The 115,343-nt window shown below is 43.3% G+C and carries 119 protein-coding genes, 7 tRNA genes, 3 rRNA genes, 1 pseudogene and 1 riboswitch (1 of these 131 running past the window's edge); of the genes and pseudogenes, 15 read left to right on the top strand and 115 right to left on the bottom strand.

Annotated elements, in window-relative coordinates:
- A protein-coding gene (locus tag ICV01_RS00645) for a porin (protein ID WP_215287759.1) crosses the window boundary here: on the bottom strand, positions 1–179 show its start. Its footprint begins 1,066 nt before the window's first position; the window shows 179 of its 1,245 coding nt (coding positions 1–179); the start codon lies at positions 177–179; the stop codon falls past the left edge of the window.
- A 269-nt stretch (positions 180–448) separates the two neighbouring features.
- Here ICV01_RS00645 and ICV01_RS00640 point away from each other — a divergent pair, with 269 nt between their 5' ends.
- A complete protein-coding gene (locus ICV01_RS00640) occupies positions 449–2,032 on the top strand; it encodes a tetratricopeptide repeat protein (RefSeq protein WP_215287758.1) in 1,584 nt (527 codons plus the stop codon).
- Positions 2,033–2,077: 45 nt separating this feature from the next.
- Here the strand turns inward: ICV01_RS00640 and tatC are convergent, their stop codons facing one another.
- From tatC to hisB, 10 genes and pseudogenes are all read right to left on the bottom strand, one after another.
- Positions 2,078–2,863 carry a twin-arginine translocase subunit TatC gene (gene tatC / locus ICV01_RS00635; protein WP_215287757.1) on the bottom strand — a complete coding sequence of 262 codons (786 nt, stop codon included), beginning with the start codon at positions 2,861–2,863 and terminating at the stop codon, positions 2,078–2,080.
- Positions 2,864–2,909: 46 nt separating this feature from the next.
- Positions 2,910–3,419 (bottom strand): Sec-independent protein translocase protein TatB, encoded by a 510-nt coding sequence (gene tatB, locus ICV01_RS00630; RefSeq protein WP_215287756.1) that lies wholly within the window; start codon positions 3,417–3,419, stop codon positions 2,910–2,912.
- A 71-nt stretch (positions 3,420–3,490) separates the two neighbouring features.
- On the bottom strand, positions 3,491–3,718 hold the full coding sequence (gene tatA / locus ICV01_RS00625; protein ID WP_215287755.1) for a Sec-independent protein translocase subunit TatA: 228 nt from the start codon (positions 3,716–3,718) through the stop codon (positions 3,491–3,493).
- 45 nt (positions 3,719–3,763) lie between these two features.
- Positions 3,764–4,165: a histidine triad nucleotide-binding protein gene (locus ICV01_RS00620; protein WP_215287754.1), complete on the bottom strand. Its 402-nt coding sequence runs from the start codon at positions 4,163–4,165 to the stop codon at positions 3,764–3,766.
- Positions 4,162–4,551, bottom strand: a complete 390-nt coding sequence (locus ICV01_RS00615; RefSeq protein WP_215287753.1) for a phosphoribosyl-ATP diphosphatase — start codon at positions 4,549–4,551, stop codon at positions 4,162–4,164. Before ICV01_RS00615 ends, ICV01_RS00620 begins: the two co-directional genes overlap by 4 nt.
- Positions 4,552–4,650: 99 nt before the next feature.
- A pseudogene (gene hisI, locus ICV01_RS00610) lies at positions 4,651–5,039 on the bottom strand (phosphoribosyl-AMP cyclohydrolase).
- A 47-nt stretch (positions 5,040–5,086) separates the two neighbouring features.
- Positions 5,087–5,845 (bottom strand): imidazole glycerol phosphate synthase subunit HisF, encoded by a 759-nt coding sequence (hisF, locus tag ICV01_RS00605; RefSeq protein WP_215287751.1) that lies wholly within the window; start codon positions 5,843–5,845, stop codon positions 5,087–5,089.
- A 37-nt stretch (positions 5,846–5,882) separates the two neighbouring features.
- Positions 5,883–6,626 (bottom strand): 1-(5-phosphoribosyl)-5-[(5-phosphoribosylamino)methylideneamino]imidazole-4-carboxamide isomerase, encoded by a 744-nt coding sequence (gene hisA / locus ICV01_RS00600; protein ID WP_215287750.1) that lies wholly within the window; start codon positions 6,624–6,626, stop codon positions 5,883–5,885.
- Between the two features lie 17 nt (positions 6,627–6,643).
- Complete coding sequence (gene hisH, locus ICV01_RS00595) at positions 6,644–7,321, bottom strand: imidazole glycerol phosphate synthase subunit HisH (RefSeq protein ID WP_256440710.1); 678 nt, start codon at positions 7,319–7,321, stop codon at positions 6,644–6,646.
- Positions 7,322–7,362: 41 nt separating this feature from the next.
- Positions 7,363–7,950 carry an imidazoleglycerol-phosphate dehydratase HisB gene (gene hisB / locus ICV01_RS00590; protein ID WP_215287749.1) on the bottom strand — a complete coding sequence of 196 codons (588 nt, stop codon included), beginning with the start codon at positions 7,948–7,950 and terminating at the stop codon, positions 7,363–7,365.
- A 114-nt stretch (positions 7,951–8,064) separates the two neighbouring features.
- Between hisB and hisC the strand changes: the two genes are divergently transcribed.
- Positions 8,065–9,135, top strand: coding sequence for a histidinol-phosphate transaminase (gene hisC / locus ICV01_RS00585; RefSeq protein WP_215287748.1), 1,071 nt, complete (start codon positions 8,065–8,067; stop codon positions 9,133–9,135).
- A gap of 67 nt (positions 9,136–9,202) precedes the next feature.
- Here hisC and hisD read toward each other — a convergent pair whose 3' ends face one another.
- The 20 genes from hisD to ICV01_RS00485 all read right to left on the bottom strand — a co-directional run bounded on the left by hisD (position 9,203) and on the right by ICV01_RS00485 (position 29,777).
- Positions 9,203–10,531 (bottom strand): histidinol dehydrogenase, encoded by a 1,329-nt coding sequence (hisD, locus tag ICV01_RS00580; protein ID WP_215287747.1) that lies wholly within the window; start codon positions 10,529–10,531, stop codon positions 9,203–9,205.
- A 3-nt stretch (positions 10,532–10,534) separates the two neighbouring features.
- Positions 10,535–11,173 carry an ATP phosphoribosyltransferase gene (hisG, locus tag ICV01_RS00575; protein WP_215287746.1) on the bottom strand — a complete coding sequence of 213 codons (639 nt, stop codon included), beginning with the start codon at positions 11,171–11,173 and terminating at the stop codon, positions 10,535–10,537.
- Between the two features lie 7 nt (positions 11,174–11,180).
- Complete coding sequence (gene murA, locus ICV01_RS00570) at positions 11,181–12,464, bottom strand: UDP-N-acetylglucosamine 1-carboxyvinyltransferase (protein WP_215287745.1); 1,284 nt, start codon at positions 12,462–12,464, stop codon at positions 11,181–11,183.
- 27 nt (positions 12,465–12,491) lie between these two features.
- Positions 12,492–12,734, bottom strand: a complete 243-nt coding sequence (locus ICV01_RS00565) for a BolA family protein (RefSeq protein ID WP_215287744.1) — start codon at positions 12,732–12,734, stop codon at positions 12,492–12,494.
- A gap of 67 nt (positions 12,735–12,801) precedes the next feature.
- Positions 12,802–13,584, bottom strand: coding sequence for an ABC transporter permease (locus ICV01_RS00560; RefSeq protein ID WP_215287743.1), 783 nt, complete (start codon positions 13,582–13,584; stop codon positions 12,802–12,804).
- Positions 13,581–14,324: an ABC transporter ATP-binding protein gene (locus tag ICV01_RS00555; RefSeq protein ID WP_215287742.1), complete on the bottom strand. Its 744-nt coding sequence runs from the start codon at positions 14,322–14,324 to the stop codon at positions 13,581–13,583. Before ICV01_RS00555 ends, ICV01_RS00560 begins: the two co-directional genes overlap by 4 nt.
- Positions 14,321–14,599: a lipid asymmetry maintenance protein MlaB gene (locus ICV01_RS00550; RefSeq protein ID WP_215287741.1), complete on the bottom strand. Its 279-nt coding sequence runs from the start codon at positions 14,597–14,599 to the stop codon at positions 14,321–14,323. Before ICV01_RS00550 ends, ICV01_RS00555 begins: the two co-directional genes overlap by 4 nt.
- A gap of 3 nt (positions 14,600–14,602) precedes the next feature.
- A complete protein-coding gene (locus tag ICV01_RS00545) occupies positions 14,603–15,172 on the bottom strand; it encodes a phospholipid-binding protein MlaC (RefSeq protein ID WP_251369358.1) in 570 nt (189 codons plus the stop codon).
- Between the two features lie 125 nt (positions 15,173–15,297).
- Complete coding sequence (locus ICV01_RS00540; protein WP_215287739.1) at positions 15,298–16,023, bottom strand: VacJ family lipoprotein; 726 nt, start codon at positions 16,021–16,023, stop codon at positions 15,298–15,300.
- A 32-nt stretch (positions 16,024–16,055) separates the two neighbouring features.
- Positions 16,056–16,535 (bottom strand): outer membrane lipid asymmetry maintenance protein MlaD, encoded by a 480-nt coding sequence (mlaD, locus tag ICV01_RS00535; RefSeq protein WP_215287738.1) that lies wholly within the window; start codon positions 16,533–16,535, stop codon positions 16,056–16,058.
- 27 nt (positions 16,536–16,562) lie between these two features.
- Entirely contained in the window at positions 16,563–17,351 is a 789-nt protein-coding gene (gene mlaE, locus ICV01_RS00530; RefSeq protein ID WP_215287737.1) for a lipid asymmetry maintenance ABC transporter permease subunit MlaE, read from the bottom strand.
- Positions 17,348–18,202 carry an ABC transporter ATP-binding protein gene (locus ICV01_RS00525; protein WP_215287736.1) on the bottom strand — a complete coding sequence of 285 codons (855 nt, stop codon included), beginning with the start codon at positions 18,200–18,202 and terminating at the stop codon, positions 17,348–17,350. Before ICV01_RS00525 ends, mlaE begins: the two co-directional genes overlap by 4 nt.
- Positions 18,203–18,239: 37 nt before the next feature.
- Entirely contained in the window at positions 18,240–19,703 is a 1,464-nt protein-coding gene (locus ICV01_RS00520) for a glutamate synthase subunit beta (RefSeq protein WP_215287735.1), read from the bottom strand.
- A gap of 32 nt (positions 19,704–19,735) precedes the next feature.
- On the bottom strand, positions 19,736–24,484 hold the full coding sequence (locus tag ICV01_RS00515) for a glutamate synthase-related protein (RefSeq protein ID WP_251369357.1): 4,749 nt from the start codon (positions 24,482–24,484) through the stop codon (positions 19,736–19,738).
- Positions 24,485–24,705: 221 nt separating this feature from the next.
- On the bottom strand, positions 24,706–25,404 hold the full coding sequence (locus tag ICV01_RS00510; RefSeq protein WP_215287734.1) for a transposase: 699 nt from the start codon (positions 25,402–25,404) through the stop codon (positions 24,706–24,708).
- A 16-nt stretch (positions 25,405–25,420) separates the two neighbouring features.
- The gene (locus ICV01_RS00505) at positions 25,421–26,536 is read right to left on the bottom strand and encodes a deoxyguanosinetriphosphate triphosphohydrolase (RefSeq protein WP_215287733.1); all 1,116 of its coding nucleotides are present in this window, start codon (positions 26,534–26,536) and stop codon (positions 25,421–25,423) included.
- 9 nt (positions 26,537–26,545) lie between these two features.
- Positions 26,546–27,628, bottom strand: coding sequence for a 3-dehydroquinate synthase (gene aroB, locus ICV01_RS00500; RefSeq protein WP_215287732.1), 1,083 nt, complete (start codon positions 27,626–27,628; stop codon positions 26,546–26,548).
- Complete coding sequence (locus ICV01_RS00495; RefSeq protein WP_305848911.1) at positions 27,625–28,149, bottom strand: shikimate kinase; 525 nt, start codon at positions 28,147–28,149, stop codon at positions 27,625–27,627. The genes aroB and ICV01_RS00495 overlap by 4 nt, the downstream gene beginning before the upstream one ends.
- Positions 28,150–28,159: 10 nt before the next feature.
- Positions 28,160–29,230, bottom strand: a complete 1,071-nt coding sequence (locus ICV01_RS00490) for a type II and III secretion system protein (protein ID WP_215287731.1) — start codon at positions 29,228–29,230, stop codon at positions 28,160–28,162.
- A complete protein-coding gene (locus ICV01_RS00485; protein WP_215287730.1) occupies positions 29,223–29,777 on the bottom strand; it encodes a hypothetical protein in 555 nt (184 codons plus the stop codon). The genes ICV01_RS00490 and ICV01_RS00485 overlap by 8 nt, the downstream gene beginning before the upstream one ends.
- 140 nt (positions 29,778–29,917) lie before the next feature.
- Here ICV01_RS00485 and ICV01_RS00480 point away from each other — a divergent pair, with 140 nt between their 5' ends.
- Positions 29,918–32,227 carry a penicillin-binding protein 1A gene (locus tag ICV01_RS00480; protein ID WP_215287729.1) on the top strand — a complete coding sequence of 770 codons (2,310 nt, stop codon included), beginning with the start codon at positions 29,918–29,920 and terminating at the stop codon, positions 32,225–32,227.
- A gap of 20 nt (positions 32,228–32,247) precedes the next feature.
- On the opposite strand, the gene cyaY is transcribed toward ICV01_RS00480, so the two are convergent.
- Positions 32,248–32,646, bottom strand: coding sequence for an iron donor protein CyaY (cyaY, locus tag ICV01_RS00475; protein ID WP_251369356.1), 399 nt, complete (start codon positions 32,644–32,646; stop codon positions 32,248–32,250).
- 35 nt (positions 32,647–32,681) lie between these two features.
- Between cyaY and ICV01_RS09140 the strand changes: the two genes are divergently transcribed.
- Positions 32,682–32,849 carry a lipoprotein gene (locus ICV01_RS09140; RefSeq protein ID WP_371817464.1) on the top strand — a complete coding sequence of 56 codons (168 nt, stop codon included), beginning with the start codon at positions 32,682–32,684 and terminating at the stop codon, positions 32,847–32,849.
- Positions 32,846–34,132, top strand: coding sequence for a diaminopimelate decarboxylase (gene lysA / locus ICV01_RS00470; protein WP_215287728.1), 1,287 nt, complete (start codon positions 32,846–32,848; stop codon positions 34,130–34,132). Before ICV01_RS09140 ends, lysA begins: the two co-directional genes overlap by 4 nt.
- Positions 34,133–34,185: 53 nt before the next feature.
- Here lysA and ccsB read toward each other — a convergent pair whose 3' ends face one another.
- The 3 genes from ccsB to ICV01_RS00455 form a co-directional block, all read right to left on the bottom strand.
- A complete protein-coding gene (gene ccsB, locus ICV01_RS00465; RefSeq protein WP_215287727.1) occupies positions 34,186–35,376 on the bottom strand; it encodes a c-type cytochrome biogenesis protein CcsB in 1,191 nt (396 codons plus the stop codon).
- Positions 35,366–37,522 carry a cytochrome c biogenesis protein ResB gene (locus ICV01_RS00460; RefSeq protein ID WP_215287726.1) on the bottom strand — a complete coding sequence of 719 codons (2,157 nt, stop codon included), beginning with the start codon at positions 37,520–37,522 and terminating at the stop codon, positions 35,366–35,368. The genes ccsB and ICV01_RS00460 overlap by 11 nt, the downstream gene beginning before the upstream one ends.
- A gap of 71 nt (positions 37,523–37,593) precedes the next feature.
- Entirely contained in the window at positions 37,594–38,259 is a 666-nt protein-coding gene (locus tag ICV01_RS00455) for a cytochrome c (RefSeq protein WP_215287725.1), read from the bottom strand.
- A 117-nt stretch (positions 38,260–38,376) separates the two neighbouring features.
- On the opposite strand from ICV01_RS00455, the gene yihA reads away from it, so the two are divergent.
- Both yihA and hemB read left to right on the top strand, forming a co-directional pair.
- On the top strand, positions 38,377–39,057 hold the full coding sequence (gene yihA / locus ICV01_RS00450; protein WP_215287724.1) for a ribosome biogenesis GTP-binding protein YihA/YsxC: 681 nt from the start codon (positions 38,377–38,379) through the stop codon (positions 39,055–39,057).
- Between the two features lie 11 nt (positions 39,058–39,068).
- A complete protein-coding gene (gene hemB, locus ICV01_RS00445; protein ID WP_215287723.1) occupies positions 39,069–40,064 on the top strand; it encodes a porphobilinogen synthase in 996 nt (331 codons plus the stop codon).
- On the opposite strand, the gene dsbD is transcribed toward hemB, so the two are convergent.
- From dsbD to ICV01_RS00180, 53 genes are all read right to left on the bottom strand, one after another.
- Positions 40,061–41,701, bottom strand: a complete 1,641-nt coding sequence (dsbD, locus tag ICV01_RS00440; RefSeq protein ID WP_215287722.1) for a protein-disulfide reductase DsbD — start codon at positions 41,699–41,701, stop codon at positions 40,061–40,063. The two genes, hemB and dsbD, sit on opposite strands and share 4 nt — an antisense overlap.
- A 4-nt stretch (positions 41,702–41,705) precedes the next feature.
- A complete protein-coding gene (gene cutA / locus ICV01_RS00435; RefSeq protein WP_215287721.1) occupies positions 41,706–42,035 on the bottom strand; it encodes a divalent-cation tolerance protein CutA in 330 nt (109 codons plus the stop codon).
- Between the two features lie 70 nt (positions 42,036–42,105).
- On the bottom strand, positions 42,106–42,492 hold the full coding sequence (gene rplQ, locus ICV01_RS00430) for a 50S ribosomal protein L17 (RefSeq protein WP_215287720.1): 387 nt from the start codon (positions 42,490–42,492) through the stop codon (positions 42,106–42,108).
- Between the two features lie 18 nt (positions 42,493–42,510).
- Positions 42,511–43,491 (bottom strand): DNA-directed RNA polymerase subunit alpha, encoded by a 981-nt coding sequence (gene rpoA, locus ICV01_RS00425; protein WP_215287719.1) that lies wholly within the window; start codon positions 43,489–43,491, stop codon positions 42,511–42,513.
- A gap of 25 nt (positions 43,492–43,516) precedes the next feature.
- A complete protein-coding gene (gene rpsD / locus ICV01_RS00420) occupies positions 43,517–44,140 on the bottom strand; it encodes a 30S ribosomal protein S4 (protein ID WP_215287718.1) in 624 nt (207 codons plus the stop codon).
- A gap of 86 nt (positions 44,141–44,226) precedes the next feature.
- Complete coding sequence (gene rpsK, locus ICV01_RS00415) at positions 44,227–44,628, bottom strand: 30S ribosomal protein S11 (protein ID WP_088812711.1); 402 nt, start codon at positions 44,626–44,628, stop codon at positions 44,227–44,229.
- A gap of 16 nt (positions 44,629–44,644) precedes the next feature.
- Positions 44,645–45,010 (bottom strand): 30S ribosomal protein S13, encoded by a 366-nt coding sequence (gene rpsM, locus ICV01_RS00410; RefSeq protein WP_215287717.1) that lies wholly within the window; start codon positions 45,008–45,010, stop codon positions 44,645–44,647.
- Between the two features lie 18 nt (positions 45,011–45,028).
- Positions 45,029–45,145, bottom strand: a complete 117-nt coding sequence (gene rpmJ / locus ICV01_RS00405; protein WP_012357167.1) for a 50S ribosomal protein L36 — start codon at positions 45,143–45,145, stop codon at positions 45,029–45,031.
- Positions 45,146–45,172: 27 nt separating this feature from the next.
- Entirely contained in the window at positions 45,173–45,391 is a 219-nt protein-coding gene (infA, locus tag ICV01_RS00400) for a translation initiation factor IF-1 (RefSeq protein WP_215287713.1), read from the bottom strand.
- Between the two features lie 5 nt (positions 45,392–45,396).
- The gene (gene secY / locus ICV01_RS00395) at positions 45,397–46,734 is read right to left on the bottom strand and encodes a preprotein translocase subunit SecY (protein ID WP_215287712.1); all 1,338 of its coding nucleotides are present in this window, start codon (positions 46,732–46,734) and stop codon (positions 45,397–45,399) included.
- Between the two features lie 18 nt (positions 46,735–46,752).
- Complete coding sequence (gene rplO, locus ICV01_RS00390; protein WP_215287710.1) at positions 46,753–47,193, bottom strand: 50S ribosomal protein L15; 441 nt, start codon at positions 47,191–47,193, stop codon at positions 46,753–46,755.
- A gap of 15 nt (positions 47,194–47,208) precedes the next feature.
- On the bottom strand, positions 47,209–47,391 hold the full coding sequence (gene rpmD / locus ICV01_RS00385) for a 50S ribosomal protein L30 (protein WP_215287708.1): 183 nt from the start codon (positions 47,389–47,391) through the stop codon (positions 47,209–47,211).
- Positions 47,392–47,402: 11 nt separating this feature from the next.
- Positions 47,403–47,921, bottom strand: a complete 519-nt coding sequence (gene rpsE, locus ICV01_RS00380) for a 30S ribosomal protein S5 (protein WP_215287707.1) — start codon at positions 47,919–47,921, stop codon at positions 47,403–47,405.
- A gap of 23 nt (positions 47,922–47,944) precedes the next feature.
- Positions 47,945–48,301: a 50S ribosomal protein L18 gene (gene rplR, locus ICV01_RS00375; protein WP_215287705.1), complete on the bottom strand. Its 357-nt coding sequence runs from the start codon at positions 48,299–48,301 to the stop codon at positions 47,945–47,947.
- A 12-nt stretch (positions 48,302–48,313) separates the two neighbouring features.
- A complete protein-coding gene (rplF, locus tag ICV01_RS00370) occupies positions 48,314–48,847 on the bottom strand; it encodes a 50S ribosomal protein L6 (protein ID WP_215287703.1) in 534 nt (177 codons plus the stop codon).
- A 15-nt stretch (positions 48,848–48,862) separates the two neighbouring features.
- On the bottom strand, positions 48,863–49,258 hold the full coding sequence (gene rpsH / locus ICV01_RS00365) for a 30S ribosomal protein S8 (protein ID WP_089515002.1): 396 nt from the start codon (positions 49,256–49,258) through the stop codon (positions 48,863–48,865).
- A gap of 23 nt (positions 49,259–49,281) precedes the next feature.
- Entirely contained in the window at positions 49,282–49,587 is a 306-nt protein-coding gene (gene rpsN / locus ICV01_RS00360; RefSeq protein ID WP_089515001.1) for a 30S ribosomal protein S14, read from the bottom strand.
- 9 nt (positions 49,588–49,596) lie between these two features.
- Positions 49,597–50,139 carry a 50S ribosomal protein L5 gene (rplE, locus tag ICV01_RS00355; RefSeq protein ID WP_215287702.1) on the bottom strand — a complete coding sequence of 181 codons (543 nt, stop codon included), beginning with the start codon at positions 50,137–50,139 and terminating at the stop codon, positions 49,597–49,599.
- A 17-nt stretch (positions 50,140–50,156) separates the two neighbouring features.
- Positions 50,157–50,465 carry a 50S ribosomal protein L24 gene (rplX, locus tag ICV01_RS00350; RefSeq protein ID WP_215287700.1) on the bottom strand — a complete coding sequence of 103 codons (309 nt, stop codon included), beginning with the start codon at positions 50,463–50,465 and terminating at the stop codon, positions 50,157–50,159.
- Between the two features lie 9 nt (positions 50,466–50,474).
- Entirely contained in the window at positions 50,475–50,843 is a 369-nt protein-coding gene (rplN, locus tag ICV01_RS00345; RefSeq protein ID WP_088812724.1) for a 50S ribosomal protein L14, read from the bottom strand.
- A gap of 180 nt (positions 50,844–51,023) precedes the next feature.
- A complete protein-coding gene (rpsQ, locus tag ICV01_RS00340) occupies positions 51,024–51,293 on the bottom strand; it encodes a 30S ribosomal protein S17 (protein ID WP_215287698.1) in 270 nt (89 codons plus the stop codon).
- Positions 51,290–51,484, bottom strand: coding sequence for a 50S ribosomal protein L29 (gene rpmC, locus ICV01_RS00335; protein WP_215287697.1), 195 nt, complete (start codon positions 51,482–51,484; stop codon positions 51,290–51,292). Before rpmC ends, rpsQ begins: the two co-directional genes overlap by 4 nt.
- 15 nt (positions 51,485–51,499) lie before the next feature.
- A complete protein-coding gene (gene rplP / locus ICV01_RS00330) occupies positions 51,500–51,916 on the bottom strand; it encodes a 50S ribosomal protein L16 (RefSeq protein WP_215287696.1) in 417 nt (138 codons plus the stop codon).
- 2 nt (positions 51,917–51,918) lie between these two features.
- Complete coding sequence (rpsC, locus tag ICV01_RS00325; protein WP_215287695.1) at positions 51,919–52,731, bottom strand: 30S ribosomal protein S3; 813 nt, start codon at positions 52,729–52,731, stop codon at positions 51,919–51,921.
- Positions 52,732–52,740: 9 nt separating this feature from the next.
- Positions 52,741–53,070 carry a 50S ribosomal protein L22 gene (rplV, locus tag ICV01_RS00320; protein ID WP_215287694.1) on the bottom strand — a complete coding sequence of 110 codons (330 nt, stop codon included), beginning with the start codon at positions 53,068–53,070 and terminating at the stop codon, positions 52,741–52,743.
- A 9-nt stretch (positions 53,071–53,079) separates the two neighbouring features.
- Positions 53,080–53,355, bottom strand: a complete 276-nt coding sequence (rpsS, locus tag ICV01_RS00315; RefSeq protein ID WP_215287693.1) for a 30S ribosomal protein S19 — start codon at positions 53,353–53,355, stop codon at positions 53,080–53,082.
- 18 nt (positions 53,356–53,373) lie between these two features.
- Complete coding sequence (gene rplB, locus ICV01_RS00310; protein ID WP_215287692.1) at positions 53,374–54,204, bottom strand: 50S ribosomal protein L2; 831 nt, start codon at positions 54,202–54,204, stop codon at positions 53,374–53,376.
- A 2-nt stretch (positions 54,205–54,206) separates the two neighbouring features.
- The gene (rplW, locus tag ICV01_RS00305; RefSeq protein ID WP_215287691.1) at positions 54,207–54,521 is read right to left on the bottom strand and encodes a 50S ribosomal protein L23; all 315 of its coding nucleotides are present in this window, start codon (positions 54,519–54,521) and stop codon (positions 54,207–54,209) included.
- Positions 54,518–55,138: a 50S ribosomal protein L4 gene (rplD, locus tag ICV01_RS00300; protein ID WP_215287690.1), complete on the bottom strand. Its 621-nt coding sequence runs from the start codon at positions 55,136–55,138 to the stop codon at positions 54,518–54,520. The genes rplW and rplD overlap by 4 nt, the downstream gene beginning before the upstream one ends.
- A gap of 11 nt (positions 55,139–55,149) precedes the next feature.
- Positions 55,150–55,800 (bottom strand): 50S ribosomal protein L3, encoded by a 651-nt coding sequence (gene rplC, locus ICV01_RS00295; RefSeq protein ID WP_215287689.1) that lies wholly within the window; start codon positions 55,798–55,800, stop codon positions 55,150–55,152.
- Positions 55,801–55,936: 136 nt separating this feature from the next.
- Positions 55,937–56,248 carry a 30S ribosomal protein S10 gene (rpsJ, locus tag ICV01_RS00290; RefSeq protein WP_011901899.1) on the bottom strand — a complete coding sequence of 104 codons (312 nt, stop codon included), beginning with the start codon at positions 56,246–56,248 and terminating at the stop codon, positions 55,937–55,939.
- A 90-nt stretch (positions 56,249–56,338) separates the two neighbouring features.
- Positions 56,339–57,529 carry an elongation factor Tu gene (tuf, locus tag ICV01_RS00285; protein ID WP_215287678.1) on the bottom strand — a complete coding sequence of 397 codons (1,191 nt, stop codon included), beginning with the start codon at positions 57,527–57,529 and terminating at the stop codon, positions 56,339–56,341.
- A 38-nt stretch (positions 57,530–57,567) separates the two neighbouring features.
- Positions 57,568–59,670, bottom strand: a complete 2,103-nt coding sequence (fusA, locus tag ICV01_RS00280) for an elongation factor G (protein ID WP_215287688.1) — start codon at positions 59,668–59,670, stop codon at positions 57,568–57,570.
- A 24-nt stretch (positions 59,671–59,694) separates the two neighbouring features.
- The gene (rpsG, locus tag ICV01_RS00275) at positions 59,695–60,165 is read right to left on the bottom strand and encodes a 30S ribosomal protein S7 (RefSeq protein WP_088812737.1); all 471 of its coding nucleotides are present in this window, start codon (positions 60,163–60,165) and stop codon (positions 59,695–59,697) included.
- Positions 60,166–60,293: 128 nt separating this feature from the next.
- Positions 60,294–60,671 (bottom strand): 30S ribosomal protein S12, encoded by a 378-nt coding sequence (gene rpsL / locus ICV01_RS00270; protein WP_215287687.1) that lies wholly within the window; start codon positions 60,669–60,671, stop codon positions 60,294–60,296.
- A 121-nt stretch (positions 60,672–60,792) separates the two neighbouring features.
- The gene (gene rpoC, locus ICV01_RS00265) at positions 60,793–65,031 is read right to left on the bottom strand and encodes a DNA-directed RNA polymerase subunit beta' (RefSeq protein WP_215287686.1); all 4,239 of its coding nucleotides are present in this window, start codon (positions 65,029–65,031) and stop codon (positions 60,793–60,795) included.
- Position 65,032: 1 nt separating this feature from the next.
- Positions 65,033–69,133 carry a DNA-directed RNA polymerase subunit beta gene (gene rpoB, locus ICV01_RS00260; protein WP_215287684.1) on the bottom strand — a complete coding sequence of 1,367 codons (4,101 nt, stop codon included), beginning with the start codon at positions 69,131–69,133 and terminating at the stop codon, positions 65,033–65,035.
- A 198-nt stretch (positions 69,134–69,331) separates the two neighbouring features.
- Complete coding sequence (gene rplL, locus ICV01_RS00255; protein ID WP_215287683.1) at positions 69,332–69,709, bottom strand: 50S ribosomal protein L7/L12; 378 nt, start codon at positions 69,707–69,709, stop codon at positions 69,332–69,334.
- A gap of 51 nt (positions 69,710–69,760) precedes the next feature.
- Complete coding sequence (gene rplJ / locus ICV01_RS00250; RefSeq protein WP_215287681.1) at positions 69,761–70,258, bottom strand: 50S ribosomal protein L10; 498 nt, start codon at positions 70,256–70,258, stop codon at positions 69,761–69,763.
- A 185-nt stretch (positions 70,259–70,443) separates the two neighbouring features.
- The gene (gene rplA / locus ICV01_RS00245) at positions 70,444–71,139 is read right to left on the bottom strand and encodes a 50S ribosomal protein L1 (protein ID WP_215287680.1); all 696 of its coding nucleotides are present in this window, start codon (positions 71,137–71,139) and stop codon (positions 70,444–70,446) included.
- Between the two features lie 2 nt (positions 71,140–71,141).
- Entirely contained in the window at positions 71,142–71,573 is a 432-nt protein-coding gene (rplK, locus tag ICV01_RS00240) for a 50S ribosomal protein L11 (RefSeq protein ID WP_088812744.1), read from the bottom strand.
- Between the two features lie 123 nt (positions 71,574–71,696).
- Positions 71,697–72,266 carry a transcription termination/antitermination protein NusG gene (nusG, locus tag ICV01_RS00235; RefSeq protein WP_215289049.1) on the bottom strand — a complete coding sequence of 190 codons (570 nt, stop codon included), beginning with the start codon at positions 72,264–72,266 and terminating at the stop codon, positions 71,697–71,699.
- A 7-nt stretch (positions 72,267–72,273) separates the two neighbouring features.
- Positions 72,274–72,648 carry a preprotein translocase subunit SecE gene (secE, locus tag ICV01_RS00230; RefSeq protein ID WP_215287679.1) on the bottom strand — a complete coding sequence of 125 codons (375 nt, stop codon included), beginning with the start codon at positions 72,646–72,648 and terminating at the stop codon, positions 72,274–72,276.
- 15 nt (positions 72,649–72,663) lie between these two features.
- Positions 72,664–72,739: transfer RNA gene (locus tag ICV01_RS00225), tRNA-Trp, on the bottom strand.
- An 8-nt stretch (positions 72,740–72,747) separates the two neighbouring features.
- Entirely contained in the window at positions 72,748–73,938 is a 1,191-nt protein-coding gene (tuf, locus tag ICV01_RS00220) for an elongation factor Tu (RefSeq protein WP_215287678.1), read from the bottom strand.
- Between the two features lie 33 nt (positions 73,939–73,971).
- Positions 73,972–74,046 (bottom strand) — tRNA-Thr (locus tag ICV01_RS00215).
- A 19-nt stretch (positions 74,047–74,065) separates the two neighbouring features.
- Positions 74,066–74,140 (bottom strand) — tRNA-Gly (locus ICV01_RS00210).
- A gap of 51 nt (positions 74,141–74,191) precedes the next feature.
- Positions 74,192–74,277 (bottom strand) — tRNA-Tyr (locus ICV01_RS00205).
- Between the two features lie 129 nt (positions 74,278–74,406).
- A 5S ribosomal RNA gene (gene rrf / locus ICV01_RS00200) occupies positions 74,407–74,520 on the bottom strand.
- Between the two features lie 108 nt (positions 74,521–74,628).
- Positions 74,629–77,500 (bottom strand): 23S ribosomal RNA (locus ICV01_RS00195).
- A gap of 261 nt (positions 77,501–77,761) precedes the next feature.
- A tRNA-Ala gene (locus ICV01_RS00190) sits at positions 77,762–77,837 on the bottom strand.
- A gap of 36 nt (positions 77,838–77,873) precedes the next feature.
- Positions 77,874–77,950: transfer RNA gene (locus tag ICV01_RS00185), tRNA-Ile, on the bottom strand.
- A 62-nt stretch (positions 77,951–78,012) separates the two neighbouring features.
- Positions 78,013–79,545: ribosomal RNA gene (locus tag ICV01_RS00180) — 16S ribosomal RNA — on the bottom strand.
- Together the 16S, 23S and 5S rRNA genes with 5 tRNA genes alongside form the textbook arrangement of a ribosomal RNA operon.
- Before the next feature lie 423 nt (positions 79,546–79,968).
- Between ICV01_RS00180 and ICV01_RS00175 the strand changes: the two genes are divergently transcribed.
- Positions 79,969–80,601, top strand: coding sequence for a GNAT family N-acetyltransferase (locus ICV01_RS00175; RefSeq protein WP_215287677.1), 633 nt, complete (start codon positions 79,969–79,971; stop codon positions 80,599–80,601).
- 60 nt (positions 80,602–80,661) lie between these two features.
- Here the strand turns inward: ICV01_RS00175 and ICV01_RS00170 are convergent, their stop codons facing one another.
- Together ICV01_RS00170 and ICV01_RS00165 are read right to left on the bottom strand one after the other, a co-directional pair.
- Positions 80,662–81,282 (bottom strand): BON domain-containing protein, encoded by a 621-nt coding sequence (locus ICV01_RS00170; RefSeq protein ID WP_215287676.1) that lies wholly within the window; start codon positions 81,280–81,282, stop codon positions 80,662–80,664.
- 12 nt (positions 81,283–81,294) lie between these two features.
- The gene (locus tag ICV01_RS00165) at positions 81,295–81,897 is read right to left on the bottom strand and encodes a phosphoheptose isomerase (protein WP_215287674.1); all 603 of its coding nucleotides are present in this window, start codon (positions 81,895–81,897) and stop codon (positions 81,295–81,297) included.
- A 124-nt stretch (positions 81,898–82,021) separates the two neighbouring features.
- Between ICV01_RS00165 and rsmI the strand changes: the two genes are divergently transcribed.
- A complete protein-coding gene (gene rsmI / locus ICV01_RS00160; protein WP_215287673.1) occupies positions 82,022–82,909 on the top strand; it encodes a 16S rRNA (cytidine(1402)-2'-O)-methyltransferase in 888 nt (295 codons plus the stop codon).
- Positions 82,910–82,950: 41 nt separating this feature from the next.
- On the opposite strand, the gene ICV01_RS00155 is transcribed toward rsmI, so the two are convergent.
- The gene (locus ICV01_RS00155; RefSeq protein WP_215287672.1) at positions 82,951–83,478 is read right to left on the bottom strand and encodes a cytochrome c5 family protein; all 528 of its coding nucleotides are present in this window, start codon (positions 83,476–83,478) and stop codon (positions 82,951–82,953) included.
- Between the two features lie 76 nt (positions 83,479–83,554).
- Between ICV01_RS00155 and ICV01_RS00150 the strand changes: the two genes are divergently transcribed.
- The 3 genes from ICV01_RS00150 (at position 83,555) to ICV01_RS00140 (ending at position 85,092) form a co-directional block, all read left to right on the top strand.
- Positions 83,555–83,629, top strand: a tRNA-Arg gene (locus tag ICV01_RS00150).
- Positions 83,630–83,722: 93 nt separating this feature from the next.
- Positions 83,723–84,829, top strand: coding sequence for a fatty acid desaturase (locus ICV01_RS00145; RefSeq protein ID WP_215287671.1), 1,107 nt, complete (start codon positions 83,723–83,725; stop codon positions 84,827–84,829).
- A gap of 80 nt (positions 84,830–84,909) precedes the next feature.
- Entirely contained in the window at positions 84,910–85,092 is a 183-nt protein-coding gene (locus tag ICV01_RS00140; protein ID WP_215287670.1) for a hypothetical protein, read from the top strand.
- Here ICV01_RS00140 and ICV01_RS00135 read toward each other — a convergent pair.
- Together ICV01_RS00135 and ICV01_RS00130 are read right to left on the bottom strand one after the other, a co-directional pair.
- Positions 85,089–85,733 carry an MBL fold metallo-hydrolase gene (locus ICV01_RS00135; protein WP_215287669.1) on the bottom strand — a complete coding sequence of 215 codons (645 nt, stop codon included), beginning with the start codon at positions 85,731–85,733 and terminating at the stop codon, positions 85,089–85,091. The genes ICV01_RS00140 and ICV01_RS00135 overlap by 4 nt on opposite strands.
- Positions 85,734–85,762: 29 nt before the next feature.
- The gene (locus ICV01_RS00130; RefSeq protein WP_215287668.1) at positions 85,763–86,965 is read right to left on the bottom strand and encodes an ammonium transporter; all 1,203 of its coding nucleotides are present in this window, start codon (positions 86,963–86,965) and stop codon (positions 85,763–85,765) included.
- 132 nt (positions 86,966–87,097) lie between these two features.
- Positions 87,098–87,182, top strand: a riboswitch (glycine riboswitch).
- A gap of 118 nt (positions 87,183–87,300) precedes the next feature.
- Between ICV01_RS00130 and gcvT the strand changes: the two genes are divergently transcribed.
- Genes gcvT through gcvP form a run of 3 tightly spaced genes read left to right on the top strand, consistent with a single transcriptional unit; the run spans position 87,301 to position 91,719 of the window.
- Positions 87,301–88,428: a glycine cleavage system aminomethyltransferase GcvT gene (gene gcvT / locus ICV01_RS00125; RefSeq protein WP_215287667.1), complete on the top strand. Its 1,128-nt coding sequence runs from the start codon at positions 87,301–87,303 to the stop codon at positions 88,426–88,428.
- Between the two features lie 18 nt (positions 88,429–88,446).
- The gene (gcvH, locus tag ICV01_RS00120; RefSeq protein WP_215287666.1) at positions 88,447–88,827 is read left to right on the top strand and encodes a glycine cleavage system protein GcvH; all 381 of its coding nucleotides are present in this window, start codon (positions 88,447–88,449) and stop codon (positions 88,825–88,827) included.
- A gap of 3 nt (positions 88,828–88,830) precedes the next feature.
- The gene (gcvP, locus tag ICV01_RS00115; protein ID WP_215287665.1) at positions 88,831–91,719 is read left to right on the top strand and encodes an aminomethyl-transferring glycine dehydrogenase; all 2,889 of its coding nucleotides are present in this window, start codon (positions 88,831–88,833) and stop codon (positions 91,717–91,719) included.
- 8 nt (positions 91,720–91,727) lie between these two features.
- On the opposite strand, the gene priA is transcribed toward gcvP, so the two are convergent.
- From priA to dnaA, 22 genes are all read right to left on the bottom strand, one after another.
- Positions 91,728–93,827: a primosomal protein N' gene (gene priA, locus ICV01_RS00110; RefSeq protein ID WP_215287664.1), complete on the bottom strand. Its 2,100-nt coding sequence runs from the start codon at positions 93,825–93,827 to the stop codon at positions 91,728–91,730.
- Between the two features lie 286 nt (positions 93,828–94,113).
- The gene (gene hemE, locus ICV01_RS00105) at positions 94,114–95,226 is read right to left on the bottom strand and encodes a uroporphyrinogen decarboxylase (protein WP_215287663.1); all 1,113 of its coding nucleotides are present in this window, start codon (positions 95,224–95,226) and stop codon (positions 94,114–94,116) included.
- On the bottom strand, positions 95,227–95,643 hold the full coding sequence (locus tag ICV01_RS00100) for a F0F1 ATP synthase subunit epsilon (protein ID WP_215287662.1): 417 nt from the start codon (positions 95,641–95,643) through the stop codon (positions 95,227–95,229).
- 14 nt (positions 95,644–95,657) lie between these two features.
- The gene (gene atpD, locus ICV01_RS00095) at positions 95,658–97,061 is read right to left on the bottom strand and encodes a F0F1 ATP synthase subunit beta (RefSeq protein WP_215287661.1); all 1,404 of its coding nucleotides are present in this window, start codon (positions 97,059–97,061) and stop codon (positions 95,658–95,660) included.
- Between the two features lie 41 nt (positions 97,062–97,102).
- Positions 97,103–97,978: a F0F1 ATP synthase subunit gamma gene (atpG, locus tag ICV01_RS00090; RefSeq protein WP_215287660.1), complete on the bottom strand. Its 876-nt coding sequence runs from the start codon at positions 97,976–97,978 to the stop codon at positions 97,103–97,105.
- 23 nt (positions 97,979–98,001) lie between these two features.
- A complete protein-coding gene (gene atpA / locus ICV01_RS00085; protein WP_215287659.1) occupies positions 98,002–99,543 on the bottom strand; it encodes a F0F1 ATP synthase subunit alpha in 1,542 nt (513 codons plus the stop codon).
- A 26-nt stretch (positions 99,544–99,569) separates the two neighbouring features.
- On the bottom strand, positions 99,570–100,106 hold the full coding sequence (locus tag ICV01_RS00080; RefSeq protein ID WP_215287658.1) for a F0F1 ATP synthase subunit delta: 537 nt from the start codon (positions 100,104–100,106) through the stop codon (positions 99,570–99,572).
- Position 100,107: 1 nt separating this feature from the next.
- Complete coding sequence (locus ICV01_RS00075; protein WP_215287657.1) at positions 100,108–100,578, bottom strand: F0F1 ATP synthase subunit B; 471 nt, start codon at positions 100,576–100,578, stop codon at positions 100,108–100,110.
- Between the two features lie 72 nt (positions 100,579–100,650).
- Positions 100,651–100,917 carry a F0F1 ATP synthase subunit C gene (atpE, locus tag ICV01_RS00070; RefSeq protein ID WP_215287656.1) on the bottom strand — a complete coding sequence of 89 codons (267 nt, stop codon included), beginning with the start codon at positions 100,915–100,917 and terminating at the stop codon, positions 100,651–100,653.
- Between the two features lie 36 nt (positions 100,918–100,953).
- Positions 100,954–101,823 carry a F0F1 ATP synthase subunit A gene (gene atpB, locus ICV01_RS00065; RefSeq protein ID WP_215287655.1) on the bottom strand — a complete coding sequence of 290 codons (870 nt, stop codon included), beginning with the start codon at positions 101,821–101,823 and terminating at the stop codon, positions 100,954–100,956.
- 33 nt (positions 101,824–101,856) lie between these two features.
- A complete protein-coding gene (locus tag ICV01_RS00060; protein WP_215287654.1) occupies positions 101,857–102,393 on the bottom strand; it encodes an ATP synthase subunit I in 537 nt (178 codons plus the stop codon).
- Positions 102,394–102,426: 33 nt separating this feature from the next.
- A complete protein-coding gene (locus ICV01_RS00055; protein ID WP_215287653.1) occupies positions 102,427–103,293 on the bottom strand; it encodes a ParB/RepB/Spo0J family partition protein in 867 nt (288 codons plus the stop codon).
- Positions 103,294–103,305: 12 nt separating this feature from the next.
- Positions 103,306–104,076, bottom strand: coding sequence for a ParA family protein (locus ICV01_RS00050; protein WP_215287652.1), 771 nt, complete (start codon positions 104,074–104,076; stop codon positions 103,306–103,308).
- Positions 104,077–104,097: 21 nt separating this feature from the next.
- Entirely contained in the window at positions 104,098–104,793 is a 696-nt protein-coding gene (gene rsmG, locus ICV01_RS00045) for a 16S rRNA (guanine(527)-N(7))-methyltransferase RsmG (protein WP_215287651.1), read from the bottom strand.
- Complete coding sequence (gene mnmG / locus ICV01_RS00040) at positions 104,793–106,715, bottom strand: tRNA uridine-5-carboxymethylaminomethyl(34) synthesis enzyme MnmG (protein WP_215287650.1); 1,923 nt, start codon at positions 106,713–106,715, stop codon at positions 104,793–104,795. Before mnmG ends, rsmG begins: the two co-directional genes overlap by 1 nt.
- Before the next feature lie 97 nt (positions 106,716–106,812).
- On the bottom strand, positions 106,813–107,607 hold the full coding sequence (locus ICV01_RS00035) for a TSUP family transporter (protein ID WP_251369354.1): 795 nt from the start codon (positions 107,605–107,607) through the stop codon (positions 106,813–106,815).
- Positions 107,604–109,238: a GMC family oxidoreductase gene (locus tag ICV01_RS00030; RefSeq protein WP_215287649.1), complete on the bottom strand. Its 1,635-nt coding sequence runs from the start codon at positions 109,236–109,238 to the stop codon at positions 107,604–107,606. Before ICV01_RS00030 ends, ICV01_RS00035 begins: the two co-directional genes overlap by 4 nt.
- Positions 109,222–109,458 carry a DUF3717 domain-containing protein gene (locus ICV01_RS00025; protein ID WP_215287648.1) on the bottom strand — a complete coding sequence of 79 codons (237 nt, stop codon included), beginning with the start codon at positions 109,456–109,458 and terminating at the stop codon, positions 109,222–109,224. Before ICV01_RS00025 ends, ICV01_RS00030 begins: the two co-directional genes overlap by 17 nt.
- A gap of 8 nt (positions 109,459–109,466) precedes the next feature.
- Positions 109,467–109,937 (bottom strand): SET domain-containing protein, encoded by a 471-nt coding sequence (locus ICV01_RS00020; protein WP_215287647.1) that lies wholly within the window; start codon positions 109,935–109,937, stop codon positions 109,467–109,469.
- Complete coding sequence (gene gyrB, locus ICV01_RS00015; RefSeq protein WP_215287645.1) at positions 109,930–112,428, bottom strand: DNA topoisomerase (ATP-hydrolyzing) subunit B; 2,499 nt, start codon at positions 112,426–112,428, stop codon at positions 109,930–109,932. The genes ICV01_RS00020 and gyrB overlap by 8 nt, the downstream gene beginning before the upstream one ends.
- Positions 112,429–112,458: 30 nt before the next feature.
- On the bottom strand, positions 112,459–113,574 hold the full coding sequence (gene dnaN, locus ICV01_RS00010) for a DNA polymerase III subunit beta (RefSeq protein ID WP_215287643.1): 1,116 nt from the start codon (positions 113,572–113,574) through the stop codon (positions 112,459–112,461).
- Between the two features lie 279 nt (positions 113,575–113,853).
- Entirely contained in the window at positions 113,854–115,245 is a 1,392-nt protein-coding gene (gene dnaA, locus ICV01_RS00005; RefSeq protein WP_371817481.1) for a chromosomal replication initiator protein DnaA, read from the bottom strand.
- Between the last annotated feature and the right edge of the window lie 98 nt (positions 115,246–115,343).

The raw sequence follows: 115,343 nt of genomic DNA, 5'->3' as shown, positions 1-115,343 counted from the left end.
CCAGTACCGTTAGCTGAGTTAGTACCGCCTGTGCTTGTCAATTTGTCTTCTTTTACACCAGTTGATTTAACTGTACCGTAAGACATATCGATCAAACCATAAACTTCAACGCTTGATTGAGCTTGAGCTGCACCAGCGATTGCTGAAAGAGCTGCTAAAGCGATAAGTGATTTTTTCATTCGTAAATCTCCATAAATGTGAAATAAACGTACCTAGTTCTCTAGGGACTTGGTCATACTGCATGAGGCTTATGGCGGTTCTTATATGGTTGCGGGTCTTGGGGTGGTTCTTTCTGTCGATTCTTGCTTGTTTTTATAGGAGTGTTGCATCTACGCAACAAAATGATTTTATAGTTATACTTTTCAAAGGAAAATTAGGTTCAAATACATATTAACCCTTATAAATATAGTGAATTTGTCTAGTGGCGAGTAGAGAATTTCTGAAAATTATGAAAAATGCCAGATCTGGTGATGCTTTTGCGCAACAGAAAATTGGTGAAATCTACCTATTTGGAGAGCCTGGTACACCTAAAAACATCTCCAATGCTCTACTTTGGCTTGAGAAATATTCAATAACCACAGGATTTATAAGGGATATTTCAAATTTAATCGTTTCTAATTTGGCTTTAGATGATGTTTTATCCAAAGAACAAGCTAAATTTGCATGGAAGTGCATTGTTCACTCAGCAAGCGCAGGCCAAACCTTAGCCAGGTGGCTGTTTACCCAAGTAATCTTCCATCTAAATACTAGTGGGCAATCTTCTTATGCTGCCTTTAACTCTTTAATAACAACTGATTGGAGTGAAGTAGGCTCTCTAGATGATATGTTTGGATTGGCGCTGCGTTACTTAGAGGAACTAGCAGACCTTGATTCATTTGAAGATCAGATTAAGGCACAAAAACTTTTAGCTCAATGCTTAGACGATGGTCGACTTGGCAAAAAAGATCCTGAACGATCTAAAAAAATCATGCTTCATCTCGCGAAGCAAAATAATGAAGTGGGTTTAGCCAGCTTGCTTTCGCTAGCAAGTAGCTCAGTAGGTAAAGAATTATTACCAGCACTAGAAATACATTTACCTACATTACTAGGCTCCAAAAAACATTTAGCTGAACATACGCTTATCTATTGGGCAGCTTGGCAACATTTACAAAACATTGAAGCGCTAGAGATAGCTGCAGAACTAGGTTTTAGTCCTGCACAATTAACACTAGGTCTTCGCTTAGCCAAACTAGAGGAAAAAAATTCTTCTTTAGAAAATACTTCGGAAGTATCTGAGACTGGTGGTAACGCTCGCTTAAAGCAGGCTGTGTATTGGTTAAAGCTAGCAGCCAAAAAAGGTGATCGTGATGCTTGGTTCGCGCTAGGCCTTATTAACCGTATGCCTCAATACTCTGGCTATAGCGCTGAAGATAGTGATGCCTGCTTTGATAAAGCAGCAGATCTAGGGCACCCACAGGCACAGTATCGTAAAGGTTCATCACTATGGCGTAAGCGTGCTCAAATTGATGAAGCTATTGAAGGGTTGCAAGCCTCTTATTGGGTTTGGCAAGCTAGTCAACAAGGCATTACGGAAGCACAAGAGTTGTTGTCAAAAATAATGTTGAGTTGCCCCAATGCTTCACTCAATAGATGGAATCTCCTAGCTAACGCTGTCATTAAAACTTTAGGAGAGAGTAGTCACCGCTTTACTGGTGACATGCTATTAACTTGCCATCGAGTGATTGTGGCTAATCAACTTAATTTATCTAAAGCTGAATTATTACTAGCAGATATTCCGAGCATCCAGCATGAACATGGTGCAGTGATTGACATACGAGAACACTCACCAAGATCAACCCCAAAACTCATACAAATTGAAACGCTTGAACAACGTAAAGCACTCATGATGGCAAGTAAATCTTTTGCAAATGCTTTTAGCAATAGCGTTGTTGATGAAGGTAATTTAAGGCAACGACGCTATCGTTTAGAAAAACTCATGCAGAGCCTAGATATTGCCGAGGATGGTGGATCCGAAGACGATACAGATGAATAAGTAATATTTTTTTACTTATTCTTTTTTATTTGTTATTGATTCTTTTTATTTATCATCAGTTGTTTCATCAGCAGGGTCTAATGGCGCCTCATAAAATCTAGCCACAAAAACACCTAACTCATAAAGTACACAAAGTGGTACTGCCAACAAAAGCTGTGAAAGAACATCTGGCGGCGTTACAACCGCAGCAATAATAAAAGCCCCAACAATGACATAAGGACGTATCTCTTTGAGCTTTTTGGTTCTAATCATGCCAAGCTTAACAAGCACCACCACAACTACAGGCACTTCAAAAGTTAAACCAAAAGCCAAGAATGTCGTCATGGCAAAACTCAGATATTTATCAATATCTGTTGCCATATCCGCACCCAACGGTGCGTTGTAATGTGCCATAAAACTAAATACCGTTGGAAATACCAAGAAGTAGGCGAAAGCCATCCCTGAAATAAACAAGATATAGCTACTCGTCACAATAGGAATTACCAACTTACGCTCATGACTGTACAAGCCTGGGGCAATAAACGACCACAACTGATACATGATATAGGGCAACGCACCCAAGAAAGCTACAAGGAGGGTTACTTTCATGGGCACAAAGAATGAACCCGTTACATCCGTAACAATCATGCGCCCACCATTAGGCAATGCATCTAAAAGCGGTTTTGCAAATAAGTGAAAAATATCCGGCGCCCAATAGACCAAGCCAATGAACACGATTAATAAAGCAACAAAAGATTTAATTAATCGGTCACGCAACTCAAACAAATGAGACAAGAAGGTTTCTTGAATACCGTCTTCTGTATTTGTCTCTGGCGTTTGATTTTGTGACATGTTGATTTGTGCTCTTTTTTTATTCTTTTAATTTAATTCTTTAGTCTCAGAAAAAAGACTTAGGTGCTTTTTGTTGGGTTGCTGCACGACGGAAACGTTTCACTCTTGCCGCACCAGACTGAATACGTGTTTTAACACCCGCCGTTTTTTTATACCACTGAGGCATAGCAGCTCGTTTAACACCCCAGCTATCTTTACCCTGACGTAAGTTGCTTTTAAAACTAGTTGGAACATATCCACCATCGTCAGCAAAGTCATCGTAGTTCTCAGTTAAATTAGAACTAACTTCTTGAGTTGTTTGCGCAAAACTAGATTCAACATCCTTCATACTCGATTGCACATCTTTCATGGCACTCGTAGCAGCTTCCTGCATTTTTTTAAGCTCGTCTAACTCTACCTGGCGATTAACTTCACTTTTTACCTCAGCCATATAACGCTGAGCTCGCCCCATGAGAGTGCCCGCCATGCGCGCCACTTTGGGCAAACGCTCAGGTCCGACCACTACTAAAGCGACCACGCCAATGAGTGCTAACTTGGAGAGTCCAAGATCAATCATATAAAAAGGAAATTAGAGGAAAGTTAGAGTGCAATTGGGCCACTGTTTCTTTTGTCAGCAGCCCTTTGTTGTTAGTTTTTGCTCACGTCTTTGGCATGCACATCAACTGTTTTGCCATCAGATGTAGATTGACCCTGAATTTGATCAGCTGGTTTATCAGCCTCACCCTTCATGCCATCTTTGAAACCTTTAACGGCACCACCTAAATCTGCACCAATATTGCGTAGTTTTTTGGTACCAAATACCAAAAGAACGATTAATAGAACAATAATCCAGTGCCAAACGCTAAATGAACCCATTTTTTACTCCTAATTAATCTGCTTAAATATCGCTTTAATTTTGTTTTAATCTTTTTTCCATGGGCGGGGACCGCCCATGACATGCATGTGTATATGGTAAACCTCTTGCCCACCATCAGCACCATTATTAATAACCACTCTAAAGCCTCCGGTATCGCCAGGTCGGCAACCCTGCTCTAGAGCTAAGCGCGGCGCGAGCGTCATCATTCTACCTAGTAATGCCTCATCTTTGCTATCAGCCACCATTAAATTGGCGAAATGACGCTTAGGTACTATTAGAAAGTGTATGGGTGCTGCTGGACGAATGTCATGAAAAGCAAATAGCTCCTCATCCTCATAAATCTTTTTACTTGGAATCTGCCCGGCAATAATTTTGCAAAAAATGCAGTTTTCAGAGTGCGTATGTTGCGCCTGCTGCACTTGGTGCTCCTGATTCGTTTGGGTCATGATTTTCTAGCGGCTTTTTCCGCAATTCCAGACACGCCCTCGCGACGCTCTAGTTCAGCAATCACATCTTCCGGTCTTAAATTGAATTGCGATAAAGCAACAAAGCAGTGGAACCAAAGATCGGCAATCTCACCCACAAATTTAGTTTGCATATCCGGAGCCAAGTTAGAAAACCGGCTGTCTTTTGCAGCCATGACTGTTTCAGCAGCTTCCTCGCCTATTTTTTTCAAAATAGCATCATCACCTTTGCTAAATAACTTAGCAATATAAGAAATATCAGGATCTGACTTGCCCGCAAGAAAATCAGCCCTACGAGCATCCACCACATCAGCCAAACGCTTAATGGCATCCATACTGCTAGATTGATCTTTCGTTTGTGTTGTCATGATTTAATTTCTATGAATATTGCTACGCTGATATTGTTTTGGTTGTTTTACTTGGGTTCTTTTAGTTAAGTTGTTTGACTATGTTACTTATCTAAAACTCTAAACTATTTCTTCCAAACTGGTCCATTGGCTGTTTTTTCTAAATCTAAGAAAAAACAACTATGTGCGCCTGTATGGCAAGCGATACCGTCTTTTTGATCTACTTTAATCAAGATCGTATCGCCATCACAATCCAAATGAATACTCTTGACTGTTTGCACGTGACCAGACTCTTCACCTTTGTGCCAAATCTTATTGCGTGAACGTGACCAATAAACAGCCTCACCTTTTTCCAAAGTTAATTGGAGCGACTCTCGGTTCATCCAGGCCATCATCAATACATCACCACTAGATGCTTCTTGCGCAACAACAGCAACTAAACCTTTGTCATTCCAGGTTACTTGGTCTAACCAATTTTGAGATGATTTTTGTAAGTTGTTATCAGTCACTATGTTTTCCGTTCTTACAAATTTGATATGCGTCTAGTTCGAATTACTTAAAGTCTAACCGGTATTCCTTGGGAGGCCATCAAACGCTTTGCCTCACCCACCGTATGCTCGCCAAAGTGGAAAATACTTGCGGCTAATACGGCATCGGCATGACCTTTAGTAATACCGTCCGCCAAATGCTGCAAATTACCCACACCACCAGAAGCAATCACTGGACAAGTCACTGCATCGCTCACCGCACGAGTTAAATCTAAATCAAAACCATTCTTAGTACCATCACGATCCATACTGGTCAGAAGAATCTCACCAGCACCTCGCTTGGCCACTTCTTGCGCCCAACTGATAGCGTTAATCCCTGTATTTTTACGGCCACCATGCGTAAACACTTCCCATAAGCCAGGTTGTGTTTGTTTTGCATCAATGGCCACCACAATACATTGCGAACCATATTTAGCAGCTGAATCAGAAACCAAATCAGGATTAGCTACAGCAGCAGAGTTCATACCGACTTTATCTGCACCCGCATTTAATAAACGACGCACATCGGCAACAGCTCTAACACCACCACCCACAGTTAATGGAATAAATACCTGAGATGCCACATCTTCAATAATGTGCAAAATTAAATCGCGCTCATCTGAAGTGGCAGTAATGTCTAAGAAAGTGATTTCATCAGCGCCTTGGTCATCATAACGACGAGCAATTTCAACAGGGTCCCCAGCATCACGAAGTTCAACAAAGTTCACCCCCTTCACAACTCGACCCGCTGTGACATCTAAACAAGGAATGATTCTTTTTGAAAGCATGTGTTTGGTTTATTTCTTATTAGTGTTTTACTTTTTGTTATTTCGCCACATATTCATCAGCGTGCTTTTGGGCTTTTGCTAAATCTAAATCACCAGTGTAAATAGCTCTACCTGCAATCACACCAACAACACCTTCTGATTCAGCGGCGCATAGAGCATCCACATCTTTCATGTTGGTCAAGCCACCACTAGCAATAATTGGAATGTTCACTGATTGCGCCAACTTGATGGTTGCTTCCATGTTGATACCTTTCAGCATGCCATCACGACCAATATCCGTATAAATAATGGACTCAACACCATAGTCTTCATACTTCTTAGCTAAGTCAGCCACCTCATGGCCAGTCAACTTACTCCAACCATCGGTGGCAACCTTACCCTCTTTAGCATCCAATCCAACAATGATGTGTCCAGGGAACGCTGCGCAGGCTTCTTGTAAAAAGCCAGGGTTTTTAACAGCGGCTGTACCGATAATTACATACGTCAAACCATCGTCTAAAAGACGCTCAATGGTTTCTAAATCACGAATACCACCACCTAATTGCACAGGGATATCATCACCCACCGCTTTTAGGATGGATTTAATTGCGACTTCATTTTTAGGCTTACCCGCAAAGGCACCATCAAGGTCTACTAGATGCAAACGACGCGCACCTGAATCAACCCAGTGTTTCGCCATAGCGCCAGGGTCTTCTGAAAAAGTCGTTGCTTTGTTCATATCACCCTGTTCTAAACGAACACAGTGACCTTGTTTTAAATCGATAGCTGGAATTAACAACATGATGAATATTTAATTAGTTAAGGTTGCCAACGTGTGAAATTTTGGTACAAACGCAAACCTAAGTGTGCGCTTTTTTCCGGATGAAACTGTGTTGCAAAAATATTATCTTTAGCGACGGCACAAGTAAATAAGTTACCGTAATCTGTAACACCTACTGTATCTTCTTGATTAGCCGGGACAGCGTAATAACTATGCACAAAATAAAAGCTGCTGTTATCAGGAATGCCTTCCCACAAAGCATGTGATCTTGTCTGTTGAACCTGATTCCATCCCATGTGAGGCACCTTAAAGTGTGATCCATCCGCCTGACTCTTACCTGCCAAATCAAAGCGCACAACCTTACCAGGCAATAGACCCAAACCTTTGGTTAAGTCAGTACCGGCAGGAGCATCAAATCTAATTTCAGCGCTCGTATCAAATAGCATTTGCTCACCGACACAAACACCTAGCATAGGCTTATTTTTAGTAGCCTCTAAAACAGCCTCCAATAAACCAGAGTCTTGTAAATGAGACATGCAATCAGGCATGGCCCCTTGCCCAGGCAAAACAACTTTATCGGCTGCTTTAATCTCTTCCGGCTTAGAAGCAATCATTACCTTAGCCTCTGGCGCAGCATGCATCAAAGCCTGCGCAACGGAACGCAAATTACCCATGCCGTAATCGACAATAGCAATGCTGGGTGAATTTTTTGACAAGGTACGAACCTAAATACTTAAAGTTAGCGAGGCAGGGTTGCTTACAAACTACCTTTTGTAGAAGGGATCACACCACTAGCGCGCGGATCAAGTTCTAAAGCCATGCGCAAAGCACGGCCAAAGGCCTTAAATACCGTCTCAATTTGGTGGTGAGCATTAATACCGCGCAAGTTATCAATATGCAACGTAACGCCTGCATGATTAACAAAACCGCGGAAGAATTCAATAGCGAGGTCCACGTCAAAGTCACCTACGCGTGCACGCGTAAACGGCACGTGGAACTCTAAACCTGGGCGACCAGAAAAATCGATCACAACTCTCGATAAAGTCTCATCTAATGGCACATAAGAATGTCCATAACGAGTAATACCTTTTTTATCGCCAACAGCCTTCGCAATCGCTTGACCTAACGTGATACCCACATCTTCAACGGTATGGTGGTCATCAATGTGCGTATCGCCTTTTGCGGTCACAGTTAAATCAATCATGCCGTGACGGGCAATTTGATCGAGCATGTGATCCAAGAAAGGAACGCCTGAATTAAGTTGAGCTTTACCCGTGCCATCTAAATTAATGGCAATCTGAATTTGGGTTTCCGAGGTGTTTCGTGTGACATCTACTTGACGCATACCGTCATAATATCACCCTCTTTGTGAAATTCCACCCGTGGTACTCTGTCAAAGAGCCTGATTTATAAAGAATTTGTCCTAAAATTTATGTTTTGAGGAAAGTAAGCGTAAAAGATGAGTCGTTTTTGGAGTGAAACTGTAAAAAACTTAACCCCCTATGTACCAGGGGAGCAGCCTAAATTAAGCCAACTCATCAAACTCAATACCAATGAGAGCCCTTATGGGCCATCGCCTAAAGCAATTGCCGCAATTGCTGGCGCCAATAATGACTCTTTACGCCTATACCCAGACCCTAACTCCGATAGTCTCAAACAAGCTATTGCTAGCAACTATCAAGTAAAAGCCAATCAAGTTTTTGTTGGTAATGGCTCAGACGAAGTACTTGCTCATGCATTTTTAGCCTTACTTAAGCACGAAGCTCCCATTTTGTTCCCGGATATTACTTATAGCTTCTATCCTGTTTACTGCAATCTATATCAAGTTTCTTTTCAGAACATTCCTCTAACGGAAGATTTCTCCATTGAGATTGATGATTACCTCTCATTTAACCAGGGTAAAAATGGGGGCATCATTTTCCCCAACCCCAATGCTCCCACAGGAAAAGCACTCACTAAAGCTCAAATAGAAAAATTGCTTCAAGGCAACAAAGATAGCGTTGTTGTTATTGATGAAGCTTATGTTGATTTTGGAACCGACTCGGCTGTTTCTTTAGTCGATCAATACGCCAATTTACTTGTGGTGCACACACTTTCAAAGTCACGCGCGCTAGCTGGCCTCAGAGTGGGCTATGCAATTGGCCACCCTGATTTAATTGAAGCACTTGAACGAGTAAAGAATAGCTTTAACTCATACCCCATCGATAAACTTGCTATGGCAGGTGCAGTAGCTTCTATTGAAGATAAAGCCTACTTACAAAAAATAAGCGCTGCTGTTATCGACACCAGAAAAAATCTAGTGGCAGATCTAGATAAACTGGGATTTGTAACAGTGCCATCAGCAGCCAATTTTGTATTTACAAAACACCCTCAGAAAGATGCTGCAGAAATAGCGGCACGTTTACGTGAAAAACATATTATTGTTCGTCACTTCAAACTACCTCGTATTGATCAACACTTAAGAATTACCATCGGTACCAATCAAGAATGCAAAGCATTGGTGCAAGCACTCAAAGAGATTATTGTTTAAATAATCTGCTTGATTGCTTTCGAATTAGTTTCTGGCTTTTTTGATTATTTTTATTACTTAGACTTAATTACTTCTTAAGTCTAAGTTCTGCAGCACGCGCATGCGCTTGCAGACCTTCGCCATGGGCCAAGGTGCTCGCAATCTTTCCAAGATTTTGCGCACCCGCATCACTCACTTCAATCATGCTAGAACGCTTGATGAAGTCATAAACACCCAAAGGTGATGAGAAACGAGCTGTTCTCATGGTTGGCAATACGTGGTTAGGGCCAGCACAATAATCCCCCAAGGACTCACTCGTGTAAGGACCCATAAAAATAGCGCCTGCATGACGAATCAACTCAGCCCACTGACGAGGGTTTTCTGCAGAAATTTCCAAATGCTCTGCGGCAATTGAATTAGCAATCTCGCAAGCTTCTTGCATGTCCTTCACCAGAATCATCGCACCACGATCTTGCAAGGACTTTTTAATAACCGCCTGCCTTGGCATTTCTGGCAAAAATTTATCAATACTTGCCTGAACTTGATTCATGAAAGATTCATCAGGGCACAACAGAATCGATTGAGCTAATTCATCATGCTCTGCCTGAGAGAACAAATCCATCGCCACCCAATCAGGATTTGTTTTTCCATCACATAAAACCAAAATTTCAGATGGGCCAGCAATCATATCGATGCCCGCCGTGCCAAATACACGACGTTTGGCAGCCGCCACATAAGCATTACCCGGACCAACAATTTTATCTACAGCAGGAATGGTTTCTGTGCCATAGGCCAAAGCAGCTACCGCTTGCGCACCACCAATCGTAAAAGCACGATCAACACCCGCAACGGCAGCCGCAGCTAAAACCAACGGGTTACGCACGCCGTCAGGCGTTGGCACCACCATGATGATTTCACCAACACCCGCCACTTTGGCAGGCATAGCATTCATCAATACAGAAGATGGATAAGCAGCTTTACCACCAGGCACATAAATGCCCACACGATCAAGTGGCGTTACTTTTTGGCCCAAACGCGTACCATCAGCATCCGCATAATCCCAACTATGACAACCTGATTCTTGTTTCTGACGCTCGTGGTAACTCTTAACTCTCTCAGCAGCAGCTTCTAATGCAGCACGTTGGTCTTTAGGCAAACTATTTAGAGCTGACAATAATTCATTTTTTGATAACTCTAAAGCTTTAATAGATTTCGCTTGGTCTGACGATAAACGATCAAATTTTTGGGTGTACTCTAAAACAGCAGCATCGCCACGTCTTTGCACATCCACCAAAATTTTTGCCGTAGCAGCTTCAATAGCAGCATCATCTTCCGCAGAAAATGCCAATAGCTTTTTAAGTGCTTGCTGAAAATCAGCACTTTGACTATTTAATCTACGGACTGGGCAAGCGCTCATGATTTAGATTTTTGAGAAAGCATCCAAGATGGGCGCTAATTCTTCACGACGGCGCTTATATGCCGCCTGATTAACGACCAAGCGTGAACTAATCTGGCTAATCACTTCAACTTCTTTTAACTGATTCGCTTTTAAAGTATTGCCTGTTGAAACTAAGTCAACGATGGCATCAGCAAGACCTACTAATGGGCCTAATTCCATTGAACCGTAAAGCTTGATTAAATCAACATGCACACCTTTGTTAGCAAAGTGCTCACGCGCTTGCTCAACATATTTAGTCACCACGCGCAATCTCGCACCCTGTCTTACAGCGCTGGCGTAATCAAAACCTTCTCGCACAGCAACTGATAAACGGCACTTAGCAATGCCTAAATCGATTGGCGCATATAAACCATCCATGCCGTGCTCAGCCAACACATCGTAACCAGCGACGCCAAAATCAGCAGCGCCATACTGAACATAAGTTGGCACATCAGAAGCGCGCACAATAATTACGCGTAAATTTGGGCTAGATGTAGGAAGAATAAGTTTTCTAGAACTTTCAGGATCTTCAGATACAGTAATCCCCGCCTTAGCCAACATAGGTAAGGTTTCATCAAAGATGCGCCCTTTTGAAAGGGCCAAGGTCAACATATTAGACATAGCTCTATTATTTCACGCGAGTGATGTTAGCGCCTACTGCCGCTAATTTTTTTTCCATTTGGTCGTAACCCCGGTCTAGGTGATAAATGCGATCGACCAAGGTCTCACCTTCAGCCGCTAAGCCTGCAATCACCAAACTAGCCGAAGCTCTTAAATCCGTAGCCATCACTGTAGCACCTGACAAATTAGGAACACCCTCTGTCATGGCCGTATTACCTTCAATCACAATTTCTGCGCCCAAGCGATTTAATTCTTGAACATGCATAAAGCGATTTTCAAAAATGGTTTCAGTCACGCGAGATGTTCCGGTAGCCACAGCATTCATCGCCATAAACTGAGCCTGCATATCTGTTGGGAACGCTGGATATTCTGAAGTTTTAAAGCTGACCGCTTTAGGTCGTTGATTCATCTGCACATGAATCCAATCAGGACCTGTTTCAATACGAAGGCCTGCTTCTTTTAACTTATCAATCACGATATCTAAGGTATCAGGACGAGCATTCTTAATCATCAAGTCCGCACCAATCTCACCCATGGCACCGGCAGCACACAAGAAAGTACCAGTTTCAATACGATCGGGAATAATGCTGTGCTCAGCACCATGTAAGCGCTTCACACCCTTGATCACTAAACGATCCGTACCAACACCTTTGATATCTGCACCCATCTTAACTAACAACTCTGCCAAGTCCGTTACTTCTGGTTCTTTTGCTGCATTTTCTAAAATAGTTTCGCCTTCAGCTAATACAGCCGCCATCAAAAGGTTTTCTGTACCCGTGACAGTAATCATGTCTGTCAAAATGCGAGCGCCCACAAGCGCGTTTGGATTTTTGCCAAACTTCGCCTCAATGTAACCATGCTGAATATGGATATCAGCACCCATCGCCTTAAGACCCTTAATGTGTTGATCTACTGGGCGCGCACCAATAGCGCAACCACCCGGCAAAGAAACTTTAGCTGTACCAAAACGCGCCAGCAACGGTCCTAAAACCAAGATGGAAGCACGCATGGTTTTAACTAAATCATAAGAGGCTTCCGGCGTATGAATATCCGAACCATCCAAAATAACTACTGAACGATCTTGCGGGTTAGGGAAAGTTACTTTCAATCCCATCTGGGCCAAGATTTTGATAATCGTACGCACATCCTGTAAATCAGGAAGGTTATGTAAGGTAATAGGCTCGGCACTCAACAAGCCAGCGCAAAGAATCGGCAAAGCTGCATTCTTTGCGCCCGTAATGGCAATCTCACCTTTCAGTGGTTTACCGCCTTGTATGAGTAACTTATCCAATCAACGCTCCAAACTATCTGTTTGTTGTTATTTACCTGCTTCAAATTCCGCTGGCGTTAGTGCCTTAAATGACAAAGCATGTATTTCTGATTTCATGCGGTCGCCTAAAGCAGCGTAAACCTTCTGATGCCTTTGCACGAGTCTCAAGCCTTCAAACTGATCACTCACAATCGTGGCAAAAAAGTGTTGTCCATCACCCTCAACTTCCACATGAGAACAAGCAATCCCATTGGCGATATATTCTTTTATTTGCTCTGGTGTTGGCAACATAGTCAGTATTGTGTGTATTTAGTTTGCTTGTTTAGTTTTTTGATTTTTTGTTTTGATTGTCTTCAGTTTAGTAACGCAACTTATATCCTGTTGAAAGCATACGCATAGCAATGCCGGCAACAACTATAAAGAACGCAGCAATAACAGCTAGACTCCACCAAGGTGAAACATCTGAAGCACCAAAGAATCCATATCTAAATCCATCAATCATGTAAAAGAATGGATTGAAATGCGACACCTTTAACCAAATATCTGGCAACGAGTGTATTGAATAGAAAACACCAGATAACATCGTTGCAGGCATGATGAAGAAATTTTGGAATGCGGCTAACTGATCATATTTTTCAGAAATAATGCCGGCAATCAAACCCAATGCGCTCAGCACTGCTGCGCTCATTAAGCCAAAAACAATAATCCACAAAGGAAAAGCGAAACTCATATTGGTAAACCAGCAGGTTGCCAAGAACACGCCCGAACCTACGACAACACCCCTCACAATAGCCGCCAAAACATATGCGGAGAAAAATTCAAAATGAGAAAGTGGCGCCAATAAAACAAAAATAAGATTACCCGTCACCTTTGACTGAATCAAAGAAGAAGAAGTATTAGCAAAAGAGTTCTGCAAAATACTCATCATCACCAAACCAGGTATCAAGAAAGCGGTATAGCTGATGGTGTTGTAAACCTTCACATGATCTTCCAGCACATGTCCAAAGATCATGAGATATAAAAGCGCTGTTAATACTGGTGCTGCTACCGTTTGAAAACTAACGCGCCAAAAACGTTTAACCTCTTTGTAAAAAAGCGCGTAAAAACTGCTCATCGTGCTAAATGATTCTTGGCGCATCATGAAGTTTTCTCCTCATTCATGATTTGCATGAATACATCTTCCAAATCACCATCTGCCGCATGCGGATTTTTAACTCGTGCTAATAAATTAGCTGTGGTATCTAAAGCGACCACACGTCCTTTTTTCAGAATCGCAATGCGATTACACAAAGCCTGCGCTTCCTCAAGATAATGAGTGGTCAAAACAATCGTGTGTCCCTCTTGATTGAGGCGCCCAATGAATTTCCACAAGGACTGACGCAATTCCACATCCACACCAGCAGTTGGCTCATCTAAAACAATTACCGGCGGACGATGAACTAAAGCTTGCGCCACCAAAACACGACGCTTCATACCACCTGATAAGGCACGCATATTTTCATTGGCTTTATCAGAAAGGCCTAAATTAAAAAGCACTTCATCAATCCAATCGCCGTTATTTTTAACGCCGAAATATCCAGACTGAAATGTTAAAGTTTCTCTAACGGTAAAAAATGGATCAAAAACCAACTCTTGCGGAACAATACCTAATAAACGTCTAGCAATGCGAAATTCTTTTTGAACATCGTGCCCCATCACTTCGGCACTACCGCTAGTTGGTCGACACAATCCCGCCAAAATAGAAATCAGTGTAGTTTTTCCAGCACCATTGGGGCCCAATAAACCAAAAAACTCACCCTCTTCTATTTGAAGGTTAACGCCATCTAAAGCCGTTAATGTGCCGTATTCTTTTCGTAGGTTTTTAAATTCTATGGCACTCATGCAAGCACTATCTCTGCTAAGCCATATACCTTGGCCAAACTAGCTAATTTCTCAGGCACAGCCTGTATCTGAATTTGAATAGTCTTCTCAGACGCGCGTCGCTTGATTGCCAATAATGCACTTAAGGCGCTTGAATCAAAGACCGTTAAAGCTTGGCAATCAATAACTAAAGTTTCCTGCGCTGCCAAGGGTGAAAGCGCTTTAACAACTTGAGTTAATACTTCCTCAACATTGTTGTGCTCAATGGATCGTGGAAGTTGATAAATAGCCGTCATAAATTATTTTGCGGCTGCCAAAGCACTATTACGTTGTTGCAAAAACTGGATCAGACCCTCAACCCCGCCTTTGCTGATCTGGTCATTAAATTGGTTGCGATATGACTCGACTAGCCAAGCACCCAACACATTGATGTCATAAACCTTCCAACCATTAGCGGTTTTTTCAACACGATAGTCCAACTGAATAGGGTCCCCTCGACCAATCACAACTGTTCTAACAATGACATCCGTATCATCGGCAGCAGCACGAGAAGGTTTGTATTGAATTTTCTGATCTTTAACTTGAGCTAAAGCGCCACCGTAAATACGGATTAAAAGACTTTTAAATTCTTGGGTAATTAATGCTTGCTGAGCAGGCGTCGCTTTCGACCAATTGCGACCCATTGCTAATTGAGTCGTTTTTTGAAAGTTACTGTGCGGCAAAATTTTTTGATCTACTAGAGCATTAATTTTTCTCAAATCACCCGATTGAATAGCCTTGTCGTTCTTGATGGTCGTCATCACATCTTCCACAACAAATTTCACCAAACCATCTGCTGTATCGGGTGTTTGTGCAAACGCAGAACTCATGCTTAAAAAAACGCATGAAGAAAACAAAATAGTCTTTAAAAGCTGCCTACGCATATATTATTTCTACTAATTAATGTAATACCCAAATTGTAAGGTATTAAGCCCTGAAGTCGAAGCTGGAGCGATTAATCGCCTAAAGGTGGCGGATCACCGTCATAAATCTGGTTGCGACGACGTTGTAAATAAGAATCTCGCAAGAAGCTATATTTATCAAAAGCCGCATCTTCAAGTAGCTGGCCAGCATCCAATAAGTTGGCGCGGCGATCTAAAACCCTTAAAGCCGTCACACCAAGCTTCTCGTCTGAATTTAACTGATTGGTATTAAGAACAAAGTCTGTCTTCAAATCAACCGCTAAACCAACTGTATCTCTCGCCGTGCTCGGGCCAAAAAATGGCAAAACCACATAAGGACCATCCGACACACCCCAAACACCCATGGTTTGACCGAAATCTTCGGCATGCTTATCTAGACCTATATCAGTAGCAACATCAAAAAGACCCAAAATACCGATAGTAGAGTTCACTAAGAAGCGACCAATATCACTGGTTGCTTCCTTTGGCTTTCCTTGCAACAAGTTATTAGCTGCAACAAAAATATCGCCAATATTGCTAAAGAAATTAGTGACGCCCCTACGAACAGCATCTGGCATAACAAATTTATAAGCCTCAGCAGCAGGCTTAACAAGGTATTGGTCTAAATTTTCATTAAAGGTGAATACGGCCCGATTCATTGGTTCCAAAGGGTCAATACGCGCCACGCGCTCATTCTGCTGCGTCGTAGCACATGCCCCAAGCATCACCACCATCACAAGGATGATTGCCTTATATAAGTGATGTATCAATGATTTCATATTTTGTGATGTTATTTATTTGATCTTTATTTTTACTTACTCTTGTCTGATGGTGCGCCATCAGATGCCTTGTTATATAAAAATTGGCCAATCAAATTTTCTAAAACAATAGCTGACTGCGTTTGAGTTAACTTGCTGCCTTGAGCAATCATATCCATATCACCGCCAGCTTCCAAACCGATATATTGTTCACCCAATAAACCTGAGGTCAAAATTTTTGCTGAACTGTCTTTAGGAAACTTATAACGGTCTTCCAAATTCATAATCACAGTTGCTTGATATGTCTGATCATCAAAACGAATTTCCGCTACACGCCCAACTACCACCCCAGCACTCTTAACTGGCGCTCTTGGTTTCAAACCACCTATATTGTCAAAGCGTGCGCTAACCTGATAGGTTGGCTGGAAAGTAAAAGCACTCATATTTCCAGCTTTTAGCGCAAGAAACAATAAGGCTAAAAGCCCCAAGGCCACCAATAGTCCTACCCAAATATCTAGTGATTGTTTTTTCATTTTATTTATGAATTCTATAAGACTTTATCAGTTTGAGAACATCACTGCAGTTAAAAGGAAATCTAATGCTAAAACTGCTAATGAAGCAATAACAACAGTTCTGGTAGTTGCTCTAGCAACCCCCTCTGGAGTTGGCTTCGCCTCATACCCTTGATACAAGGCTATGAATGTCACCGCCACCCCAAACACCATACTCTTTACAACACCGTTACCGATATCTTTCATGACATCAACACCAGCCTGCATTTGTGACCAAAACGCCCCATCATCAACACCAATCAAGGGAACGCCCACCAAATAACCACCCATGATGCCTACCGCGCTAAAGATTGCAGCCAATACTGGCATAGCGATAATGCCTGCCCAAAGCCTTGGAGCAATAACACGCGTTAATGGGTCGACTGCCATCATTTCCATAGCGCTTAACTGCTCACCAGCTTTCATCAAGCCAATTTCTGCTGTTAATGATGTGCCTGCACGTCCGGCAAATAAAAGTGCCGTTACAACAGGACCTAATTCTCTTGTGAGAGAAAGTGCCACCAATAAACCTAATGCTTGCTCCGAGCCATAACGATTCAAGGTGTAATAACCTTGCAAGCCCAAAACAAAACCTACGAATAAACCTGACACGGCAATAATCACAAAAGAGTAATTGCCAACAAAATGAACTTGATCTGTTACTAAGCGTATGCGCTTTAATAAAAATACCGAGCGGCGCATAATCGTCAAGAACATGCGTGTGGCATAACCTAAACCAGTAAGATTTCCTCGGACAAAAGCGCCTAAGCCCGCTAACGTATTGATCACTAGATTCATACGCGACCCCCGAAATCTTCTGACAAAGAAGCCCCTGGGTAATGGAATGGCACTGGCCCATCAGGGTTTGCTGAAACAAACTGTTTTACGAATGGATCAGAGGAAGCTTCTAAATCAGCAGGCGTTCCCTCTGCAGCAATTTTTCCATTAGCAATGAAATAAACATAATCAGCAATTTCAAATGTTTCTGGAATGTCATGGGTCACCAAAATACTAGTGGCGCCCAAAGCCTGATTCATATCTTTGATAAGTCTAGCTGTAATACCCAATGAGATAGGGTCTAAACCGGCAAATGGCTCATCGTACATAATTAACGGTGGATCTAAAGCAATCGCTCTAGCTAGAGCCACGCGTCTTGCCATACCTCCTGATATTTGAGAAGGCATCAAATCTCTTGCACCACGCAAACCGACCGCGTTAAGTTTCATTAAAACTAAATCACGTAAAACTTCTTCAGAAAGATGGGTGTGTTCTCTTAATGGAAACGCCACATTTTCAAAAACACTCATATCTGTGAAAAGTGCGCCGAACTGAAACAACATCCCCATGCGTCTACGAATTGCCATCAATTCTTGATTGGCCATTGCGCCCACATCTTGACCCTCAAAAAGAACTTGTCCTTTTTGAGCATTCACCTGACCGCCAATTAAGCGCAAGATAGTGGTCTTGCCACAGCCGGAGCCTCCCATAACAGCAACAACCTTGCCTCGCGGAAACTCCATATTTAAGCCGGACAAAATCGTACGCTCTCCAGGAGCATAGGAGAAGTCAACATCTTTTAGAGATACGATGGAAGCTGTTTGATTCACGTCTTTAAATGAACCTGCCACTATGTTTTCTATTGAACTCATAGTGGCAGTGTATCAATGTCTTAGAAATATGGGGGTATTAACGAGGCAATACGCTGCTACCCATTAAGAACTCGTCAACGGAACGCGCGCATTGACGACCCTCACGAATAGCCCAAACAACCAAAGACTGGCCACGACGCATATCGCCAGCGGCAAATACTTTAGGCACATTGGTGTAATAAGCTTTATTACCTTCCGTGCCAGCTTTAGCATTGCCACGGTTATCTTTTTCCACACCGAAAGCGTCTAGAACTTGTTGCGCTGGAGAAACGAAGCCCATCGCTAAAAGCACAAGGTCCGCCTTCATTTCAAACTCACTGCCAGCAATCTCTTGCATTTTGCCGTCTTTCCATTCAAGACGAACAGCAATCAATTTCTCAACCTTGCCGTTTTTACCTTCAAAACGCTTTGTGGCAACTGACCAGTCACGCTCACAACCTTCATCATGTGAAGTAGATGTACGCAACTTAGTTGGCCAATATGGCCAAACCAATGGTTTGTTCTCTTGCTCAGGCGGCTGAGGCATTAATTCAAACTGCGCAACAGATGCGGCACCATGACGATTTGATGTACCAACACAGTCTGAACCTGTATCGCCACCACCAATTACCACGACATGTTTACCATCTGCGCGAATTTCATTCTTATTGTCACCAGCAACTTCTTTATTCTGAGGAATCAAGAACTCTAATGCATAATGAACACCACTTAATTCACGTCCAGGCACTGGTAAGTCACGTGGTTGCTCTGCACCACCCGTAATAACAACCGCATCAAAATCTTTTTGAAGTTGCTCAGGGCTTACTGTCTTTTTAGAGTAATTCTTAATGTAAGAATCCAAGGCATCTTTACCAACAAATACACCTGTTTCAAATTTGACGCCTTCAGCCTTCATTTGCTCAACGCGACGATCAATTAAACCCTTCTCCATTTTGAAGTCAGGAATACCGTAACGTAATAAACCACCAACACGATCATTTTTCTCAAATAGAGTGACATCGTGACCAGCACGTGCCAATTGTTGCGCAGCTGCCATACCAGCAGGACCCGCACCTACAATCGCCACTTTCTTGCCAGTCTTTTTACTTGGCACTTGTGGTTTTACCCAACCATTTGTCCATGCCTTATCAATAATTGCATGTTCAATTGATTTGATACCCACAGGTAGTTCATGAATACCTAATGTACAAGCAGCTTCACATGGCGCTGGACAAATGCGCCCTGTAAATTCAGGGAAGTTATTAGTTGAATGCAATACTTCCATCGCCTGCTGCCAGTCTTGGTTGTAAACCAAGTCATTGAAGTCAGGAATGATGTTGTTAACCGGACAACCGTTATTACAAAATGGAATGCCGCAGTCCATACAACGCGCGCCCTGAATCTTGGCTTCATCATCCGTTAAAGCCATCACAAATTCTTTGTAGTGCTTAACGCGTTTCTTAGGCTCCTCGTAATGCTCGCTGAGGCGCTCAAATTCCATGAATCCAGTAACCTTACCCATAGCTAATCCTTTATTCTTTTTACCTATATGTTTTAAACAGAAGCGGCTTGTTTGTTACCTTGAGATTTCTCCCAAAGCTCACCCAAAGCTCGTCTGTATTCAGTAGGGAATACTTTGACAAAACGTGCGCGCGATTGATCCCAATTCGCCAAAATTGCTTTTGCACGCTCTGAACCAGTGTGTTTGAAATGACGCTCAACCAAGTTTTTCAAAATAACTTCGTCTGCCAAGCGCTCACCACCTTCTTTAACATTCACCGGTGCATGCCATTCAGACTTGGGTAACTTAGCTTGCTGTTCTGCTTGAGTCAAAACTGGCTCTAAAGTTGCCATAGATGTATTGCAACGTTTAGCAAATAAACCATCTTCGTCATAAACATATGCAACACCACCACTCATACCAGCAGCGAAGTTACGACCTGTCAAACCAAGCGCAACTACTGTGCCACCAGTCATGTATTCACAACCATGGTCGCCGGTGCCTTCAACAACAGCAATCGCACCAGAGTTACGCACAGCAAAACGCTCACCAGCCACACCGTTAAAGAATGCTTCACCACCGATAGCACCATAAAGAACTGTGTTGCCCACAATGATGTTTTGCGCAGTATCGCCACGGAATTCATGCGGAGCGCGAACAATCACGCGACCACCAGAAAGGCCTTTACCAACATAGTCGTTACCGTCACCAACCAAGTCCATTGTTACGCCATGCGCTAAGAAAGCGGCAAAACTTTGACCTGCTGTACCGTTTAACTGAATATGAATGGTGTCTTCAGGCAAACCTTCATGACCATAACGCTTAGCCACTTCACCAGACAACATCGCACCAGCCGTACGGTTCACGTTCTTAATTGGTTGAATAAACGATACGCGCTCGCCTTTTTCAAGGGCCACTTTAGATTTTTCAATCAATGTATGGTCAAGCGCTGTTGCCAAACCGTGATCTTGAGTTTCTACTTGGAAACGAGGTACATTCGCTTCAACATTCGGAGATTGGAAAATCTTCGTGAAATCTAAACCACGAGCCTTCCAATGCTCAATGCTCTTCTTCGTATCCAAGAACTCTGTTCTACCAATTAGCTCATCAAACGTTCTGATACCTAATTGAGCCATGATCTCGCGAGCCTCTTCAGCGATAAAGAAGAAGAAATTCACAACATGTTCAGGTTTACCAGAGAATTTTTTACGTAATTCTGGGTCTTGTGTCGCAACACCTACAGGACATGTATTGAGGTGACACTTACGCATCATGATGCAACCCTCAACAACCAATGGTGCTGTCGCAAAACCAAATTCATCGGCGCCCAATAACGCGCCAATGACCACGTCACGACCAGTCTTCATTTGACCGTCTGCTTGAACACGAATACGGCTACGTAAACCATTCAGAACCAATGTTTGCTGAGTTTCAGCAAGACCTAATTCCCATGGGCTACCAGCATGTTTAATAGATGATAATGGTGATGCACCTGTACCACCGTCATGACCAGCGATCACCACATGATCAGCCTTGGCTTTAGCAACACCAGCAGCAACTGTACCCACACCCACTTCAGACACGAGCTTCACTGAAATATCAGCTTGGCTATTAACGTTCTTCAAGTCATGAATCAACTGCGCCAAATCTTCAATAGAGTAAATGTCGTGGTGTGGCGGAGGAGAAATCAAACCAACACCAGGTACTGAATAACGCAACTTACCGATGTAATCAGACACCTTAGAGCCCGGCAACTGACCACCTTCACCTGGCTTAGCGCCCTGAGCCATCTTGATCTGAATTTGATCAGCAGATGTTAAGTACTCAGCAGTTACACCAAAACGACCAGAGGCCACTTGTTTAATCTTAGAACGTAATGAATCGCCTTCATTCAAAGGAATATTGGCTTGAATAATATCTTCACCAATAATGCTAGAAAGTGTTTCACCTTTCTTAATAGCAATACCTTTTAGTTCATTACGGTAACGCTTGTTATCTTCACCACCTTCACCTGTATTTGATTTACCACCAATACGGTTCATGGCAATCGCCAAAGTTGCATGCGCTTCAGTTGAAATAGAACCCAAAGACATCGCGCCTGTAGCAAAACGTTTAACGATTTCTTTTGCAGATTCAACTTCATCCAACGGAATTGCTTTACTTGGGTCAATCTTGAACTCAAACAAGCCACGCAATGTCATATGACGCTTACTTTGGTCATTAATGATATTGGCGTACTCTTTATATGTTTGGTAACCACCCTTTTCTGGGCCTTGACGTGTTGAATGCTGTAACTTGGCAATTGAATCTGGTGTCCACATGTGGTCTTCACCACGAATACGGAAAGCGTACTCACCACCAGCATCTAACATATTAGTTAATGTTGGATCAGCACTAAATGCCAAGCTATGAATCTTCAAAGCTTCTTCAGCCACCTCAAACACACCAATACCGCCCACGTTTGAAGCTGTACCTTTAAAGTATTTGTCGATTAAATCTTTTGATAAACCGATTGCTTCAAAAATCTGCGCGCCTGTATAAGACATGTATGTAGAAATACCCATCTTAGACATCACTTTTTGTAAACCCTTACCCACTGCTTTAGTAAAGTTTTTAACAACTTTTTCTGCAGACAAATCACCACTTAAACCTTTGGCCATATCCACCAAAGTTTCCATAGCCAAGTACGGGTGAACTGCTTCCGCACCATAACCTGCTAACAATGCGAAGTGATGTGTCTCACGTGCGCTACCGGTTTCAACAACTAAACCAGTGCTTGTACGCAAACCTTTTTCAACTAAATGTTGATGAATTGCTGAAGTTGCTAATAATGCTGGAATTGCCACATGATCAGCAGCCACCTGACGGTCGCTCACGATCAAAATGTTGTAGCCAGATTTCACGGCATCAACAGCCTCGGCACACAATGAAGCCAAACGCGCCTCAACACCTTCTTTACCCCAAGCAGCTGGATAGCAAATATCTAATTCGTATGAACGGAACTTACCACCTGTGTAATGCTCAATATGACGAATCTTAGCGATATCATCAAAATCCAAGACTGGTTGAGCCACTTCCAAACGCATTGGTGGGTTGATGTTATTTGTATCCAACAAGTTAGGCTTTGGACCAATAAATGACACCAAAGACATCACCATGTTTTCACGAATCGGATCGATTGGTGGATTGGTTACTTGAGCAAATAATTGTTTGAAGTAGTTATAAAGCGTTTTGTTCTTATTAGATAAAACAGCCAATGGGCTATCGTTACCCATAGAACCAATCGCCTCTTCACCTGACTGAGCCATCGGCGCCATCAAGAACTTCAAATCTTCTTGTGTGTAGCCAAAAGCTTGCTGACGATCTAAAAGACTCACCGCTGGACGTGCCTTTTCCGCTTCAGCTTTAACATCGGCAGAAGTAACATCAATCTCATCTAGCTTGATGCGTACCGCATCAATCCAACTCTTATATGGTTTAGCTTTAGCAAGAGAATCTTTTAGTTCAATGTCATCAATGATGCGACCTTGTTCCATATCGATCAAGAACATCTTGCCTGGCTGTAAGCGCCATTTTTTAACAATCTTATTTTCTGGGAAAGTTAAAACGCCGGCTTCAGAAGCCATGATGACCAAATCATCGTCCGTTACATAGTAACGAGCTGGACGCAAACCATTGCGGTCCAATGTTGCGCCAATTTGACGTCCGTCTGTAAATGCAATTGCGGCAGGACCATCCCATGGCTCCATCATCGCAGCGTGGTATTCATAGAAAGCACGACGATTGTCATCCATTAATGTATGTTGTTCCCACGCCTCTGGAATCATCATCATCATGGCGTGAGCCATTGGGTAACCAGCCATCACCAACAACTCTAAACAGTTATCGAAACTCGCTGTATCTGATTGACCAGGGTAAATCAATGGCCATAATTTTTGTAAGTCATCGCCCAATACTGGTGAGCTAATCGCACCTGTACGCGCATTAATCCAGTTAACATTTCCTTTAACGGTATTGATCTCACCGTTATGAGCAATCATGCGGTATGGGTGAGCCAATTCCCATGCTGGGAATGTATTTGTTGAGAAACGTTGGTGAACCAATGCCAATGCAGAAACAACGCGCGGGTCTTTTAGATCTTCGTAATAAGCACCCACTTGGTTTGCTAATAACAGACCTTTATAAACTACGGTTCTGGCTGACATCGATGTCACGAAATACTCTTTACCATGTTGCAATTGCAACGCTTGAATCGCGTGACTACCTGTTTTACGAATCACATACAACTTACGCTCTAGCGCATCCGTTGTCATGATGTCGCGGCCACGACCAATGAAAATCTGACGAATTACTGGTTCTGTTTTACGTACTGTTGGCGACATAGGCATATTGATATCAACCGGCACATCTCTCCAGCCCAATACAACTTGCCCTTCAATACGAACCGTTCTCTCTAATTCTTGTTCACATGCCAAACGCGATGCGCTTTCTTTTGGCATAAACACCATACCAACGCCGTACTCACCGGCTGGTGGCAAAGTCACACCTTGTTTAGCCATTTCTTCACGGTAGAACTGGTCAGGTATCTGAATCAAAATACCCGCGCCGTCACCCATTAGAGGATCGGCACCAACCGCGCCACGGTGATCGATGTTCTCAAGAATCTTTAAACCTTGAGTAACGATGTCATGGCTCTTTTTGCCTTTGATGTGTGCAACAAAGCCCACACCACAGGCATCATGTTCGTTAATTGGGTCATATAGACCTTGCGCAGCTGGGCGCAATGAAGGCGAAGTAGTCACGGAAAATTCCCTAGGTAAGTAATCGCTAACCTCTGCAAGCAGAGACTTGTTTCCCCTAAATGTTTTGGGGTTTTTGAGCACTATAGGGGATTACCCGTGTGGATGCAATATAAAATAATAGGTGTCTGTCCCTAATTTAATAGACGTAAGATTATTTAATTAATAAATTAGGGACAGAGTAGATAAAAATGGGGGCAATCATGCACCAATATGTTGCAAAATTAAATGGCTACCGTTTCCTTTATAGGTCTTCCAGGTCTTCTTTTTGCTACTGGACGAGCCACTTTTCCAGCTATTTGTTTTAAAAAGGAAGGGTTACCAAGAGGCCATCCTTTTAGTAAGTGGCTACTTACTGTCTCTATTTGCTCTTTATTGAATGAGTCAATAACAAATCGTTGCCAAGCAGACTGCCTCTCAAAAGGCGTATTACCCAAAGCCCAATATAAAGAGTGATCAGATACCCAAGAAATAGTTTCAGAACCAATATGATGTCGATAACTAGACCAAGGCCAATCTTCCGATTTTTGAACCAAGCCTGATCGAACAGGATTTGATTCAATAAATTTTTGGGTTAACAAGAAAAAAGATTCTGGCTCTAAGAGGCAAGATTTAAATCTACCCTCCCAAATAGTCCCAGTTCTTTGGTGGTTTTGGTTAAAAAGTTGGGCATATCTTCTACCTACTGATTGCATCGTCCTAGACACACTTAAGTCATTTTTAGGGGTAACCAAGATATGAACATGGTTAGGCATCAACACATAAGCATGTATCAATAATTCATTTTCACGAGCAGCGTCTCTTAACCATTCAAGATAAGAACGCTTTTCGGCATCATCAAAGAAAATTTGCTGACGATTATTGCCGCACACCATGATGTGCATCGGATGTCCAGCTAGAACTAAGCGCGGTAGGCGAGCCATGTGTGAATTCTATAGATTAATTAGTTTGGCTAATTTTCTTAAACTCTTTTGCCGCATAACGATCGGTCATACCAGCAATGTAATGGGCAATTCGTCGCTCCAGAGAATCTTCCGTCCGAAATCCTTCCGGTAAAGCATTGGGCGTTACATGGTAATGATTAAACAAAGCTCTCACCATATCTGCTGCATCCTGCGTTACCTGCGTCACTTGAGGATGACGATATAAGTTTTTAAATAAGAAACGCTTCATCTCCGTCGCTTGAGCACGAATCTCTTCCGAGAAACCTACTAAAGCTGGCATATTTCTCACATCATCCATGCTCTTGGGTTGATATTGATGAAGCCTCTTCTGAGTTTCCCTCACAAGATCATCAACCAACACATGAATAATCCTTCTAACCACTTCATAAACCAAGCGGCGCCCATTCAATTGAGGATATAGCTGGCTAACTTGATTTTTTTGAGTACGCCAAAGAGCAACCTCTTCCATTTGTTCAATGGTTAACAACCCCGAACGAATACCATCATCAATATCATGATTGTTATAAGCAATCTCATCGGCAAAATTAGCTAACTGCGCCTCCATACTTGGTTGCTTACCCAATAGAAATCTTTCTCCCAACGCACCCAATTGTTCAGCATTCTTTTTAGAACAGTGCTTTAAGATGCCTTCCCGAGTTTCAAAAGAAAGATTAAGACCATTCCACTGCGCATAGCGCTCTTCTAAGAAATCAACTACCCAAAGACTTTGTAGATTGTGCTCAAAACCACCGTAAGGTTTCATACACTCATTTAATGCATCTTGGCCCGCATGCCCAAAAGGCGTATGCCCCAAATCATGGGCTAAAGAAATCGCCTCGACTAAATCTTCATTTAAAGCGAGCCTTCTAGCAACCGCTCTAGCTATTTGAGCCACTTCAAGACTATGCGTTAAGCGGGTTCGAAAATGATCCCCTTCGTGATTGAGGAAAACCTGAGTTTTATATTCCAAACGACGAAACGCCGTCGAATGAATGATGCGATCTCTATCGCGCTGAAATGGACTACGTCCTGATTGAGTTGGCTCTACTGGCTCCGCATGGAGGCGTCCTAATGATGCTTCAAGTTTCGCTGCGTAGCTGGCTAGATTCATTACTTCTCTTTAAGCGGCACCAGTTGCTATTAATGTTTGGGCAACCAACTCATCATCTACCGCTTGAATTTTAGATTTTCCAATACCATCTAAAAGAATGTATCTGATTTCACCACCCTCGGCTTTTTTGTCGATGGCCATTAATTCCATATACCTAGCGACGCCAAATTTAGGGGGTTGTGTTGGCAAGTTGAGCTGCGCGATGATGTCCTTAAGCTTTTTAGCATCCTCTGCTTTTAATAAACCTAAACGAACCGAAAGATCTGCTGCTAAAACCATGCCGCATCCAACAGCCTCACCATGCAACCATTCGCCATAACCCATACCAGACTCAATAGCGTGACCAAAAGTGTGGCCAAAATTAAGGATGGCGCGCAAACCACCTTCACGCTCATCTTGTGCCACAACACTTGATTTAATTTCACAAGATCTTTGTACAGCATGCTCCATCGCCGCAAGATCGCATGCATTTAAAGCTTGGATGTTATTTTCAATCCAAGATAAGAATGTCGCATCAAAAATAGCGCCATGTTTAATTACTTCGGCTAAACCGGCCGCCAATTCTTTAGGAGGCAAAGTCTTTAAGGTGGCTAGGTCAGCAATCACTGCAACAGGCTGATAAAAAGCACCCACCATATTTTTTCCTAACGGATGGTTGATACCTGTCTTACCACCTACTGATGAATCTACTTGAGACAACAAAGTTGTTGGTACTTGAATAAACCGGATGCCACGCATATAACAAGCGGCCGCAAAACCAGTCATATCACCAATCACACCACCACCTAAAGCAATCAACGTGGCTTTTCGGTCAGCGCCACTTTCTAGCAGGCCATCGAAAATCTTTTGTAGAGTTTCCCAAGTTTTATACGCTTCACCATCAGGCAAAACAATCAAACGAACTTTTTGCCCAAGGCCTTCAAGTGTTTTCACAACCGTGTCAGCATATAACTTCGCGACTGTCTCATTGGTCACAACAGCAGAAAAATTACCTTTCAGGTGTTTCTTATATAAATCAGCCTGACCAATTAAATTAGATCCAATATGGATGGGGTAACTGCGCTCGCCTAAATCTAATTGAAGTGTATTCATGTGGATAGTTCAAATTGCATCATCAATGTATTTACCAACTGAGCCACACTTGGCTTGCCAGTATCAATCACATGATGTGCAGCCTCTCTATATAAAGGATCTCTAACAGCGTAAAGCTTCTCCAATGTCCCCTTAGGATCATTGTTATTTAACAGTGGACGACCTTTGTCATTGCGAGTTCTAAGCCATAGCTCATGAGGATTCGCACGAAGGTAGAAAACGGTTCCCCGCTCCCTTAAATTTTTTCTATTTTCGGGCAAGATGACAGCACCGCCACCCGTGGCTAAAACCAAATTCTTCTCTTTGGTTAGCTCATCAATCACTTGCGCTTCGCGTTTACGGAAACCAGCCTCGCCTTCCATTTCAAAAATGACTGGAATAGGTACGCCACAACGTTTTTCAATTTCAACATCCGTATCAATAAATTTTCGGTTGAGTCTTTTGGCAAGCAAACGCCCTACGGTCGTTTTACCCGCACCCATAACTCCAACTAAAAAGATATTTTCTGGAATTCCGTTCACAAACAAGATTTTACTGAGGCTTTTGGCTAGAAACCAAAGTTGGCGTTAAAAAAATTAATAATTCTGTCTTATCCCTGAATTTTGCCTCTTGTTTAAAAAGTGCTCCCAAAATTGGGATTTCCCCTAAAAATGGCACTTGGGTACTATCTTTTCTATCAGCTTCCTGAAAAATACCCCCTAAAACCACAGTACCACCACTCTCCACAAGCACTTGCGTCTTCACATGCTTAGTATCAATCGCAAACCCCTGCTCCGTCTTTAAACCCACGCTGTCTTTATTAATATCGACGTCTAAAACAATCATGTCGCCTTTCTGAATCCTTGGCTTTACTTCCAACCTCAAATTGGCTTTTCTAAATTGAACCTTGGTAGCGCCACTATTACCTGCTGAAGACTGATAAGGCAGCTCTGTTCCTTGCTCAATCAACGCTTGGCTGTTTTCAGCAGCCAACACCCGCGGATTAGAAACAATATTGCCTAAACCATTCGACTCTAGCGCCGATAGCTCTATATTCAAAGCCTCGGTCGCTTGCTTACCTAGCAAACCAATAGCACCTGTTGACGCTTCAAATCCGTGTAAGCCCCCTGCGGATAAATTCGACTTTACTTGGGTACCTTTTGCTTGATAGCCCAACTTTGCTCCCAAATTCTGAGCAAATCGCCTTTCCGCTTCCACAATTTTGGCCTCAATCATGATTTGCCTGAGCGCCAAATGACTTTGTTCTACTTTTTCAGCTTGCTGCCCTCGCTCCAATAGTCGTTTCTCATGAGCCATTAATTCATCATAAGGGCCTACCCACAAAACAGAGCCCTTCCGCTGGGCTAGCAAAGATCTACTAGCTAAAATCGTATCCAACACTTCCTGCCAAGGCGCCTGCTTAATATGAATGGTCATCTTTCCTGTGACCTTCTCACTCATGACCAGATTCAGACCTTTCATATCAGCCAATATTTGCAATAGTTGCCGTAGTGGAATGGCAACAAAATTTAAAGAAACCTTGTCATCATTCTGTTTGGCATGAATAGTTAGAGGCAGTACCAAAGTCAAGAAGGCTCCTGTCATCACTTGTCGTCTATTCATCTGCTGGCTCTTTATAGATAGTTACTTGTTGACCTGTTATTGACTCCAAAAGCAAACGGTCCTCGTGAATCTTTTTTAACTTCCACTCCTGATCAATCATTTGGTTTTGCGCAAACAAAACACCGCCCTGCTCCATTTCAATCAAGACTTTTTGTGTAGCCCCCGACTTAAATAAACCCATATATTTCAAATGCGTGGGGGGCTCAATTTCTTTGGCTACTTTTTGCTCATCATTAGATGATTTATTTAATGGCTGCATTAAGGTTTTTTGCTGGGCCAACTCATGCATCTGCACACGAAATTTTTTTATTTGCCCATTTATCACCAATAACTCTTGTTGGAGTGTTTGAAGCTGTGCAGTTACTTCAATAGTTGCATAAGCTAATACTGCAAAAATCAAAAGACTCATCAAAATACTAATGAGATGCACATTTCCTAAAGAACCGCTTAAAAATGTGTTCTTAAACGGTGATTTGATGTCATTATTAGGCTCAACTGGCACAACCCCTGCATCATAGGATTGCTCATGGATTAATCTTTTAAACATGCCTCCATTGTGCTTAGAAGGCATTTTTAAAAAAATCAGCCAAATAAGATTCTTTTGTAGGGTTTTTCTGATTCTTTAGTGGGTTATTTCTCGGATAAATTTGAGCGCACTTTATATAAAGCTATATCTATAATTGGCACATGAATCAACCTAGACAACCCGTTCGCCCACCTTCTCGTTTAGGTGGAAATAACCAACCTCGCAGACAAACAAAAGATTGGCGTGAGCACTTTGTACGCTGGGGTATTTTTTTAGGTAGCGCAGGATTAATTCTTATTGGCTTAGTCATTGCCTACGCGTTGATCGTTGCCAGACCGAATCTTCCCGACTTAGAAACAATCACTGACTACAAACCCAAAGTACCTCTAAGAATTTATACCGCTGATAACGCGTTAATCGGAGAATTTGGTGAGGAGCGTCGCAATCTAGTCGCCATTAAAGATATGCCTGAATATCTAAAGAACGCTGTGGTCGCGATTGAGGACGAGCGTTTTTATGAACACGGGGGCGTTGATTACTGGGGTGTATTAAGAGCAACACTGGCCAACTTACGCGGCCACCTATCTCAAGGCGCCTCAACTATCACAATGCAAGTTGCAAGAAACTTTTTCTTAAGCAACGAAAAGTCATTTAGCCGAAAAATTTATGAAGTGCTTTTAGCTTGGAAGATTGAAGCCAATCTTTCCAAAGATAAAATTCTTGAGCTTTATATGAACCAAATTTATTTGGGGCAACGCTCTTACGGTTTCGCAAGCGCAGCGCAAATTTATTTTGGTAAAGATGTCAGAGAAATCTCCATCGCAGAAGCAGCCATGTTGGCAGGCCTTCCAAAAGCACCCTCTGCATATAACCCTGTTGTTAATTACCGTCGAGCAAAAATTCGTCAAGAATATATTTTGCAAAGAATGCGTGATTTACGCATGATCTCACCTGCGCAATATGAAGCAGCTCTAGCAGAAACTTTGCATGTAAGAGGCGTGGGCAAAGAGTTTGCAACCAAAGCTGATTACGCCTCTGAAATGGTGCGCCAACTTTTAATTAGTGAATATGGCGATAGCATTTATACCCAAGGTATGACAGTTATTACGACTATTCGCAAAGCTGAGCAAGAAGCCGCCTATGCCGCCGTTAGAAAAGGCATCATGGATTATGAGATACGTCATAAATATCGTGGTCCTGAAGGCTATATCAAATTACCCGAAGGTAACGTTGAAAGACAGCGAGCTATTGACGATGCTTTAAGTGATCACTCAAGTAGCGATGACTTGCTAGCTGGCGTTGTGATTGATGCTGACCCCAAACAAATTCGCGCTGTGATTGCTACAGGTGATTTGGTGACGATTCGAGGTGAAGACTTAAAACTAGGTGCGGTAGCTCTTTCAGATAAAGCCCAACCTAAACAACAAATCAGACCAGGCGCCATCATTCGTGTTATTCCAGTTGAAGGAAGATGGGCCTTAGCTCAAATGCCTCAAGTGGAAGCTGCGTTTGTCGCTTTAGATACACACGATGGTGGTATCAGAGCTTTAGTTGGCGGATTTGACCAAGCCAGGAATCAGTTCAACCATGTTTCTCAAGCACAACGCCAACCAGGCTCATCATTTAAACCATTCATTTATGCAGCTGCTCTTGAAAAGGGCATCATGCCCAATACACTCATTAATGACGCCCCCCTATCTATTAGCGGACTAGAAACAGGCGGACAGATGTGGGAACCGAAAAACTACGATGGTAAGTTTGAAGGTTATATGAGAATGCGTACCGCATTAGCCAAATCAAAGAACTTAGTTTCTGTAAGAGTCATTAGAAAAATTGGCGCGCGCTATGCACAGGATTACATTCAACGTTTTGGTTTTGAAGCGGAAAAACATCCTCCTTACCTAACCATGGCGTTGGGCGCGGGCTCTGTTACACCACTCCAATTGGCCACAGGCTATGGTGTCTTTGCAAATGGTGGTTACAGAGTCGATCCTTATTTAATTAGCAAAGTGATTGACGCCAAAGGCAATGTGTTATTTGAAGCCACTCCAACAGTGGCGGGTGATAGCAACTTAAAAGTTTTAGATTCAAGAACAGCTTTTGTAATGGATAGCCTTCTTCAAGAAGTTACTAAAACTGGTACTGCAGCATCGGCTAGGGTAACGCTTGCTAGAAATGACATTGCTGGCAAAACAGGTACTACCAACGAATCTATGGACGCATGGTTTGCTGGATACCATCCAAACATTGTTGCTGTCGCGTGGATTGGGTTTGATAAACCTAAGAGCTTAGGCGATCGAGAGACTGGTGGTGGCCTAGCACTACCTATGTGGATTCGTTATATGAAAACCGCATTAAACGGTATGCCTGAAGTTGACCGTAGGCCTCCTCCAGGAGTATCGCAACAAGATGGCGATTGGGTAATCCCTGAATTTATGCCCACCTTTGGGCGCACCCAAACACTAGATTAAAGTACATAAAGTATCAGTATTTAGCGAGCAAAGACCACTTTCAATGGCGTCTTTGCTTGCTGACTAGATAAACGGCTGATCTCACTAAATAGTTCAGCTCCTGTTTTAGTGTCTAGCCATAAAGGGTTTGCTAAAGTGCCGGCCCAACGATAATGAAAACCACCCTCTTTAGCTGCTACCCAAATCTCCTGAAGAGGCGGTTGAGTATTTACAACAATGACACTTTTGTCTTCAAACTGAATATTGACAACATTACCTCCTTGGCGAGATATATCCAAATCAAGATCCGTTTTTTGAAAGGCTTCTTCTAAAGAAGCTTCAATAGAACGTAAAGTTTTTTCTGCAACCGCATAAAATGTTGCATCAGTAAGTACTTCAACTTCTTGGTTTGTCATATCAATCTTTTCGTTGTGTGCCATGCTATAGTCAGTAATCAATTATTAAACTAATAAATATGCGTTTTATTGTAGCTAGGACTTTCATTTTTTGTGCGGCATTATCCCTATTAGGATGCGGGGTACGTGGACCCTTGACCTTACCGAATGTGCCACCACCGCCTAATCCGCCAGAAAAAGCTGAGCCTATGGAGAAACAATGGCCGCCAGCTAAGGAACAAAAATGAGCTTGATCCCTGTATTAAATGGTTTTTCTGAGAAAAACCACACATGGTGCGCTGAAGAAGTACCTCTTGATCAAATTGCTAAGCAATTTGGCACCCCAACTTATGTTTACAGCAAAAAAGCCTTAAGTGATGCTTTTAATGCTTATGAGGCTGCTTGCAAAAAGCCTAATGGCGAGCATCGCGCCCGTGTTCACTATGCTATGAAGGCCAATAGTAATTTGGCAATCCTTAACCTTTTTGCAAGATTAGGGGCCGGCTTTGATATTGTGAGTGCCGGTGAATTAGCCAGAGTATTGGCAGCGGGCGGGTCAGCCAATCAAGTTGTCTTCTCTGGAGTCGGCAAAAGCAAACAAGAAATGATTGCTGCGCTAAAAGCAGGCGTTAAATGTTTCAACCTCGAATCCATCCCTGAGTTAACTCGTTTAAATGAAGTGGCATCAGAACTAGGTGTCGTTGCGCCGATTTCTTTACGGGTCAATCCAGACGTTGACCCTAAAACACACCCATACATTTCTACTGGTCTTAAAGGTAATAAATTCGGCATTGCTTATGACGATGTTTTAAAAACATACCAAGAAGCAGCCAAAATGAGCTCCTGCAAAATTGTTGGCATCGATTGCCACATCGGCTCACAAATTACTGAAATCAGTCCTTATTTAGACGCCCTAGATCGCGTTCTAGATTTAATTAAAGCGCTCGACTCCGCCGGCATCAAGATTCATCATCTAGATATTGGTGGCGGTCTCGGCATTAGCTATACAGATGAAACACCACCGGCGATTACTGATTTTGCCAATACGCTGCTCAATCATATTGAACAAAAAGGCTACGGTCATTTAGAGGTCTTATTTGAGCCTGGCAGATCACTGGTTGGTAATGCCGGTCTCTTATTAACAAGTATTGAATATCTCAAGCCTGGCGAAACAAAAAACTTCTGTATTGTTGATGCCGCTATGAATGATTTGATGCGCCCGGCCATGTACGAGGCTTATCACGCGATTGTTCCAGTAAAAACCAATACCAATACAGAAACATTAACCTACGACATCGTAGGGCCTATCTGCGAATCAGGTGATTGGTTAGGAAGAGATAGAGCACTAGCTGTTAAACCAGGTGATCAACTCGCTATTTTGTCAGCAGGCGCTTATGGCTTTACGATGAGCTCGAACTACAACACGAGGGGTAGAGCTGCCGAAGTAATGGTAGATGGTTCTCAAGTCCATTTGATTCGTGAACGTGAAACTATTGAAAGTTTATTCGCCAACGAAAGACTATTGCCGTGAAATCTTTGCCGCAACCATTGGTTGCGGCATCTCTAGGTTCCTTAATTCATTGGTTAAAGCGTACCGTAGCTATGTAGGCCTGATAAGAACATATTCACGCCCAAGAATGCAAAAGTAGTTACAAGCAAGCCAACCAATGCCCACCAAGCGGCAACTACACCACGCAAACCCTTCATTAAACGCATGTGCAACCATGCCGCGTAATTCAACCAAACAATTAACGCCCAAGTTTCTTTCGGGTCCCAACTCCAATAACCACCCCAAGCATCAGCTGCCCATAAAGCGCCTAAAATCGTGGCAATCGTGAAGAAAGCAAAACCAACTGCAATCGCTTTGTACATAACATCATCTAGCAACTCTAAACTAGGCAAGCGATCTGCCAGAATATTTTTCTGCTTTAATAAATAAGCAATTGCCACCATGGCCGCTAATGCAAATGTGCCATAACCAATAAAGTTTGCAGGCACATGTATCTTCATCCACCAGCTCTGCAATGCTGGGACCAACGGTTGAATTTGATGAGCGCCTCTAGCTATGCTGTACCAAAGAATAAAACCCACAGCAGCCACAATAATCCAGAGAACAAATGCACCCAACACCAATGATTGATAACGCGCTTCATAGTACAAATGGAATAGAGCGGTAATCAGAGAGAAAAGAATAAATACTTCATAAAGATTAGAAATTGGAATGTGTCCAATATCCGCCCCTAATAAATACGACTCATACCAACGTACCAACATCCCAGTCACGCCAATCAGTACAGCAGCCCATGACAACTTAGAAGCCGTAGGGCCTAATGCTTGAGCTCTTAATGCGAATGCCAAGGTATAAAACAATGTACTTAAGCAGAATAAAACACTCATCCACAAAATAGCAGACTGACTAGATAACATGTACTTCAAGAAGAAAGCTTGTTCAGCTCTAGCTAAAGATCCACCATCAGGTGTTTGATAAAAATAAATTGCTAATAGCGCTAAACCAGCAGCGCCAATCATCAAATTTCTGATTGGAGACCAACCCCAAGCTAAAACAGATAACACGGGTACGGCAGCAAATAGAATGGCCTGCTCATAACCATCCATGTATGCCGAAAACTTGATCTCAGCAAAAATGGCAGCGCCCAATAAAACACAAGCGAAGAAATAGTCGAGCCAGCCCAAGCCGCTAAAAATAGTTACAACAACTCTCTTTAGTGTTTGAGACCAGCCGCCTTGAGTAGTACTTGAATAATCAGTGCTCATTTTTAAAATCTTCCTGGTATTTATTGAATTCTCGCTCAAAATCCAATGTCTTGCGCGATGCCGACATAGCGAATAATTGTTTGCCATTAGCCAGGCTACGCACCCATATCCTACGTTCAGGTAAATAGAACATCGCAAAAATACCTAGGGTTAAAAGTAAACAACCTAGATACACCATGCTCTTGCCTGGAGATTTAGTTACCTGAAATACACTTGCTTTTACTTCAGTAAAGTCTTCTAACTGAAAACTCAAAGGCGCTGGATAAAAATTGGCATCAGACAATGCAGAAGTCGCCATCTGAATAAAACGCTGACTAGCCTCATCTTCTTTAGCTAATGGCAGACCTAACCTGGCTCTAGCATCCTGCCACAACTCCCAAATAACACCATTTAAAACCTTGAGAATAACTTCAGTAGCTCTTTGCTGCTCTGCCTGTGGAACAGCTGCATCAATAAAACCACCCAAGGCGGCAAAGCCACCTGGCATGGCGCCAGATTCTTTAGCTTGAGTAATAGCAAATGGCGCATCGCCTGAAAATAATTCAATAGAACGTAAAGCGCTTTCCTGCAGTTGTTTTAACACTGCCGGTGACTGTGCAAAATTTTGCTGTTTAGCTAATTTGTCAGCAAATTTCTGCACAGCTTTTTGTCTTGCATTTGAATCATGCAAAACAGTTCTTAACATCATCCACTCTTTTAAACTTAAATCAGAATCTGCAGGGATCCGTAAATAACGGAATTCTTGCGCAGCACTTTCTCGAACACCCAATAAGAAAGTAGGCATGCCATCTAAATTTAGCGGCTGCATGTAATTGCTATATTCACGAGCTTGTCCTGCCGCATCACGTAACTTATATTGCACAGACGGGCCAACGTTTCTTAATTCTTTTGTCTTACTAGTTTTACCTGCGGAACCCAATTGGTGATTCAATATGTTAACCAAACCACTGTCTTGCGCCTGAGTGGCAACACCCCTCGCATCAGATTGACCAGATGCATTGGCGACATTCTCCACATTAGTGGGTCTAAAGCCGCTGAACTCTAGGGTATAGCTTGAACCTTCTTTAGACTTTAACGATGTGCTTTGGCCCACCTCACCAGAAACAACAAAACTACCTGTTAAAGAATTACCAGCACCCTGCATAGGATAAGCACGCAATTTAAGCTTTGAGCCGCCGTCTTCAAAGCTTGACTGATAGATAGCAACACCTCTATGTATAAAAGGCTCATTAACTTTAATTTTGGCCTCAGATTGTTCACCAGTATCAAGGTCTTTAATGACAACCTCACTCATAAACAACTTTGGCATCCCAGTGCTGTAATACTCAACATTGAACTTCTTCAACTCAATTGAGAATGGCAACTCCTGAATAATGCTGCCATTAGTTGCATTTAATAATGCAGTGGCACTAGTGCCCCCCTCAGGAACAAAAATATTTGCTCGATAACTTGGGTTGGAAGCACTTAATTTATGTTGACTTGGAATATTGGCGACCAACATACCTTGTGTGTCATTAGGTAAAACGCTTTTGCCACCAAACCAAATTTGTCCGCGCGTAAATAAATCACCATCCAATAAACCACCTAGACAAATTAAAACGATGGCGCTATGTGCCAAGATGTAGCCCCACTTATTAGCGGCGCCCTTCTTTGCAATAACTCTTGAATGGTCAGATGCAAGCTGTGTTTTAACTGCATAACCGTCTTTTAAAAAACGATTGGCGATTTGAGTAGCTGCCTCTTGATGTGCTCCTTTAATTGGAAACTCAAAATGATGATGCAAGGCACGCATACCACCTTCTTGAATTTGCTCTTTCCAAGAGCGAATATCAGCCAACATTTTTGGTGCATTTCGGAACACGCAAAAAGATACTGAAACAACTAAGAAGGCCAAAATTAATAAGAACCACCAAGCTGTATACACAGCAAATAAACCTAAGCCATTAAAAATCTCAGCCCAGAACGGTCCAAACTGATTCACGTAATTTGGATAAGGTTCGCCTTGTTTAATAACCGTACCAATAATGCTAGCAATGGCAATGATGGTTAATAACGCTATAGCAAAGCGCATAGAAGACAGAAGCTCTACACTGGCTTTGTTAAATTTTCTTAAATGACTAGAAATAGTTTCTTTGCTACTGCTCATACCTTAGCTATAAAAAATAAAGCCCACAAACATCTGTTCGTGGGCTTTGATTAATGCGAATTATTAAGTGATTAACGCAAGCCCGCAACGTAATCTGCAACAGCCTTGATTTCCGCATCAGACATTTTTGCAGCAATTGCACTCATCTGAACGCTATTTTTGCGATCACCAGCACGATAAGCTACTAATTGAGCTTCTGTGTACTCAGGCCATTGACCTGAAATACGTGGAAACTGTGCAGGGATACCTGAACCATTAGGACCGTGGCAACCAGCACAAGCTGCTACTGATTTACCAGCGATACCGCCACGATAAATCTTTTGGCCTAGTTCAATACTTGCCTTGTTCTTAGCTGTGCCAAGACCAGGTGTTTGTTTTGATACATAAGCAGCTACGTTTGCCATATCTTCATCTGACAATAAGCCTGCAAAAGCAGACATCACTGCATTTGGACGATCTTTACCAGCTTTGTAGTCTTTTAATTGCTTCACAACGTAACTAGCATGTTGGCCAGCCAACTTAGGATAAGCACCCCCACCGCTAACACCATTGGCACCGTGACAGCCCATACAAGCCGCTACACCACGTTTAGCATCGCCATTGTTATATAAAGCTTCACCTTTTGCGGCATCTGGAGCAGTTGCAGCAACAGGTTCATTTGCAAATGTCATTGCAGCTAATGAAAGACCAGCTGCAAGAACCAAAGTTTTTAATGTGGCAGAAATTGTTTGACGCATTGTGCACTCACCCTATTTAAATGACGCAATAAGAATTTTTATAAAAATCTTTATTTTTGATTTAACAACTAATTATCGACGAGAGATTTTACAATAGGTCTAACCTATAAAACATCTATGTCTACCTTACATCAAGCACAATTTCTCGTAACCATTAACCATTTGGTTGATTTACCCACTTGGGATATCCCCGAGGTGGCCTTTGCTGGCCGCTCAAATGCCGGCAAATCGACCGCTATTAATGTGTTATGTCAGCAAAATAGGCTTGCTTTTGCCAGTAAAACCCCAGGAAGAACGCAACATATCAACTTTTTCGGCATTTTAACGAAAGATAAGACCAATTTAGCGAATTTAGTTGACTTACCAGGCTATGGCTACGCACAAGTAGATAGCAAAACAAGGGCTCACTGGAACAATTTACTATCAACTTACCTACAAACACGTCCTAATTTAGCTGGACTTGTCTTAATTATGGATGCCAGAAGAGGGATGACGGACTTAGACCAACAAATGGTTGAGTGGTTTACCCCAACCGGTCGGCCGATCCATGTTTTACTGACCAAGTGTGACAAACTTAATCAATCAGAAAGCCGCATGGCGCTTAAAAGGCTCCAAGACAAGCTAAAACTTCTGAACCCGAATGGCCCTTATACGGCACAACTGTTCTCAAGCACCAAAAGGATCGGTTTAGTCGAAGCAGATACCACTATTGCTGGCTGGTTAGGTATTGAGGCATCTAATGCCCACAAGAGTAATGAAAACCGCATTTCAAAAAATCTAAAACCCCAACTTTCTTAATAAGGTTTTACATGCAACTTCCACACCGCCCAAGAAGATTACGCCGCACAGACTGGTCTCGCCGTTTAGTGCAAGAGAACGCGCTAAGCCCGAACGATTTTATTTACCCAGTATTTTTATTAGAGGGCAGCAATCGCCAAGAAGAAGTTAAATCAATGCCCGGCGTTAGTCGCCTTTCTTTAGATTTACTATTACCAGTGGCGGAAGATTGCGTGAAATTAGGCATTCCAGTAATGGCTTTATTTCCAGTGATTCGCAATGAGCTGAAGTCTTTAGACGGTAAGGAAGCTTATAACCCTAACGGCCTGATTCAGGCGGCGGTAAAAGAGCTTAAAAAAGCTTTCCCTAATCTTGGCATCATGACCGATATTGCATTAGATCCATACACAAGCCATGGGCAAGATGGCGTGATTGATGAAAATGGCGATGTTCTTAATGACATCACTGTAGACATCCTAGTTAAACAAGCCCTTTCTCATGCTGAAGCAGGCGTGGATATGGTTGCACCGTCCGACATGATGGATGGTCGTATTGGTGCCATTCGTGAAGCACTAGAAAATAATGGGCACATCCACACGCTCATCATGGCCTACTCCGCGAAATACGCTTCCTCTTTCTACGGCCCATTTAGAGATGCTGTTGGTTCTTCTGGTAACTTAGGTAAAGGCAATAAAAAAACCTATCAAATGGATCCGGCTAACTCTGATGAAGCCATTAGAGAGGTATCACTAGATATCGAAGAAGGTGCTGATATGGTGATGGTTAAGCCAGGCATGCCTTATTTAGATATTGTGAGACGCGTCAAACACGAATTAGAGTATCCAACGTTTGCTTATCAAGTAAGCGGTGAATACGCGATGATTAAAGCAGCTGTTGCAAATGGTTGGCTTGATGGCGATGCGGTGATGATGGAATCATTGTTAGCGTTTAAACGCGCTGGCGCTGATGGCATTCTGACCTACTTTGCCAGAGATGCCGCCCGCTTACTACAAACTAATAGCAATTAACGCAAGCGCTCCAAGAAACGCTCGGCATTCATAAAGCCGATCACTCTTTTAGAAACTAGCTCTTGCCCATCAATACCTATCAGCAATATGGCAGGCGGTCCAAATAGACCGTACTGCTTTAAAACTTGTTGGTGTTCTAAAGTATTTTTTGTGACATCCATCTGTATCAATTGATACGATGTCAAAACTTCAGCTACCTTAGGGTTGTTAAAAGTTAAAAGCTCCATCTCTTTGCAAGTAATACACCAATCAGCATAAAAATCTACCAACACAGGTTTATTTTTTTGATTGGCGGATGCAATTAATGCATTTAATTCTTTTAAATTATTGACTCGCTGAAAAACTAATCCAGATGAAAGCTGATGTGTTGGCTGATTTAAATCTTGGGTCTTATTAAAAACAGGCCAAATAACCCATACCGCCAATGCTACTAGCAGAACACCAAAGGCGCGCTGTATCAAAGTCATCCAAGCACCAGCTTTGGGTAATAATTTTTTAGCCCCAATGGCAAACAGGAGTAAAGGTAACCCCATGCCGATGGCCATAACAAACAAAAGTAAACCTCCCAGAGGAATAGATCCCGTTTGCGCAATAAATGCCAACACTCCAGCTAAAGGAGCTGTCACACAAGGGCTAGCAATTAAAGTAGATATAGCTCCCAATAAGAATGCGCCAACAACACTGCCACCCTCTTGCTTACCCGCAATCTGATCAATCTTGTTATGCCATGCATGAGGAAGACGCAGCTCATAAAAACCAAATAGGCTTGCTGATAATGCCAATAACAATAATGAGAAGGCGACTAACACCCAAGTGTTTTGCAACCAAACTTGCACATTAGATCCAAGCGCAGCAGTTAACATTCCGGCCAAGCTATACATCAACGCCATGCCCAAGATGTAGCCAAGAGCTAAAACTGACGCCCTTACTCTAGATATATTTTTATGCTGCTCTGTTTTCGAACCAAATACCACACTAGACATAATGGGCAACATGGGTAATACACAAGGAGTCAACGCCATGGCCAAACCTAAAACAAAAAAAGCGGCAATTAAAACAATTGGGGAGATGGTTCTTAATAATGTTGCAAGCAAGCCTGCATCATCCCTTGCACCCCATAAATCTAATATCCCAACAGAAGCTGCTTCATTAGCATTGGCTAACTCATCAACCACAACACCATCAATTAACTCATTAGCGGCAGTCAATTTAAATCGAAACTTCATTGGCGGATAACAAATACCCTTCTCAGCACAACCCTGTAATTCCATTTCCAAAACAGCATTGGCCAAATTTGCTTGTGCAAGCGTGGCTGTTATCTGAAATGGGCTTGGATAAGTTTCTAACTTCTTGCCAAAGTTTTCATCAAACTTAATCTTTCCTTGAGGCAACTTGTAGACCAGCGAATCTTTATTGGTATTCTTATCTAATCGAACCTTAAGCGACTCTTTATATACGTAATAGCCTGTCGCTGGCGCAACAGTAATGGCAATCTTTGAACCTGATTCTTTGCCCTCAACATTCCATGTTGCAACCACCTTAAATGCTTCTTCAGGTGGCAAAAAATCTTCCGCGAATACGGAAGATGCCATAACAAATAGGGTGACTAGGAATATCTTTTTAATTATTGAGCGCATACCATTACTGACCTTGCTTATCTAAACTCGCATCTAGCCATGCTGCATAAGACTCATTAACTATGTCCGCCTGAATGCTAATAATCTCAGGAACATCATAAGAATGTTTTCTAGCAATAAAGTCTCTTAAACCTTGATGCATCCGTTGATTGGTTTTAAAGTGAATCGGATACTCCTTTGCCTCCTCGATGCTGCCTTGCCACTGATAAACCGATTGGCATGGTGCCTGAATCTGGGCACATACCGCAAAACCTTCAACAACAGCTTGTCGAGACAAAGCCATTGCTTCATCGTGAGTTGGTACCGTAGTGATTACTAAAAAAACTTGAGTCATGCTGCGATTATCTTCCAAATAAAAAAGCCTGGCATCACCAGGCTTTTTTAACAGAGTACATCTCTAACTCTTACTCAGCGGCCGCTTCTTCAGCGATCTCTGGGCGATCAACAAGCTCAACTAAAGCCATCGGTGCATTATCACCAACGCGGAAGCCAAACTTAAGGATACGCAAGTAACCACCTGGGCGTGCTGCATAACGTGGGCCAAGCTCTGTGAAAAGCTTAGTGACCATTTCACGATCACGTAGACGGTCAAAAGCCAAACGGCGATTTGCCAAATTGTCTTTTTTGCCCAAAGTGATCAATGGCTCAACTACACGACGCAATTCTTTTGCTTTTGGTAGAGTTGTTTTAATAACCTCGTGCTGCAACAATGAATTAGACATGTTGCGCAACATCGCTAAACGATGTGAGGATGTACGATTTAATTTACGAAGTCCGTTTCCGTGACGCATGGTGGCGCTTCCTTTCTATTATTTCTCAAGACCAGCAGGCGGCCAGTTGTCTAGCTTCATGCCTAAGGTCAGACCGCGAGCGGCCAAAACGTCTTTAATTTCATTCAATGACTTGCGACCAAGGTTTGGAGTTTTAAGCAACTCGTTCTCAGTACGTTGAATGAGATCGCCGATGTAGTAAATATTTTCAGCTTTCAAGCAGTTAGCAGAACGAACTGTTAACTCTAGATCATCAACTGGGCGCATCAACATTGGGTCAACAGCAGGTGAACGGCTAGGAGCAGCATCACCAGCAGCTTGAGTACCCTCAAGTTGTGCAAATACAACTAATTGATCAACCAAAATGCTTGCAGATTGACGAATTGCTTCTTCTGGAGTCAAAACACCATTAGTTTCAATTGTCATAACTAAACGGTCTAAGTCTGTGCGCTGTTCAACACGAGCTGACTCAACTGCGTAGCTAACACGGCTTACTGGGCTAAATGATGCGTCAAGAACGATGCTACCAATAGTCTTTGAAGACTCATCTTGGTATTTACGCACGTTACCTGGAACATAACCACGTCCCTTTTCAACCTTGATTTGGATATCCAATTTGCCATTTGCAGACAAATGAGCAATCACGTGATCAGGATTAATGATTTCCACATCGTGTGGTAATTCAATATCTTTAGCAGTAACAACACCAGCGCCTTCTTTGCGCAAGTTGATTGTTACTTCATCACGTTGTTGTAATTTAAAAACAATACCTTTGAGGTTCAATAATAGGTTAACAACGTCTTCTTGAACGCCGTCAATTGTTGAGTACTCGTGAACGACGCCAGCAATGCTAACTTCAGTTGGAGCACAACCTACCATGGACGACAAAAGCACACGGCGCAAGGCATTACCCAAAGTATGACCATAACCGCGTTCAAACGGTTCCATAACTACTTTCGCTTGGTTCTCTGCAAGCGCTTCAACAGAAATAATTTTCGGCTTCAGCAGTGTGTTTTGCATATTTTTTCCTTAAAAGGGCGACGCATTAACGTGAGTAAAGTTCGACGATCAAGCTTTCATTGATATCGCCACCGATGTCTTCACGATCAGGGGCTTGCTTGAATGTGCCTTCTAATTTAGTTGCATCTACAGATACCCAGCTGATTTGACCAGACTGAGCAACTAGACCTAATGATTCTTGAATACGAGTTTGCTTCTTAGCTTTTTCACGAATCGCAATCACATCACCAGGACGAACTTGCATAGAAGGAATGTTTGCAACATTACCGTTTAACAAGATAGCCTTGTGTGACACTAATTGACGTGCTTCAGCACGAGTAGAACCAAAACCCATACGATATACAACGTTATCTAAACGTGACTCAAGCAATGCAAGCAAGTTTTCGCCTGTATTACCTTTGCGACGCTCAGCTTCCGCGAAATAACGACGGAATTGACGCTCTAAAACGCCATAAATACGTTTAACTTTTTGCTTTTCACGCAATTGATTACCGTAGTCAGATGTACGCGCACCAGATGTGCGGCCATGTTGACCTGGCTTAGTGTCAAGCTTGCATTTGTCAGCTAAAGAACGACGTGTGCTCTTTAGAAAAAGGTCGGTACCTTCCCGACGAGATAGTTTGGCTTTAGGGCCTATGTAACGTGCCACGATTTTTCCTTTCTTTGCCTTCAGTCCGAGAACTGATGGTGAGTCCACCCTGTACTAGCGATGGACAGTGGTCTTGATTAATAAAATTAGATACGACGACGCTTTGGAGGACGGCAACCGTTATGTGGAACCGGTGTTACGTCCTGAATTTCCGTGATCTTGATGCCAAGAGCATTCAAGGCACGAACAGCTGATTCACGACCAGGACCTGGGCCCTTGATCTCAACTGCCAAATTCTTGATGCCACACTCAATCGCAGCACGGCCAGCAACTTCAGCAGCAACCTGAGCAGCAAACGGTGTAGATTTACGTGAGCCTTTAAAACCTTGACCACCAGATGTAGCCCATGACAACGCATTGCCTTGGCGATCAGTGATAGTCACGATAGTGTTATTGAATGATGCGTGTACGTGCGCAATGCCGTCCGCAATATTCTTTTTAACTTTTTTACGGGCGCGAGCCGCGTTATTTTGTTGTGGTTTTGCCATGTTCAGCTTTTCCTAATTATTTCTTAAGTGCGATACCGGCTTTACGCGGACCTTTACGCGTACGAGCATTCGTACGAGTACGTTGACCGCGCATCGGCAAGCCTTTGCGATGACGCAGACCACGGTAGCAACCCAAGTCCATTAGGCGCTTAATGTTCATTGTCACTTCACGACGCAAATCACCTTCTACAGTGAATTTGCCTACTTCTTCACGAAGCTTTTCTAAGTCAGCATCGTTAAGATCTTTAACTTTTTTATCGATAGCAACACCTGATGCTGCGCAAATTTTGCGAGCAAGTGAGTTACCAATGCCAAAAATAGCAGTTAAACCAATAACGGTGTGTTGGTGATTAGGGATATTTACCCCAGCAATACGTGCCATGTGTAACGTTCCTTTTTATTAACCTTGACGCTGCTTATGACGAGCATCTGATGAACAGATCACTCGAACCACGCGCTTGCGTTTAATAATCTTGCAGTTGCGGCAGATACACTTTACGGATGCCAAAACTTTCATAATTAACCTCTTCTATACAATTAGTTACTACTTCGCGCGGAACACAATTCGCGCTTTTGACAAGTCATATGGAGTTAACTCCACAGTAACTTTGTCGCCAGGAAGAATACGTATATAGTGCATGCGCATTTTTCCTGAGATATGACCCAAAACAACGTGTCCGTTTTCTAACTTCACGCGGAACATTGCGTTAGGCAAGTTTTCTACAACCTCACCAGCCATTTGAATGACATCATCTTTTGCCATATAGCTTATGAGTTACCCATTTTGAAGTTGGCTTTCTTCAATAGTGAATCGTATTGCTGCTGCATCATGTAAGACTGAACTTGAGCCATGAAGTCCATTGTTACCACTACGATGATGAGGAGCGATGTTCCGCCGAAATAGAAAGGCACATTCCAACGTAACACTAAAAACTCTGGCAATAAACAAACCAAAACCATATATGCTGCGCCCGCTAAAGTCAGACGAGTCAAAATTCTGTCGATATAGCGTGCTGTTTGATCACCTGGACGAATTCCAGGAACAAAAGCACCACTCTTTTTCAAGTTATCTGCAGTTTCTCTGCTATTGAAAACCATGGCAGTATAGAAAAAACAGAAGAAAACAATTGCCAATGCATACATCAAAATATATACAGGCTGACCTGGCGATAATGTCGCTGCCAAGTTTTTAATAAATAAAGTTACTGGGTTTGTTGTGTCACCCGCTGTAAACCAACCCGCAATCGTTGCTGGGAACAAAATAATTGAAGAAGCAAAAATTGGGGGAATAACACCAGCCATATTTAACTTCAATGGCAAGTGAGAAGACTGACCGCCATATACCTTATTACCAACTTGACGCTTAGCGTAGTTAACCAATACACGGCGTTGGCCACGCTCAACAAATACTACGAAATAAGTTACTGCTGCAACGATCACAACAATTAACATTGCAGAAACAACGCTCATAGAACCAGTTCTTACTAGCTCAAATAAGCCACCCAATGCATTAGGTAAACCTGCAGCAATACCGCCAAAAATAATGATTGAAATACCGTTACCTAAACCACGCTCTGTAATTTGCTCACCAAGCCACATTAAGAACATCGTGCCAGTCACTAAAGTAATCACTGTGTTGATACGGAAAGCAAAACCTGGATCAATAACCAAACCTGGCTGAGCTTCTAATGCAATTGCGATACCCAAAGCTTGGAATGTTGCTAGAACAACAGTGCCATAGCGTGTGTATTGCGTAATTTTTTTCTGTCCGCCAGCACCTTCTTTTTTGAGTGCTTCAAGTGTTGGCAAAACAATTGTTAACAACTGCATGATGATCGATGCAGAAATGTAAGGCATGATTCCCAAAGCGAATACAGTAAATCTTGATAATGCGCCACCTGAAAACAGGTTAAACATACCTAGAATACCGCCACTTTGGGTATTAAATAATTGCGCCAACTGGTCAGGATCAATACCAGGAACCGGAATATGCGCGCCAATGCGATAAACGATCAAAGCCAAAACCAAGAACATCAAGCGACGACGTAAGTCGGCGAACTTGCTTCCTGATTTCAAGCTAGATGCGTTTGGAGTAGCAATGGCCATTTGTACTAATAGACCTTATTAAGCAGCTTCAACGAATTTACCGCCAGCGGCTTCAACAGCTGCTTTTGCACCAGCAGTTGCTTGTAGACCACGAACAGTAACAGCGATTGAAAGCTCACCTGTTTTGATAATCTTTACAGATTTTGTCAAACCAGAAACAAGACCATTTTGCTTCAAAGCAACCAAGTCAACTTCAGCTAAACCAAGCTTTTGTAAATCAGCCAAAGTTACTTGACCATCAAATTGCTTGCTTAGAGAAATAAAACCACGCTTTGGCAAACGACGGTACAAAGGCATTTGACCGCCCTCGAAACCAACTTTATGGAAGCCGCCTGAACGTGACTTTTGACCTTTATGACCACGGCCAGCTGTTTTACCCAAGCCAGAACCGATGCCACGACCTACGCGACGCTTAGCGTGCTTAGCACCTTCTGCTGGTTTAATTTTATTAAGTTCCATAACCTATCCTAAGTATTACTTGATTACTTTTACCAAGTAAGACACTTTATTAATCATGCCGCGTACAGCTGGCGTGTCTTGCAATTCAGAAACAGAGTTCACGCGACGCAAACCTAAGCCACGAACTGTTGCGCGATGATCTTCACGTGTAGCAATAAGGCTACGTACAAGTTGAATTTTTACTGTGCTCATATTCATCCTCCAGGCGATTAACCTAGAATCTCCTCTACAGTTTTGCCACGTTTAGCAGCGATTTCTGAAGGAGTGCTCATCTTACGTAAACCGTCTAAAGTTGCACGAACCATGTTGTATGGGTTTGTTGAACCAAGTGATTTTGCAACCACGTTCGTAATACCCATCACATCAAATACAGCACGCATTGGGCCACCAGCAATAACGCCAGTACCTTCTTTAGCTGGAGAAATCAAAACGCGTGACGCGCCATGCTCACCAACTACTGTGTGTTGCAATGTGCCACTACGTAAAGAAACTTTGAACATCTTGCGACGTGCTTCGTCCATTGCTTTCTGTACAGCTACAGGCACCTCTTTTGATTTGCCCTTACCCATACCGATGCCACCATCACCATCACCTACTACAGTAAGTGCAGCGAAACCAAGAATACGACCACCTTTAACCACTTTAGTTACGCGGTTAACAGCAATCATCTTCTCGCGTAGACCATCGTCACGCTCTTCAGATTGAACCTTATTTTGCATCTTTGCCATGTTATTTCCTTGACCCTATGCGATCAGAACTTGAGGCCGGCTTCACGCGCAGCCTCTGCCAGCGCTTTCACGCGGCCGTGATAACGGAAGCCTGAGCGGTCGAATGCTACTTCTGTAACACCCGCCTTGATAGCGCGCTCGGCGATGATTTTGCCAATTTGCTGGGCTGCAGCACTGTTGCCACCATTGCCGTTCAATGCTTTGCTGATATCCGCTTCCATAGTAGAAGCTGAAGCAAGAACTTTGGTGCCACAAGGGCTGTAAAGCTGAGCAAAGATATGCTGGTTCGAGCGATGAATCGACAAACGATGCGCCAATTGTTCCGCAATTCTGATGCGTGTTTGGCGGGCGCGGCGAACTCGTGTTTCTTTTTTGTTCATATCTAACCCCGATTACTTCTTCTTGGTTTCTTTGAGGCGAACCACTTCATCCACATAACGAACACCCTTACCTTTATAAGGCTCTGGTGGACGGTATGCGCGAACTTCAGCAGCTACCTGGCCAACCTGTTGCTTGTTGGCACCCTTAATAATGATCTCAGTTTGTGATGGAGTCTCTGCCTTAACACCTGCTGGCAAATCATGAATCACATCATGTGAGAAACCTAATTGCAATTTCAATGCGTTACCTTGAACTGACGCACGGTATCCAACGCCAACCAAGCTAAGCTTGCGCTCAAAGCCTGTTGTAACGCCTTTAACCATATTGCTAACTAATGCGCGTGTAGTACCTGATAGTGCATTTGATTCTGCAGATTCGTCTTTGCAAATAACTTGCAACACACCTTCTTTTTGCTCCAAACCAACTAGCGGATGCAAAGTGTGAGACAAAGTACCCAAAGGACCTTTTACAGTAACTTGGTCTGCAGCAATTTGAACGTCTGCGCCTTTTGGCAACTCAATAGGGCTTTTACCGACTCGTGACATCTTCGTTCTCCCCTATTAAGCTACGTAGCAGATAACTTCGCCACCCACGCCAATAGCGCGAGCTTTACGATCAGTCATCACGCCTTGTGGCGTAGAAATGATTGCCACACCAAGACCGTCCAATACCTTAGGAATGTCATGGCGTCCTTTGTAGATACGCAAACCAGGTGTTGATACGCGTTGAATGCGCTCAATAACTGGACGACCTGCGTAATACTTCAGGCTGATATTTAATACAGGTTTTGCCGCTTCTCCAGCAATTTCAAAGCTGTCAATGTAGCCTTCGTCTTTCAAGACGTTAGCAATTGCTACTTTGAGCTTGGAAGAAGGCATGGCGACGTTTGTCTTCTGTACCGCTTGCGCGTTACGAATTCTCGTCAGCATGTCGGCGATTGGATCGCTGATACTCATGTTCTCTCCTAATCTTTCGCCGCTTACCAGCTGGCCTTGGTTACACCAGGGATCTCGCCACGGAAGGCGATTTCACGGATTTTGCTACGGGCCAAGCCGAACTTGCGGAACGTGCCGCGTGGACGGCCAGTTAATGCGCAGCGATTACGCTGACGAGTTGGACTTGCGTTACGTGGAAGCTGTTGTAATTTCAAACGAGCTTCATAACGTTCTTCTTCGCTTTTTGAGACGTCATCAATAATCGCCTTCAACTCTGCACGCTTTGCTGCGTACTTAGCGACTGTCTTTGTGCGCTTCTTTTCGCGTTCAATCAATGCTAATTTAGCCACGATGACCTCTTAATTGCGGAATGGGAATTTAAATGCTGATAACAAAGCTTTTGCTTCGTCGTCAGATTTAGCTGTTGTTGTAATGCTGATATTTAAACCACGGAGCGCGTCGATTTTGTCGTACTCGATCTCAGGGAAAATAATCTGCTCTTTAACACCGATGTTGTAATTGCCACGACCGTCGAATGCTTTACCAGAGATACCGCGGAAGTCGCGAACACGTGGCAATGCAACCGTAATAAAACGATCTAGGAATTCATACATAGTCTGACCACGCAATGTAACCATCGCGCCAATTGGGTAACCTTGACGGATCTTGAAACCCGCAATCGCTTTACGCGCTTTAGTTACAACTGGCTTTTGGCCGGCAATCTTTGTTAAGTCACCAACTGCATGCTCAATAACTTTTTTATCATTAATCGCTTCACCCAAACCCATGTTCAATGTGATCTTAGTGATACGTGGAACTTCCATAACAGATTTGTAGCCAAACTTTTTCATCAAGTCTGCTGCAACTTTTTCTTTATAGAAGCTTTGTAAACGTGCTGACATATTTATTTATCCTCGGCTTAGGCGGCTAATACAGCGCCAGTTGTCTTGAGGTAACGAACTTTCTTGCCGTCAGCTTCTTTAATGCCAACGCGAGAAGGTTTGCCGTTTGCGTCAACCAATGCAACGTTAGACACTTCGATTGGCATAGTTTTATCAACTACACCGCCTGTAGCGCCAGTCGCTGGATTTGGCTTAACGTTTTTCTTGTACACATTTACACCCTCAACTAGCAATTTGCCGTCAAGAATCTGTGTAACTGTGCCTTTTTTTCCTTTATCGCGGCCAGTAATTACAATTACTTGGTCGCCTTTACGAATCTTATTCATATCGACCTCTTAAATAACTTCTGGAGCGAGAGAAACGATTTTCATGAAGCGCTCAGTACGCAATTCACGCGTTACTGGCCCGAAAATACGTGTTCCAATTGGCTCTAGTTTTGCATTTAGCAAAACGGCCGCATTAGAATCAAATTTAATAAGTGAGCCATCAGGACGGCGTACACCCTTAGCAGTACGTACTACGACTGCGTTATAAATATCGCCTTTTTTAACACGTCCACGCGGCGCGGCATCTTTTACCGTCACTTTAATGATGTCACCAATGCTTGCATAACGGCGTTTTGAACCACCGAGCACCTTGATGCACAACACTTCGCGGGCACCGGTATTATCGGCAACCTCTAGTCTGCTTTCAGTTTGAATCATCTTTTTATCCCCAACTTGAGCGCCATAGGCATTCAGTCTTGGTTCCGTTGAGGGGCCCGTCGCTTTGCAGCTAAAACCCCGGATTTGTACTACTGAATAAATTTCTCGCCGCAATCAACCGCGGAGAGCCCACTACTATAACAGGCCTGCAAGTGATTTGCAAGCCCGTTTTTTCACTTTTTAAATGCCTTTAGCTGCTTGCACTAAACGTGTAACAACCCAAGACTTGCTACGTGAAATTGGCTTAGATTCTGCAATCTCAACCGTATCACCAGCTTTGAACTGATTTGTTTCGTCATGCGCATGGTATTTCTTTGATTTAGCAACATATTTGCCATACAAAGGATGCTTTACACGACGCTCAACCAACACAGTTACAGTCTTTTGCATCTTGTCGCTAACTACGCGACCGATCAAAGTGCGGCGCAAAGATTTTTTTGTTTCAGTCATTTTTGGCTCGCTTTCTGAGCAATAACAGTCTTAACACGAGCGATATCGCGCTTTACTTTGCCTAATTGGCTACTATCTTGAAGCTGCTGAGTCGCTTTTTGCATACGCAACTTAAATTGCGCCTTAAGCAACTCAGATAGCTCTTGGTTTAAAGATTTAACGTCTTTAGCGTTTAAATCAGAAGCTTTCATTTTGTCCCGTCCAGATTAGGCGCCGATTTGGCGCACAACAAATGTAGTTTGAATAGGCAACTTAGCGGCAGCAAGTCTAAATGCCTCACGCGCCAATACTTCGTCTACACCATCCATCTCATACAAAACTTTACCCGGTTGGATTTCAGCTACGTAGTACTCTGGGTTACCTTTACCGTTACCCATACGAACTTCTGCAGGCTTTTGTGAAATCGGCTTGTCCGGGAAAATTCGGATCCAAATACGACCACCACGTTTAATGTGACGAGTCATTGCGCGACGAGCAGCCTCAATTTGACGAGCAGTTAATCGACCACGACCAACAGCTTTCAAACCAAAGTCTCCAAAAGACACGCTACTTCCGCGAGTCGCAACACCTGTGTTGCGACCTTTTTGTTCCTTACGGTACTTACGACGTTTTGGTTGCAACATAATTATTCTCCAGCCTTCTCAGCAGGCTTAGTTACTTTGCGCACGCGTTTTACTGCTGGCTTAGCATCAGCTGCTGGCTTATCGCCGTCTTCTTTAGCTTTACGTGGTGCACGTGTTGCTGGTCGACGAGCTTTTTTCTCTTGGTCTACTTCTGGTGAAGCAGGCGCTACTGCGTTTACATCAGTACGACCCAATGTGTCGCCTTTGTAAACCCAAACTTTTACACCGATGATGCCGTATGTTGTTTCAGCTTCTGAAGTTGCATACTCAATATCAGCCTTCAATGTATGAAGAGGCACTCGACCTTCACGGTACCATTCTGTACGAGCAATTTCAGCACCATTTAAACGGCCTGCACTCATAATCTTGATACCTTGAGCGCCTAAGCGCATCGCGCTTTGCATAGCACGCTTCATCGCACGACGGAACATGATACGTTTCTCAAGCTGTTGAGTAATAGAGTCAGCAATTAACTGAGCATCTACTTCAGGCTTGCGAATTTCTTCAATATTCACATGTACAGGCACACCCATGCGCTTTTGCAATTCTTTGCGCAATACTTCGATGTCTTCGCCTTTTTTACCAATAACAACACCAGGGCGTGAGCTATAGATAGTGATCTTTGCGTTCTTTGCAGGACGCTCGATAACCACTTTGCTAACTGATGCATTTTTTAATTTCTTCTTAAGGTAGCTACGTACTTCAACGTCTTCTTGCAACATTTTTGCAAAGTCGTTGCTGTTGGCATACCAGCGTGAAGTCCAGTTACGGCTTACCGAGAGACGAAATCCGGTTGGATGTATTTTCTGACCCATGTCTCTTCCTTAGTTGCTCAAAGTCACAGTAATGTGACAAGTTTGCTTTTCAATTTTGTTACCACGGCCCTTAGCACGAGCAGTGAAACGCTTAAGTGAAGTTGCTTTATCTACTGTGACAGCTTTAACTTTGAGCTCATCAATATCAGCACCTGAGTTGTGCTCTGCATTAGCAACAGCAGACTCAACTACTTTTTTCATGATGAAAGCAGCTTTTTTAGGGCTGAAAGTTAAGATGTTTAAAGCGCGAGCAATTGGCAATCCACGAATTTGGTCAGCAACCAAACGTGTTTTTTGCGCAGAAATGCGGGCGCTGCGGTGAATAGCTTTAGATTCCATATCGTCCTCTTACTTCTTAGCTTTCTTGTCGGCCGCATGACCTTTGAAGGTGCGCGTTAGCGCAAACTCACCAAGCTTATGTCCAACCATGTTTTCAGTGATGTACACAGGTACATGCTGACGACCATTGTGAACGGCGATTGTGAGACCAATGAAGTCAGGGAGAATGGTCGAACGGCGTGACCATGTCTTGATAGGCTTCTTATCTTTGTTGGCTACTGCAGTTTCAACCTTTTTAACTAGGCTAACTTCGCAGAATGGGCCTTTTTTAGCTGAGCGCGTCATGTCTATTTCCTTATTCTATTAGCGCTTTTGACGACGTTGAGCAATCATGCTTGTCGTACGCTTATTGCGACGTGTTCTATAACCCTTAGTTGGTGTGCCCCATGGAGATACTGGAACACGACCTTCACCTGTACGACCTTCACCACCACCATGTGGGTGATCGACTGGGTTCATAGCAACACCGCGAACTGTTGGACGAATACCGCGCCAGCGAGTTGCACCAGCTTTACCGATTTGACGTAGGCTATGCTCTTCATTGCCCACTTCACCAATCGTTGCACGGCACTCGATATGTACACGACGAACTTCACCAGAGCGCAAACGTACTTGACCGTAAACACCTTCACGAGCCAAAAGAACTGCTGATGCGCCAGCAGAACGAACCATTTGTGCACCTTTACCTGGCAACATTTCCACGCAGTGGATTGTGCTACCAACTGGAATGTTACGTAGTGGCAAGTTATTACCAACTTTAATTGGCGCTTCTGAACCACTCATAATCGCTTGACCAACCACCGCACCCTTAGGAGCGATGATGTAACGACGCTCACCATCAGCAAAAACTAGCAATGCCAAGTTTGCGCTACGGTTAGGGTCGTATTCAAGACGTTCAATCTTTGCTGGAATACCATCTTTGTCGTTACGTTTGAAGTCAACAACACGATAGTGATGCTTATGACCACCGCCCTTATGGCGTGTAGTGATATGACCGTTATTGTTACGACCAGATTTTTGATGTTGTGGCTCAATCAATCCCGCAAAAGGCTTACCCTTATGCAAGTCTGGATTGACCACCTTCACCATGGAACGACGTCCAGGTGATGTTGGTTTGGTTTTCATTAGCGGCATAATTAATTTGCCTCCGCTTCAAAATTGATTTCTTGACCTGGTTTCAAAGAAACATAAGCCTTCTTAGTGTGGTTGCGACGACCTTCAAAACGGCCAAAGCGCTTTGCTTTACCTTTTTGATTTACAACCTGCACTGACTCAACCTGCACCTTGAATAACAATTCAACAGCAGCTTTAATTTCTAACTTGTTTGCATCGCGAGCCACTTGGAATACAACTTGCTCATTCTTGTCAGCAACAAATGTTGCTTTTTCAGAAATCACTGGGCCCAACAAAACTTGCATCAAGCGATGGTCATTTTTACGTGTAGCGATCATTTGAGCATCTCCTCAATTTGCGCAACAGCTGACTTAAGAATCAACACTTTTTGGAAGTGGATCAAAGAAAGCGGGTCAGCGTGCTGAGCCTCAACAACAGCAACTTTATGCAAGTTACGTGATGCCAAGTACAAGTTTTCTTCAACCTTGTCAGCAATAATTAATACTGATTCCAAGCCCATTGCCTTAACTTTTTCAGCCAATAGCTTTGTCTTTGGAGCATCTACGCTAAAGCTCTCAACGATGTTGAGGCGGCCTTCGCGAGCCAATTGAGAGAAAATTGAACGCATACCTGCGCGATACATTTTCTTGTTAACTTTGTGTGAAAAGTTCTCTTCAGGCGAGTTAGGGAATATACGACCACCCCCGCGCCACAATGGTGAAGATGACATACCAGCACGAGCGCGGCCAGTACCTTTTTGGCGCCATGGCTTCTTCGTTGTATGTTTAACTTGTTCACGGTCTTTTTGAGCACGATTACCACTGCGAGCGTTGGCTTGATAAGCAACAACGATCTGGTGAATCAATGCTTCGTTATATTCACGCTCGAAAACTTCTGGTGAAGCGTTAACGCCTGCACCAATTTTTCCGTCAGCTTGTAGGAGCTTTAATTCCATGTGCGCGCTCCTTATTTAACAGCAGCAGCTTTAACTGCTGGTGTAATGATGACTTTGCCGCCGCGTGAACCAGGAATTGCGCCTTTAATTAAGAGCAATTTACGTTCTGCGTCGATACGAGCAACTTCAAGATTTTGAACTGTACGAGTTACGTCACCCAAGTGACCTGTCATACGCTTACCTGGGAAAACACGACCTGGATCCTGAGCCATACCGATAGAGCCAGGAACATTATGTGAACGTGAGTTACCGTGTGATGCACGACCAGAAGCGAAGTGGTAACGCTTAATAGTACCGGCGTAACCCTTACCAATCGTAGTACCTTGCACGTCAACTTTTTGACCAACTGCAAATGTATCAAGACCGATAATGTCGCCAACTTTAAGCTCACCAGCTTTAGCTGCGTCAATGCGGAATTCGTTTAGTGCGCTACCTGCCAATACACCAGCTTTTGCATAGTGACCAGCTTGTGGTTTAAGCACGCGTGAGGCACGGCGCGTACCGAAAGCTAACTGAACAGATGTATAACCGTCCGTTTCTTCGGTTTTAATTTGCGCAATGCGGTTATCGCTTACGTCGATAACTGTGACCGGTACAGCATCACCCTCTTCAGTGAAGAGGCGGGTCATGCCGACCTTACGGCCGATCAAGCCTAGGCTCATATTAATACTCCAATGCTGACTACGATTGGCCAGCGGAAATTTATAAATACTGCTTAATTAACAACAATTCCCGGAAATTCCGGGAAGCCGACTATTGTAGCGCCCTTTTTAGGGCTCTGCAATAGCCTTTTTTCACTTATTGCAACTTGATTTCTACGTCTACGCCAGCTGGCAAGTCCAATTTCATCAAGGCATCCACTGTTTTTTCAGTTGGATCAACGATATCCATTAGACGTAAATGAGTACGAATCTCTAACTGGTCACGTGAAGTCTTATTAACGTGTGGTGAACGTAGAATGTCAAAACGCTCAATACGTGTTGGCAAAGGTACTGGACCCTTAACAACAGCACCTGTACGTTTTGCTGTGTCAACAATTTCAGCTGCTGACTGGTCGATTAAACGGTAGTCAAAAGCTTTCAATCTGATACGAATTTTTTGATTTTGCATTTTTTATCCTAAAGAGCAGTGCGATGTTGTCGCGATATATCTAAAGAGCGCGGTGACGTGCAACATTCACGTCACCGTTTTGCAAAACTATTAATCTAAAACTTTGGCAACTACACCAGCACCAACAGTACGGCCACCTTCACGAATCGCGAAACGTAGACCTTCTTCCATAGCGATCGGTGCAATCAACTTAACAGTAATTGTTACGTTGTCGCCTGGCATCACCATCTCTTTGTCTTTCGGCAATTCGATAGAACCAGTTACGTCTGTTGTACGGAAGTAGAACTGTGGACGATAGTTGTTGAAGAATGGTGTGTGACGACCACCTTCATCTTTACTCAATACATACACCTCAGCTGTGAAGTGTGTATGTGGCGTAATAGAACCTGGCTTAGCCAATACTTGGCCACGCTCAACTTCTTCACGCTTTGTACCGCGCAACAAGATACCTACGTTGTCACCAGCTTGACCTTGGTCTAACAACTTACGGAACATCTCAACGCCTGTACATGTTGTCTTCAATGTTGGCTTGATACCGATAATTTCAATCTCTTCACCAACCTTAACGATACCGCGCTCAATACGACCAGTCACAACTGTACCGCGACCAGAAATAGAGAATACGTCTTCAACAGGCATCAAGAATGCACCGTCAACAGCACGCTCTGGTGTTGGGATGTATGTGTCTAACGCTTCAGCCAACTTCATGATCGCGCCTTCGCCTAGATCACCTTTGTCGCCCTCAAGCGCTAACTTAGCAGAACCTTTAACGATTGGTGTGTCGTCGCCTGGGAAGTCATACTTAGACAACAACTCACGCACTTCCATTTCTACCAACTCAAGCAATTCTGCATCGTCAACCATGTCGCACTTGTTCATGAACACGATGATGTATGGAACACCAACTTGGCGTGCCAACAAGATGTGCTCACGTGTTTGTGGCATAGGACCGTCTGCTGCAGAAACTACCAAAATAGCGCCGTCCATCTGAGCAGCACCAGTAATCATGTTCTTAACGTAGTCAGCGTGACCTGGGCAGTCAACGTGTGCGTAGTGACGGTTGGCTGTCTCGTACTCAACGTGAGCTGTGTTAATCGTAATACCACGTGCCTTCTCTTCTGGAGCAGCATCAATTTGGTCATACGCTTTTGCTTCGCCACCGAACTTAGCAGACAACACAGTAGCAATCGCTGCTGTCAATGTTGTTTTACCGTGGTCAACGTGACCAATCGTACCTACGTTTACGTGCGGTTTTGTCCGCTCAAATTTCTCTTTTGCCATTTTTTCAGCCTTTAATTCAAATAATTGTTAATTAAAAATTACTTAGACTTTGCAGCAATCACTGCATCAGCCACGTTCTTTGGAGCTTCGGAATAATGCTTAAATTCCATGGTGTAAGTTGCACGACCTTGAGTCAATGAACGTAAACCTGTGGAATAACCAAACATCTCAGCCAAAGGTACTTCAGCGCGAACAATCTTGCCGCCGCCAGGAATGTCATCCATACCTTGCAAAATACCGCGGCGTGATGACAAGTCACCCATTACGTTACCCATGAACTCTTCTGGTGTCTCAACTTCAACAGACATCATTGGCTCAAGCAATACTGGGTTCGCTCTACGCATACCTTCTTTGAACGCCATTGAGCCGGCCATTCTGAAAGCATTCTCGTTAGAGTCAACGTCATGGTATGAACCGAAGAACAATGTTGCCTTGATATCAACAACTGGATAACCAGCTAACACACCATTGTTCAATGTTTCTTGAATACCTTTGTCAACAGCTGGGATGTATTCACGAGGAACCACACCGCCTTTAATAGCGTCAACGAATTCAAAGCCCTTGCCTGGCTCTTGTGGCTCTAACTTCAATACCACGTGACCATATTGACCACGACCACCAGACTGCTTAACAAACTTACCTTCAACTTCTTCGCAAACTTTGCGGATTGTTTCGCGGTAAGCAACCTGTGGTTTACCCACTGTTGCTTCAACACCAAACTCGCGCTTCATGCGGTCAACAAGAATTTCCAAGTGCAATTCACCCATACCAGAAATAATTGTTTGACCTGACTCTTCGTCAGTCTTAACGCGGAATGAAGGATCTTCTTGTGCCAAACGATTCAACGCCAAGCCCATTTTCTCTTGGTCAGCCTTAGTCTTTGGCTCAACCGCTTGAGAAATAACTGGCTCTGGGAACACCATACGCTCCAAGATGATGATGCTATCTGGATCACACAATGTCTCACCTGTTGTCGCCTCTTTCAAGCCAACAGCAGCAGCGATGTCGCCCGCACGAACTTCTTTAATTTCTTCACGTTGGTTTGCATGCATCTGTAGCAAACGACCAATACGCTCTTTTTTACCCTTGATTGGGTTGTAGATCGTATCGCCTGAATTAATAACACCAGAGTAAACGCGGAAGAAAATTAACTGTCCAACGAATGGGTCAGTCATGATCTTAAATGCCAACGCTGAGAATTTCTCATCATCGCTAGCTTTACGCTCACCTGAATCACCATTCTCTAATTCACCTGTAACCGGTGGAATATCAACTGGTGATGGCATGAAATCAATAACCGCGTCCAACATAGCTTGCACGCCTTTGTTCTTAAAAGCAGTACCGCACATCATTGGAACGATTTCACTAGCGATCGTACGTGTACGCAACGCTTTTTTAATTTCTTCTTCGCTTAGCGCTTCACCGCCAAGATATTTATCCATTAACTCTTCAGATGATTCAGCGGCAGCTTCAACCATCTTCTCGCGCCACTCAGCAGCACTAGCTTGTAGTTCAGCAGGAATATCTTCGTATGTGAACTTAGTACCTTGTGATGCTTCGTCCCAGAAAATAGCCTTCATCTTGATAAGGTCAACAACACCTTTGAAGTTTTCTTCTGCGCCGATAGGAATCTGCACTGGAATTGGATTTGCTTTCAAACGCATACGCATTTGATCGTAAACCTTGAAGAAGTTAGCGCCAGTACGGTCCATCTTATTAACAAACGCTAAACGAGGAACCTTGTACTTATTTGCTTGACGCCAAACTGTTTCTGATTGTGGTTGAACGCCACCCACCGCACAGTAAACCATGCAAGCACCGTCCAATACGCGCATTGAACGCTCAACTTCAATTGTGAAGTCTACGTGACCTGGGGTATCGATGATGTTGATACGGTGCTCTGGGTAGTTACCAGCCATACCCTTCCAGAAAGCTGTTGTAGCCGCTGAAGTAATGGTGATACCACGCTCTTGCTCTTGTTCCATCCAGTCCATGGTAGCTGCGCCATCATGCACTTCACCGATCTTATGATTAACACCGGTGTAGAACAAAATACGTTCTGTTGTTGTAGTTTTTCCCGCATCAATATGCGCAGAAATACCAATATTGCGATAACGCTCAATCGGGGTTTTACGTGCCACTTTGTCCTCTGCTTTTCTGAGCTGTTAGAAACGGAAATGAGAGAAAGCTTTATTAGCTTCTGCCATACGGTGTACTTCGTCACGCTTTTTCATCGCGCCGCCGCGTCCTTCAGACGCTTCGATCAACTCATTAGCAAGACGTTGTGCCATAGATTTTTCGCCACGCTTCTTAGCAGCTTCACGCAACCAACGCATAGCCAAAGCTAAACGACGTGATGGACGAACTTCAACAGGCACCTGATAGTTAGCACCACCAACACGGCGGCTCTTTACCTCAACGATAGGCTTAACATTGCCCATGGCGATTGAGAAAACTTCTAGGGGTTCTTTGTTGGCTTTCTTTTCGATGTGCTCGAAAGCGCCATAAACGATACGTTCTGCAACGGATTTTTTACCGTCCAACATCAAAACGTTCATGAATTTAGCAACTTCTACGTTTCCAAACTTTGGATCCGGAAGAATTTCACGCTTGGGTACCTCACGACGACGTGGCATTACTACTCCTAATTTTTATTCAGTTAGAGGAACATTCCTCAAAGTTACTCAACTAGATCACAATTGACCCGAAGTAACCACTTACTTAGCAAGCTCCAATTGAGCTTGCTACTTACGCAAGAAAGCTATTAAGCTTTCTTAGCGCGCTTCGCACCATACTTGGAGCGAGATTGCTTACGGTCCTTAACACCTTGCAAGTCAAGTGAACCACGCACGATGTGATAACGCACACCAGGCAAGTCTTTCACACGACCACCACGGATAAGAACTACTGAGTGTTCCTGCAAATTGTGGCCTTCACCACCGATGTAGGAAATCACTTCAAAGCCGTTTGTTAAGCGCACTTTCGCTACTTTACGCAAAGCCGAGTTAGGCTTCTTTGGAGTAGTTGTGTACACACGAGTACATACACCACGGCGTTGAGGACAGTTCTCAAGCGCTGGGCTTTTACTTTTTACGATCTCAGAAGTACGTGGACTTCTAAGCAATTGGTTAATTGTTGGCATAGCTTACTTTCAAAGCAGAAAATTCTGCGGTTTGCGAAGAACTCGACATTCTAGACCGGTCAGCTCCCGCCGTCAAGACGGCAAAAGCTGACTTTTTAGGTCTATTTAGTCCTTTTTGGCCTTATTCAGCCTCTCCTGCAGACTCTAAATCAACATTTTCAGTAGATTTAGCTTCTTCAGCAGCAATCATTTCAGCACGTTCACGGTCCAATTGTTCGCGAACTTTGCGTGCGCGACGATAGGCCAAGCCCGTACCGGCTGGGATAAGACGACCGATGATGACGTTTTCTTTGAGACCACGTAATGTGTCGACCTTGCCCATAATGGCAGCTTCGGTAAGCACTCGAGTTGTTTCCTGGAAGGAAGCAGCTGAAATGAAGCTGTCTGTAGACAAAGAAGCCTTTGTGATACCCAATAAAACGTTGTCATACAACGCAGGACGCTTACCTTCCGCAATAATGCGGTCGTTTTCGTCCAACATGTCTGAACGCTCAACCTGTTCACCAGTAATGAATTTTGTATCGCCAGCGTCTGTAATTTGAACGCGACGTAACATTTGACGAACAATCACTTCAATGTGCTTGTCGTTAATCTTCACACCTTGTAAACGGTAAACGTCTTGAACTTCATCAACGATATAGGTTGCCAATTCAGCGATACCCTTCAAGCGCAAGATGTCATGAGGATCAGCTGGACCCTCAACAATCATTTCACCCTTGTTAACTACTTGGCCATCGTGAACTAGAACTTGTTTCTCTTTAGCGATCAAGAATTCATGTGACTCACCGTCCATGTCGGTAATAACAAGACGTTGCTTGCCTTTAGTTTCTTTACCGAATGAAACTGTACCTGTTACTTTTGCCAAGATAGCTGCATCTTTTGGTGAGCGAGCTTCAAAAAGCTCTGCCACACGTGGCAAACCACCGGTAATGTCTCGAGTCTTCTGAGCTTCAATTGGAATACGTGCAAGCACTTCACCTACATGAACAGTTTGACCATCTTTAACAGTGATCAAGGCGCCCACTTGTAAACCAATTGTTACAGGTTGATCTGTGCCGGCAATCTTCACTTCTCCACCAGCCGCATCGTAAAGTCTAATAACTGGACGAACACCCTTAGCGGCTGCACTACGACGTTTACCGTCAATAACCACCAATGTTGATAGACCTGTTACTTCGTCAACTTGCTTAGCAACTGTCACACCTTCTTCTACGTTTTCAAAACGCACAGTACCAGCGTATTCAGTGATGATTGGGCGAGTCAATGGATCCCATGTTGCCAAAGTTACGCCAGCTTTAATAGCAGCGCCTTCTTTAAGCACCAATGTTGCGCCGTATGGAATCTTATGACGCTCACGCTCACGACCATGATCATCCGCAATAATTGCTTCACCAGAACGAGAAATAACAATTAACTCATTCTTAGCATTTGTTACGAAACGCATTGTTGGCGTGAAACGTAAAACACCGTTTGACTTAGCTTCAACGTTATTAGCAACAGCAGCACGAGACGCAGCACCACCGATGTGGAATGTACGCATCGTCAACTGTGTACCTGGCTCACCGATTGACTGAGCAGCGATCACACCAACTGCTTCACCAGAGTTAACCATTGTGCCGCGACCCAAGTCACGACCGTAACACTTAGCACACAAACCAAAGCGAGTTGCACATGACAATGGTGTACGGACATTTACTTCATCGATACCCAATGATTCAATCAACTCAACATCATCTTCAGTCAACATTGTGCCGTCAACAATAACTGTTTCTTGCGTATCTGGGTTAACGATGTCACCGATACAAACACGACCCAAAATGCGATCTGTTAAAGATTCGATAACTTCACCACCCTCAACTAAGGCTTTCATAGAAACGCCATTAGTTGTACCGCAATCATCATCCAACACAACCAAGTCTTGAGTTACGTCAACCAAACGACGTGTCAAGTAACCTGAGTTAGCCGTCTTCAACGCAGTGTCAGCCAAACCTTTACGAGCACCGTGAGTTGAAATGAAGTACTGAAGAACGTTCAAACCTTCACGGAAGTTAGCTGTAATTGGCGTCTCAATAATTGAGCCGTCTGGTTTAGCCATCAAACCACGCATACCCGCTAACTGACGGATCTGAGCTGCAGAACCACGAGCACCTGAGTCAGCCATCATGTAAATAGCATTGAAAGACTCTTGCTTAACTGTTTTGCCGTGACGATCTACAACGTCTTCTTGCGATAACTGCTCCATCATGGCCTTACCGACCTGATCACCTGCAGCACCCCAAATGTCGACCACGTTGTTATAACGCTCTTGGTTTGTCACCAAACCTGACATGAACTGCTTGTCATATTCCTTAACCTTGCCTGCTGCCTCAGAAATAATTACTTCTTTCTGAGCAGGGATCAACATATCGTCAATAGCAATTGAGATACCTGCGCGTGTAGCAAGACGGAAACCAGACTGCAATAACTTGTCAGCAAAAATAACTGTTTCTCTTAAACCGCACTTACGGAAAGCCAAGTTAATTAAGCGAGAAATTTCTTTCTTCTTAAGCGGCTTGTTAATGCTGTCAAATGACATGCCTTTAGGCAAAATTTCTGACAACATAGCGCGACCAACAGTTGTATGACGCAATGTTACTTTCTTAGCAAAACGTGCATCGCCTTCCGCGTTCTTATCAACTAAATCATATTCAGTAATACGAACAGCAATACGAGTAGCAAGCTCCACTTGCTTATTTTCATAAGCGCGAATCACTTCACTGATATCAGCAAATGTCATACCTTCACCCTTGGCATTAATTGCCTCGCGTGTCGTGTAGTACAAGCCCAAAACGATATCTTGAGAAGGAACGATTGAAGGCTCACCGTTGGCTGGGAATAACACGTTATTAGATGCCAACATCAATGTGCGAGCTTCCATTTGTGCTTCTAGCGATAACGGTACGTGAACAGCCATTTGGTCACCGTCGAAGTCGGCGTTAAATGCCGCACAAACGAGTGGGTGTAACTGAATAGCTTTACCTTCGATCAACATTGGCTCAAATGCTTGAATACCTAAGCGGTGCAATGTTGGCGCACGGTTCAACATAACTGGATGCTCACGAATCACATCTTCCAAGATGTCCCAAACGATTGGCGTTTGGTTTTCAACTTCTTTCTTGGCAGCTTTGATTGTTGTAGCAATACCCAATGTTTCTAGCTTGTTAAAAATGAATGGCTTGAACAACTCAAGAGCCATTAATTTTGGCAAACCGCACTGATGCAATTTAAGCGTAGGACCAACCACAATTACTGAACGACCAGAATAGTCAACGCGCTTACCAAGCAAGTTTTGACGGAAACGACCGCCCTTACCCTTGATCATTTCAGCCAAAGACTTCAATGGGCGCTTATTGGCGCCAGTCATTGCCTTGCCGCGACGACCGTTATCCAACAATGAGTCAACCGCTTCTTGCAACATACGCTTTTCATTACGTACGATGATTTCTGGTGCACGCAATTCCAACAAACGCTTCAAACGATTGTTACGGTTAATAACTCGACGATATAAGTCGTTCAAGTCTGAAGTTGCAAAACGACCGCCATCCAATGGCACCAATGGGCGCAACTCTGGTGGCAATACTGGCAACACTTCCATGATCATCCAGTCTGGCTTAATGCCAGAACGTTGGAATGCCTCAAGAACTTTTAGACGCTTAGCAAATTTCTTAATTTTTGCTTCGCTACCAGTTGCCTTAAGATCAGCACGTAATACTTCAACTTCACGATCGATATCGATTGAACGCAACAACTCGCGAACACCTTCTGCACCCATAATCGCTGTGAAAGCACCGTCGCCAAACTCTTCAAGCTTAGCGTAGTACTCATCTTCAGACATGATCTGGCCCCGACGCATTGCGCCTTCTGGTGTCAAACCTGCGTCAACAATTACATATGCTTCAAAATAAAGCACACGCTCAATATCACGCAAAGTCATATCCAAAACCATACCCAAACGAGATGGCAATGACTTCAAGAACCAAATATGCGCAACTGGCGCAGCTAGTTCAATATGACCCATGCGTTCACGACGCACTTTAGCCAAAGTAACTTCAACACCGCACTTCTCGCAAATAACGCCGCGATACTTCAAGCGCTTATATTTACCGCATAAGCACTCGTAATCTTTAATTGGGCCAAAAATCTTGGCACAGAAAAGACCATCGCGCTCAGGCTTGAACGTACGGTAGTTAATTGTTTCTGGTTTGCGAACTTCACCAAAAGACCATGAACGGATCTTTTCTGGTGAAGCTAAACCAATCTTAATGGCGTCAAACTGCTCTTCGCCATGCGTTTGCTTAAATAGATCGAGCAATGCTTTCATATCAGTTACGCTCCATGTCGATATCGATACCTAACGAGCGGATTTCTTTAACCAGCACGTTGAAGGACTCAGGCATGCCAGCATCAATGCTGTGCTCACCCTTAACGATGTTTTCGTAAACTTTGGTTCTACCGTTAACGTCGTCTGACTTAACTGTCAGCATTTCTTGCAATACATACGACGCGCCATAAGCTTCCAAAGCCCAAACTTCCATCTCACCAAAACGCTGGCCACCGAATTGAGCTTTACCGCCCAATGGCTGTTGCGTTACTAATGAGTAAGGACCAGTAGAACGAGCATGCATCTTGTCATCAACCAAGTGGTGGAGTTTCAAGACGTGCATCACACCAACTGTTACAGAACGCTCAAACGCTTCACCAGTTCTACCGTCAAACAATGTAATTTGTTGACGTGAAGGTGTCATTGATAGCTTCTTAGCAACTTCTTCTGGGTAAGCCATCTCTAACATCTTGGCGATTTCACCCTCTGTTGCACCATCAAACACTGGTGTTGCAAATGGAGCACCATCTCTTAAGTTGCTTGCCAACTCAAGAACTTGCTCATCTGTAAAGCTGTCTAGATCTTCTACACGGCCAGTTTCGTTATAAAGCTGCTTCAAGAACTTACGTAGCTGCTCAGCTTTTGCCTGAGCTTTTAGCATGTCTTGAATACGCTTACCAATACCTAACGCTGCCCAACCTAAGTGAACCTCAAGAATCTGACCCACGTTCATACGTGATGGAACACCTAACGGGTTCAACACGATATCAACTGGTGTGCCATCGGCCATGTACGGCATATCTTCAACAGGAGTGATTTTTGAAACCACACCCTTGTTACCGTGACGACCCGCCATCTTGTCACCAGGCTGTAAGCGACGCTTAACGGCAAGGTAAACCTTAACCATCTTGATAACGCCTGGAGCCAACTCATCACCTTGAGTAAGCTTCTTACGTTTTTCTTCATAAGCTTGATCGAACTGTGCACGCTTAGCTTCAATAGCTTCTTTAATAGCTTCAACTTGAGCAGCAACATCTTCGTCTGCTGGACGAATATCAAACCAGTGGTATTTGTCTAGATCAGCTAAATAATCTTTAGCAATCTTTGTGCCTTTAGCCAACTTCTTAGGGCCGCCATTAGCAACTTTGTTCAACAATAATTTTTCCAAACGGCTAAAGGCGTCGCCCTCAACAATTCGTAACTGGTCATTTAAGTCCAAGCGATAACGCTTTAACTCTTCATCAATAATTGACTGCGCACGTGCATCACGCTCAATACCTTCGCGAGTAAACACTTGTACGTCAATCACTGTACCTGTCATGCCTGAAGGAACACGTAATGATGTGTCTTTAACGTCAGAAGCCTTTTCACCAAAAATAGCGCGCAACAATTTCTCTTCAGGAGTTAATTGTGTCTCGCCTTTTGGTGTTACCTTACCAACAAGCACATCACCAGCCTCAACCTCAGCACCGATATAAGTAATACCACTGTCATCTAATCGGCTAAGTTGTGTTTCAGCCAAGTTAGAGATATCGCGTGTAATTTCTTCAGGTCCAAGCTTCGTATCACGAGCTACCACTGAAAGTTCTTCAATATGGATAGATGTGTAACGATCATCAGCAACAACTTTTTCAGAGATCAAAATTGAGTCTTCGAAGTTGTAACCGTTCCATGGCATAAATGCCACAACCATGTTTTGACCTAAAGCCAACTCACCTAAATCAGTTGAAGCGCCATCAGCCACAACGTCACCACGTTGAACCATATCGCCAACCTTAACGATTGGGCGTTGGTTAATATTAGTGTTTTGGTTAGAACGTGTGTACTTAATCAAGTTATAGATATCAACACCCACTTCACCAGCAGCTGTTTCATCATCATTCACACGAATAACGATACGGTTCGCATCTGCGTAATCAACCACACCACCACGAGTCGCCATAACAACCGTGCCAGAGTCAACCGCTACCGTACGCTCTAAACCTGTACCAACCAAAGGCTTCGTTGCGCGCAAGCAAGGAACGGCTTGACGTTGCATGTTCGCACCCATCAACGCACGGTTCGCATCGTCATGCTCCAAGAATGGCACTAGAGACGCAGCAGCAGAAACGATTTGGCTTGGCGCCACGTCAATGTACTGAATACGCTCTGGGCTAACCATCATTGTTTCGCCTGCTTCACGAGCAGAAACCAATTCGTCAGTTAATTTGCCAGCCTTATCAATAGAAGCATTCGCCTGAGCAATCACATACTTAGCTTCTTCAATCGCTGATAAATAATCAACTTGATCTGTTACTTTGCTATTAACAACTTTGCGATATGGCGTTTCTAAGAAACCATGCTCATTCAAACGAGCAAACAAAGCTAAAGAGTTAATCAAACCAATGTTTGGACCTTCAGGAGTTTCAATTGGACATACACGACCATAATGGGTTGGATGTACGTCACGAACCTCAAAGCCAGCACGTTCACGAGTTAAACCACCTGGGCCTAGAGCAGAAATACGACGCTTGTGCGTGATTTCTGACAATGGGTTTGTTTGGTCCATAAACTGTGACAACTGTGATGAACCGAAGAACTCACGAATAGCAGAAGAAATTGGCTTGCTATTAATCAAGTCATGAGGCATCAAGTTTTCTGTTTCAGCTTGACCTAAACGCTCTTTAACAGCGCGCTCAACACGTGACAAACCAGCGCGGAACTGATTCTCTGCCAACTCACCTACACAACGAACACGGCGGTTGCCCAAGTGATCGATATCGTCAACTTCGCCCTTACCGTTTCTTAAGTCAACCAACAACTTGATCGTATCCAAGATATCTTGGTTCGATAACACCATTAAGCCATCCATCTCTGGGCGACCTAAACGGCTATTAACTTTCATACGACCCACGCGTGAAAGATCATACGTATCTTCACTGTAGAACAAACGCTGGAATAAAGCTTCAACAGCATCTTCTGTTGGAGGCTCACCAGGGCGCATCATGCGGTAGATCGCAATACGCGCAGCCATTTGATCAGCAGTCTCATCAATACGCAATGTTTGCGAAATGAATGAACCTTGATCTAAGTCGTTTGTATAAATAGTTTGAAGCTCTTTAACGCCAGCCTCTCTCAAGTTAGCCAAAAGTGTTTCAGTGATTTCTTCGTTAGCTGTTGCCAACACTTCACCTGTATCACCATCAACAATATTTTTAGCTACAACACGACCGATCAAATAATCATCAGGCACGTTAATATTTGTTGTTTTAGCTGCTTCAAGTTCGCGAATATTTTTCGCGTTAATACGCTTGTCTTTAGCAACAACCACATTGCCAGCTTTATCTGTAATATCAAAGCGAGCAACCTCACCTCTTAAGCGCTCTGGCACAAATGCCATTTGCGCGCCAGCCGGCTGAAGTTTGAATGTGTCAAAACCAAAGAAGTTTTCCAAAATTTGCTCATCGCTCATACCAATAGCTTTAAGCAAAATAGTCACCGGCATCTTACGACGACGGTCAATACGGAAATACAAAATATCTTTTGGATCAAACTCGAAGTCTAACCATGAGCCACGGTAAGGAATAATTCTCGCTGAGAATAATAATTTTCCTGAACTATGCGTCTTGCCTTTGTCATGTTCAAAGAACACGCCTGGCGAACGGTGCAATTGAGAAACAATCACACGCTCTGTTCCGTTGATAACAAATGAACCTGTATCTGTCATCAATGGGATTTCGCCCATATAAACTTCTTGCTCTTTAACTTCTTTTACTTTTGTTGGTGCTTCGCGATCATTAATGATCAAACGAACTTTTGCGCGCAACGCTGAGTGATAAGTTAAACCACGTTGTTGACATTCTTTAACGTCAAACGGAGGAGCAGATAAGTTGTACTGAACAAATTCCATACGTGCAAAACCGTTGTTTGACACGATTGGGAAAATTGATGTGAATGCAGACTGCAATCCCTCAGGAATACGGTCGGCAGGAGCCTTTGATTCTTGCAAAAATTTTGCATAAGACTCAAGTTGTGTTGTCAACAAGTAAGGTACTTGGTGATTATTAGGGCGCTTCGCAAAGCTTTTACGGATACGCTTGCGTTCGGTGAAGCTATAAGCCATGTCATCTCCGAATTTAAGCGACTGAACAGAGATTTGGTGGTTGGCCTCTACCAACCATGGCTGACGGCATGCGTGCGCATAACCCGACCAAACTTGCCTCCTGCAGTCGTATCAGAAGGCAAACCAGATATCAAAATCTTTTTAATATCTGGTTTGGCTTCTAACCAAACCGGGCAGCTAAGCTGCCCATCAAACCGATTACTTAAGTTCGACTTTCGCGCCAGCTTCTTCAAGCTTCTTCTTAGCATCTTCAGCAGCAGCTTTGTCAACGCCTTCTTTAATTGGCTTTGGAGCACCATCAACTAAGTCTTTAGCTTCTTTCAAGCCTAAACCAGTGATTTCACGAACGGCTTTAATAACGCTAACTTTGTTTGCGCCAGCTTCAGCCAATACAACTGTGAACTCTGTTTGCTCAGCAGCAGCGGCACCAGCACCACCACCTGCACCAGGAGCAGCAACAGCCATTGCAGCTGCTGATACACCAAACTTCTCTTCAAATGCTTTAACTAGCTCGTTCAAGTCCATTACAGACATATTGCCAACGGCTTCTAGAATGTCATCTTTAGTAACTGCCATTTTTAAACTCCTAATTCAAATTTCTTTAATTGATAAAAGTAAGACCGCGAATTACGCAGCTTCCTTTTCTTTCTTTTCTGCAACCGCTGCCAATACGCGAGCCATACCAGAAACTGGGGCTTGCATAACGCCAAGCAACATAGCGATAAGTTCATTACGACCAGGGATAGATGCCAAAGCTTTAACAGCTGCAGCGTCCATGACCTTACCGTTATATGAACCCGCCTTAATTACCAAAGCGGCTTGCGCCTTTGAAAAGTCGTTTAAAACTTTTGCTGGCGCAACTGGGTCTGCGGAGATACCGTAAATAAGCGGACCAGCCATCTCACCGGCCAATGACTCGAACGACGTTCCTTGAACTGCGCGACGTGCCAAAGTGTTCTTCATAACGCGAAGGTAAACACCGTTTGCACGAGCTTGAGCTCTTAGAGTAGTCAGTTCGCCCACTGGAATACCGCGGTATTCAGCTAGCACCATGGTTTGAGCTTGCGCAACTTCTGCACTCACTTCAGCCACGACCGCCTTTTTGTCTTCCAAATTTAAAGGCACTGTTTAACTCCTATTAACCTAACTGTTACCAGTTAGGGGTTGCACACAGGCGAAATCTTTTCAGGATCGCCATCTGCGTTGGCACTATTTCTAGTATTAAGAGTTATCGCTAACTCACCAACGGTCTTTGATGTTCAAGCACGAATACTCCCGAGCTTGACCCAAAGTTCTTTTAATGGCCGCTATTAAGCAGCCAATGAGTTTTGGTCAACGCGTACGCCAGCACCCATCGTGCTGCTTACGGCAACTTTTCTCAAATAAACACCCTTACTAGCTGCTGGCTTAGCTTTGTTCAAAGCATCCAATAGAGCTAATAAGTTATTTTTCAATGCGCCTGGTTCGAATGAACGACGACCAATCGTGGCGTGAACAATACCGGCCTTGTCAACACGGAACTGCACCTGACCAGCTTTTGCATTTTTAACTGCACCAGCAACATCTGGGCTTACTGTGCCAACCTTAGGGTTAGGCATCAAACCTCTTGGGCCAAGAATCTGACCTAAAGTACCAACGATACGCATAGCATCTGGTGAAGCGATCAAAATATCAAAGTCAATTTTGCCCGCTTTGATTTGATCTGCTAAATCTTCCATACCAACGATTTCTGCGCCAGCTGCTTTTGCTTGATCAGCTTTTTCGCCCTGAGCAAACACAGCTACACGTACTGACTTACCAGTACCAGCAGGCAAAACAACTGAACCACGAACAACTTGGTCAGATTTTTTAGCATCAATACCTAATTGAACAGCAACGTCGATAGACTCATCGAACTTAGCAGTTGCAAATTCTTTAACAAGGCCCAAAGCCTCATCGATAGGGTAAAACTTATTACGGTCTACTTTCGCTTGGAAAGCAGCAACGCGCTTAGAAACTTTAGCCATGATTAGAGTCCTTCCACAGTGATGCCCATAGAGCGGGCGCTACCAGCGATTGTGCGAACAGCTGCATCCATATCTGCTGCTGTAAGGTCAGGCATTTTTGCCTTAGCAATTTCCTCAGCTTGAGCGCGAGTAATTTTGCCAACCTTGTCTGTATGTGGACGTGCAGAACCTTTTTCCAACTTAGCAGCTTTTTTGATCAAAACTGTTGCTGGAGGAGTCTTCATCACAAATGTGAAGCTCTTGTCTGCAAATGCAGTAATAACAACCGGAATCGGCAAGCCTGGTTCCATGCTCTGTGTTTGAGCATTAAACGCTTTACAGAATTCCATGATGTTCAAACCGCGTTGACCTAACGCAGGACCAACAGGTGGCGATGGGTTCGCTTTACCGGCTGGGATTTGTAGCTTAATAAAGCCAATAATCTTCTTTGCCATTTTTAACACTCCAATTAAGACGCATCTTTTTTAAAAGACCGTCGTTGAGTAAAACGCCTTGTTAGAGCGGCAACCCTAACTCAGCTCCTCGTGCCAGCGCGCCTTAACGCACCAGCAAAACTTTTACATCTTTTCTACCTGGCCAAACTCAAGCTCAACAGGTGTACCACGACCAAAAATCGTTACAGAAACACGCAAGCGTGATTTCTCGTAGTTAACTTCTTCCACATTGCCATTGAAGTCTGTGAATGGGCCTTCTTTAACGCGCACCATTTCACCCACCTCAAACAATGTTTTTGGCTTTGGCTTATCAACACCAGCTTGCATTTGGTCCATAATTTTTTGGACTTCAGCAGGAGAAATTGGTGATGGTTTATTTCTAACGCCACCAACAAAACCAGTTACCTTTGGTGTGTTTTTCACCAAGTGCCATGTCTCATCAGTCATTTCCATTTCGATGAGTACATAACCCGGAAAAAAGCGTCGCTCAGAAACAGCCTTATGACCGCTCTTGATTTCAACAACTTCTTCCGAAGGAACTAAAATTTTGCCAAACTTCTCAGCCATGCCAGAACGCGCAATACGTTCTGTCAAACCTTTTTGAACACTTTTCTCCATACCGGAGTAAGCGTGAATAACATACCAGCGCATATTACCGCTAGTTTGTGTGTTGGTTAGAACTTGTTCAGACATCATTAACTCACTTCCAACCTAGGAATACAGAGAAAACTAACCACTCAATGAGTTTGTCAGCTGTCCATAAGAACAAAGCCATAACGACAACAAATGCAAAAACAACTAGTGTCATTTGCGTTGCTTCTTTACGGCTTGGCCATACAACTTTTTTAACCTCAGAAACTGAATCTTTTGAGTAAGCAAGGAAACGCTTACCATCGTTCGATACCGCAGCAATCAGAACAGCAATAGCAACACCACCGAATAAAGCGCCAAGCCTTACCCAGATAGTTTCAGACGCAAGCACATAGTAGGCAACGAGTGCGAGCACGACAATAAGACCCGCGAGGATCATCATCCAGCCGGTCTTATTTTCTTGATGTTCAGTAGTTTGCGACATATTTTCAGTATTCTGTGGCAGGGGCGGAGGGCATCGAACCCCCAACCTTCGGTTTTGGAGACCGACACTCTGCCAATTGAGCTACGCCCCTTGCGTTCATTAATCTAAAACTTTGGCAACTACACCAGCACCAACAGTACGGCCACCTTCACGAATCGCGAAACGTAGACCTTCTTCCATAGCGATCGGTGCAATCAACTTAACAGTAATTGTTACGTTGTCGCCTGGCATCACCATCTCTTTGTCTTTCGGCAATTCGATAGAACCAGTTACGTCTGTTGTACGGAAGTAGAACTGTGGACGATAGTTGTTGAAGAATGGTGTGTGACGACCACCTTCATCTTTACTCAATACATACACCTCAGCTGTGAAGTGTGTATGTGGCGTAATAGAACCTGGCTTAGCCAATACTTGGCCACGCTCAACTTCTTCACGCTTTGTACCGCGCAACAAGATACCTACGTTGTCACCAGCTTGACCTTGGTCTAACAACTTACGGAACATCTCAACGCCTGTACATGTTGTCTTCAATGTTGGCTTGATACCGATAATTTCAATCTCTTCACCAACCTTAACGATACCGCGCTCAATACGACCAGTCACAACTGTACCGCGACCAGAAATAGAGAATACGTCTTCAACAGGCATCAAGAATGCACCGTCAACAGCACGCTCTGGTGTTGGGATGTATGTGTCTAACGCTTCAGCCAACTTCATGATCGCGCCTTCGCCTAGATCACCTTTGTCGCCCTCAAGCGCTAACTTAGCAGAACCTTTAACGATTGGTGTGTCGTCGCCTGGGAAGTCATACTTAGACAACAACTCACGCACTTCCATTTCTACCAACTCAAGCAATTCTGCATCGTCAACCATGTCGCACTTGTTCATGAACACGATGATGTATGGAACACCAACTTGGCGTGCCAACAAGATGTGCTCACGTGTTTGTGGCATAGGACCGTCTGCTGCAGAAACTACCAAAATAGCGCCGTCCATCTGAGCAGCACCAGTAATCATGTTCTTAACGTAGTCAGCGTGACCTGGGCAGTCAACGTGTGCGTAGTGACGGTTGGCTGTCTCGTACTCAACGTGAGCTGTGTTAATCGTAATACCACGTGCCTTCTCTTCTGGAGCAGCATCAATTTGGTCATACGCTTTTGCTTCGCCACCGAACTTAGCAGACAACACAGTAGCAATCGCTGCTGTCAATGTTGTTTTACCGTGGTCAACGTGACCAATCGTACCTACGTTTACGTGCGGTTTTGTCCGCTCAAATTTCTCTTTTGCCATTTTTTCAGCCTCAATTAAATGAATACTAAACTCTGGTGCTCATGGGCAGGATCGAACTGCCGACCTCTCCCTTACCAAGGGAGTGCTCTACCACTGAGCCACATGAGCAAACTAATGCCTCCATTACTGGAGCGGGTAGAGGGAGTCGAACCCTCGTCTCTAGCTTGGAAGGCTAGGGTAATAGCCGTTATACGACACCCGCCAGGCACTTCACTTACCCACAACAACTTCTACAGCAAACTACTAACTACTCTGGTGGGGAGGGATGGATTCGAACCAACGTAGGCGTAAGCCAACAGATTTACAGTCTGCCCCCTTTAGCCACTCGGGCACCTCCCCGTGAACCGCAAATTATCACCTGAATCAACAGCTTTTGTCAAATCTGACTCAGAGATAAACCTCAAACTTAAAAACTTTTATGCAAAAGCAAAACGCCCAGATCATTCGATCTGGGCGTTTCTAAAAGGTGCCTGGCAATTACTTACTTTCACACGGGTAATCCGCACTATCATCAGCGTAGAGTCGTTTCACGGTCCTGTTCGGGATGGGAAGGGGTGGTTCCAACTCGCTATTGTCACCAGGCATAGAGGGTAGGTTATTTGTTTATAAAACAAACAACCAAATTCGAGTAAGCATTGGGAGTGACCGATCATTAACGGCACTTCATATTCGCACAAATGTGCTGGTTATAGGATCAAGCCTAACGGGCAATTAGTATCAGTTAGCTTAACGCATTACTGCGCTTCCACACCTGACCTATCAACGTCGTGGTCTTCAACGACCCTTCATGGAGGTTAAACCTCCGGGAAATCTCATCTTCAGGCAAGTTTCCCGCTTAGATGCTTTCAGCGGTTATCTCTTCCGTACATAGCTACCCTGCGATGCCTCTGGCGAGACAACAGGTACACCAGCGGTACGTCCACTCCGGTCCTCTCGTACTAGGAGCAGCCCCCGTCAAATTTCCAACGCCCACGGCAGATAGGGACCAAACTGTCTCACGACGTTTTAAACCCAGCTCACGTACCTCTTTAAATGGCGAACAGCCATACCCTTGGGACCGGCTACAGCCCCAGGATGAGATGAGCCGACATCGAGGTGCCAAACACCGCCGTCGATATGAACTCTTGGGCGGTATCAGCCTGTTATCCCCAGAGTACCTTTTATCCGTTGAGCGATGGCCCTTCCATACAGAACCACCGGATCACTATGACCTGCTTTCGCACCTGCTCGACTTGTCGGTCTCGCAGTTAAGCACGCTTTTGCCATTGCACTTTAGGCACGATGTCCGACCGTACCAAGCGTACCTTCGTACTCCTCCGTTACACTTTGGGAGGAGACCGCCCCAGTCAAACTGCCTACCATGCACTGTCCCCGACCCAGATAATGGGACAAGGTTAGAACCTCAAACAAACCAGGGTGGTATTTCAAGGACGACTCCATCAGAACTAGCATCCTGATATCAACGTCTCCCACCTATCCTACACAGATCGGTTCAAAGTCCAATGCAAAGCTACAGTAAAGGTTCATGGGGTCTTTCCGTCTAGCCGCGGGTAGATTGCATCATCACAAACATTTCAACTTCGCTGAGTCTCAGGAGGAGACAGTGTGGCCATCGTTACGCCATTCGTGCAGGTCGGAACTTACCCGACAAGGAATTTCGCTACCTTAGGACCGTTATAGTTACGGCCGCCGTTTACTGGGACTTCAATCAAGAGCTTGCACCCCATCATTTAATCTTCCAGCACCGGGCAGGCGTCACACCCTATACGTCCACTTTCGTGTTTGCAGAGTGCTGTGTTTTTATTAAACAGTCGCAGCCACCATTTTATTGCAACCCTTTTGCCCTTCTGTTGTTCACAGTCAAGCTACTTGGGCGTACCTTATCCCGAAGTTACGGTACCAATTTGCCGAGTTCCTTCTCCTGAGTTCTCTCAAGCGCCTTAGAATACTCATCTCGCCCACCTGTGTCGGTTTGCGGTACGGTCTTGTTAAACTGAAGCTTAGAGGCTTTTCTTGGAACCACTTCCGATTGCTTCGCGAATAAATTCGCTGGCCTCACACCCTTGAATTACGCTAGCGGATTTGCCTACTAGCCTTCTCCAATGCAAGGACCGGGACATCCAACACCCGGACAACCTTCCGCGATCCGTCCCCCCATCGCATTTAACAATGGTACAGGAATATTAACCTGTTTCCCATCAGCTACGCATCTCTGCCTCGCCTTAGGGGCCGACTCACCCTACGCCGATGAACGTTGCGTAGGAAACCTTGGGCTTACGGCGAGGGGGCTTTTCACCCCCTTTATCGCTACTCATGTCAGCATTCGCACTTCTGATACCTCCAGCATGGTTCACACCACACCTTCACAGGCTTACAGAACGCTCTCCTACCATCACTTACGTGATCCACAGCTTCGGTAACTGGCTTAGCCCCGTTACATCTTCCGCGCAGGACGACTCGATCAGTGAGCTATTACGCTTTCTTTAAAGGATGGCTGCTTCTAAGCCAACCTCCTGACTGTTTTAGCCTTCCCACTTCGTTTCCCACTTAGCCCGTTTTAGGGACCTTAGCTGGTGGTCTGGGTTGTTTCCCTCTTGACGGCGGACGTTAGCACCCGTCGTCTGTCTCCCGTGCTTGCACTCTTCGGTATTCGGAGTTTGCTATGGCGCAGTAATCCGCAATGGACCCCACTACCATGACAGTGCTCTACCCCCGAAGGTGATACACGAGGCACTACCTAAATAGTTTTCGGAGAGAACCAGCTATTTCCAGTTTTGTTTAGCCTTTCACCCCTATCCACAGCTCATCCCCTAACTTTTCAACGTTAGTGGGTTCGGTCCTCCAGTACGTGTTACCGCACCTTCAACCTGGCCATGGATAGATCAACTGGTTTCGGGTCTACACCCAGCAACTAGCGCCCTATTCGGACTCGCTTTCGCTACGCCTCCCCTATACGGTTAAGCTTGCTACTGAATGTAAGTCGCTGACCCATTATACAAAAGGTACGCAGTCACCCCTTACGAGGCTCCTACTGTTTGTATGCATGCAGTTTCAGGATCTATTTCACTCCCCTCCCGGGGTTCTTTTCGCCTTTCCCTCACGGTACTTGTTCACTATCGGTCGATTACGAGTATTTAGCCTTGGAGGATGGTCCCCCCATATTCAGACAGGATTTCACGTGTCCCGCCCTACTTGTCTCTAGCTTAGTTCGATTAATCGGTTTTCCCATACGGGGCTATCACCCTTTATTGCCGGACTTTCCATTCCGTTCTGATAACAGACTAATTAATACTAGAAGGCTCTTCCCATTTCGCTCGCCACTACTTTGGGAATCTCGGTTGATGTCTTTTCCTCTGGCTACTTAGATGTTTCAGTTCACCAGGTTCGCTTCGCGTAACCTATGTATTCAGTTACGGATACCTCAAAAGAGGTGGGTTTCCCCATTCAGAAATCTACGGATCAAAGCTTATTTGACAGCTCCCCGTAGCTTATCGCAGTCTATAACGTCTTTCGTCGCCTGTAATCGCCAAGGCATCCACCACATGCACTTATTCGCTTGATCCTATAACGAGCACCATTGGTACAAGTTATAAGTTCTTCTCTATTTCCTGCTTACTACTTGTTGCGATATGTTTGTGCCGTAATCCAAGTAAATCTAATTACTTGAAGAACTTTTTGTTGTTGATTCAATCAACTACCCATGTATATTGAACTCTCAATAAATTCAATATACGCATTGCTTACTCAAATTTTTAAAGAACAGCCGATTTAATGGCAAAGAAAAAAGTACCTTGATACGCTTTTCTTTGCCCTTAAAAGTAAATGGTGGAGGATGACGGGATCGAACCGACGACCCCCTGCTTGCAAAGCAGGTGCTCTCCCAGCTGAGCTAATCCCCCAGCTATAACTTTTATGGCTAGGTTGCTACTGATCTGTGGTGGGTCTGGAAGGACTTGAACCTTCGACCCCCGCCTTATCAAGACGGTGCTCTAACCACCTGAGCTACAGACCCGCGGCATCTCTCTTTATCAACCGATAAGTGTGGGCACTAAAGAATTAACATCTTTTCTCTAGAAAGGAGGTGATCCAGCCGCACCTTCCGATACGGCTACCTTGTTACGACTTCACCCCAGTCATGAACCCTGCCGTGGTCGTCGCCCTCCTTGCGGTTAGGCTAACGGCTTCTGGCAAAACCCACTCCCATGGTGTGACGGGCGGTGTGTACAAGACCCGGGAACGTATTCACCGCGACATTCTGATCCGCGATTACTAGCGATTCCAGCTTCACGTAGTCGAGTTGCAGACTACGATCCGGACTACGATGCATTTTCTGAGATTAGCTCCCCCTCGCGGGTTGGCAACCCTCTGTATGCACCATTGTATGACGTGTGAAGCCCTACCCATAAGGGCCATGAGGACTTGACGTCATCCCCACCTTCCTCCGGTTTGTCACCGGCAGTCTCTCTAGAGTGCTCTTGCGTAGCAACTAGAGACAAGGGTTGCGCTCGTTGCGGGACTTAACCCAACATCTCACGACACGAGCTGACGACAGCCATGCAGCACCTGTGTCCACTTTCCCTTACGGGCACCTAATGTATCTCTACTTCGTTAGTGGCATGTCAAGGGTAGGTAAGGTTTTTCGCGTTGCATCGAATTAATCCACATCATCCACCGCTTGTGCGGGTCCCCGTCAATTCCTTTGAGTTTTAATCTTGCGACCGTACTCCCCAGGCGGCTGACTTCACGCGTTAGCTACGTTACTCAGGAATAAATTCCCGAACAACTAGTCAGCATCGTTTAGGGCGTGGACTACCAGGGTATCTAATCCTGTTTGCTCCCCACGCTTTCGTGCATGAGCGTCAGTGTTATCCCAGGGGGCTGCCTTCGCCATTGGTATTCCTCCACATATCTACGCATTTCACTGCTACACGTGGAATTCTACCCCCCTCTGACACACTCTAGCTATGCAGTCACAAGCGCAATTCCCAGGTTAAGCCCGGGGATTTCACGCCTGTCTTACATAACCGCCTGCGCACGCTTTACGCCCAGTAATTCCGATTAACGCTTGCACCCTACGTATTACCGCGGCTGCTGGCACGTAGTTAGCCGGTGCTTATTCTTCAGGTACCGTCATTCGCAAACTGTATTAGAGCTGCTGTTTCTTCCCTGACAAAAGAGCTTTACAACCCGAAGGCCTTCTTCACTCACGCGGCATTGCTGGATCAGGGTTGCCCCCATTGTCCAAAATTCCCCACTGCTGCCTCCCGTAGGAGTCTGGGCCGTGTCTCAGTCCCAGTGTGGCTGATCGTCCTCTCAGACCAGCTACTGATCGTTGCCTTGGTGAGCCTTTACCTCACCAACTAGCTAATCAGGTATCGGCCGCTCTAATTGCGCAAGGCCTTACGGTCCCCTGCTTTCCCCCTTAGGGATTATGCGGTATTAGCACAGCTTTCGCTGCGTTATCCCCCACAATAAGGTACGTTCCGATATATTACTCACCCGTTCGCCACTCGCCACCAGGTGCAAGCACCCGTGCTGCCGTTCGACTTGCATGTGTAAGGCATGCCGCCAGCGTTCAATCTGAGCCAGGATCAAACTCTTCAGTTTAATTCCTGTGAGGCATTGCTGCCTCGTCGCTCACTCATTCAGAATCGACTCCAGTCTTTTACGACCGGAACCAAATTTACTGTTTTGTGAGTACTGCTTATATCTGTCCCGAAGGACTGGATGTCTTTTCTCAGTACCCACATTTATCGGTTGACTACTTTTTAAAGAAGGCTGATCGTTTTTCGTTTCGAATCGCGTTCAGCGGAGAAACGAGACTTTGCCTGACTTCGAACAACATGTCAACACCTTTTGCAGAAATATTTCATAAATATTCAAAAAAAAATGAATTTAATCCTGAAAATTCAAAATTAATCGAAATAAAACAATAGGTTATATCAAATATAGGGTAAACCCTAAATTTTTCTTACTTTTTCCTGAATTTAGGGATAGAATGGTGTTGTGCAGTGCAACAAAGGGGGTGTTATGTTTAATTTATCTAAGTCTCTTAAGACTCACAGTATCTTGGTACGAGAGCTCCACGCAGGGCATCGCGAGAAGATTCTTGCGCATTTACTTGAGCTTTCAGACGATGACAGAACGCTCCGCTTCGGAATGTATACAAGTGACACAGTCATTGAGCGTTATGTTGCAAGCATTGATTTTTTAAACGATTCTGTTTTTGGCGTATTCGATAGTGATTTGCGCCTGATTGGACTTGCGCACCTAGGCTACCCATTGTTTGGCAATCAAACAAATAAAACCGCCGAATTTGGTGTTTCAGTAAGCAAAGTAGGGCGAGGCAAAGGTATTGGTTCAGCGTTATTTAAACGCGCAGCAACTCACGCTAGAAATACGAATATTGAAATTCTTTATGTTCATTGTTTATCAAGCAACAAAGTAATGATGCACATTGCAAAAAAAGCTGGCATGGATATTGAGTTTTCATACGGTGAAGCCGATGCGTATTTACGTTTAACGCCACCAGATAACGCAAGCATCATGAGTGAAGCTGTGCAAGCTCAAGTTGCTGACATTGATTACGCCATTAAACGTAATTTAAAAAACTCAAAAAGTATTTTTCTGAACATCTGGCCATTTGCAGCATCAACAAAATAAAAAAGCCCACTCTATGTGGGCTTTTTTATTTGAGTAACACGGGCAATTAAACACAGGCAATTATTTTGTTTGCCCATCCAAACGTTTTTTATCTGCCTCAGAAATTACATCAAATATTTTAGTTACCTGTTTTACGCCAGGAACCTGCCTTGCAATCTCTACTGCTTGACTCGCCTCAGCATCCGTAACAATACCCATCAAATAAACCTTACCAGCCTCAGTCACTATCTTCATAGAGTTAGATGGAATATTTTCTTTAGTCATAAAGACTGCCTTAATACGAGTCGTCAAATATGAATCATTGGCACGAGCACTGAACCCACTCAACGGTGCTGGCACTAACTCGTTAAAAACTTCTGTAACGTTTTTCATCGCTTTAACCTTCTGCCCCACCTCATTCTTCAAGGCATCAGTTCTTACTTCCCCAGTCAATAAAACGCGGCGATTAAAAACGCTAACATTCACATGAACATTATCGCCATAGGCTTTAATTAACATGCTCTCAGCCTCTAGCTGAATCCCTCTGTCGATTGCTTGAGTTCCAGAGTTTCTGCGATCAGCAATAACTAAAGCGCCACCGGCCATACCTCCAGCCACCAATGGAAAACATCCCGATAAAGCCGCCGCTAATGTTGCACCACCAATGACACTCAAGGTTGTACGTCTTAAATTTTTATTCATTTGCTAAAAGCCTCAATCAAGTAACAAGTGATCAACACCATCACATAAACAATGCAACAACAACAAATGTGTCTCTTGTATTCGAGCTGTTCTATCAGCAGGAACACACAAATTAATATCGCCTTCTTTTAACAACTTCGCAATCTTTCCACCATCTTTACCGGTAAAGGCAATCACAGACATACCTTTTTCATGAGCGGCATTAATTGCGGCTATAACATTTCCTGAATTACCTGACGTCGATATACCTAACAAAATATCGCCCGACTGACCAAGCGCTTTGACTTGTTTACTAAAAACAACTTCATAGCTGTAGTCATTGGCAATCGCTGTCAAAATAGACGAATCAGTTGTTAAAGCAATAGCTGGAAGCTCTTGCCTCTCACGCTCAAATCGCCCAACCAATTCCGCAGCAAAATGTTGAGCATCAGCAGCAGAGCCACCATTACCACATGCAAGAATTTTTTTACCCTGCGCTAAACAAACGTGCATGGACTGAATGCCACGCACAATTTCTTCAGACAACGCTGTTAATGCTTTTTGTTTTGTAGCAACGCTATCCTCAAAATGCTTTTCTACACGCGCCTCTAATTTTTTCTGAATTTCTGATTTCATAACTGAATTATGCCCCTAAGCTCTATTTAATCCAACGATTAAAAGACTTTCTTAATTGCCTTGATAGCATCTTTAATGCATCATCAACGCAACAAGCCAATTTTGATGCTTTAAGAAAGTTTGCATGGATTTATTTAAATTTGCCGAAGGGCAAAACTTGCCCTCTGGTACTCTTTATGTTGTAGCAACGCCTATTGGTAATTTAGCCGATATCACCATTAGGGCACTGTATGTTTTACAGCAGGTTGATGGCATTGCTTGCGAAGATAAACGCCACAGTAGTAGCCTATTGAACGCATACGGCATCTCCAAGCCATTACTAGCCGTACACGAGCACAATGAAAAATCTTCTAGCGCTCAAATTGTCGAGAAATTAAAGCTTGGTGAGCGTTGGGCATATATTTCAGATGCGGGCACGCCAGCTGTTTCGGATCCCGGTTCTGTTTTAGTTCAAGAAATTAGATCAGCCGGTCTCAAAGTTATACCCATTCCAGGGGCAAGTGCTATTACAACGGCCATTTCAGCGTGCGGCGATTTTTTACAAAAAACTGAGGGCTCCTTTCAATTTTTAGGATTTTTACCGACAAAAGCAGGGCAGAGAACGATTGCTATCGAAGCTGCCTTAGCTGCAACAGTTACCAGTTTTTTTTATGAAGCACCCCACCGAATTCAAACAACCCTCAAAGCATTTCATGATCTTTTAGATGAGGATCGTAGAATTTTTGTAGCAAAAGAACTCACCAAAATTCACGAAAATATTCAAATTATTAGGGCGGGAGATATTCCTAGCTGGATGGCTCAAATTGATTCCTGGCAAGGGGAATATATTGTGGGAATTGAAGGCGTTGGGGCCTCCAATGCGCCATCTAACTTTGATGAGAATACTTTGAAATGGGTTAAAGAGCTTCAATTGCACCTAAGTCACAAAGACTTATCTGAAATAGTCTCAACCGTTTCTGGCATGCCTAAAAAAGACGTATACAAACAACTTTTAGATTTAAAAACGCCATAAAAAAAAGCCCACATTTGTGGGCTTTTTAAAAATTAAAATTTTTATTTCTTTTCTTCAGGGGCCTTCTTAGGCTCTGGAGCTTTAGGCTCAGCAAACTTACCACCAGCGGAACCGGTTAGATAAACAACTGCTCTACCTAATTCATAGTCAGAAATATCATCAGGACTTGTACCTCCGCGTGCAGGCATAGCATTTTTGCCCTTAAGTAGAGAGGTTAGCAGTCCATCGTAGCCACGGCCTAAACGAGAACCCCAAGCACCTGTATCGCCAAACTTAGGGGCACCAGCTGCACCAGTTGCATGACATGATGCACAAGCTGCTTTGTAAACCTCTTCCCCAGTCTTGAAAACTTTAGGGCCAGCAGCATCTTTAAAGTCTAATAAAGCAACTGGCTTAATTAGATTATTGGCTGCTTCGGCAGCTGCCTCAGCGCTAGCACCAGTCTTTTTACCGTTACCCACATACGTCATCAAAAATGCAATAACAATCAAAGGTACAAAAAAACTGGCAAACACCATCACAATTAATTGCTTAGGTGATTTGATTAAATTTCCGTGTTCTTCACTCATTCCTGATTTCCTTTTTATATAGCTAGGCGAGATTATAACGAGGATAATCCTCCTCAGCCTTACAATATTAGTCGTTGCGACCGTAGTTCAATGGATAGAATTAGAGTTTCCGAAGCTCTCGATACAGGTTCGATTCCTGTCGGTCGCACCATGATTTAGCTCAACAAATCCATCGAAACCCCATCAAAAGCACTAAAAACCTTTAAAATGGCGCAACTATGTAATTCTGCCCCAAAAGGTCACCATGTCTTTAAACACAATCGATACAACAATTAGTCAGCCAATTCCAGTCGGAGAACCTATTCCTCATAGAAAGGTTATTCGCACTTGGTTAGCTCCGCTTGCCGAAAGAACAACGATCAAAGCAATTATTTTGCAAATTTTTGATACGGTTATTTTGACTGCGGCGATTGTTGGTACAGTGTATTTTGAGTCTATTTGGATCAAATTATTATTAGCTCTATTTGCTGGTTTCGTCATTGGGCGCATCTTTATTTTGGGTCATGATGCCTGTCACCAGAGTTTTACGCCTCATAGAGGCCTTAACAAATTACTAGGTCGTCTCGCATTTTTACCTTCATTAACCCCATACAGCCTGTGGGAAGTAGGGCATAACGTGGTTCACCATGGTCAAACCAATCTAAAAGGATTCGATTTTGTTTGGGCGCCACTATCTCTAGAGGAGTATCAACAACTACCTACTGGTAAACGTATTCTGGAGCACATTTACAGAAGTGGCCTAGGTCCTGCGGTGTATTACTTCATTGAAATCTGGTGGAACAAGATGTACTTCCCTAACAAGAAAAGCATGCCGGCAACACGACCTGCATTTTTATGGGACAACATCTTGGTTACTGTTTTTGGTATTGTTTGGAATGCTTTACTCGTATGGGCCGCCATTGAAACTAATCAATCAATCGCGCTAACTCTTGTCATGGGTTTCTTGATTCCATTTATTTTTTGGAATGCCATGATCGGTTTCGTAGTTTATGTCCACCATACGCACCCAAGCGTTTCTTGGTATTCAGATAAATCAGAGTGGTTAAAAGCTCAACCCTTCGTATCCACCACAGTTCACCTTATTTTCCCTTTGAAGTGGGGCGCGTGGATGCACCACATCATGGAACATACGGCACACCACGTTGATATGAGTGTTCCTCTTTATAAGCTCAAGCAAGCACAATCAAAACTAGAAGAAATGTTACCTGGCAGAATTATTGTTCAGAAATTTTCTTGGGCTTGGTACTTCCACACAGCAAAACTTTGCAAACTTTACGATACGCAAAAGAAATGCTGGCTAGACTTTAAAGGCAATAAAACAGCGGATTCCATCAAAGTTGTTTTAAGCTAAGTTCTCTAGAAAAACGCCCGTAAGGGCGTTTTTTCAAAAAGCCGTTAAAATACCCAGTTGAATCTTACCGAGAAGTATTTATGGAAACTCCGCCAACCACGCTAGAAAGCAACACCAGAGTGATGAAGTTTTGCTCTTCATGCAGCAGAGAAAAGCCGCTTGAAGGTGGCACATGGATTCCAACAAGCAACCGTAAACAACGCTGGATTTGTGCAAGCTGTCTTTACAACAGAACCCACCGCACAGGCTCTGCTAAAACTTAAGCGCCATCCCCTACGTAGGGGTTTGTTTTTCTTTCTTGTCCAAAAGTAGACGTTGGGCCGTGCCCTGGGACAAACACAATGTCATCCCCCAAAGGAAATAATTTTTCTTTAATGGCGCGAATCAAGTCCGCGTGATTTCCTCGCGGAAAATCTGTTCGCCCAATTGATCCCGCAAACAGTACATCGCCAACCACAGCTAAACTATCGTTGGCACTATAGAAAACCACATGCCCTGGTGTATGCCCTGGACAATGTTTAACATCTAGATGAACATTGCCAACGGTCACCTGATCACCGTCGACCAGCCAACGATTTGGCTCAAAAGACTCAGCTTGAGGAAACCCAAATCTCTGACTTTGCATCGGCAATTGCTCTAACCAAAAGCGCTCAGCCTCATGCGGACCTTCAATAGGAATATTTAACTCTTTTGATAATGCTGGCGCCCCAGCACAATGGTCAATATGGCCATGAGTTAATAGGATTTTTTCTGGGGTGACATTTGCGTTTGATAAAGCCTGAAGAATTCTTGGTAAATCACCGCCAGGGTCAACAATGGCAGCTTTTAAAGTTTCTTCACAAATGAGAATTGAGCAATTTTGCTCAAACGGAGTAACCGGGACCAGTAGAACTTTTAATGTCATGACCCCGATTATCCAAATAAATCAGAAAATTACCAGCTAGACTCTCGATCAGGCGTAGAAGTAATTTTATGAATGCTTAAATCAGCGCCTTCAAACTCTTCTTCTTGGCTTAAACGTAACCCAAAAATAAGTTTTAGAACACCATAAACAACCGTACCTGCAACTGCCGCAATCAAAACGCCGCTTAATGTGCCGATTAGCTGAGCAGTAAAACTAATGCCGCCAATACCTCCGAATGCTTTTTGACCAAATATGCCAGCAGCAATACCGCCTAGGGCGCCACACAAACCATGTAATGGCCACACCCCTAATACATCATCAATTTTCCAACGGTTTTGCACCAAGGTAAACATCACAACAAATAAAGCCCCAGCTGCCCCACCAACGACTAAGGCGCCCATTGGGTGCATTAAATCAGAACCTGCACAAACAGCAACTAATCCTGCTAAAGGGCCGTTATAGCTAAAGCCAGGGTCATTTTTTCCAAGTGCCCAAGCTGTTAATGTCCCACCAACCATCGCCATCAAAGAATTAATGGCAACTAAACCGCTCATCTTGTCCACCGTTTGAGCACTCATCACATTAAAACCAAACCAACCTACCGCCAATATCCAAGCACCTAAAGCTAAAAATGGAATATTTGACGGCGGATGAGCAGAAATACGACCATCTTTTGAATAGCGGCCACGACGCGCGCCTAATAAAAGAATCGCTGGTAAAGCAACCCAACCACCAACAGCATGAACCACTACAGATCCAGCAAAATCATGAAACTCTTCACCTGTTAGGGCTTTAATCCACGCCTGATAGCCTAATTGCTGATTCCAAACCATTCCCTCAAAAAATGGGTATACAAATCCCACCAAAATAAATGTAGCAATTAGCTGAGGGTTAAATTTCGCTCGCTCAGCAATTCCGCCAGAAATAATTGCTGGAATCGCAGCCGCAAAAGTCAATAAAAAGAAGAACTTAACTAATTCATAACCACTTTTTTGAGCCAAGACTTCTGCGCTAGAAAAAAAGTTAATGCCATAGGCAATGCTATAACCAATGAAAAAATAAGCAATTGTTGAAACAGCGAAATCTAATAGAATTTTTACTAACGCATTCACCTGATTTTTCTTGCGTACAGTTCCAAGTTCTAGAAAAGCAAAACCTGCGTGCATAGCAAGCACCATAATGGCTCCAGCCATTATGAAAAGGGCATCTGCGCCAGTTTTAAAATTATCCATAAAGCACCTATCTATAAGAAATAGTTGATATGCGCAAATTATCTAATGGGTTCTTTAATTAAAAACCACTTTTATGCACCAATTTTGTGCAAATAGTCTTTCTTGGTGTTACACATAGGGTTTAGTACAATAGCTACATCGATGGGAGAGTTCGGTTTTACCGACGCCGAAGGCGCAATGCCCATGAACGCTCAGGCAAATGGACCGTCGATATTTACACTCTGGAGAGCTGCATTTAGTTGCACACCGAAGGGGCTAAAAAATTACAAACGGTTTGTAATTTTCAATCTCTCAGGTAACAGGACAGGGGGGCATCAATTCCTTTAGGAGTTTGGATGTCTGTCGCCCCGACAAATTTAAAACGCACTGTTTTATTTGAAACACACGCATCTGCTAAAGCCAAGCTTGTTGATTTTGGTGGTTGGGAAATGCCGGTTAACTATGGCTCTCAAATTGAAGAACATCTTGCAACACGCTCTAGCTGCGGTTTATTCGATGTGTCTCACATGGCAGCTGTCGATGTGATTGGATCAGATGCAAAAGCATTTTTACAAAAAGTTGTAGCTAATGATGTCAATAAACTTAAAAATAATGGTCAAGCTTTATATGGCTGCCTATTAAACGAAGCTGGACATGTTATTGATGATTTAATCGTCTATCGCCTTGATCCAAATTATCGAATCGTTATTAACGCAGGCACAGCTGCCTCTGATCTTATTTGGCTAAATCAACAAGCAGCAGCATTTAAAAATCTTGAGCTAATTCCTAGACGCGCCGATCTACCAAATCAAAAGAATCCTCAAGGCATGATTGCCGTGCAAGGGCCTAAAGCATTAGAAATTATTGCGCGTGCCATTCCAGAACTTTCTAATGCATGCAAAGAATTAGGTGTATTTCATGCGGCGTGTATCAATACAGCCCTTGGTGAAATTATGATTGCGCGCACAGGCTATACCGGTGAGGATGGTGCAGAACTACTTATTCCTGCGGGTAACACAAGTGCTGCATGGGATTTGTTAGTGAGTGCGGGCGCCAAGCCTGCTGGCCTTGGAGCTCGAGATACGCTACGTCTAGAGGCGGGCATGAATTTGTATGGCCAAGACATGAATGATCAAGTTAATCCTTTAGATGCTGGCTTAGGATGGACGATTGATAGAACAACTGATCGAAATTTTATTGGTCGTAAGGCTATGGAGAGCGAAGGTCAAAGGTCAGTTTTCTTAGGATTGATTTTGCAAGACAAGGGTGTACTTCGCGCTCATCAAGTTGTAAAAACCGCTCATGGTGATGGTGAAATCACTAGCGGTACATTTAGTCCATCTTTAGAGAAATCAATTGCATTAGCAAGAATGCCAATGGGAACAAAGATTGGCGATCAAGTAAAAGTAGTTATTCGCGATAAAGAACTGAATGCTGTTGTTGTAAAAGCACCTTTTGTACGCCACGGCAAAGCCTTGGTTTAATTTAATTTAGGAGAACTTATGAACATTCCTCAAAATCTACATTACACAGAATCACATGAGTGGGTTCGCATCGAATCAGATGGAACAATCACTATTGGCATTACCGATCATGCTCAAGAGGCATTGGGTGATATTGTTTTCTTGGAATTACCAGAAGCTGGCAAACAATATGGTGCTGGTGATGCATGTGCCGTTGTTGAATCCGTAAAAGCTGCTAGCGATATTTACGCACCTGTTGCCGGCGAAATTATTGCAGCTAACGATGATGTTACAAGCGCTCCTGAAAAAGTTAATTCTGACGCTTACGGTTCATGGTTATTCAAAATGAAACCTGCTGACATTTCAAAAGTTGAGGCCCTGCTTACTGCGGAAGCTTACGGTAAAAATATTGGCGCATAAATAATGAAAACTTCTCTCACTGCACTTGAAAACCATGATGCTTTTTTAAAGCGTCACATTGGACCTTCATCTCAAGATGAAGTCTCTATGCTTAACTTTTTAGGCTTTAAAAAGAAAAGTGAATTAATTGATTCTGTTATTCCGAGCAAAATTCGACGCAAAGATCAATTACCACTTGGCACTTACTCAAGTGCAAAAAGAGAAGATGAAGCACTTCAGCTGTTAAATACGATTGCCAATAAAAATAAAGTTTTTAAATCTTTTATTGGACAAGGTTATTTCAATAATTTAATCCCAGGGGTTATACAAAGAAATATTCTTGAAAACCCAGCTTGGTACACAGCATATACACCATACCAACCTGAAATTTCTCAGGGCCGTCTTGAGGCGATTGTTAATTTCCAACAAATGCTGATTGACTTAACAGGCATGGATATCGCCAACGCATCGATGTTGGATGAGGGAACCGCTGCAGCAGAGGCCATGACTCTTGCGCTAAGAACTTGCAAATCAAAGTCAAAAGTATTTTTTGTCGGCGATGATGTTTTGCCACAAACTTTATCTGTTATTAAAACTCGCGCCAAACCATTAGATATTGAAGTTCAAGTAGGCCCCATTGAAAATGCATTAACAGTAGATGCGTTTGCTGTACTCATTCAATATCCTGGCGTAAATGGTTCAATTCAAGATAAATCCGTTTATACAAATATTGCTGAAGCGGTTCATGCTCGTGGCGGTCTCGTCATTGCGGCAGCAGATTTATTAGCTTTAACTCTCATCTGTCCACCAGCGGAATGGGGCGCTGATGTAGCTATTGGTAGCGCACAACGCTTTGGCGTGCCATTAGGGTTTGGCGGTCCATCAGCCGGCTATTTGGCGACAAAAGATGAATTAAAGCGCAGCATGCCGGGCAGACTTGTGGGTGTAACAATTGATGCTCAAGGTCAACCAGCCTATCGCCTGGCGCTTCAAACTCGCGAGCAACATATTCGCAGAGAAAAAGCGACGTCTAATATTTGTACTGCTCAAGTTTTATTAGCAGTTATGGCGAGTATGTATGCTGTTTACCATGGTCCAACAGGGCTAAAAAATATTGCATTAAAAACACATCGCCAAACCAGCATTATTGCGTTAGCCTTAAAACAACTAGGCTATGAAATAGCAAATCAGTTTTGGTTTGACACGCTGACCATTAAGACTGACAAAGCTGCAGCCATTCACGAAAAAGCTCGTTCTCTTGGCTGTAACTTAAGAGGGATTGACGCCAATCATGTTGGTATTTCATTTGACGAAACCACCAACCGCGAAGAGCTTAATCTTGTTTGGGAAATTTTTGGTGGTCAGGGCAATTTAGACATTGATAACTTGGATCAACAAGTTGTTAATACAATTCCGAACTCTCTCATCAGAACTTCCACATATTTAACTCATCCAACATTTAATCGTTATCACTCTGAACACGAAATGTTGCGTTATTTGCGAAGTCTTGCTGATAAAGATTTAGCGCTTGATAGGACCATGATTCCACTCGGTTCATGCACGATGAAATTGAATGCAACCAGCGAAATGGTGCCTGTTACTTGGCCAAGCTTTTCACAAATTCATCCGCTCGCTCCAGAAACGCAGTGGGCAGGTTATGCACAATTAATCGAAGACACAGAACGTATGATGTGTGCTGCAACAGGTTACGATGCAGTATCACTTCAACCAAATGCTGGTTCACAGGGTGAATATGCCGGTTTATTAGTTATTCGCGCGTACCATGAGTCAAGAGGAGAGGGGCACAGAAACATTTGCCTTATCCCATCGTCAGCACATGGAACAAACCCAGCTTCCGCACAAATGGCTGGCATGCAAGTAATTGTTGTTAACTGCGATAAAGATGGCAACGTTGACTTAGCAGATTTAAAAAATAAAGCTGAGCTACATTCTAAAAATCTTGCTGCGATCATGATTACCTACCCAAGTACGCACGGCGTATTTGAAGAAGGTGTTCAAGAACTTTGCGAGATCATTCATCAACACGGTGGCCAAGTCTATATTGATGGCGCCAATATGAATGCTTTAGTTGGCACAGCAGCCCCTGGTCATTTTGGCGGCGATGTGAGCCATCTAAATTTACACAAGACATTCTGCATCCCTCATGGTGGTGGTGGCCCAGGCGTTGGCCCTGTAGCGGTTAAAGCACACTTGGCTAAATTCTTGCCATGTTCTTATACTGCGGGAACCGCATCTAAATGGAATGATTTAGATTGGATCAGAATTAGCGCATCACCTTTTGGCTCCGCATCTATTCTGCCAATCTCATGGATGTATGTTGCGATGATGGGATCTAAGGGTCTTGCGGAAGCTACTGAAACTGCGATCCTAGCTGCTAACTATGTAGCTAAAAAATTAGATGTGCATTACCCAGTTTTATACAAAGGTACTAATGGCCTCGTGGCACATGAGTGCATTATTGATTTGCGTCCGCTACAAAAAGATACCGGCATTAGCAATGAAGATGTAGCTAAACGCTTAATGGATTTCGGCTTCCATGCTCCAACTATGAGCTTCCCTGTTCCGGGCACGCTCATGATTGAACCAACTGAAAGCGAATCTAAATTTGAGTTAGATCGTTTTATTGAGGCAATGGTTGCAATTGCCGAAGAAATTAAAAAGGTTGGCTCAGGCATCTTTGATAAAGAAGATAACCCGCTTAAAAATGCTCCTCATACTGCTGAGGCCATTTTGGCCAATGAATGGAATCACAGCTATACGCGCGAAGAGGCTGCCTATCCGGTAGCTCGCTTAAGAAAAGCTAAATATTGGCCGCCTGTTGGACGGGCTGATAACGTGTATGGGGATAGAAACCTATTCTGCACTTGCGCTCCAGTAGCAGACTACGCGTAACAAGCTTCTTAAATCTGAACGGGGTCGCGCTCGATATACCAGCCGACCCCTTTTCTTTTGGTATTTTGATCAATAAGCACAAGTTGCATTATTTCTAAAGCAACTTGCAAATCTTGTCTGGTAGGGCTCTCTATTAATACCTGGGCCCGCTCTTTACCTGCAATGCGCACCATGGCTTTTGGCACAACATCACTCATCGAGACAGTTTCAGGCCAGGAATATCCATGCTTGTCTTGATTTTTTACAACGGCCGCGGCATCTTTTAACATGCCAATGGCTTCGCCTAAAGTTCTATGCTCAGCGTGAATCAGTGCTTGATATGAGAAGGGCGGCAAACCTACTACTTTTCTTTCTTCGCAGGTCTCAACCAAAAAACCATCCACATCATTATTTTTTAGATATTTATATGGCGCGGCGGTTGGGTATCTGGTTTGAATAATCACTTTAGACTGAACACTTCTACCACTTCTGCCAGCTCGGCCAGCAACTTGCATTAACTGTGCAAATAATCTTTCTGATGCGCGATAGTCCTGAGAAAACAAACTAGCATCTGCATCAATAACCCCCACAAGGCCAACAGACTGATAATCGTGTCCTTTTGTAATCATTTGCGTACCCACCACAATATCAACCTGCCCATCATGAACAGCGCCGAACAATTCCTCGGCACTTCCTTTAGTGCGCGTGCTATCGGCATCAATCCGCAGTATTTTCGCGTTAGAAAATACTTCAGCTAAATACTGTTCTATTTTTTGGGTTCCCTGACCAATTGGTAATAAATCAGAATTTCCACAATCTGGGCAGCTTCTAGGAATATATTTAATCAGGCCACAGTGGTGACAACATAAATTGGATCCGCCCCGCGGCAATTTATGCAGCACCATATGCGCAGAACATTTTGTGCAATCAGATAACCATCCACAGGCCTCACAACTTAATACCGGAGAATAGCCTCGACGATTAATAAATATAAGCGTTTGAAGACCTTTATTTAGTGTCGCATTGATAGCATCGGTTAAAGAATCTGAAATTCCGTTATTAATTTTTTTACCAGCTCGACGCTCTTCTTTTAAATCCAATATTTCAATAATTGGTTGAGAAGCTTCTTTTGAACCACGCTCACTCAAAGTTAAACGCTTATATTTACCTTCTACCGCAGCATGCCAACTTTCCAAGCTCGGAGTTGCGGACACCAATAAAACAATAATTTCATTTTTCTTAGCGCGCCATATTGCCAAGTCTCTAGCGGAATATCTAACACCTTCTTGCTGTTTATAAGAAAGGTCATGCTCCTCATCAACCACAATGGCTTTTAAATTTGGAATTGATGCCATGATGGACATACGTGTTCCTAAGATAATTTGCGCCTTGCCAGTATTGGCGGCCATCCATGCATCAGCCCGGGTTCTTTCTGTTAGCCCGCTATGCAATACCGCCAATGTTTTTTCAGGAAATGCCTCTCGCACGCTTTGCTCTAATTGAGGTGTCAGATTTATTTCCGGCACCATAATTAACACTTGGTCTGTAGGATCAACTAAAACCCGAGCCAACCAGTTTAAGTACGTCAGTGTTTTGCCGCTACCGGTAATGCCTTGCAATAAATAAGTCTGAAATTTTTTTTCTGAACTAGCGGCGCTTAAGGTTTCAACAATTTCTTTTTGTTCGTTGTTTAATTGAATTGCCCGCAATTCAACAGCATCTTCATGAGCTTTTTGTTTTGACTGTCTCTTTGGTTTTTCTAGTGTTGCCCATTTATCACTTTTTCTCCATGCAACAGGAATCGAAGAAACAAGAACCTCGCCAATCGATCTTTGATAGTAGGTGGAGGCGAACTCACCCATACTAATCAAATCCTCTGATAAAGAATTAGTTGGCGCAATACTGATAACTTTTTTTAACTTATCTAGTTCGTAAGCAGATTGTTCGCTCACATTAATAACAATGCCGACCACATCTTTTTTCCCAAATGGCACGACAACAAGCCTTCCTCTTTCAGGAAATTGTCCTAATTCTGAAGCATCCCAAAAGTAATCAAATAACTTATTAATGGGGACATCAATCGCAACCTGAACAATTGTTTTTTGATTGTTTTTATGATCAATGCTCATGTTTTACTTTAAGTTTGATGCGAAGTATCTTGGTGGCTAATGATTTTTTATTTATATTTTCTTTGCTGTGGAAAACCTTGTGGATAAGTCTGTGCGTTTATCTGTATTTCTTTAACATCTACAAACTTTAACGTTAATTAACCCACTCACTTCATCTATAAATTATCATATAAATCAATAAGTTATAGATATTATTTTTTTATTTTGGCTAAAAATTATTATTTCGCTCTTCAGTTTACGGTAATGCCTGACTCTGTGCATAAGTCTGCACTAACATAGCAATATTTTATTGATTTCTAAGCGTAAAAGAGTGCGACTGAACAGCCTCAACCAATGCTGTAACGTGCTCTGGATTGGTGAACTGCGAAATACCATGGCCCAAATTAAACACATGGCCATCTAAAGCATGGAGATTAGCCGCTAGACTAGGTGCCGCTGCCAACTCATCAAGAATGCGCTTTGCTTCAGCTTGAATCTGCACAGGATTTGCAAATAATGCCAATGGATCAAAATTACCTTGCAAAGCTAGCGGCGTTTTATTTGATAGTAAGCGCTTACGGGACTTTCCAACTGAGGCAGTCCAGTCAAGACCAATGACATCTGCGCCAGACTGAGCAATATCCTCTAACCAAATACCACCACCTTTAGTGAAGACCAAAACTGGAATTTGTTGCCCATCTTTTTGTCTTGGCAACAAATCAATAACAGCTTTCATACTGGCCAATGATGTTTGCTGATACCAACCATCCGGTAATAAACCACCCCACGTATCAAAAATCATTAGCGCTTGAGCACCAGCATCCACCTGAGCCTTTAAGTATGCGGCTACAGACTCGACATTGGTGTCCATAATTTTTTTCATTAGGTCAGGGCGCTGATAAAGCATATCTTTTGTATGCTTAAAATCTGACGAACCAGAACCTTCAATCATGTAACAAGCAAGCGTCCATGGACTACCTGAGAATCCAATTAAAGGAACCCGTTGCTTACCATCTTGAATTAATGCTTTGCGAATTTCACTCACCGCATCAAACACATATTTCAATTGATTAAGATCAGCAGGGCGTAATGCGTTAACAGCCTGCTCATCACGTAATGGCTTACTAAAACGCGGACCCTCGCCAGCCTCAAATGTCAGACCCAATCCCATAGCATCTGGAATAGTCAAAATATCTGAAAATAAAATAGCGGCATCCAATGGATATCGATCCAATGGTTGAAGTGTTACTTCAGTTGCTAATTGAGGGTTTTTTGCAAGAGCGAGAAAGCTACCGGCCTTTGCTCTTGTTGCATTGTATTCAGGCAAATAACGACCTGCCTGGCGCATCAACCAAATAGGAGTTCTATCGGTTGATTGCTTTAAGCATGCGCGCAGGAATCGATCGTTAATTAAAGTCAATTATCTTTTTTGGCGTAACTTAGCAATCGCAGCTAACTGAGCCGCTGCCATTGCAAATTCTGATTGGGCATGCGCAAAATCAATATCGCTAGTGCGATTTTGCATTGCTTCCTCAGCTGCCTTTTTAGCTTCATTAGCTTTGGCTTCATCAAGGTCATGGCCACGAATAGCAGTATCAGCAAGCACTGTTACTTTATTTGGCTGAACCTCAAGAATGCCACCAGCAACGAAAACAAACTCTTCGTCACCATCAGCTTTTTCAATACGTACTGCGCCTGGGCGAATTCTTGTGATAAGTGGTGTATGTCCTGGAAGAATACCCAACTCACCACTTTCGCCAGGTAAAGCAACAAACTTTGCTTCACCGGCGAAAATTGACTGCTCAGCGCTCACTACATCAACGTGGATGCTAGACATGTGCGTTCCTTGGTTTACTGCAACTTCTTAGCTTTTTCGATTACCTCGTCGATGCCGCCAACCATATAGAATGCCTGTTCTGGCAAATGGTCAAGCTCACCATCAACAATCATCTTGAAGCCACGGATTGTTTCTTTCAATGGAACATACTTACCTGGAGAACCTGTAAATACTTCCGCAACGTGGAAAGGTTGTGACAAGAAACGTTGAATCTTACGAGCGCGCGCAACAGCTTGCTTGTCTTCAGGTGACAACTCGTCCATACCCAAAATAGCAATAATGTCACGCAACTCTTTATAACGTTGCAACGTTGTTTGAACACCGCGAGCAACTGCATAGTGCTCTTCACCAACCACTTGTGGATCCAACTGACGGCTTGTTGAGTCTAGTGGGTCAACCGCTGGATAAATACCTAGAGCAGCAATATCACGTGACAAAACAACTGTTGAGTCTAAGTGCAAGAATGTTGTCGCTGGAGATGGATCTGTTAAGTCATCCGCAGGAACGTAAACAGCTTGAATAGATGTAATAGAACCTGTTTTTGTAGAAGTAATACGCTCTTGTAAACGGCCCATTTCTTCAGCCAATGTAGGCTGGTAACCCACAGCTGATGGCATACGACCTAAAAGCGCTGACACTTCTGTACCAGCCAATGTATAACGATAAATATTATCAACGAAGAACAAGATGTCACGGCCTTCGTCACGGAAACGCTCAGCCATTGTCAAACCTGTTAACGCAACGCGTAGACGGTTACCTGGTGGCTCATTCATCTGACCAAACACCATCGCAACTTTATCTAGAACGTTAGAGTCTTTCATCTCGTGGTAGAAGTCGTTACCTTCACGAGTACGCTCACCAACACCAGCGAACACTGACAAACCAGAGTGTTGCTTAGCGATGTTGTTAATTAACTCCATCATGTTAACTGTCTTACCTACACCAGCACCACCGAACAAGCCAACCTTACCACCTTTAGCAAACGGGCAAACTAAGTCAATAACCTTAATACCTGTTTCTAACAAATCAACTGATGGAGATAGCTCATCAAACTTAGGAGCTGCTTGGTGAATCGCGCGACGCTCATCTGTTCCGATAGGACCAGCTTGGTCAATTGGGCGGCCAAGCACATCCATAATACGGCCAAGTGTTGCTGGGCCAACTGGCACAGAAATACCTTTACCTGTATTAGCTACGCTCATGCCACGACGCAAACCGTCGCTTGAACCTAGTGCAATTGTACGAACGACGCCGTCACCTAATTGCTGTTGCACTTCAAAGGTTAAACCTTTTTCCGCGAAAGATGCCTCATCGCTCTCTTGCAAGACCAATGCGTCATAAACTTTAGGCATGTTGTCACGTGGGAACTGAATGTCCACCACCGCGCCAATGCACTGAACGATATTTCCGTTGCTCATCGTATTTCTCCGATCACTAATTTTTTACAATACATTCGTTATCAAACTGCTGCAGCGCCGCCGACGATCTCGGACAACTCTTTTGTAATAGCCGCTTGACGTGTTTTGTTGTAAACCAACTGCAACTCACCAATTACGTTTTTCGCGTTATCAGAAGCAGCTTTCATGGCAACCATACGAGCGGACTGCTCAGAAGCCATATTTTCTGCAACTGCTTGGTAAATCAACGCTTCAACATAACGTTTCAACAATTCATCAACAACTGATTGCGGATCTGGTTCGTATAAATAATCCCAACCATATTCGCGAACTTCTTCAGCTGTTTGCTCTAAGCGATCACTAGATAAAGGCAATAGCTTTTCAACTACTGGCTCTTGCTTCATGGTGTTGATGAATTTTGTATATGCCAAATAAACAGCATCTACTTCACCTTTTTCGTAAGCATCCAATTGGACCTTAATAACACCAATCAACTTCTCTAAGTGAGGCGTGTCACCCATCTGAACTGCATGAGAAACAATCTTCGCTTTAATTCGATTCAAGAATTGGAAGCCCTTCGCACCAATTGCTGTACAAGATAACTCAACACCTTTTGCATCCAACTCTTTCATGGTGTTTGTTAAAGATCTCAATACGTTGGTATTCATACCACCGCAAAGACCCTTGTCTGTCGTAACAACAATCACGCCTGCTTTTTTAACTTCACGTTCAACTAAATAAGCAGGGCGATACTCTGGATTCGCTTTACCCAAATTCGCAGCAATGTTTCTTACCTTTTCAGTGTAAGGACGAGCATTACGCATGCGTTCTTGAGCACGCCGCATCTTAGATGCGGCGACCATTTCCATCGCCTTTGTGATCTTGCGCGTATTTTGTACGCTCTTGATCTTTGTCCGTATCTCTTTAGTTCCGGCCATGTCGGCTCTCCTCGCTTCTTATATTAAAAAGAAGCTGAACGTTTAAAGTCCTCGATTGCAGCGCGCAATGCGGCTTCATCTTCTTTCGAGAGATCCTTAGTATCTTCAATACGACCAACTAAATCGGCATACTTGCTCTTAAGGTGATCATGCAAACCTTTTTCGAAGGCCAATACATTCTTCACATCAAGCTCATCTAGGTAACCGTTGTTCGCTGCATACAATGACGCTGCCAATTGCCATACTTGCAAAGGCATGTACTGTGCTTGCTTTAACAACTCTGTAACACGACGGCCACGCTCTAACTGTTTACGAGTTGCCTCGTCCAAGTCAGACGCAAACTGAGCAAACGCTGCCAATTCACGATATTGCGCTAAGTCGGTACGAATACCACCAGATAGTTTCTTAATAACTTTAGTCTGAGCAGCACCACCCACACGAGAAACAGAAATACCCGCGTTAATCGCAGGACGAATACCCGCGTTAAACAAGTCTGTTTCCAAGAAGATTTGACCGTCAGTAATAGAAATTACGTTTGTTGGAACGAAAGCAGAAACGTCACCTGCTTGAGTTTCAATAACTGGCAAAGCTGTCAAAGAACCTGTTTTACCTTTTACAGCACCGTTTGTAAATTTCTCAACATACACATCGTTAACGCGAGCAGCGCGCTCAAGCAAACGTGAGTGCAAATAGAATACGTCGCCAGGGTAAGCTTCACGTCCTGGTGGACGACGCAACAATAAAGAAACTTGACGATACGCCCAAGCTTGCTTTGTTAAGTCATCATAAACAATCAACGCATCTTCACCGCGATCGCGGAAGTATTCGCCCATTGTGCAACCAGCGTATGCTGACAAATATTGCATCGCTGCAGATTCAGATGCTGATGCAGCCACAACAACTGTAAACTCCATCGCGCCATGCTCTTCAAGTTTACGCACAACGTTTGCAATTGTTGAAGCCTTTTGGCCAATCGCTACGTATACGCAATAAACGCCTTTACCTTTTTGGTTAATGATCGCGTCAACCGCAACAGCTGTTTTACCTGTTTGACGGTCGCCAATGATCAACTCACGCTGACCACGACCAATAGGTACCATCGCATCAATTGATTTCAAACCAGTTTGAACTGGCTGGCTAACAGATTGACGATCAATAACACCTGGCGCAACTTTTTCAATAACGTCTGTAAGTTTTGCGTTAATTGGACCTTTGCCATCAATCGGCTGACCCAACGCATTAACTACACGACCTAATAATTCTGGGCCAACAGGAACTTCAAGAATACGGCCAGTACATTTAACTGGGTCGCCTTCACTGATGTGCTCGTATTCACCCAAAATAACAGCACCAACAGAATCACGCTCTAAGTTAAGCGCAAGACCTAATGTGTTGTTTGGGAATTCAAGCATCTCGCCTTGCATAACGCCTGAAAGGCCATGCACACGGCAGATACCGTCTGTAACGGAAATAACAGTACCTTGATTACGGACTTCGGCGCCAGCGCCTACACCGCTAATTCGGCTTTTGATCAGTTCACTGATCTCTGATGGATTGAGTTGCATTTGCTTACTCCTGGGATCTTATTCGTTTATGCGCTAAGAGCGGCTTGCATCGAAACTAAGCGAGCTTTTACTGAAGTGTCCAACACTTCATCGCCAACTTGTACGCACACTCCGCCAATCAATTCTGGGTCCACAGTAACTGTAGGACGTAATTCTTTTCCACCAAAGCGCTTCTTCAATACAGATAACAAAGCTTTTAATTCCTCACCTTGTAGCGGGAATGCACTTGTAATTTGAACTTCAGCAGCGCCTTCTTGAGCATTTTTCAAAGCTGTAAATTGAGCAGAAATCTCAGGCAACGCAAGTAAGCGATGATTCTGAGTTAATACTTCCACAAAGTTTTTCACAACATCTGAAGGTTTGGCTTTAATACCACCCAACAAAATCTCCAACAAATTAGCTGCAGATAATTTTGGATTGCTAGCAACCGCTAATAACTCTGGGTTGCTTGCTACTTGAGCCAACTCTTCCAATTGCTCTGCCCACGCAGCTAAATCTGCTGGCTTTGCACTTCGAAAAAGAGCTTCAGCGTAAGGGCGGGCAATGGTGGCTAAATCGGCCATATCAGAGCTCTGCCTTTAACTGATCTAACAAACCTGCGTGCACTTTTGCATCCACTTCACGACGCAAAATTTGCTCAGCGCCCTTAACAGCAAGTGTTGCAACTTCTGCACGTAGCGCATCTCTTGCACGAGATACTTGTTGCTCGGCTTCAGCTTTTGCCTGCGCAATAATGCGGGCAGCTTCAGCTTGCGCATTCGCTTTAATTTCTTCTGCAGATAATTGTGCGCGCTTTTCAGCATCAGCAATACGCTGACTACCTTCATTGCGGGCTTCAGATAACGCTTGTTCAGCGCGTTTTTTTGCAGACTCAAGATCAGCTTTACCACGCTCGGCGGCAGCTAAACCATCAGCCACTTTAGTGGCACGCTCGTCTAAAGCTTTTACCAATGGCGGCCAAACAAACTTGGCAACTACCCACCATAGGATAAAGAAGACGACCATCTGCGCGAATAGGGTCGCGTTTAGGTTCACAGCTAGTTCCTTTCGGTCACGATGACAAATACTCACGGGCGCACAATTTGCACCCGTCAATAACTACGCAAATTACTTGATAACTGCTAACAATGGGTTTGCGAAAGCAAACAACATCGCAACACCAACACCGATCAAGAACGCAGCGTCAATCAAACCAGCCAACAAGAACATTTTAGTTTGAAGTGGTTCCATCAATTCTGGTTGACGTGCACACGCTTCAATGTACTTACCACCCATCAATGCGATACCTAAACAGGCACCGATAGCGCCCAAACCGATAATGATGCCAATACCGATTGCTGTCAGACCTTGAACTTGTGCTAGAAATGCTTGCATGTTGACTCCTAAATAAAAAAACAGTTGGTAAAAAAATTAGTGGTGACTATGCGCTTGCCCGATGTAAACCAAAGTCAACATCATGAAAATAAAGGCCTGCAACAAAATAACCAAAATGTGGAAAATAGCCCAGGCTGCACCGGCAATAACATGACCAACGAAGCCTAAGAAAGATAAGTCGACACCAAACTGCCAGATGCCGCCTAACAGAGCAATTAGCAAGAATACTAATTCGCCTGCATACATGTTGCCGAAAAGTCGCATACCCAATGACACGGCTTTAGCAATAAATTCAATAATGTTTAAAACAAGGTTAAATGGCGCTAGGTACCACTTTGCGCCAAATGGGGCAGAAAGTAACTCGTGCACAAAACCGCCCACACCTTTAGCTTTGAAGCTATAAAAAATCATAAGCACTAATACAGACATAGACATGCCCAATGTGCCATTCAAATCTGTTGTTGGAACTAACTTGTGGTGCGGAACATGCACGCCACCAAAATTAGCCAAGAAACCATTCACGCCATGCACCCAATCTACAGGCACCAAGTCTAGTGTGTTTAACAAGATAATCCAGCAAAACACAAAAAGCGCTAACGGAGCGATAAAGCTACGGTCGCCATGAACAATGCTCTTAGATTGAGTTTCTACCAACTCAACCAACATTTCCACCATTGCTTGGAAACGACCAGGAACACCTGCTGTTGCTCTGCGTGCAGCAAATAGCAAAAAGCCAACAACAATTAGCCCCATTAATAGAGACCAAAATACTGTATCTAAGTTAATAACTGAAAAATCAACAATAGCTTCTTGCTTAGCATGCAAAGTATTTAAGTTTTGCAAATGCTCCGCAATATATTCAGTAGGTGTTAGGACTTGTGCGCCGCCTGCTACTTCTGTTGACATCGTTAACTTCCCTCTATCCTTATCTAGCTCTTGTCACTTAAGCATCCACGCTAACCAATAACACTTTAACGCCAATACATAAGTTAACAACAGCGGAAACCAAACTAATCCAGGGTAAAAAACTACCACCAGAATGAACATTGCAACCGTTGCAATGATCTTTAATAACTCGCCAGTCACAAGCGCCAAAATTGAGGCTCCTGCAACATTTACACCGCCTGTCATGACCCGCGTTCGCAAAGCGAACAATAGGGCAGGCACCAAAGCAGCCAACCCTCCAAGTACAGCCGATATGGCCGGAGAGTCTAGGCTAAACGGCTTACCCTTTGCTGACCAAGCTATGCCGGACACCAAAGTTACAACCACCTGCATCAACAAAATCCGTCTAATAGTTACTCTGCTAGGTTTTAGAGCATTGGCCCCCAAAAGGCTCTCTAATTCCGTTCTAGATAACGGCTTTTTAAACTCTTCAGAGTCTTCTAAGTCATTATCCCAGCTAGTATTTTTTATAACCGACGTCTTTGCTTGCTCATCTGTGACAAAGCTCGAAGATTTTACAGAATTCACCATGTTGGGGTCAATGCAATTCAGAAAAAATACCGATTAATCCAGCCCTAAACGCTTAAAAAATGCATCTAACTCATCAAATTGGCTGAATTTGATCTTAATTTCGCCACCTTTACGCTTTTCTTTAATTTCAACAGCCAAATTTAAGGCATCGGATAAACGCTCTTGAATACTTTTTAAGTCAGGATCAACTTTTACTGGCGTTTTAACTTTTGCCGGCCCAGCCTTACCAAGAGCAAACTGAGTGGCCATCTTCTCAGCATCCCGAACAGAAAGCCCTTGGGCAGCTATCTTTTGAGCTAGCCCAACTTGGGCTGCTGGCTGAAGCGGCACCAAAGCTCTGGCGTGCCCCATGTCTAACTCACCCTTTGCCAACATAGCCTGGACGGGCTTGGCCAATTGCATTAGGCGTAATAAATTACTTACAGCACTTCTAGACTTGCCAACCGCTTGGGCCGCTTTGTCATGGGTATATGAAAATTCCTCAATCAATCTAGCCAACCCTTGAGCTTCTTCTATCGGGTTTAAATCTTCCCGCTGCATATTCTCAATAAGAGCCATGGCTGCGGTAGCCTGATCATTAGCCTCTTTAATTAAAACAGGAACTTCCGTTAAACCCGCAAGCGTAGCCGCCCTAAAGCGACGCTCACCCGCAATAATTTCATATTTTCCAGGGGAAACAAGGCGAACCAAAAGGGGTTGCATAATTCCTTGCTCTTTAATGCTTTCAGCCAACTCCATCAAAGCCGCATCAGCCATATTTTTTCTTGGTTGATACTTGCCCGCCTGCAATGCTGATAGCTTTAATGTCGCCACGCCCGCGCTTTGCCCGCCGGCTTTCTCGTTCGCCCCCAGCAAAGCCTCTAACCCGCGGCCCAGCCCTTTTTTCTTAATTGCATTCATAACGTACCTTCATTACATTGTTTTAACGCGCTCAATCATTTCCGCCCCAAACTGGACATATGCTTGGGCGCCGCGCGAGTTTTTATCAAAAGTTACGCCAGGCATCCCATAAGAGGGCGCCTCGGCTAAACGTACATTTCTTGGAATAATTGTTTGAAATACCTTATCGCCAAAGTGCGCAATTAACTGCTCTGACACTTGTTGTTGCAGAGTCGTCCTTGGATCAAACATAACGCGCAACAGACCAATAATTGTTAAATTAGGATTCAAATTAGCATGTACTTGTTTGATCGTATTAACCAAGTCCGATAAGCCTTCTAGAGCGAAGTACTCGCACTGCATTGGCACAATTACACCATTAGCGGCACACAGTCCATTTAAGGTTAAAAGCGATAGAGCCGGCGGGCAATCAATCAAAACAAAATCATAGTCACCGCCTACTTTATTTAAAGCTTGCTTTAAGCGCTCTTCGCGTTCATCCATCTCCACAAGCTCAACCTCCGCACCAGCTAATTCGCGGTTAGCGGGCAGAACATCATAGCCACCTGTCTCTGACTTAACTTTAACTAAGGAAATATCAGCCAGACCAATTAACACGTGATAAACACTCTGGGATAAAGACATTTTGTCGATACCAGAGCCCATCGTCGCGTTGCCCTGAGGGTCTAAGTCCACCACTAAAACGCGTTGATTTTGCGCAGCCAATCCAGCAGCCAAATTAACTGTTGTGGTCGTTTTTCCAACGCCACCCTTTTGATTTGCCACGCAAAAAATTTTAGCCATTATTTTTATAAGTTAAATTGGTTAGGAATGGGATTCTCTCACGGCCGCTAACTTAAAAAGTCGCCTCTGTGCATCTAACCCCGGAATGTGTAACTGATGATTTGCCTGAATTTCCCAATTATTAGGAATGGTTTTTAAATCCTCATCTAATAATTTAGCCTTCATAGCCCATACGACACCACCCTTCGTCAACATGGGTTCAGACAAATGAATAAATTTACCAAAATCAGAAAAAGCCCTTGAAATACAACAGCTTATAGATTTATTGAGCGGTTTTGAGGTATCTTCAATGCGCCCCGAACAAACAACAGCATTTTTTAAGTTTTGACGCATAACGATATGCTCTAAAAAAACTGTTTTCTTTTGCACAGCTTCCATTAAATAGACTGTCCAAGATGGTCTACAAATGGCAATAGGTAACCCTGGCAAACCACCACCAGTTCCTAGGTCTGCGATGCTAAATTTCCCCCCATCAGAAAAATTTTCTTTAACAAAATCATCAAGATAGGGCAAAACTGCCAAAGAATCTAATAGATGTAAAGACATCGACTCTTCTAAAGAATGGATGGAGGAAAGGTTGTGTGTTTTATTCCAACGCTGGAATTCAGTGATATAACTTAATAAACCATCCAGCACTGAATCATCAAGTATTAAGTTAAGCTGATCTACACCTTTTTTTAAGATTAACCTAAGGTGCTCTACTGAGGAGGTCTCCATTAATTCACTTCAGCCGGGCGACGACCCAGCCCCTTTTTTAAATGAATTAATAGCAAAGAAATCGCCGCAGGGGTCACGCCAGATATTCTTGAGGCCTGGCCGAGTGTTGAAGGTTTGTGAAGGTTAAGCTTTTGGCGAACCTCCATCGACAAACCAAGTACCTGCGAATAATCTAAAGACTGAGAAAGCTCCATGTCTTCATAATATGAATGACGAGCAATCTCTACTGCCTGACGATCAATATAGCCTTGATATTTAATACTTATTTCAACTTGTTCAGCAATTTGATCATTTAAAACAATATCTTCTGCCAGTGTTTCTGGAGCCCAACGACCGCCCAATGCACCCATTAAATGAGCATAAGTTAGAGAAGGGCGGCGTAATAAATCAGCTAAATTGTATTCGTGGGTTATAACTTGACCCAATAATTCCATTGAATCATTAGCATCTAAAACCTTCGGATTAACCCAAGTTGTTTTTAATCTTTCTGTTTCACGTGAAACAGCATCTTGTTTTCTACAGAAAAAGTCCCAACGACGATCATCTACCAAGCCTAACTCGCGCCCAATCTCTGTTAAACGAGTATCAGCGTTGTCCTCACGCAAGCTCAGCCTATATTCAGCTCGGCTTGTAAACATACGGTAGGGCTCTTGCACCCCTCTTGTAATCAAATCATCTACCAAAACACCAAGATAGGCTTGATCTCGCTTTGGATACCAAGCTGGTCGCCCTTGAGCGCTTAACGCAGCATTAATGCCCGCCAATAAACCTTGGGCGGCTGCCTCTTCATATCCAGTTGTGCCATTAATTTGTCCAGCAAAGAACAAGCCGCTAATAACCTTCGTTTCAAGGCTAGGATTTAATCCCCTAGGGTCATAATAATCATACTCAATCGCATAGCCGGGGCGCACGATCATGGCATTTTCTAAACCGCGAATGCTGCGCACTAAGTCCCATTGAACATCAAAGGGCAAACTGGTAGAAATTCCGTTAGGGTAAAACTCATTCGTCGTAAGGCCTTCTGGCTCTAAAAATATCTGATGACTATCTTTTCCAGAAAAACGATGTATCTTGTCTTCGATTGATGGGCAGTATCTTGGCCCAACGCCCTCTATAACACCTGTATACATAGGTGAGCGATCAAGCCCCCCACGAATAATGTCGTGAGTTTTGCTATTAGTATGGGTAATCCAACAGGGAAGCTGTTGAGGATGATGCTCTGGTCGACCCAAATAAGAAAACACAGGAAGCGGGTCTAAGTCTCCCGGCTGCTCTTGCATGACAGAAAAATCAATCGTTCGTCCGTCAATCCGCGGAGGTGTTCCTGTTTTTAATCGACCCTGAGGTAACTTTAACTCTTTTAACCTTGCCGATAAACGGACAGCCGCAGGGTCACCAGCACGACCGCCAGAGTGATTATCTAGGCCAACGTGAATTTTGCCATCTAAAAAAGTTCCAGCAGTCAGAACGACCTTGTCGGCCATGAATCTAAGACCAAGCTGAGTTACGGCGCCGCAGACCTTATCTCCAACAACAATTAAATCATCCACAGCAGCTTGGAATATAGTCAAATTTTCTTGGTTTTCAAGCAAATCCCGCATGGCTGCTTTATATAAAACCCGGTCAGCTTGCGCACGAGTTGCCCGCACCGCGGGTCCCTTGCTTGAATTTAATATACGGAACTGAATACCTGCTCGATCCGTCACCTGAGCCATCGCACCGCCCATGGCATCAATCTCTTTAACTAGATGGCCTTTGCCAATACCACCAATTGAGGGGTTGCAACTCATTGCCCCCAAAGTTTCAATACTGTGAGTCAAAAGAAGGGTGCGACAACCCATGCGAGATGCGGCTAATGCAGCTTCGCACCCGGCGTGTCCACCACCAATTACTATGACGTTAAATTTATCTGGAAAATCCATTGAAAAATACCTAGCTAGGGCGGCGATGATATCACCCCCTAGAAAACAGCTCAATCTTTAAAAACGTTATTTATTGTGTTTCACGTGAAACAACAGCTTACCGAAGAACCCAATAAGAAATCGCATCATAGGCAGTCTTAACAATTAAGGCTAAAACCACCCATATAAAAATCTTTCGCACAAACTCGTTGCCATGCTTAAGCGCAAAATGGGTCCCAAAATAACTGCCCAACATATTCATAAGCATCATGGCAAAGCCAAGCCCCCAATAAACATGGCCAAAAGAGGCAAATAATAAAATGGCGGCTAAATTAGTTGTGGCATTTATCAGCTTTGTTGCGGCCGATGCATGCAAAAAATCAAAGCCAAATATCCTAATGAAACCAATTAATAAAAAGCTTCCAGTTCCTGGACCAAAAATACCATCATAAAAACCAATGCCGCCACCCAAAAGAAGCGCCTTTATTACCTGACCTCGTCCAGCCGACTTAGGTAAATGCACCAGCCCGATTGAGCGTTGCATCACGGTATAAATTAATAGGGCAGCCAAAATAACGGGTAAGAAAATCTTAAATGCCGCAACAGAAATACCCTTAACGACCCAAGCGCCAGCAAACGCACCTACGAATGACGACAAGATGGCCGGAGTTACAATATTATAAGGTAATTTAACTGATTTTAAATATCTTTTAGCAGCAATTAACGTCCCGCCAATAGAGGCTACCTTGTTGGTTCCCAATAAAGTAGCGGGAAAACTTGAAGGACTTGCAGCAAAGAGGGCAGGAACTTGGATAAGGCCACCGCCACCAGCAACGGCATCAATAAAGCCAGCAGCTAAAGCAGCAACAGCCAAAAATGCTGTTGTTAAAGAGAAAAAATCTGTTTCGATCACTTAGCTTCGGCTAACAATTGGGCTGCCAACTTTTCAGCAATCATCATTGTTGGCGCAGCAGTATTTCCCGAAACAATCGTTGGCATCACACTAGCATCAGCCACTCGCAACCCCTGAAGACCTATAACTTTTAAATCAGAATCAACAACCGCAGTGGGGTCCTCTGGTTTACCCATTTTGCATGTGCCAACCGGATGAAATATGGTGGTCCCAATATCGCCAATTTTTTGCAGCAACTCTGCATCACCAGTTACTTCAGAGCCAGGCTTATATTCTTCTGGAGTAAATGATTTAAATGCAGCGGCTCGCATTATTTTGCGAGTTACTTCAACAGACTCGATAGCAACTCTTTTATCTTCTTCTGTCGATAAATAATTAGGATCAATGACAGGAGGCGCACTTAAGTCTTTAGAAACAATATGTACAGACCCTCTTGAGCTTGGTCTTAAATTACACACACTCGCTGTAAAAGCATTAAATGTATGCAATGGGTCGCCAAACTTTTCTAAAGAAAGGGGTTGAACGTGATATTCAAGGTCCGGGCGATCAACTTTTTCTGAGCTATATGCAAAAGCACCAAGCTGAGAGGGCGCCATTGACATGGGTCCTTTGCGAGCAAATAAGTATTGAAGCCCAATGAACAACTTGCCCCAAATATGTGACGCCAACTTATTAAGTGTTAATAAGCCCGATACTTTATAAACCATCCTAATTTGTAAATGGTCTTGCAGATTCTCGCCCACACCAGGTAAATTTTTAATAACCGGAATATCTAATGCTTTTAAACGATCTTCTTGTCCAACGCCTGAGCGCTCTAGGATTTGCACGCTACCAATCGCACCTGCTGATAACAACACCTCTTTGTTAACGCGAGCAATATGCGCTTTGTCACCACCAACAAATTGAATACCCGTGCAGCGCGAGCCTTCAAATAGCAGCTTATCTACCGTAGCACCTGTAATAAGGGTTAAGTTTTCTCTTCGCGCCGCTGGCTTAATAAAAGCACGCGCTGTATTTAAGCGCCAACCATTTTTTTGGGTTACCTCAAAATAAGATACGCCAAAATTATTCCCGCGATTAAAGTCCTCTGTAGCAGGAATACCCGTTTCTGCAGCAGCCTGTTTAAAAATATCTAAAACTTTCCAACTTAATCTTTGTTTATCTACTCGCCACTCGCCGCCACTTCCATGAAACTCATTGGCGCCTAGATGATGGTCTTCCATTTTTTTAAAATACGGTAAAACAGAATCCCATTTCCACGAATAATCACCGGTTGCATTTGCCCAAGCATCATAGTCTTGCGCTTGGCCACGCATATAAATCATGCCGTTAATCGAAGATGAGCCACCTAAAACTTTTCCCCTTGGGTAAATCAAAGATTTGCCATTCAAAGAAGACTGCGCGGCTGTTTTAAACATCCAGTCCGTTTTAGGATTGTTAATGCAATATAAATAACCAACCGGAATATGAATCCAAAGGTAATCATCTTTGGCACCGGCATCAATTAATAAAACATTATTTTTGGGATTTTGCGTCAAACGATTTGCTAATACACAGCCAGCACTACCAGCTCCTACAACAATATAGTCATATGCCCCGTGATCTATTTGCTCATCATTTATTTGTGACATCTTGATCCTTGTTTAAAAGATATGCATCCCAAGCTAAACGAGCTCGCTCACTTAAATTTTCAAGAGGAACTCTTTGCGCAGATTGAATAATCATTAACGCATATATGTTTGCGAGGGCTGAGGCCTCTTTGCAAAGCTCTAGAGCTTCACCCGTGGCCGGCGAGCGCTCACGCCAATAATTAATTGCCGCCTCTAAGTCCTGTATAGAAATAAAGAGCATAAATTTTCTTAGACTGCCAGCATTGTGCCGCGGCAATTTTTGCTGCCGCAACGACATTCATAATCTTTTTTTAATTTCTTGGTAAGTTTGCCCTCAACTTCTAGACCATAGTCATAAAAAAGCTCTTCCCCGGCCTTAATATTTTTTTTGCTGTACAAAAAAACTCTCGACTTCTTACCAACATCTTCTTCTATAGCTTTACAGTTCGGCGCGCACGAATGATTAACCCACATAGCAGCATTGCCACCAAATTTGGCATCAATAACACTACCATCATCTAATCCAAAATAAAAAGTGTGGTTAGGCTGCTTAGGATCATGCGGATGGCGATCAAGTGCGACATCCCAAGAAATACGCTCACCCGTGTATTCAATAATTTTTGTTTTCTTGGGTATATCTACAATCGCAAATACACCTTTACCGTGAACCGAAGACTGCTTAACTTTAATTAAATCAGCTGCTTTATTTTTTTTAGACATCAATATTTCTAGCAATTAACGCGTTAGTTTCAATAAATTGACGGCGAGGTTCCACCTCATCGCCCATTAAAGTTGTAAATACTTGATCTGCACTAATTGCGTCTTCAATGTTTACTTTTAAAAGCGTACGAGTATTAGTATCCATGGTTGTTTCCCAGAGTTGCTCTGGGTTCATTTCACCAAGACCCTTATAGCGTTGACGGCTTACGCCTCGCTCAGCCTCAGCAAGCAACCATTCCATCGCCTCACGGAAATCTTTTACCGATGCTTCTTTGGTATTTTTCTCACTATCTCCACGCTTAACAATAGCTCCCGTACCCAAAACATTGGTTAACGCTTCAGATGCTCTAGCTAAAGAACCATAATCGGCACCATGGACAAAGTCTGAATCAAGCACAGAGATCTTTGTGTTGCCATGTACTCTGCGTGAAATCATCAATCTAAAACGCTCTGTTCTTTCATCTTTCTGAACAATGATTTCTGGACGCGCCAAACGAGAATCTAAATTAGCAAAATAGCCTTTTAACCCCTCAGCCGAGACATTCGCTGCTGCTTCAGTATCCAAATCTAAACGAACACCATTAGCAATCGCACGTAATGCGCCTTCATCCATTGTTTTAGATAAGCGATCAACGATACTTTGAATTGTTTGATAGTCATCCGACAAACTAGCTAATCTAGTGTTATCAATTACTTTTCCATCAGATAGAACAATGCTTGCATTTTCTAATGCTAGCTTTAACAAATAAGCGTTTAAAGCAACATCATCTTTAATGTATTGTTCATTTTTGCCTTGCTTCACTTTGTAAAGTGGTGGCTGAGCAATATAAATATGGCCGCGCTCTAATAATTCTGGCATTTGACGGTAGAAGAACGTTAATAACAAAGTTCTAATATGGCTACCATCAACGTCCGCGTCGGTCATGATAATAATTCGGTGATAACGCAATTTATCAGCGTTATATTCTTCCTTGCCAATGCCTGTTCCAAGGGCGGTAATAAGCGTTACAACTTCTTGGCTGCTTAACATTTTGTCAAAGCGTGCTTTTTCAACGTTAAGGATTTTTCCTTTTAACGGCAAAATTGCCTGAAACTTTCTATCACGACCTTGCTTAGCTGAGCCGCCCGCAGAATCGCCCTCGACAATAAACAATTCAGAATTAGCAGGATCTTTTTCTTGGCAATCCGCCAATTTTCCTGGCAAACCCAAACCATCTAATAAGCCCTTGCGACGAGTCATATCGCGTGCTTTTCTAGCAGCTTCACGAGCTCTAGCAGCTTCAATAATTTTTCCGCAAATAATTTTTGCGTCTTGTGGATTTTCTTGTAAATAATCCGTTAACAATGTGCTAACGATTTCTTCTACCGGACCACGCACTTCACTAGAAACTAATTTATCTTTTGTTTGACTAGAAAACTTTGGTTCTGGCACCTTAACAGACAATACGCAAGTTAAGCCTTCGCGCATATCATCGCCAGTAATTTCAACCTTAGCTTTTTTGGCGAGTTCCTCTTCATCAATATATTTATTGATAACTCGAGTCATCGCCGCTCTTAAACCAGTTAAATGAGTTCCGCCATCACGTTGAGGAATGTTGTTAGTAAAACACAATACTTGTTCATTAAAGCCATCATTCCATTGCATGGCAACTTCAGCAGTAATTTGACCGCCTAAATCTGAAGGACGTTCACCTTCAGCGTAAAAAATATTTGGGTGTAAAACTGTTTTAGTTTTATTGATGTAATCAACGAAACCTTTAACACCACCAGAGAATGCGAAATCTTCTTCTTTTCCAGATCTTTGATCTGTTAAGCGAATATGAACACCGTTATTTAAGAAAGATAATTCGCGAATACGCTTCGAAAGAATTTCGTAGTGATATTCAATATTTCCAAAAATTTCTTCATCTGCTAAGAAATGAACTTCAGTGCCACGTTTATCTGTATCACCAATAACTTTAATTGGTGATGTCATATCACCGTTTTCTTCAACCAAGTTACGGTTTTGTGCCACACCTCTAGCAAATTCCATGAAATGAACTTTGCCATCACGCTTAACCGTTAATCTTAACCACTTAGAAAGTGCGTTAACACAACTAACACCCACGCCATGTAGACCGCCAGAAACTTTATAACTGTTTTGGTCAAACTTACCACCAGCGTGAAGTTCTGTCATAACAATTTCAGCAGCACTTCTCTTTGGATCATGTTTATCGTCGTATTTAATACCTGTTGGTACACCACGACCATTGTCGATAATAGAAATTGAATTATCGGAATGAATAGTTACTTGAATTTCTGAACAATGTCCGGCTAATGCCTCGTCAATTGAGTTGTCTAAAACCTCAAAAACTAAATGATGAAGACCTGTTCCATCAGAGGTATCTCCAATGTACATGCCGGGTCTTTTACGAACAGCCTCTAATCCCTCAAGAATTTGAATAGATGATGCGCCGTATTGTTGTTCTGGTGTTTTTACTTCAAGTGTCATTGATTAATTCTTTTCCAATATAACTATCTATTAAATGCGCATCGGCATAACTACGTACTTGAAGCCTTCTTGTCCTGGAAGGGTGATAACTGCACTACTATTTGAATCACCCAAACTAATTTGGATTGAATCATTCTTCAAGTTAGCTAAAACATCTAACAAGTAGGAAACATTAAACCCAATATCAATTTTCTCTCCTTGATATTCTGTTTCAATATCTTCTTGAGCCTCTTCTTGCTCTGCGTTTGTTGATTGAATTGTTAAACAATTCTCAGACAATACACATCTAACACCTTTAAATTTATCCGTTGTCAAAATGGCAGCGCGTTGCAATGATGCTTGCAGTGCTTCTCTACTAACAACTAATGTGTTGTTTTGCCCTTTAGGGATAACTCTTTGGAAGTCTGGAAACTTACCTTCTACTAATTTTGATAACAACTCAACATCACCAAAATTAAATTTAATTTGATTTGTTGCCAAAGAAACAACCACCGGTTCATCAGAATCATCTAACAAATGTTGAAGTTCGAGAATTGTTTTACGAGGAATAATTACTTCCTGTTTTTGACCATTACCCGTTGGCGCTTTATCTAAATTGATATGGCTATACGCTAAACGATGCCCGTCTGTGGCTACTGCAATAATTTTTTGTCCTTCAACAACTAACAACATACCGTTTAAGTAATAACGAATGTCTTGTTGCGCCATCGCAAAATGAACTTGACTGATCAATTGTTTTAAAGATTTTTGAGAAATCTCCCAACTAGCTGAAACATCAGATGACTCAGACATGATTGGAAATTCATTTGCAGCCAAAGTTTGTAAAGTAAAACGACTCTTACCACTCTGAACAACCATCTTTCCATCTTTTAAAGATAGATTCATTGGACCTTCTGGTAAGGCCCTCAAAATATCAACAAGTTTTCTTGCACCAACAGTTGTACTTAGATTATCAGAACCAATACCAAAATCTGCATGCGTTGTAATTTGTATTTCAATGTCTGTAGAAATTAAAGAAACAGCGTTACCATTTTTTTTAAACAATAAGTTAGCTAAGATTGGAAGCGTATGTCGACGTTCAACAATGCCGCTAACTAGCTGCAATGGTTTTAACAATTTGTCTCTTGAAGTGCTGACCAGCTCCATGTTCTTATTCCTGTAATTGTTTATTTATTTATATATATCTATAGTAGTAGTAATAGAGTTGCTTAAATTCTGTGGAAAACTAAAAAAACATTTATTAATCAGTATTTTACATCCTACAATACCCTGTGGATATCTTTTGGATACCTATAGGATAAGGTTTAATAACTTTTCCTTCTTTTCGTGAATAGCTTGATTATCCACAAACTATCAACACACTATTCATCTACTTATTCCCATACTTATACATGATTTATCCACAAAGATTTCCACAAGGAGAAATCAGTTTTTTAACGACTGTTCTAGTACGTGTAATTCATGGTTAAGTTGGTTGTCCCTAGCTCGTTCTTCTGTAATTTTTCTAACTGCATGCAATACGGTTGTGTGGTCTCTACCCCCAAATAACTCACCGATTTCAGGCAAACTTTTTTGAGTTAGTTCCTTCGCAATATACATGGCAATTTGTCTTGGTCTTGCAATGTTTGCTGGACGTTTTTTTGAGTACATGTCAGCAACTTTTATATTATAAAAGTCCGCTACAGTTTTTTGAATATTCTCTACTGAAATTTGCCGGTTTTGAACAGAGAGTAGATCTTTTAAGGCTTCTCGAGCCACATCAATAGTGATCTCTTTGCCATGGAACCTAACATAGGCCAATATCTTTCTAAGCGCACCTTCAAGCTCTCTAACGTTTGAGCGCAAATGTTTGGCGACAAAGAAAGCAACGTCTTCTGATAGAGGAAGTCCTTCTGTTAAGGCTTTTTTCATCAAAATAGCAACGCGCATTTCCAGCTCTGGCGGCTCAATGGCAACAGTTAAACCAGAATCAAATCGTGAAATAAGGCGCTCATCAATACCTGAAATCTCTTTAGGATAGGTGTCGCTTGTCATGATGACTTGAGATTTGTTCGCAGTTAAGGCTTCAAAAGCATAAAAGAACTCTTCTTGAGACCTAGGTTTTCCAGCAAAAAACTGAATATCATCAATCAACAAGAGGTCTAAAGAGTGGTAATACTGCTTAAATTTATCAAAAGACTTCTGCTGATAGGCTTTAACCACATCAGACACATATTGTTCAGCATGAATGTACCTAATTTTTGCGTTAGGTTTTTCTTGTAGCAAATGATTGCCAATGGCATGAATCAAATGTGTTTTACCAAGGCCAACTCCACCATATAAATACATAGGGTTATATGAGGCGCCAGGATTATTAGCAACTTGTATTGCTGCCGCCCTAGCTAATTGATTGGCCTTACCCGTTACAAAGCTATCAAAAGTTAGCGCAGGATTGAGTCGCGACCTTCCATCAATACCAATACTTGGAACCTCTAGTTGATCTGACGCACCCTCATCATGATTGTTGCTTTGAGCATTTATTCTTAATTCGCCAGAAGAAACACTTTCAGAAATAAATTCAGATTGTTTATCTTCTGTATTAACTAACTTTATTTTTGGATCTAAAACCCAATCAACCGTAACGGGTTTATTAAAATAGTGGCTAGAAACATCAATAAATCTTTGATTAAATTGGTTTTTTGCCCAATCTAACTTAAATCGATTAGGGGCGGCTAACTCTAATACATTGGTATTTGTATTAAAAGAAAGCGCAAAAAGAGGTTTAATCCACGTTTTAAACTGTTGCGGGGAAAGCTCTTTAGAGAAAGAGCTGGTCACAAACTCCCAAAATGCTTCAAGGTTTGTTTCTGTATTTAACGAGGAATTTGTCAAAGTATTCATATTCACGAAGCGATTGTAGATGCTTCGAAAAGTTA

Origin of the sequence: Polynucleobacter sp. MWH-Spelu-300-X4 (assembly GCF_018687515.1) — a bacterium.
Taxonomy (GTDB): Bacteria; Pseudomonadota; Gammaproteobacteria; order Burkholderiales; family Burkholderiaceae; genus Polynucleobacter.
The sequence above is the reverse complement of the archived record's forward strand: the minus strand, read 5'-3'. Positions and strand labels throughout refer to the sequence as shown.

Bases quoted from the DNA above. Each gene is read 5' to 3' on its own strand.
- ICV01_RS00060 (WP_215287654.1), bottom strand. From the start codon at position 102,393: ATGGTGAATTCTGTAAAATCTTCGAGCTTTGTCACAGATGAGCAAGCA.
- gyrB (WP_215287645.1), bottom strand. From the start codon at position 112,428: ATGACACTTGAAGTAAAAACACCAGAACAACAATACGGCGCATCATCT.
- ICV01_RS00145 (WP_215287671.1), top strand. From the start codon at position 83,723: ATGTCTTTAAACACAATCGATACAACAATTAGTCAGCCAATTCCAGTC.
- rpoB (WP_215287684.1), bottom strand. From the start codon at position 69,133: ATGGCTTATAGCTTCACCGAACGCAAGCGTATCCGTAAAAGCTTTGCG.
- ICV01_RS00080 (WP_215287658.1), bottom strand. From the start codon at position 100,106: ATGGCCGATTTAGCCACCATTGCCCGCCCTTACGCTGAAGCTCTTTTT.
- rplO (WP_215287710.1), bottom strand. From the start codon at position 47,193: ATGGAACTTAATAAAATTAAACCAGCAGAAGGTGCTAAGCACGCTAAG.
- ICV01_RS00050 (WP_215287652.1), bottom strand. From the start codon at position 104,076: ATGGCTAAAATTTTTTGCGTGGCAAATCAAAAGGGTGGCGTTGGAAAA.
- ICV01_RS00565 (WP_215287744.1), bottom strand. From the start codon at position 12,734: ATGTTGCCAACACCAGAGCAAATAAAAGAATATATCGCCAATGGGATT.
- nusG (WP_215289049.1), bottom strand. From the start codon at position 72,266: ATGTCTGAACAAGTTCTAACCAACACACAAACTAGCGGTAATATGCGC.
- ICV01_RS00140 (WP_215287670.1), top strand. From the start codon at position 84,910: ATGGAAACTCCGCCAACCACGCTAGAAAGCAACACCAGAGTGATGAAG.
- secY (WP_215287712.1), bottom strand. From the start codon at position 46,734: ATGGCCATTGCTACTCCAAACGCATCTAGCTTGAAATCAGGAAGCAAG.
- ICV01_RS00525 (WP_215287736.1), bottom strand. From the start codon at position 18,202: ATGAGTTCAATAGAAAACATAGTGGCAGGTTCATTTAAAGACGTGAAT.
- rplC (WP_215287689.1), bottom strand. From the start codon at position 55,800: ATGAGCCTAGGCTTGATCGGCCGTAAGGTCGGCATGACCCGCCTCTTC.
- ICV01_RS00505 (WP_215287733.1), bottom strand. From the start codon at position 26,536: ATGAATCTAGCCAGCTACGCAGCGAAACTTGAAGCATCATTAGGACGC.
- ICV01_RS00620 (WP_215287754.1), bottom strand. From the start codon at position 4,165: ATGACCCAAACGAATCAGGAGCACCAAGTGCAGCAGGCGCAACATACG.
- rpsH (WP_089515002.1), bottom strand. From the start codon at position 49,258: ATGAGTATCAGCGATCCAATCGCCGACATGCTGACGAGAATTCGTAAC.
- gcvP (WP_215287665.1), top strand. From the start codon at position 88,831: ATGAAAACTTCTCTCACTGCACTTGAAAACCATGATGCTTTTTTAAAG.
- hisF (WP_215287751.1), bottom strand. From the start codon at position 5,845: ATGCTTTCAAAAAGAATCATTCCTTGTTTAGATGTCACAGCGGGTCGA.
- priA (WP_215287664.1), bottom strand. From the start codon at position 93,827: ATGAGCATTGATCATAAAAACAATCAAAAAACAATTGTTCAGGTTGCG.
- rpsL (WP_215287687.1), bottom strand. From the start codon at position 60,671: ATGCCAACAATTAACCAATTGCTTAGAAGTCCACGTACTTCTGAGATC.
- ICV01_RS00155 (WP_215287672.1), bottom strand. From the start codon at position 83,478: ATGAGTGAAGAACACGGAAATTTAATCAAATCACCTAAGCAATTAATT.
- rplX (WP_215287700.1), bottom strand. From the start codon at position 50,465: ATGAATAAGATTCGTAAAGGCGACCAAGTAATTGTAATTACTGGCCGC.
- rplE (WP_215287702.1), bottom strand. From the start codon at position 50,139: ATGTCAGCACGTTTACAAAGCTTCTATAAAGAAAAAGTTGCAGCAGAC.
- ICV01_RS00030 (WP_215287649.1), bottom strand. From the start codon at position 109,238: ATGTCACAAATAAATGATGAGCAAATAGATCACGGGGCATATGACTAT.
- ICV01_RS00485 (WP_215287730.1), bottom strand. From the start codon at position 29,777: ATGTTTAAAAGATTAATCCATGAGCAATCCTATGATGCAGGGGTTGTG.
- rplF (WP_215287703.1), bottom strand. From the start codon at position 48,847: ATGTCACGAGTCGGTAAAAGCCCTATTGAGTTGCCAAAAGGCGCAGAC.
- rpmD (WP_215287708.1), bottom strand. From the start codon at position 47,391: ATGAATATGAGCACAGTAAAAATTCAACTTGTACGTAGCCTTATTGCT.
- ICV01_RS00510 (WP_215287734.1), bottom strand. From the start codon at position 25,404: ATGGCTCGCCTACCGCGCTTAGTTCTAGCTGGACATCCGATGCACATC.
- atpE (WP_215287656.1), bottom strand. From the start codon at position 100,917: ATGCAAGCATTTCTAGCACAAGTTCAAGGTCTGACAGCAATCGGTATT.
- ICV01_RS00520 (WP_215287735.1), bottom strand. From the start codon at position 19,703: ATGGGTAAGGTTACTGGATTCATGGAATTTGAGCGCCTCAGCGAGCAT.
- tuf (WP_215287678.1), bottom strand. From the start codon at position 57,529: ATGGCAAAAGAGAAATTTGAGCGGACAAAACCGCACGTAAACGTAGGT.
- dsbD (WP_215287722.1), bottom strand. From the start codon at position 41,701: ATGCGCTCAATAATTAAAAAGATATTCCTAGTCACCCTATTTGTTATG.
- secE (WP_215287679.1), bottom strand. From the start codon at position 72,648: ATGTCGCAAACTACTGAACATCAAGAAAATAAGACCGGCTGGATGATG.
- rpsE (WP_215287707.1), bottom strand. From the start codon at position 47,921: ATGGCAAAGATGCAAAATAAGGTTCAATCTGAAGAGCGTGACGATGGT.
- rpoA (WP_215287719.1), bottom strand. From the start codon at position 43,491: ATGCAAAACACACTGCTGAAGCCGAAAATTATTTCTGTTGAAGCGCTT.
- ICV01_RS00020 (WP_215287647.1), bottom strand. From the start codon at position 109,937: ATGTCTAAAAAAAATAAAGCAGCTGATTTAATTAAAGTTAAGCAGTCT.
- rplK (WP_088812744.1), bottom strand. From the start codon at position 71,573: ATGGCAAAGAAGATTATTGGCTTTATTAAGCTACAAATCCCAGCCGGT.
- rpsM (WP_215287717.1), bottom strand. From the start codon at position 45,010: ATGGCACGTATTGCTGGGGTAAATATCCCTAATCACCAACACACCGTT.
- ICV01_RS00460 (WP_215287726.1), bottom strand. From the start codon at position 37,522: ATGAGCAGTAGCAAAGAAACTATTTCTAGTCATTTAAGAAAATTTAAC.
- ICV01_RS00555 (WP_215287742.1), bottom strand. From the start codon at position 14,324: ATGAGTGCCATAGAATTTAAAAACCTACGAAAAGAATACGGCACATTA.
- rplQ (WP_215287720.1), bottom strand. From the start codon at position 42,492: ATGCGTCACGGAAACGGACTTCGTAAATTAAATCGTACATCCTCACAT.
- mnmG (WP_215287650.1), bottom strand. From the start codon at position 106,715: ATGGATTTTCCAGATAAATTTAACGTCATAGTAATTGGTGGTGGACAC.
- hisB (WP_215287749.1), bottom strand. From the start codon at position 7,950: ATGCGTCAAGTAGATGTCACACGAAACACCTCGGAAACCCAAATTCAG.
- ICV01_RS00615 (WP_215287753.1), bottom strand. From the start codon at position 4,551: ATGACAACACAAACGAAAGATCAATCTAGCAGTATGGATGCCATTAAG.
- aroB (WP_215287732.1), bottom strand. From the start codon at position 27,628: ATGAATACACTTCAATTAGATTTAGGCGAGCGCAGTTACCCCATCCAT.
- ICV01_RS00135 (WP_215287669.1), bottom strand. From the start codon at position 85,733: ATGACATTAAAAGTTCTACTGGTCCCGGTTACTCCGTTTGAGCAAAAT.
- rpsS (WP_215287693.1), bottom strand. From the start codon at position 53,355: ATGACGCGCTCAGCTAAAAAAGGCCCATTCTGCGAAGTTAGCCTAGTT.
- tuf (WP_215287678.1), bottom strand. From the start codon at position 73,938: ATGGCAAAAGAGAAATTTGAGCGGACAAAACCGCACGTAAACGTAGGT.
- ICV01_RS00490 (WP_215287731.1), bottom strand. From the start codon at position 29,230: ATGAATAGACGACAAGTGATGACAGGAGCCTTCTTGACTTTGGTACTG.
- mlaD (WP_215287738.1), bottom strand. From the start codon at position 16,535: ATGAAAAAACAATCACTAGATATTTGGGTAGGACTATTGGTGGCCTTG.
- tatA (WP_215287755.1), bottom strand. From the start codon at position 3,718: ATGGGTTCATTTAGCGTTTGGCACTGGATTATTGTTCTATTAATCGTT.
- tatB (WP_215287756.1), bottom strand. From the start codon at position 3,419: ATGATTGATCTTGGACTCTCCAAGTTAGCACTCATTGGCGTGGTCGCT.
- ICV01_RS00455 (WP_215287725.1), bottom strand. From the start codon at position 38,259: ATGCGTCAAACAATTTCTGCCACATTAAAAACTTTGGTTCTTGCAGCT.
- rpsC (WP_215287695.1), bottom strand. From the start codon at position 52,731: ATGGGTCAGAAAATACATCCAACCGGATTTCGTCTCTCGGTAAGCCGT.
- hemB (WP_215287723.1), top strand. From the start codon at position 39,069: ATGCAACTTCCACACCGCCCAAGAAGATTACGCCGCACAGACTGGTCT.
- ICV01_RS00055 (WP_215287653.1), bottom strand. From the start codon at position 103,293: ATGAATGCAATTAAGAAAAAAGGGCTGGGCCGCGGGTTAGAGGCTTTG.
- rpsK (WP_088812711.1), bottom strand. From the start codon at position 44,628: ATGGCAAAACCACAACAAAATAACGCGGCTCGCGCCCGTAAAAAAGTT.
- ICV01_RS00550 (WP_215287741.1), bottom strand. From the start codon at position 14,599: ATGACGGCTATTTATCAACTTCCACGATCCATTGAGCACAACAATGTT.
- ccsB (WP_215287727.1), bottom strand. From the start codon at position 35,376: ATGAGCACTGATTATTCAAGTACTACTCAAGGCGGCTGGTCTCAAACA.
- rpsG (WP_088812737.1), bottom strand. From the start codon at position 60,165: ATGCCACGTCGTCGTGAGGTACCCAAGCGTGAAATTCTTCCGGATCCA.
- ICV01_RS09140 (WP_371817464.1), top strand. From the start codon at position 32,682: ATGCGTTTTATTGTAGCTAGGACTTTCATTTTTTGTGCGGCATTATCC.
- hisC (WP_215287748.1), top strand. From the start codon at position 8,065: ATGAGTCGTTTTTGGAGTGAAACTGTAAAAAACTTAACCCCCTATGTA.
- ICV01_RS00130 (WP_215287668.1), bottom strand. From the start codon at position 86,965: ATGGATAATTTTAAAACTGGCGCAGATGCCCTTTTCATAATGGCTGGA.
- ICV01_RS00640 (WP_215287758.1), top strand. From the start codon at position 449: ATGAAAAATGCCAGATCTGGTGATGCTTTTGCGCAACAGAAAATTGGT.
- rplR (WP_215287705.1), bottom strand. From the start codon at position 48,301: ATGAACAAAAAAGAAACACGAGTTCGCCGCGCCCGCCAAACACGCATC.
- dnaN (WP_215287643.1), bottom strand. From the start codon at position 113,574: ATGGAGCTGGTCAGCACTTCAAGAGACAAATTGTTAAAACCATTGCAG.
- infA (WP_215287713.1), bottom strand. From the start codon at position 45,391: ATGGCAAAAGATGATGTCATTCAAATGGCTGGTGAGGTTGTAGAAAAC.
- ICV01_RS00560 (WP_215287743.1), bottom strand. From the start codon at position 13,584: ATGATGCGCCAAGAATCATTTAGCACGATGAGCAGTTTTTACGCGCTT.
- atpG (WP_215287660.1), bottom strand. From the start codon at position 97,978: ATGGCCGGAACTAAAGAGATACGGACAAAGATCAAGAGCGTACAAAAT.
- rplV (WP_215287694.1), bottom strand. From the start codon at position 53,070: ATGGAATCTAAAGCTATTCACCGCAGCGCCCGCATTTCTGCGCAAAAA.
- ICV01_RS00545 (WP_251369358.1), bottom strand. From the start codon at position 15,172: ATGAGTTCTGCGTTTGCACAAACACCCGATACAGCAGATGGTTTGGTG.
- rpsJ (WP_011901899.1), bottom strand. From the start codon at position 56,248: ATGCAAAATCAAAAAATTCGTATCAGATTGAAAGCTTTTGACTACCGT.
- ICV01_RS00025 (WP_215287648.1), bottom strand. From the start codon at position 109,458: ATGCTCTTTATTTCTATACAGGACTTAGAGGCGGCAATTAATTATTGG.
- atpA (WP_215287659.1), bottom strand. From the start codon at position 99,543: ATGCAACTCAATCCATCAGAGATCAGTGAACTGATCAAAAGCCGAATT.
- rpmJ (WP_012357167.1), bottom strand. From the start codon at position 45,145: ATGAAAGTTTTGGCATCCGTAAAGTGTATCTGCCGCAACTGCAAGATT.
- hisG (WP_215287746.1), bottom strand. From the start codon at position 11,173: ATGTCTAATATGTTGACCTTGGCCCTTTCAAAAGGGCGCATCTTTGAT.
- hisA (WP_215287750.1), bottom strand. From the start codon at position 6,626: ATGTTGTTAATTCCAGCTATCGATTTAAAACAAGGTCACTGTGTTCGT.
- rplN (WP_088812724.1), bottom strand. From the start codon at position 50,843: ATGATTCAAACTGAAAGCAGACTAGAGGTTGCCGATAATACCGGTGCC.
- ICV01_RS00175 (WP_215287677.1), top strand. From the start codon at position 79,969: ATGTTTAATTTATCTAAGTCTCTTAAGACTCACAGTATCTTGGTACGA.
- hisD (WP_215287747.1), bottom strand. From the start codon at position 10,531: ATGAGCGCTTGCCCAGTCCGTAGATTAAATAGTCAAAGTGCTGATTTT.
- gcvH (WP_215287666.1), top strand. From the start codon at position 88,447: ATGAACATTCCTCAAAATCTACATTACACAGAATCACATGAGTGGGTT.
- ICV01_RS00100 (WP_215287662.1), bottom strand. From the start codon at position 95,643: ATGTCTAGCATCCACGTTGATGTAGTGAGCGCTGAGCAGTCAATTTTC.
- rplW (WP_215287691.1), bottom strand. From the start codon at position 54,521: ATGATCGCTACACGTAAAAATGACCATCGCTTGATGCAAGTTTTGTTG.
- tatC (WP_215287757.1), bottom strand. From the start codon at position 2,863: ATGTCACAAAATCAAACGCCAGAGACAAATACAGAAGACGGTATTCAA.
- cutA (WP_215287721.1), bottom strand. From the start codon at position 42,035: ATGACTCAAGTTTTTTTAGTAATCACTACGGTACCAACTCACGATGAA.
- rsmG (WP_215287651.1), bottom strand. From the start codon at position 104,793: ATGGAGACCTCCTCAGTAGAGCACCTTAGGTTAATCTTAAAAAAAGGT.
- rplL (WP_215287683.1), bottom strand. From the start codon at position 69,709: ATGGCAGTTACTAAAGATGACATTCTAGAAGCCGTTGGCAATATGTCT.
- cyaY (WP_251369356.1), bottom strand. From the start codon at position 32,646: ATGGCACACAACGAAAAGATTGATATGACAAACCAAGAAGTTGAAGTA.
- rplD (WP_215287690.1), bottom strand. From the start codon at position 55,138: ATGGAATTAAAGCTCCTACAAGCTGACGGAAAAATTGGTGCAGGCGTT.
- rsmI (WP_215287673.1), top strand. From the start codon at position 82,022: ATGGATTTATTTAAATTTGCCGAAGGGCAAAACTTGCCCTCTGGTACT.
- ICV01_RS00165 (WP_215287674.1), bottom strand. From the start codon at position 81,897: ATGAAATCAGAAATTCAGAAAAAATTAGAGGCGCGTGTAGAAAAGCAT.
- ICV01_RS00540 (WP_215287739.1), bottom strand. From the start codon at position 16,023: ATGAAATCATTGATACATCACTTATATAAGGCAATCATCCTTGTGATG.
- rpoC (WP_215287686.1), bottom strand. From the start codon at position 65,031: ATGAAAGCATTGCTCGATCTATTTAAGCAAACGCATGGCGAAGAGCAG.
- atpB (WP_215287655.1), bottom strand. From the start codon at position 101,823: ATGTCAACAGAAGTAGCAGGCGGCGCACAAGTCCTAACACCTACTGAA.
- ICV01_RS00170 (WP_215287676.1), bottom strand. From the start codon at position 81,282: ATGAATAAAAATTTAAGACGTACAACCTTGAGTGTCATTGGTGGTGCA.
- atpD (WP_215287661.1), bottom strand. From the start codon at position 97,061: ATGAGCAACGGAAATATCGTTCAGTGCATTGGCGCGGTGGTGGACATT.
- lysA (WP_215287728.1), top strand. From the start codon at position 32,846: ATGAGCTTGATCCCTGTATTAAATGGTTTTTCTGAGAAAAACCACACA.
- mlaE (WP_215287737.1), bottom strand. From the start codon at position 17,351: ATGAATCTAGTGATCAATACGTTAGCGGGCTTAGGCGCTTTTGTCCGA.
- rpmC (WP_215287697.1), bottom strand. From the start codon at position 51,484: ATGAAAGCTTCTGATTTAAACGCTAAAGACGTTAAATCTTTAAACCAA.
- ICV01_RS00480 (WP_215287729.1), top strand. From the start codon at position 29,918: ATGAATCAACCTAGACAACCCGTTCGCCCACCTTCTCGTTTAGGTGGA.
- rplP (WP_215287696.1), bottom strand. From the start codon at position 51,916: ATGTTGCAACCAAAACGTCGTAAGTACCGTAAGGAACAAAAAGGTCGC.
- yihA (WP_215287724.1), top strand. From the start codon at position 38,377: ATGTCTACCTTACATCAAGCACAATTTCTCGTAACCATTAACCATTTG.
- gcvT (WP_215287667.1), top strand. From the start codon at position 87,301: ATGTCTGTCGCCCCGACAAATTTAAAACGCACTGTTTTATTTGAAACA.
- rplB (WP_215287692.1), bottom strand. From the start codon at position 54,204: ATGCCGCTAATGAAAACCAAACCAACATCACCTGGACGTCGTTCCATG.
- rplA (WP_215287680.1), bottom strand. From the start codon at position 71,139: ATGGCTAAAGTTTCTAAGCGCGTTGCTGCTTTCCAAGCGAAAGTAGAC.
- rpsQ (WP_215287698.1), bottom strand. From the start codon at position 51,293: ATGACTGAAACAAAAAAATCTTTGCGCCGCACTTTGATCGGTCGCGTA.